Below are 115,343 nucleotides of genomic sequence, written 5' to 3' on the forward strand. Positions count from 1 at the left end.
GGTCTGCCTGGCCGCCGCGGCCATGATCGGCCCGAAGTTCCGGGCGGTCTTGCGGTACACCAGGTTGCCCTTCCCGTCCGCCTTGAGCGCCTTGATGAGTGCGACGTCGGCGTGGATGGGGGTCTCGAACACCTGGCCGCGGCCGTCAATGATCCGGGTTTCCTTGCCTTCGGCGAGCATGGTGCCGTACCCGGTGGGAGTGAAGAACCCGCCGATCCCGGCCCCGGCGGCCCGGATCCGCTCGGCCAGGTTGCCCTGCGGCACCAGTTCCAGCTCAATCTCGCCTGCGTGGAACTTGGCGTCGAAATGCCAGGAGTCTGACTGGCGCGGGAAGGAACAGATCATCTTCCGCACCCGGCCTTCCTTGATCAGCAGGGCCAGGCCCTGGTCGCCTTGGCCCGCGTTGTTGTTCACCACCGTCAGGTCCGTGGCGCCGCAGTCCAGCAGCGCGTCGATCAGCTCGAACGGCTGCCCGGCGTTGCCGAACCCGCCGATCATCACAGTGGAACCGTCCTTGATTCCGGAGACGGCCTCCTGGACCGACTCTACGAAGTTCAGCATTGCCTAGGCCTTTCCTGTGCTGGTGCCTGCGGAGGCGGTGACGTTTTCGAGGACGACGGCGAGGCCCTGGCCCACGCCGATGCAGATCGCGGCGACGCCCCAGCGTTCGCCGGAGGCCTGCAGGGACCGGGCGAGGGTACCCAGGATGCGGGTTCCGGAAGCACCGAGCGGGTGACCCATGGCGATCGCGCCGCCGTGCCGGTTCACAATGGAGGGGTCGATGCCCCAGGCGTTGATGCACGCCAGGGACTGCGCGGCGAACGCCTCGTTAAGTTCGACGGCGCCCACCTGGTCCCAGCCAATGCCAGCCTTCGCCAGTGCTTTGTTCGCCGCCTCCACGGGGGCATACCCGAAGAACTGCGGGTCGTTCGCGTGCGCGCCGCGCCCGGCGACCCGGGCCAAAGGGTCCAGGCCCAGCAGCCCGGCGGCAGCCTCGCTGCCCACCCAGGCCGCGGAGGCGCCGTCGGACAACGGCGAAGCATTCCCGGCGGTGACCGTGCCGCCCTCGGTCCGGAACACCGTCTTCAGCCCGGCGAGCTTCTCCGCCGAGGAGCCGGCACGGATGCCCTCGTCCCGGACCAGGTCCGTGCCCGGCACCGGGGCCACCAGGTTGTCGTAGAACCCCTCGTCCCACGCCGCGGCGGAGAGGTTGTGCGAGGCAGCGGCGAACTCGTCCTGCGCTTCGCGGCTCACGCCGTATTTCTCGCGGAGCCGCTCGGTGGCCTCGCCCAGGGAAATGGTCCATTCCTTCGGCATGGCCTTGTTAACCAGGCGCCATCCCAGCGTGGTGGAGGCCAGGGTCATGTCCCCGGCCGGGTAGGGCTTCTCGGTCTTCGGCAGCACCCACGGGGCCCGGGACATCGATTCCGCCCCGCCCACCAGCATCAGCTCTGCGTCACCGGCATTGATCTGCCGCGAGGCGATGATCGCCGCATCCAGGGACGAACCGCAGAGGCGGTTGACCGTGGTGCCCGGGATCGAGACCGGCAGGCCGGCCAGCAGCGTGCCCATGCGGGCGATGTTCCTGTTTTCCTCGCCGGCGCCGTTGGCGTTGCCGAAGACCACCTCGTCAATCCGCTCCGGATCGAGCCCCGGGGCCCGCTTCACGGATTCCCTGATCACGTGCGCGGCGAGGTCATCCGGGCGGACCCCGGCGAGGCCGGAGCCGAACTTACCGAACGGGGTGCGCACGGCGTCGTACACAAAAGCCTGGTTCATCACTGTTCCTCTACATTCTTGACTGGTCTGCCCAACTAGGTAGCAGTTGATGTCGTTTTGGGGGCCCATAGCGACATCTGCTGCTACCTAGTTGGGTGGGGTGTCCGCGTCCATGTCCTTGAACACCTGCTGGGCGGTCTTGAAAGCCGTATTCGCGGAGGGCACTCCGCAGTAGATGGCGGTCTGCAGCAGGATTTCCTTGATCTCGTCCCTGCTGAGTCCGTTGGTGAGAGCTGCCCGGATGTGCATGGCCAGCTCTTCCCAGTGCCCGTGTGCCACCATGGCGGTAATGGTGACGGCGGAGCGCATCTGCCGGGTGAGGCCGGGCCGGGTCCAGATCCCGCCCCACGCGATCCGCGTGATCATGTCCTGGAAGTCGTCCGTGAATTCGTCCTTGGCGGCATTGGCCCGGTCCACGTGCGCGTCGCCCAGCACTTCGCGCCGCACCTTCATGCCGCCGTCGTAAATGTCCTGGCTGGTGGCACCCGGCTGGACCGCGCCGTTGCGGTCGGGGTTCTTCGCGCCAGTGCCGCTCACTTGGCTGCTCCCTGCGATTCGGTCCAGGTGATGAGGCTGCGCATCAGCTCGGCCACGTGGGCGGGGGCTTCGGCCGGCGCAAGATGGGCCACGCCCTCCAAAGTCACAGCGGTGGCCGTCCCGCCGCCGGCCGTGATGCCGGCCGCCACTTCTTCAGCGAACGACGGCGGGGCCACCCCGTCCAGCGCCCCGGCGATGACCTGGGTGGGCACCCGGATGCTGCCCAGGTCCTCCCGGACGTCGAAGGCTGCCAGGGCTTCGCAGCAGAAGGCGTAGCTGAACCGGTCGGCATCGCGCAGGGCATGCAGCAGCCGGCTGCTGAGCTCGGGCTCGCGCTCCATGAAACCGGGGGCGAACCAGCGTTCCGCCGAGCCCTGGATCATCACCGGGGTGCCCTGGCTGCGGACCGTCTCGGCCCGTTCCAGCCACCCTTCGGGCGTTCCCAGCTTGGCGCCGCTGCACTGGACGGACAGGCTCTTGAGGCGTTCCCCGTGCTTAATGCCCAGTTGCAGTCCGGTGGCACCGCCCAGGGAGACGCCCGCGTAGTGGAAGGCCTCTCCGGGTGCGATGGAGTCCACGAGGTCCACCACGGCATCAGCCAGGGCGGCAACATCGAAGGTCGCGGTGGCTGCGGGTGAGACCCCGTGGCCGGGCAGGTCCCAGGCCACGACGTCGACATCGTTGCCGAGCACCGAGGCGGTGCGGTTCCACAGGATGGTGGAGGTGCCCAGGGAGGGCCCCACCACCAGCAGCGGATGGTCACCCAGCGGGCGCTGGGGCGAGAGCAGGGCTGCTTTCAGGGCAGGTTTAGCCACGGGGGTCTCCGTTCGGATCAGTATCGGGAAGTGCAGGGGTCGCCGCATATTCCGGAAAGGCGGCCAGGATACGGCGGGAAATGTTTGCCGCCTCGCCCAGGTAGCTGGCGGGGTTGAGGAGCTCCTCGAGCCGGAGGTCGGTGAGCACCCCGGCGGGCACGGCGTCGCGGAGCAGCTTGCGGTAGGTGGCCGACTGCTCCCCGGAAGGTGCCTGCAGGGTCTGGTCCACCACGGCCTGCAGCTGTTCCTTGCCGGTGAGGCCGTCCTTCGTCCCAAGCAGGGGCCCCACCGCCGCGCCCACTCCCTCGGCCAGGAGCAGCGGACCGGCGAGGTCCAGGTTGCGGCGCATCGCGTCCGGGAAGGCCTGCAGGCCGCCGGCGAGTTCACGGATGTGTACGGCCGCCCCGAGTGCCAGGGCCAGGAGTTGCCGTAGGGCCGGCCACTCGGTGTGCCACGCGGCGTCCGGGCGCTCATCGTTGAAGCTGGCTGCCGCCAGGTGCAGCTGGGCCACGAGCTGGGGTGCCTGCAGCGCCGCGCTGCGGACCAGGACGGACAGTACGGGGTTCTGTTTCTGCGGCATAGCTGAGGAGACTCCGCGGCCGGCGGCGCGCGGTTCGGCCAGCTCGCCCACCTCGGGCCTGCTCAGGAACAGCACATCCGCGGCGATCTTGCCGAACGCGTCCAGTACTGCGGCGAGGGCGTTGCCCAGCGACGTGACCACCAGCCGGTTGGTGTGCCAGGGCGCCGGGGCGGCGGCGAGGCCCAGCTGTGCCGCCAGGGCATCGGCCAGGCTGAAGGGGGTGTTTGGGGAGCCGGAGGCCAGGACGGTTCCGGCGGCCAAGGTTCCCGCCGCGCCGCCGAACTGGACCGGATAGGCCAGGCCCTCCAGCTGGCGTCCCGCGGCGGCAACGCCGTGGAACCACTGTGCAGCCCGGAGCCCGAACGTGAAGGGGAGCGAGTGCTGGGTGAGGCTCCTGCCCACGCACAGCGTGTCCGCATGTTCTTCCGCCAAACTGGCGAGTGCCGCCGTGGTGCGCTTCAGGTCGCCGAGCAGCGCCTCCACGGTGTTGCGTGCCAGCAGCATCAGGGCGGTGTCCAAAACGTCCTGGCTGGTCAGGGTCGTGTGGACTGCCTTTCCGGCGCCGATGCCGGTGCCGTCCAGCGCCTGGACGTTTTTCCGAAGGTCCGCCAGCAGCGGGATCACCGGGTTGCCGCCGCCCTGGGCGCGGCGGGCTATGCCTGCCACGCCGTACCTGCCAGGCTCGGCCGCGGCGGAGACGACGGCGGCGGAACCGGCGGGCGCCAGGCCCGCCTTCTCCAGCACGGCGGCCCAGCCGGACTCGACGGCGAGGATCGCCGCCAGCACAGCCCGGTCACCCGTCAGCGCCCCCACCAGGGGCGACGCCGAGACGGGACTGAGCAGGCCGGCGTCGCCCTCTCCCCCGAAGGCGCCCGTATCTCCCAGGCCGGCGGACCCGGTCACTGGAAGTCCAGGAAGACTGTCTCGCCCTCACCCTGGAGGCGGACGTCCCAGGTGAGGCCGCCGTCGGCGTCGCGGCGGGCGATCAGTGTTTTGCTGCGCTCGGGATCCAGGGAGCTGAGCAGGGGATCGTTGGCCAGCGCCTCGGTGTCCTCCGGGAGGTAGATGCGGGTGAAGAGCCGGTTGGTGAGCCCGCGGGCGAAGATGGCCACGGAGATAAAGGGCGCCGAACCCGGGGACGTGGGGCCCGGGTTCACGGTGGTGAAGGTGAAGACTCCCGAGTTCCCCACCGCGCCGCGGCCCCAGCCGGTGAAGGTGTAGCCGTCGCGGACCAGGGAACCGGTCTTCTGGACGATGTTGCCCTCGGCGTCAGGCTGCCAGATTTCCAGGATGGCGTCCGGGATGGTGTGCCCGGCGCCGTCATACACGGTGCCCTGCAGGCGGATGGAGCCCGGTGAGCCGGGGGCCAGGAGCTCGTTGTCCTTCTCGAACGGGAGCGCGTAGCCGTAGAACGGGCCCACGGTCTGACCGGGGGTGGGGACGAGTTTGGTCTGGTTGTTCATCTGACTGGTCCTCTGCCTATTCCTCGTCGCCTGCGGCACCAAGTGCCTCGTTTTCGGTCCACGTCCGCTTGGGGCCCGTCAGGACGATGTCCCAGTTGTAGCCCAGGGCCCACTCGGGCTCGGTGAGGTTGTGGTCGTAGGTGGCCACCAGCCGGTCCCGGGCGTCCTGGTCCACGATGGTCTGGTAGATCGGGTCCAGCGGGAACAGCTGGTCGCCCGGGAAGTACATCTGGGTGATGATCCGCTGGGTGAACTCGGTCCCGAACAGGGAGAAGTGGATGTGCGCCGGGCGCCAGGCGTTCAGGTGGTTCTTCCACGGGTACGCGCCGGGCTTGATGGTGGTGAACCGGTAGGACCCGTCCGGGCCGGTGATGCAGCGGCCGATGCCCGTGAAGTTCGGGTCGATCGGAGCCGGGTGCTGGTCGCGCTTGTGGATATACCGGCCGGAGGAGTTGGCCTGCCAGATCTCCACCAGCTGGCCGGCAACGGGGCGGCCGTTCCCGTCCAGGACCCGGCCTGCCACGATGATCCGCTCGCCCTGGGGCTCGCCGTTGTGCTGGATGGTGAGATCGGACTCGAGGGCGTGCACGTCCTGGTGGCCGAAGGCCGGGGAGTACAGCTCGATGGTTTCCGGGTCTGCGTGGTGCAGGCTCTTGGTGGGGTGCCGCAGGATGCTGGAGCGGTAGGGCGGGTAGTCCAGCCGCGGCTGGGTTTCGGCGGGAGAACCCTCTTTGAGGGCCCGTGCGTACGCTTCGCCCAGCGCGTTGATCTCTGCGCTGAGGTCAGCCTGGGTTTCAATGGCGCGGTCCAGGGGCATGTGGGCTGCCTTCGGCTCGGCGGGCGGCACAGACTCGTCGGTATCAAGCTGGGCGTTGGTTTCTTCCGGCACGGCTGGCTCCTTTCTGGTTTTCGTTGTAATTCATTGGGCACTTGGTCAGGGACGGTGGTTCGACGGCCCGGCTCAGGTCCGGTGCAGCGAGTCGTACTGGACCGCGTGCCGGACCGGGGCGTTGGGCGCCCCATACCCGTCGTAGCCGCCGCGGCGTTCCACCATTTCGAAGAACACACTGCCCACCGTGGCGGTGTAGAAGTGGAGGAATTCGCCGTCGGCATCGCGGTCATAGAGGAGGTTGAGCTCCTGCAGGGTGGCCAGGAACCCGGGTTCGAGGTCGAACCGGGCGTCCAGGTCCTCGTAGTAGTTCGCGGGGATCTGCAGGAATTCAAGGCCCCGGTCCCGGGCGGCCCGGGCGGTGGCCACGAGGTCTCCCACGGCGAACGCGATGTGCTCCTGGTAGGTCTTGCGGACTTCGCTGCGGGCCTGCTGCACCGGCGCCAGGTTCAACACCAGCCGGACGGCGGCGTCGGAGGTGGTCATCACCTGCGAGCGCACCAGCCCGCTGGGGCTGGGGACTTCGGCGAAGGGCTGCGGTTCCAGTGCCAGGGCGCTGGTGTAGAACAGGACGGCCTCGTCGAAGTGCTGCCACGGCTGGGCGAGGTTGACGTGGTCGATGACCGCAGCGGCACCCGGCCCGCCGGAAGGAGTGCGGTGTTCCAGGCCTTCCCCGAATTCGCGGGTCCAGGCTGCCGTGCCGTCCGGGCTGCCCTGGCACAGGAAGATTTCCGTTGAGTCCGGCGCGGAGATGCCCTGGAAGACTTCCTCGTCGGCCTGGACCTTGCGGGCCACCACGGGAGCCTTGAGCTGCTGGGCCCGGGCGGAGGCAATCACGGGTGAATCGACGTCGAACCCCAACGCGGCGATGGATGGTTCGGCGTGCGATGCCGCCTGCTCGTTGATGATCACGCGCGCCTGGCCCATGGTCCACAGCTGCACGTCCTTGGTGCGGTGCCGGCCCTCGAACCCGAAGCCGAGCTGGCCCAGGAGCTTCTCAAGCCGGGCGGTATCGTCCGCTTTGACCTCGGCGAAGTTGAAGCCCGCCGGTTCGCTGACCTTGGGCAGCGTGGCGAGTTCCATGGGATAACGACGGCGGGAGGCAACACTGCCGCCCCCTGCGGCTTCCGCGCTGCCTGCCAGCCATGTGGCGCTCTGTTCCTCCAGCCAGATGAGCGAGCGCATGGCGTCCACGGCTGTGCGGTCCACGTCCGACTGGCGGAAGACGTCGTTGAAGACCTCAAGGGAGACCGGGCCGGAATAGCCCGCCCGGACCACGTGGCCCATGAACTTGGCCAGCTCGAACTGCCCCTCGCCCGGGAACACGCGGTAGTGGCGGCTCCAGGACAGCACGTCCATGGTGAGTTTCGGGGCGTCCGCAACCTGGACGAAGAAGATCTTGTCCGGGTTGAGCTTTTCTATTGGCGCGGTGTCCCAGTCGCGGGACAGGATGTGGAAGGAGTCCAGGCAGGTTCCCAGGTTGGGGTGGTCCACCATCTCCACCAGGCGGTAGGCGTGCTCGTAGTCGTTGACGTACTTGCCCCAGGCCAGGGCTTCGTAGGCGACCTTGATGCCGTGGTCGCCGGCAAGTTCGGCCAGCTGCGCCAGCTGGGAGGCACGCAGGCCGTCGTCGTCGATCGTGGCCGTGGCAACGTTCGAGCAGACCAGGATGGTGTCCATGCCCAGGCGGGACATCAGGTTAAACTTCGCCTCGGCCCGCCGGAGGTTCGCCTTCAGCAGGTCCGGGGCCACGCCGTCGAAATCCCTAAACGGCTGGTAGAGGTCCAGCCCCAGGCCAAGGTCTGCCGCCATGGACCGGACGTCCCCCGGGCTCAGCGGCGAGGTGACCAGGTCCTGTTCAAAGATTTCGATGCCGTCGAACCCTGCGATGGCACAGGCCTGCATCTTCTCCTTCAGGGTGCCGGAGAGGCAGACGGTGGCGATTCCGGTGCGCATCAGGCAGCCACCCCTTCTGCGGCCACGAGCTCCAGGAAGTGCGAGCGCATGCGGTCCGGATCGGGTTCCAGGCCCGTGAAGATGCGGAAGGCGTCTGCGGCCTGGCCCACAGCCATCCGGCCGCCGTCCAGGACCTTGCAGCCCTTGGCGCGGGCGCCCCGGACGAGTTCGGTGTCGATGGGGCGGTAGACAATGTCCGCCACCCAGTGCCGGGACTCCAGCAGCTCCAGGTCCAGCGGAACGCCGGGGTGGGCGGCCATCCCCACGGGGGTGCAGTGCACCAGGCCGTCGGCCAGCGGCATCAGCTGCGGCAGCTCCGCCGTCGTGCGCGCCGCAACGGTGCTGTCCGGGAAGAAGCCGGCCAGTTCCGCTGCCCGGGCGGCGCTGCGGGCGGCGTCCATGTCCACGAGGTCCAGGTGGCGGACCCCGGCGGTGAGGAGGGCGTAGGCCACGGCGGAACCTGCCCCGCCGGCACCAAGCTGGACCACGCGGTCCAGCTGGGCGCCGGGAAGTCCTGAGGAGAGGGCCGCGGCAAAGCCGGAAAAGTCTGTGTTGTGGCCTATGAAGCGGCCATCATCGATCACCACGGTATTGACTGCACCGAGCCGCACGGCGTCCGGGGTTACCTCATCCAGGTGCTGCAGGACCAGCTGCTTGCAGGGATGGGTGATGTTCAGGCCGTTGAAGCCGAGGTTCCTGGCACTGCGCAGCAGCTCTCCCACGGATTCGCCGGGAAGGCCAAGTTCCACAAGGTCGATGGGCCGGTAGAGATAGCGCAGGCCCTGCACATCCCCTTCGCGCTCGTGCATGGGCGGGGTGAGTGACGGCATCACGCCATCGCCGACCAGTCCCACCAGGTAGGACTCAGTTCGATTACTCATCCGTGCAGCTCCTTTGGTACGGCACCGGGCAGGAGCAGTGCGCCAAGCGGGTGCTGCTGCGGTGTTGAAAGTTACGGTACATCATTTGTTCACTCAGCGCACTATTGTTCTACATTCGAACAACTTGGTTCAGCGCTGCGGCAGGCGGGCCGCGAGCTCAGCGGCGGCCTCCTGCAGCAGCGGGACGCACGCTGCCAGCTCCTCCAAACCCATGCGGAAGACGGGGACCGCCGTTGCCAGGGAAGCGAAGGCATGACCCTGGGTGCTGAGGAGGGGTACGGCGACGGCACGCATGCCCATCTCGTTCTCCTCATCCATCACGGCATACCCCTGGCGCCGGACCTTTTCGACTTCCGCGCGGAAGGCGTCCCGGTCCGCGATGGACTTTTCAGTGAGCTGATCGAGCGGAAGGTCCTCAAGCAGCCGTTCGCGCTCGGCATCCTCCGCAAAGGCGACCAGCACTTTTCCGACCGCGGTGGTGGACAGCGAGCCCAGGTGGCCGGGGTCGCTGGTCACCCGGAACATCTGCGGACCGTCCACCTTGTTGACCGTGAGGTGGTGGAGGCCGTCGCGGACACTGAGGATGGTGGCCTCGCCCGTCTGTTCCGTGACCCGGCGCAGGACCGGCATTGCAGTGCCGGCGAAACCGTGGTGATTGGAGACCCGCTGGCCCAACTGGAAGATCCGCAGGCCCAGGTGGTAGCGGCGGCCGTCCGGCTCGTAGTCCACAAAGCCGTCGCGGGTCAGCGACCCCAGCAGGCGGTACGTGGTGCTGAAAGGCAGCTCGGCCCGCCGTGAAATCTCTGCGGCACTGGCCCCGCGCGGCTCATCACCCAGGAGGACCAGGAGGCCCAGAGCCTTACCCACCATGTCCGTGCGGTCCGCCTTGGCCGCCTTGGTGTCTGCGGGGGTCTCAGCAGCTACGTCTTTGTCCACTGTGGCATGGTTCACACTCATGCATCGATGTTCCCACATAGTGAGAGTTATTTCTAGATAGTGATTATTTTCTTGACAGGTGACCGCACTCACAGTCACTATTGCTGTATCGCACAAGTAGCTCCCACCATGTGGCTACTGCCCGGGTTATCCCGCACCTCTGCCGAGCCGCGCCTCCACCTGAAGGCAGCGCCGGCCGCGAGCCCCCTGATCCATCCGCGACAAAGTCGTCACATCTAAGGAACTCCATGAGCCAGACACTTCCGTCCGCCGAGCCAGGCATTGCCGCCCCGGCCGGGACGCCGAAGAAGGCAGCCCTCGCCAGCTTCCTGGGCAGCGCCGTCGAATACTACGACTTCTTCATTTTCGGATCCGCCGCCGCGCTGATCTTTCCCACGGTCTTCTTCCCGGATGCTGACGCAAACGCGGCCATCATGTCCTTCGCCACGTTCGGTTTCGCCTACGTGGCCCGCCCCGTGGGCGCCGTGATCCTGGGCCACTTCGGCGACAGGGTGGGCCGGCAGAAGGTCCTGATGTTCACCCTCCTCCTGATGGGTGCCTCCACCTTCCTCATTGGCTGCCTGCCGGACTTCAACACCGTCGGCTGGTGGGCTCCCGCCCTGCTGGTGCTGGCCCGGCTTTGCCAGGGCCTGTCCGCCGCCGGCGAGCAGGCCGGTGCTTCCTCCATGACCCTTGAGCATGCCCCGGACAACCGCCGGTCCTTCTTCACCTCGTGGACCCTCACCGGCACCCAAGGCGGCCAGATCCTCGCAGCCCTGGTCTTCATCCCCGTCCTGGCCCTCCCGGACGAGATCAAGTACGGCATCGGCTGGCGCGTTCCGTTCTGGCTGAGCGCCGTGGTGGTTGTTGTTGCCTTCTTCATTCGGCGCACCCTGCACGAGCCCCCGGCCTTCGAGGAAGCCCAGAAGACCGCCCAGATCTCCAAGCTCCCGGTTGCCGACCTGCTCAAGGCCCACTGGCGCGACGTCCTCCGCGTGATCTGCTGCGCCTTCATCGCCGCCGTCTCAACAGTCTTCGGCACGCTGGCCATCAGCTACGCCAAGACCGTGGCGGGCGTGGACGGAACCACAACCCTCTGGCTGGTCGTCGGCGCCAACCTCGTGGCCCTGGGCACCCAGCCGCTCTTCGGCATGCTGGCGGACAGGATCGGCCGTAAGCCAGTCTTCATCTATGGGGCGGTGGCCAGCGCCATCCTGACGCCCGTCTTCCTGCTGAGCCTTGAATCCGGCAGCGTGCCGCTGATGTTCCTGGCCGCCATCGGCTTCTTCTCCTGCGGCTACGCAGCCTCCAACGCCGTCTGGCCGTCCTTCTACGCCGAAATGTTCAGCACCAAGGTCCGCTTCTCCGGCCTGGCCATCGGCACCCAGCTGGGCTTCCTGATGGCAGGTTTCGCCCCGGCGATCGTGGCGGCCATGGGCGGGATCAGGCCCGGCGGCTGGGTCCAGATCAGCATCTTCACCGCCGTCATCTGCGGCATCGCGGCCATCTCCGCCCTGACTGCCAAGGAGTCCTACAAGATCCCCACCACGCAGCTCGGCCTCAAGTAGAACCCCGCCCGGCTGGAAGAACCGTCCAGCCCGGTTTTGGAACCGGAAAGCCCGCCATTCCCCCCATATGGCGGGCTTTCCCCGTCAAAAAATGGGCTGTTCCGGCGCCGCCGGGGGCAGCAAGACACGACCCCGGGTGGCCGGGGACGCCGGCGGCCTCCCCAAACCTACGGCCGGCCGGTCTCCAGCACCGACGCCAGGTTGAAGCCGACCGGTTCCTCCAGCTGCGCGTATGTGCACGATTCCGGGTCCCGGTCCGGCCGCCAGCGGTTGAACTGGGCCGTGTGCCGGAACCGTTCCCCCTCCATGTGGTCGTACCGCACCTCCACCACCAGCTCGGGGCGGAGCGGCACGAAGGACAGGTCCTTGCCGGCGCTCCAGCGGCTGCCCTCGGCGTTGCGCGGCGTCCGTTCCCCCTCCTCCTGCTTGGCCCACGCCCACGGGTGGTCATCGAAGGTGGTCACCAGCGGCTGGAGCTGCTCATACAGTTCCTTGCGCCGCTTCATGGGGAAGGCGCCGATCACGCCCACGCTGGCCAGGCCGCCGTCGTCCTTGTACAACCCCAGCAGCAGCGAGCCGATCACATCCGGCCCGCTCTTGTGCAGGCGGTATCCGGCCACCACGCAGTCGGCGGTGCGCTCGTGCTTGGTCTTGAACATCACCCGCTTGTCCGGCTCGTACCGGCCATCCAGGCGCTTGGCCACAACGCCGTCCAGCCCGGCGCCCTCGAACTGCCGGAACCATCGCTCCGCCGTGTCCTTGTCCGTGGTGGCGGCGGTGAGGTGGACCGGGGCCTTGCTTGCCGCGAGGGCCTTTTCCAGGGCCGCCCGCCGCTCGGTGAAGGGGCTCCCGGTGTAGTCGTCGTCACCCAGGGCCAGAAGATCGAACGCCACGAAGGAGGCCGGCGTCTGGGAAGCGAGCAGCTTGACCCGGCTGGCGGCAGGGTGGATGCGCTGCTGCAGGGCCTCGAAATCGAGGCGGTCCCCGGAGGAGCCCACCAGGATGATCTCGCCGTCCACAACGCAGCGCGGGGGCAGGTTTTCCTTCAGTGCCTCAACGAGCTCGGGGAAGTAGCGCGTCATGGGCTTCTCGTTGCGGCTGCCGATCTCCAGGTCGTCGCCGTCGCGGAAGATGATGGACCGGAAGCCGTCCCACTTTGGTTCGTAGCTGAGCTCCCCGCCTCCTGCAACACCAGGAATACCGCTGACGGCCTTTGCGAGCATGGGCGGGACGGGCGGCATCACGGGAAGTTCCATGCTGCCCATTCTTGCCCGGGAAGGTGCTCCGGCGTAAGACCACAGTCAGCAGACGGCAGGCTCAGCCCGCCAGCAGCCACACGATGAGGATCAGCGACGGCGCCGCTGCCGCCGTGGACAGCAGGACGGTTTCCCGGGCCACGGCAACCCCGCGCCCGTACTTGCCGGCGAACAGGAACACGTTCTGGGCCGTGGGAAGTGCCGCCATGAGCACCACGCCCAGGAGCATGTGATGGTCCAGGTTGAACAGGAAATGCCCCACGGCGAACGCGACCGCCGGCATCACCGCGGACTTCAGTGCTGTGGCCGTCAGGATCTCCGCCGTGTGCCCGCCGCTTCGGAGCATCCGGGTGCCGTGCAGGGACATGCCGAAGGCCAGCAGCACCACCGGGACGGCAGCCCCGCCCAGGAGGGTAAGGGGTGCCATCACCGGATCGGGAAGGTCCACCTTGAACGCGGCCAGGACCACGCCGAGCAGTGACGCGATGATCATCGGGTTGCGGAAGGGCTGGGAGAGCAGCAGCCTGGGCGACACCCGGCCGGCGGCGGAGAAGTCCAGCAAGGTGAGGACCACGGGCGCGAACAGGAGGAGCTGGACCAGCAGGACCGGCGCCACCGGGGTGGCGTCGCCCAGGGCGTACAGCGTGATGGGGATGCCTATGTTGTTGGCGTTGACGTAGGAGCTGGCCATCGCACCGATGGCGGTCTCGGCCAGCGGCCGCCGGAACCACAGCCTGCTGGCCAGCACGTACAGCAGTGCGGTGGCCGACGCCGTGGCCAGGGCCAGCGGAACGTAGGCGGAAAAGACCACGGTGAGGTCCGATTCCAGGACCACAGTGAACAGCAGGACGGGGTTGGTGATGAAGAAGGCAGTCCGCGTGAGCGCCGACACCGTGGGCTCCCCGCCCAGCCCGCAGCGCGCGGCAATGTACCCCACGGCGATGACCGCGCCGATGACCGCCAGCCCCACCAGCACACCGCCCACGAGTGGTACGTCCTTCCAGCTCCGCCGCCTGCGCAGGAATTCCGGGACGCGCAGTACTACAAGCTCCAAACTTATCTGACAAGTGGCGCCGGGCAGGGCAGCCCTCGACACGGCACCCCTGCGGACGGTAGAGGTTAACGATGGTTACTGTCGGCTTCCACGCCTCACACGAACAGATCAGTCCCGCCCAACTGCTCAAGGACGTCCAGCACGCGGAACAGGCAGGATTCGATGCCGCCATGTGCTCTGACCACATTGAGCCGTGGTCCGCCCGGCAGGGCCACTCCGGGTTCGCCTGGTCCTGGCTGGGCGCGGCGCTGGCCACCACCAGCCTGCGCTTTGGCGTGGTGACCGCGCCGGGCCAGCGGTACCACCCCGCCATCATCGCCCACGCCTCTGCCACCCTTGCCGGCATGTTTCCGGAACGGTTCTGGATGGCCACCGGAAGCGGGGAGAACATGAATGAGCACGTCACCGGTGACGCCTGGCCGCCGAAGGAAACACGGCAGCGCCGGCTGGAGGAGTGTGTTGAGGTAATCCGGCGGCTGCATCGCGGCGAAGAGGTCACACACCATGGCCTTGTTACCGTGGAACAGGCCCGGATCTGGGACGTGCCGGACTCCCCGCCGCCGATCATCGCCCCGGCCATCAGCGTGGAGACCGCCCGCCGGTCCGCCGCCTGGGCGGACGGCCTGGTAACGATCAACCAGCCCGCCGACAAGCTCAAGGACATGCTGGCGGCCTACCGGGACAACGGCGGCCGCGGCAAGGCCGCGCTGCAGGTGCACCTGTCCTGGGCCCCCCGTGAACAGGACGCGGCAGCCATTGCCCTGGACCAGTGGCGGACCAACACCTTCGCCCCGCCGGTCCCGTGGGACCTCCCCACAGCGGGGCATTTCGACGGCGTGAGCGGGCATATCGGCGAGGACCAGGTCAGGAAGGCGGTCAACGTCTCGGCAAGCCTGGACCAGCACGCCGAGTGGCTGGGGGCGTCCGCGGCCCTGGGCTTCGACGAACTCTACCTGCACTTTGTGGGTCAGGAGCAGGCCCCGTTCATTGATGCGTTTGCAGCGGATGTGCTTCCTCAGCTGCAGGGCTCGCAGGTCCAGGCGCCGGCGCAGGCACCCGCATGAGGCTCGCCGAAACTTCGGACCTCTGGTGGAAGAACGCCGTCGTGTACTGCCTGGACGTGGAGACGTTCTTTGACGACGACGGCGACGGCACCGGCGATTTCGCCGGCCTCACCCAGCGCGTGGACTACCTGGCCGCGCTCGGAGTGACATGCATCTGGCTTATGCCGTTCTACCCCTCCCCGGACCGGGACGACGGGTACGACGTGACGGACTTTTTCGCCGTGGATCCCCGGCTGGGCACCATGGGGGACCTGGTGGAGTTCATCCGGGCGGCAAGGGACCGTGGCATGCGCGTCATCGCCGACTTCGTGGTGAACCACACCTCGGACCAACACCCCTGGTTTATCGAAGCCAGGAAATCCACGGACAACAAGTACCGCGACTACTACGTGTGGCGGAGCGACACTCCCCCGGACACCTCCTCGGAGGTTGTGTTCCCGGGCGAAGAGGACTCGCTGTGGGAAAAGGACGAAACCACCGGCGAGTGGTACCTGCACATGTTCGCCAAGCACCAGCCGGACCTCAATGTCACCAACCCCTCCGTGCGGAACGAGATCGCCAAGGCGATGGGGCTGTGGCTGGAACTGGGCCTGGACGGGTTCCGGCTGGACGCGGTGCCCTTCTTCCTGGAAACCAGGGGGCAGCCCAGGGACGAGGCGGCCAACCTGGATCCGCACGGCTTCCTTGCCGCCCTGCGCAGTTTCGTGAGCCGCCGTAACGGCAGCGCCGTGCTGCTGGGCGAGGTCAACCTGCCCTACAAGGAACAGGTGGAGTTCTTCGGCGGGCCGGACGGCAACGAACTCAACATGCAGTTCGATTTCATGTCCATGCAGTACATCTACCTGTCCCTGGCCCGCGGGGATGCCCGGCCCCTGGCTGAAACGCTCAAGAGCCGCCCGCCGCTGCACCCGGACAACCAATGGGCCATGTTCGTGCGCAACCATGACGAGCTGACCCTGGACAAGCTCAGCGACGGCGAGCGCGAGGAGGTGTTCGCAGCTTTCGGGCCCCGGAAAAACATGCAGATCTATGGACGGGGGCTGCGCCGGAGGCTTCCGCCGATGCTGGGCGGCGACCCTGAGCGCCTCCGCATGGTTTATTCGCTGATGTTCGCCCTGCCCGGCACGCCGGTGCTGTTCTACGGTGAGGAAATCGGCATGGGCGAGGACCTCCGGCAAAAGAGCCGGGCAGCGGTGCGCACGCCGATGCAGTGGAACGACGGGAAAAACGGCGGCTTTTCCACGGCCAAGGCCGCGGACCTGGTGGCACCGCTGGCCCGGGGAGAATACGGTCCCGAGCACGTCAATGCCGCGGCCGCCAAACGCGACCCCGGCTCGCTGTTCAACTTCATGGTCACCCTGATCCGCCGCTACCGGGAATCCGCAGAGCTTGGCTGGGGGGACTTCGCCATCATTGAGCAGTCCGAGCCGGCGGTCTTCGCGCACACCTGCAGCACGGACACCGGCGCACTGGTGCTCCTGCACAACTTTGGGGAGGAGCCCGTGAAGGTGAAAGGGACGGTGGGCGCTGAGGACGGGCCCGCGAATGCGTTCAGGGATGCCACCCTGCTGGACCTGTTCGACGGCGACGACGTCACCCTGGATCCCGACGGCGGCTTCACCGTGGAACTGGAACGTTACGGCTACCGCTGGTACCGCCTCCACCGCAAAGGGGACAGGCTGGCACCATGACGCTGGCAGCTTTAGCGGCGGCTTTGGCGGCGGGGTCCTCGGTGGACTACGGCTCTCACGTTACTGCCCAAGGTACTCCCGGCGACGGGAAGGGGATCTCGTGAGGTGGGTGGTCCCACTGCTCGTCGTGGTGCTCGGTGGGGCCGTCTTCGTGCTCGGCGGCGCCGATGATTCCCCAGGCCTGCAGGGCATCGGTGCGGTGCTCATGGCAGGCGGGATCATCCTCGGCGTCCGCGGCGTGCGCCGGGACCGCCGCCGGCGGTAGGCAGCAGGCACCGTTGAAGCACCACGCAACTGTGCCGGGGCTGCATCACGGCCACCGGTACTCCGACCGTAGCCGGCACGTCGTCGCCGCCCGGGTGTGAAAAAATCAACCATGCGCCCCATGCAGCACTCCAGCAAGCTCCAGAACGTCCGGTACGAACTCCGCGGACCCATCCTCCAGGCTGCCAAGGCCATGGAGGCGGAAGGGCACCGGATCCTCAAGATGAACCTTGGGGACACGGCGCCGTTCGGCCTGGAAACGCCGGAGTCCGTGGTGGTGGACATGATCCACCACCTGAGGGGCGCCCAGGGATACAGCGACTCGAAGGGGATCTTCTCCGCACGGACCGCCATCTCGCAGTACTACCAGACGCGCGGCCTGATGCAGATCGGGGTGGAGGACATCTTCGTCGGCAACGGCGTCAGCGAGCTCATATCGATGTGCCTGCAGGCGTTTATGGAAAACGGCGACGAGATCCTGGTGCCGGCACCGGATTACCCGCTGTGGACTGCCGCGGTCACGCTGACAGGGGGCAAGCCGGTGCACTACCTCTGCGACGAGGGGGAGAACTGGTGGCCGGACATGGCCGACGTCGAGGCAAAGATCACCAGCCGCACCAAGGGGATTGTGATCATCAACCCCAACAACCCCACGGGCGCCGTCTACCCGCGGCACATCCTGGAGCAGTTCGCGGCTTTGGCCCGGAAACACCACCTGGTCCTGTTCTCGGACGAGATCTACGAGAAGGTGCTTTATGAGGAGGCCCAGCATATCCACACTGCGGCCGTAGCCGAGGACGTCTGCTGCCTGACGTTCAGCGGACTGTCCAAGGCCTACCGCATGCCCGGCTACCGGGCAGGCTGGGTTGCCATCACCGGACCACTTGCCGCAACCGCCGCGTACCGCGAAGGACTGGAGCTGCTGGCCTCCCTGCGGCTATGCCCCAACGTCCCGGCCCAGCATGCCATCCAGACCTGCCTTGGCGGCTACCAGAGCATCGACGCCCTGGTGCGGCCCGGGGGCAGGCTCCGTGAACAGCGCGATCTCGCCTACCAGCTCCTAACCGAGATACCGGGCGTGACGTGTGTTCCCGCGGCGGGAGCCATGTACCTGTTCCCCCGCCTCGATCCGGAGCTCTACCCCATCAGCAGCGACGAGCAGTTTGTCCTGGACCTGCTGAAGGACCAGAAGATCCTCGTTTCGCATGGTTCCGCGTTCAACTGGCCGACGCCGGACCACTTCCGGTTTGTGATCCTTCCGTCCGTCCTGGACATCCGGGAGGCTGTGCACCGCATCTCCACCTTCCTGGCGGCATACCGCGCCAGCGTGGAACTGCCCTAGCCCCACAAGGCCGCGGCCGCCGTCGGGCCTTGCCCAGTTCTGCTGCGGTGCCCGGGAACCGCTGTCCGGGAAACAGCTCCGGCGCGAAGAACTAACCCGCGCCTAACCGCGGGGAAACGCGGACGCAACATTGCCTGGGCACACTGGATTCTGCAGGCAAGAGCCGGCACCAGCCCCAGCCAGGAGGCCACGCCATGAAGCAGAAAGCGACACCACATGTGACCCGAGTCCGCGCCCTGGACCAGCTCCATCGCGGCGACGAGATTGAAGCCCGCCTCTCCGTGGGCCCTTCCTACGACGACGTTGTGATCCGCCGCGGGAGTGTCCAGGAAACCGCGCCGGGCATCGGCGTGGTCTGGATCCTGGACCGGCTCACCGGCCTGCGCAAAGCCATCAATACGGACGAATGCAGCGTTTGGCGGCTCGCCTGAAATTGTCGGGATCCGCGGCCCGGGCGTAGCCAGCAAGGGCTGCCCGCCGCACCGGAATCTTCGACACCAGGGCCGTTCAGCCTCCGGCAACCGACTGGATGACCAGCACCTCCTGGCCAGGAGCCACCTCGGTTTCCAGGCCCTGCAAGCGCCGCACCTCGTCCCCGCCGACGTACACATTCACGAAGCGCCGCAGCGCGCCGGTCTCGTCACGGAGCCGCCGGGCCAGCACTGCGAAGTCCGAGGTCACCGCATCGAGGAGTTCTTCCACCGTAACCGGCCCGTCGGCGGGCGCAGTCAGGACGGACTGCCCGCCGGCCAGCGGCTGCAGGACGCTGGGAAGCACCACCCTGATTTCCCGCATGCTGCTGTCAGGCACCGGCTATCACGGCTGCCCGGACACAGAGCACATCCGGAAGATGGGACACAACCTCCTGGAACGTCCCGCCTTCGTCCGCACTCGCGTAGACCGAGCCGCCGCGCGTCCCAAAATAGACCCCGGCCGGCTCCGCTGTGTCCACGGAGGCAGCATCGCGCAGGACGCTGTTGTACTCCCCCGTGGGCAGGCCGTTGCTGAGCCTTTGCCAGGTGGATCCGGCGTCGTCCGTGCGGTGGACGGCCAGTTCGCCGTCCGGCGGAATGCGTTCGCCGTCCGCTTTCAGAGGGATGACCCACGCTGTCCCCTCCCGGCGGGGATGGGTGAGCATTACAAAGCCGAAATCCGCCGGCAGCCCCTCCGCGATGGAGTCCCAGCTGTCCGCGTTGTCATCCGTGCGGTAGACGCCGTGGTGGTTCTGGGCGTAGAGGCGGCCGTCGACGGCGGCATCCGCTGCGATCTTGTGCACGCACTGCCCGAACTCCGGGTTGGGATCGGGCATGAAGTAGGCCGAAATGCCGCGGTTGCGCGGCTCCCAGGACGTGCCGCCGTCGAGCGACCGGTAGACGCCTCCCGTGCTCATGGCCACGTGGACCGTGTCCCCGGCCGGATGGACCACGATGGAGTGCGCGGCGGCACCGCCGTAGCCCGCGCCCCACTCGCTGCGGTGGGGGTGGTCCCACAACCCGCGGTTCAGTTCAAAGTGTTCACCGCCGTCGGTGGATTTCCAGACGGAGATGGGCTCCGCTCCTGCCCAGACGACGCCCGGCCGCGCTTCGGCGTCCGGATAGATCTGCCAGATGCGCTCCAGCGCGGCACCCGTGTCCTCCGGAAACCTGACGGCGCCCTGCTCGGGCTCGGACCAGGTGGCGCCCAGGTCATCGGAGTGTGCAACGGTGGGACCCCAATGCTCGCTGCGGACGCCCACCATGATCCTGGTCCGGCCTTCCCGGGTGTCGATGCCTATGCTGGGGATCTCGCTCATCAGGAAATGCGGGCCGGTGAAAGACCACTGTTGCCTGTCCTTGCTGGTGGCCAGCCAGAGGCCCTTTTTGGTCCCGATCGCTAAGACAAAACTCTCTGCGGTTGCCATGCCCACCATGCAACCACCGCGCACAGCAGCCCGCAATGGTTATTTTGCCTCTCTGCCGGGCGTGCGGAGGGCTAGTCCACGAACTCCGACTGGGTTTCGATAAAGTCCCAGTCCGCCGGGGTCAGGACGGCCGCCGGATTGTCGGGATGCGGGCCGCCGGCTTCCGCAATCCCCTGGAGCACCGGAAGGGGCAGCTCATCGGCCCGAAGGTTTTCCCGCAGCCATTCCTTGCTTGCCAGGTCCAGGTCCAGCCACCACATGTAGATTTCCATGACTTCATGCACCTTTCGTATGTTCCAACGTTAGGCCCGGGCGGATGCGCGGACAAGACTCGCCTGTGGCAGGCAGGTAGCCAGTGCAGGGAGTCCGCCGGTGATGCGGGTACCCGCAAGTAACCGCATGGACGGGCCGCCGGAAAAGACGAGTACCCCCTACTCAGGACTGCCTCCGGCCGCCCCCCTAGCCTGAAAACTCAAGCAAGCTGACCGTGTTGCTGGGGCATTCGGCGCAAGTGCTGGCCTCCTCATCATGGTCCGTTTCACCAAAAGAACCTGGGGAGAAAACAATGAAACGTACCTTTGTGACTGTGGGGGTCGTCGGGCTGGGGCTGCTCAGCGTGACGGCACCGGCCATGGCAGCGCCTGAAAGAGTCATCGTCTGCCACAACGACGGAGGCAGCTGGGCGCCGCTGGAATTCAACATCAACGGCCTGAACGGCCACGACCAGCACCCGCTGGACATCATTCCGCCCACCTCCGAGTCGCCCGGCAAGAACTGGACCGACGCCGGAAAGCTCCTCTACGTCGAGAAATGCGCGGCGTTGCCGCCGGGCGAAACACTGCCGGAGGTGCCGGACGAGGAGCCGGCTGAGGAGGAACCGGTGGTGGAGACGCCGGTAGTGGAAACACCTGTGGTGGAAACGCCGGTGGCGGAAACGCCTGTGGCGGAAACGCCTGTTGTTCAGACGCCCGCCGGGGAGACACCCGCGCTGACACCTGCTGCCGAGCAGTCCGCGGTGGTTCCGCCGGCAGCAGCGCCCGGTGTGGCCCCGCAGGCAGCCGCGCCGGTTGCGCCTGCTCAGCGGGCAGCCGTCCAGCAGCCAACCGCTGTAACGGGGGCCACGAGCCTCGGTACCAATCAGGGGTACAACGCCCAGACCGCCGTCGGTGGTTCTGACAGCACCCCGTCATGGCTGGCCGGGCTGGGAGCGTTGGCGGCAGCAGGAGCGGCAGTGGCTCTCCGCCGCCGGTCCCGCCCGTTCACCCCGGCCGGCTGATACAGCAGGGGCAGCACCGCCGCAGCCCTGGCTCGTGGCTTGGTCAGCACGGACTGGGCTGCGGCCCTTGACAGGGAAGGCGTCCCGCCAGTGCCCGGCGGGGCGTCTTCCCTCCTTTCGTCTAATCCCTTCGTAAATATCGAGGAGCACCATGGCCAAGGTCCACAGCCGGCACGCAGCGGGCGCGAAGCGCGCACCGCGGCGCTGGAACCGTGGGGACCTGACCATTCTTCTGTGCGGCATCCTGGCGTTCCTGTCCATCACCTTTGGCGCACCACTCCTGACGCACACGGCCCCGGATGTCAGCACGGAGGGTTCGCTGGTGGTTGTCCAGCCAGCCGCCGCAGGCGTCCCGGCCACAGACCCGGCGCCTATCGCGGTTACGGGTACAGCGGAAGGAACCGCCGCGCCTTTCGACTCCTCCGCCAGTCCCGCTGCGGCCCCCCTGCTGCCCGAAGCCGCAGAGCCCCGCCGCATACGCTACCCATCCGCCGGCTTCGACGTCCCCGTCCACCGCCTGGACCTGGATAGCGACGCCCAGGCAAACCAGACCGTTGTGCCGCCCGAAACCAAGGACGGCTACTGGCTGGCGCCCTTCGGCACCCCCGGCCACGGCTCAGCCAACACCACCTACGTCATCGGCCACAGCTGGGACGGCGCGGAGGCACCTTTTAATCACCTGAGTTCAGCGGCAACAGTGGGTGACCGGTTCGAGGTGGACACCGCAACCGGCACCATCCCTTACCAGGTGGACACCGTCACCACGTACCTCAAGGCCACCCTCAAGGACAGCCCCATTTGGGAGATCGTGCCCAACCGCCTGGTCCTGATCAGCTGCTACACGGAGGACCCATGGGGGAAAAACGTGGTTGTCACAGCCTCGCCCGCCGTTCCCTGACGGCCCGAAAGGCACACGCTCTCCACACGCCCTATCCAAGAGCATTCAAGGAGGCTGAAAATAAGCTATGAGCCCGGAACAGATGAGCAGTAACCCGCCCCTGGTGGTGGGCATCGCACCCGGACAGCACGCGGAAGTCCTGCAGACCGCCGTCTCACTCGCCGCCCGCCTGGGGACGCGGTTGCTCTGCGCCTATGTGGATGAGGCCAGCTTCCTGGTGGACTGGGACCCTGCGCGGCCCGCCCACCGGCTTTCCCTGCACCCCGACACGGACGACGCCAACATCGGAGCCGTGGCACTGGAGCTTAAGTCGGCCATAGAAGCGGCGGTGGCAGGCGTCCCGCCCGGTACCGCAGCGGCGGAATGGACCCTGCAGACCCTCGCCGGGGATCCTGCCCGCGCACTCGCCCGGCTCGCAGCCGAAAGCGACGCGCCGATGATCATCGTGGGAACCTCTGAGCGCGGCTTCTCCCATCGCCTGGCGGAAGCCCTCAGCGGGTCCGTGGGTGCCTGGCTCACGCACCACCAAAGCAGGCCTGTCCTCATAGTTCCCTACCGGATGCCTGCCCATGACGACCGGCCGTGAAACTAAAGCGAAAGTAGTTATTCGGGGTGCTGGCGGACCGGACTACCAGCCAGTATGCTGAATCAAGCAAGACGGGTTCCAGCGCGATGGAACCCGGATATTGCCCAAAAGCTGCTCCGGAGTGCGTATCCCCCAATAACGCACTCCGGAGCTTTTTTGTGCCCCGGCCTCGAGGCCGCCCAGGGCGGCCCATACCCCGTGGGGGTACTTGCTGGTATACCCCAAGGGGGTATAGGGTGGGACCATGAGCGGAATTGAAGAAGCAGTCAGCGGGCACGCCACGGACCTGCAGCCGCCGCACGGCTATACGGGCAATAAAGAGGCTTACCTCCGCCGGCTAAAGCGCATCGAGGGCCAGGTCCGCGGGATCGCGCGCATGGTGGATGAGGACAAGTACTGCATCGACATCCTCACGCAGGTCGCGGCCGTCACCAAGGCCCTGCACGCCGTCAGCCTTGGCCTGGTGGAAGAGCACATCGGCCACTGCGTGGTGGGGGCCGCCTCCGAACCCGACCCGGCAGCCCGCGCCGACGCAATCGACGCCAAGGTTAAGGAAGCCGCCGACGCCATCGGCCGGCTGCTCCGCTGACGAAAAACCTACCCAACAAGCGCCGGTTACCGCCGGCAAACCTGAAGGAGCAGCCATGAGCACCACCTCCCCCACCACCACACGGGTCAGCGTCTCAGGAATGACCTGTGGCCACTGCGTTTCGGCAGTCAGCGAAGAACTCGAAGCGCTGGCCGGCGTCGAAGAGGTAACCGTGGAACTGAACGCCGGAGGCATCTCCACAGTGACCATCACCTCCAGCTCGGAGCTGTCCCCTTCAGAGATCGGGGAAGCGGTCGCCGAGGCCGGCTACCTCGTCGTCGCCAACGAAGCCTAAGAACGCCACTGAAACAGGGGACCCCATGAGCAACCAGGAACTCCTCCACCAGCCCGCTACCCGGGTGGTGGAACTCGACATCGAGGGCATGACCTGCGCCTCCTGCGTCAACCGGGTGGAGAAGAAACTTGGCAAGCTCGACGGCGTGCAGGCCTCGGTCAACCTACCCCTGGAATCAGCCCACGTCACGGTGCCGGCAGGCATCACTGACGAGCAGATCACGGCAACAGTGGAGGCCGCGGGGTACAAGGCAACCATCCGCCAGCCACTCAAACAGGACCAAAGCCCGGCCAGCGAAACCGGGGACCTCCCCGCAGCGAAGCTCCGCCCCCGCCTGATCCTTGCAGCGGTTCTGACTGTCCCTGTCTTCGTCATCTCGATGGTGCCGGGAGCCCAGTTCCCGCACTGGGGCTGGGTGGCAGCCCTGCTGGCCTTGCCGGTGGTGACCTGGGCAGCCTGGCCATTCCACCGGGCCGCGGCCATTAACGCCCGCCACTTTGCATCCACCATGGACACGCTGGTGTCCATCGGCGTGACGGCGGCGTACCTGTTCTCCGCCTGGCAGCTGCTCGCAGATCCCCGCTTGACTGAACATCCGGGGATGGAAGGCATGGAAACCGGCGGCCTCTACTTTGAGGTGGCAGCCGTCGTCACCACGTTCCTGCTCCTGGGCCGCTTCCTTGAGGCCAATGCCAAGCAAAAGGCCGGCGATGCCCTGCATGCACTGCTGAACCTGGGCGCCAAGGATGCCACCGTCCTCCGTGACGGCAAGGAACAGCGCATCCGGGCCGACCGCCTTCAGGTGGATGATGTCCTGGTGGTCCGCCCCGGTGAAAAGATCGCCACCGACGGCGTGGTGACGGACGGGGACTCGGCCGTGGACGCCTCACTGGTGACCGGCGAATCGGTGCCCGTGGAGGTAGGCCCGGGAAGCCGGGTCACGGGCGCCACCATCAACACCTCGGGCCGCCTGCTGGTGCGTGCAACCCGCGTTGGCTCCGAGACGACCCTCGCCCAGATGGCACGGCTCGTATCGCAGGCGCAGACCGGCAAGGCACCCATTGCCCGCCTCGCTGACCGCATCAGTTCAGTCTTTGTTCCGGTGGTGCTGGCCATTGCCGCGCTCACGTTCGTCCTCTGGCTCCTCTTCACGGGACCGGACGTGGGCAGCGACGACCTGCGCTCGGCGTTCACCGCCGCCGTCGCCGTGCTGGTGATTGCCTGCCCGTGCGCGCTGGGCCTCGCCACCCCGGTTGGCCTGCTGACGGGAACGGGGCGCGGCGCCCAGCTGGGCATCCTCATCAAAGGGCCGCAGGTTCTGGAGGACACCCGCACCGTTGACACCATTTTGCTGGACAAGACCGGGACCGTGACCACCGGCGTCCTTGCCGTGGACGCGACGCTTGCCTTCGGGAACTTCGGGGAACGCGAGGTGCTGCGCCTGGCGGGCGCCGTGGAGGCAGCGTCGGAGCACCCGGTGGCCAGGGCCATCGCTGCCGCGGCCCGTGCGGATACCAGGGGGCTGCGCACAACGGACGACGACGGCGCCCTCCCTGCCGTGGAAGGCTTCCGTTCCGCGCCCGGCGGCGGCGTTACCGGAACCGTTGAGGGCCGGGTGGTCCTGGCAGGCCGGACAGGCTGGCTGGAGCAGAACAACATCACCATCCCGCAGGAGCAGCAGGCTTCACTGGCAGCTGCGGAAGCCTCCGGCGCCACCGCCATCTGGGTTGCCGTGGACGGTCTCGTTGCCGGCATCATCAGCCTTCGGGACACCCTCAAGGAAGGCTCCGCCGCCGCCATCGCACACCTGAAGCGGCTGGGCCTGCGCCCCATCCTGCTCACCGGTGACAACGCGGCCGTTGCAGCCCAGGTGGCGGCCGCCGTCGGCATAGCCACGGAAGACGTCTACGCGGGGGTCCTGCCCGAAGGGAAAGTGGAGGCGGTGCGCAGGCTCCAGGCCGGCGGCGCCACCGTGGCCATGGCCGGAGACGGCGTGAATGACGCAGCCGCACTGGCCCAGGCTGACCTGGGTATTGCGATGGGTTCCGGCACGGACGTGGCCATCGAAGCCGCGGACCTGACGGTGATGGGCAACAACCTTGCCCAGGTGGCGCAGGCCATCGAACTCTCCCGCAGGACCCTTGCCACCATCAAGACCAACCTCTTTTGGGCATTCTTCTACAACGCCGTGGGCATCCCGGTAGCTGCCCTGGGCCTGCTCAACCCGATGATCGCCGGGGCCGCCATGGCCGCCAGCTCGGTCCTGGTGGTGGCCAACTCCCTGCGGCTGCGGAGCTTCGGCAAGCAGCCGCCGGCCAGCTAGGGCACGCCACGCAGCTTCTGCGCTCAGGCGGCGCCGTAGCGAACGGCCGCCCGCGCCCGGGCCTTGGCTGCCTCTGCCTCCCGGTCCTTGGGCGGCGCTTGCGAAACAAGGGCGTCCAAAAGGTGCTGGGTGATGTGGGCGATCTCGTGGACGGCCTCATCAAAGGCTTCCTGGTTGGCCTTGGACGGCTTGGTGCTGCCGCTGATCTTTCGCACGTACTGCAGTGCGGCGGCGTGCACTTCCTCCGAGGTGGCGTGCGGTTCGAAGTTGTGGAGGGTTCGGATATTCCGGCACATACAGCCATGCTAGGCTCTGGAACGCCTGGGATCGACCCCCCTCGGAACGGTTTGCACACGCACCGGCGATGGGGAGCCCGGCATGGGCAGGGCTGCCCATCGACGCTGCCTCAGGGGCCGGGGTAGGTTTTAGGCAATGGATCTTCCGGATGAGCCGGGGGGCCGAGGGGGATGCCGACCTGGTTCGGATCCACGATTCTATGAGGAGAAACTGATGGCTATTTGGGGTGCAGACGTTCAGCAGCTTCGTCAGCTGGGCAGCAAGCTTCAGGCAGGTGCAACCGAGATCGACAACCAGAAGTCCAATCTCAACAGCCTTCTGCAGAGCACCAACTGGAAGGGACCGGACGCGGACAAGTTCCGCGACGAATGGTCCGGTACCCACACCACCATGCTGACCAAGGTGGCCGACGCGCTCAGGGAAGCCGGCACCAAGGCCAAGCGCAACGCCGAACAGCAGGAGCAGGCCTCCAACTAGTCCCTGCGCACTGCGCAAGGTCCGTCAGGCGGGCCCGGACACCCCACGGGTGTCCGGGCCCCGCCGCGTTTAAGGGCCGGCCCGGCCTGGTGCCGCAACGGCTAAGGGACGGGTTCGACGTCGTTCGCGTGTTCCAGCGGCGACGCCGCCCTGGGCAGTTCCTGGCCGCGAGGCTCCTCCCCGCCCGCTGCGCGGCCGGCGGCCAGCCCCCGCAGCTCATCGAGCCGGACCAGTACCACGCCGCCCACGATCAGGACGCCGCCGAGGAGCTGGATGGCCCCCGGCAGTTCACCGAGCAGCAGCCACGCCCACACGACGGCGAAGAGGACCTCGGTCAGCGACACGAAGGACGCCACCTTGGAGCCCAGCGCCCGTGCGGCCATGATGCCGGAGACGTAGGCCAGCACGGTTGCCAGGACCACCAGCCCCGCCAGCGGCACCCACCAGGGTGTGATCCAGGGTCCCAGCCTGGTGTCCGCCGTGTTGAATGCCATGGGCAGCAGGCCGGTGGCAGCCGCAAGCCACATCACGGCGGCACCGACAAATAGCCCGCCCGAGGCCAGCACGATGGGCGGCAGTGTGTCATTCTCCTTCGCGGTGATGAAGAAGTAGATGGCAAGGCACACGGCAGCAGCCATTCCCCAAAGGACGCCAACAACATCGATCTTGACGGCGCCCGTCAGGTCAAGGACCAGGACCAGGCCGGCGAGGGACAGCAGCGTCCCGCCAAAGGTCAGCAGTCGCGGCCGCTTCCGGCTGGCGGCCCACAGCCAGAGCACAATGATCACCGGGGCAAGGTATTCGAGGAGCAGCGCCACGCCTACCGACAGCCTCGCAACTGCGTTGAAGTAGAAGAGCTGGCAGGCTGCGACGCCGATCAGCCCGAACAGCCCGATGGTCACCCAGTTGTCCCGCAGTTGATGCCAGCGGCCCCTCAGCGCGGGGATGGCGGGCACGGCAAGGATCAGGGCTGCGCCGGTGAGCCGGGCCGTGACGGCCGCCCCCGGCGTCCACCCCGATTCCAGGAGCGCCTTGGCGAAGGACCCGGAAAGGCCGAAGACCGCGGAGGAGAACAGTGCAATGCCCAGGCCGGAGGCGAGGAAGCCGCGCCTGGCTGCGGGCAGACGGCCGGGCGCGCGGCGTGCAGAGGACATTGGTCGCCTCCTGTCAGGAGTAAAATGGGGTTATGGTCATGACAGTACGGGACGGCGCTGTAAGGAGTCAAGATGGTTTTTGCCCCTGACACTGAGGTGGCACTGCGGACCGTGGTGAACCTGGTCAATTCAGCTGCGAACGGGAGCGAGGGCCTTGCCACCCAGGCGGACCTGGACCGCTTCCTGGCGGCCGAGGGCTTCAGCGGGTCCCGCACCCGGGACGGGGATGAGCTGGAAAGCGTCCGCCGCCTGCGCCACGAGCTTTCCGAGCTGTGGACGGCGGATGAGGACGCCGCGGTGGAAACGGTAAACCGCCTCTTGCGGGAGGCGCGCGCCCTGCCCCAGCTGGTCAAGCACGACGACTGGGACTGGCACTTGCACGCCACCACGCCGGAGGCTCCGCTGGTGTACAGGATGAGCACGGAGGCCGCGATGGCCCTGGCGGATGTCATCCGCGGCAAGGAGATGGACCGGATGCGGACCTGCGAGGCGGAGGATTGTGATGCCGCCGTCCTGGACCTCAGCCGGAACAGGTCAAAGCGCTACTGCGATACGGGCAACTGCGCCAACCGCGCGCACGTCGCCGCCTACCGGGCGCGGCAGGCGGCCACCGGTTAGTGGCTGCCCCGGGTGTCCGTGCCGTCAGCCGGCGGGTCCTGCAGGCCTGGGGCTGCGCCGTAGCCATGGGACGGCTTCCGGGCTGAACTGAGGTTCACGCCTGAGCCCTTGCCCAGGTGCTCTGCGTTCTCCTTGTGGCTCATGGAGAGCATTGCCGCCACCACCAGCGTGACGATGAATGCGATGCCGGCCGCGGTGAAGGCCAGGTCAAAGCGGGGGGCACGGGCGCTGCCGCCGGAAGCGAAGATGACAACGGCAAGGAAAGCGATTACGGCCCAGAACGCGGAGAACATCAGCGGGCCCCTCACCGAGGTCCGCAGCTTGCGCGGTTTTCCTGGATGCTGGTCTGCCACGGTGGTTCCTCCCTGCAGGCGGCACGCCGGCCGGCCTGGTTTAAGTGTTGCGGTGGTTTGCCCGGCAATTTTTTCTACAAGAAGTAGAACCGCGCTTTCCTAGTTTACGGCTTACCGGCGGCGCTGCGGGCATCGTGCCGGAGAGTCAGGCCTGACAGGACCCACAGGACACCCGAAATAATCGCCCCTCCGCCGGCCACGCCCAGCAGCGCGTGGGCGCCCAGCCCGATAAAGAACGGCAGGAGGGCTGCGGTGCCGAGGCCAATAATTCCGGAAGTTATCCAGTCGCGGGCCAGGACGTGGCGGCCGCGGAGCGTCAGCCCGATGGCCAGCTCAAGCGCTCCCGCCAGGCCGAGGCCCACGGCAGCGACCACGCCAAACAGCAGGTCCCCATGCATCAGCACCAGGGCAAATCCCGCGCCTGCCATCACCGCACCCGCGGCCGAGAGCATCTTGCCCGGCGCGGCTCCCTGGGGCAGCCCGGCGGCGGGAACACTGCGGAGCAGCAGCACGCCGGTAGCCAGAAGGTACAGCCCTCCGGCCCATCCCATGACCTCGATGGAGGGCGCCGCCCAAAAGATGGTGAGGGCACCGAACACCAGGGCTGCGGCCGAGCGGAGCAGGACCGGCTGCCAAAGGCCGGGCCCGGCATCGGTTCCGGAAGTGGTGCCTGCGGGTGTCCTTGGTTGCGTCACCGGTCCAGTTTAGTGGCGGCTAGGCGCCAGCCGAACTTCGCACGCATCCCGGCCGGCGCTCATGCGGACCCGAGCACCATCCAGCGGTCCGACCGGGCGCGCAGGCCGAGCGTCACGGCGCGGGCCGCCATGTAGCCGAGGGCAAAGGCGGCCCAGAGCCAGGCCAGGCCCGCGCCGCCCGAGGCTCCCAGCAGTGCAACGGCCACAAGCAACGGCACGTAGGCGGCGAGATTCATCACACCGGCCAGGGCAAGGTACCTGGCGTCCCCGGCGCCGATCAGCACCCCGTCCAGGACGAAGACGTACCCGGCGAGGGGCTGGCCCGCGGCGAGGACCCACAGGGCAAGGGCCAGCGCCGACCTCACCTCGGGATCGGAAGTGAAGAGGGCACCGGCCCACGGAGCCGCTACCGCGAGGAGTAGTCCCGTCACCGCGCCAAAGCCAAGCCCCCAGCGGACCATGGTTCCGGTGAGGAGCCGCGCCTTGCCGGCATTCGAGGCTCCCAGCTCCTTGCCGATCAGCGCCTGGGCGGCAATGGCCAGCGCATCCAGGGCGAAGGCGAGGAAGGAAAATATGGTCATTGCCAGCTGGTGGGCGGCAAGGTTGACAGCGCCCTGCGAGGTCACCACAACCACCATTGCCAGGATGGCGATTCTGAGGCTCAGGGTGCGCAGCATCAGCCAGGATCCCACGCGCGCCATGCTGCGGATGCCCCGCCAGCTGGGCAGCAGGCCCACCCCGTTGCGCACCGCGTTCCGCCTGACGATGGCCAGGTAGACGCCGGCCATGGCCCATTGCGCCACGCTGGTGCCCACCGCGGAGCCGGCTACTGACCATCCCAGCCCGTAGACAAGCCACAGGTTCAGCACGATGTTCAGGGCGAAGCCGGCAGTGGCCACCACCAGCGGCGTCCGGGTGTCCTGCAGTCCGCGGAGGAGGCCCGTGCCGGCAAAGATGAGCAGCATGGCCACCAGCCCCGGCATGGACCAGCGCAGGTAATCGACGGCGAAGGCGCGCACCTCGCCGTCCGCCCCCAGGAGTCCGACCAGCGGATCCGCCGCCAGGAAGCCGGCCACTGCGAGGACCACGCCGAGCAGCAGTGCCAGCCACACGCCGTCGCGCCCGGCCGCTAGGGCTTTCCCCAGCTGGCCGTCGCCGATGGCACGCGCCACGGCGGGAGTGGTGGAGTAGGCCAGGAAAACCATCAGGCCCACAGCGGTATGCAGCACCGCCGAAGCCAGTCCAACCCCGGCCAGCTGCGCCACTCCGAGGTGGCCGATGATGGCGGAATCGGCAAGCAGGAACAGCGGTTCGGCCACAAGCGCACCGAAGGCCGGGACGGCCAGCCGAAGGATTTCGCGGGCCTGCCCCTTACGCGGCGCAGCGGTGGCGGGGGCAGGCAGGTAAGGCACGCTGTCAGCCTAATCGGCCGGCCGCAGGCAGGCCGACTTGCATGACTAGGGACACATTATGACGTTAATGGTTGACTCTTCAACTATCTACCGTGGACACTGGAACCATGAATCAGTCACGACTCACCACCACCGCCATCACCGCCCTCCGGATTGTCCTGGGCTTCCTTTTCGCCGCCCACGGGTGGCAGAAGTTCAACGAATGGACCATTGCGGGAACGCAGGCCTCGTTCGTCAAGATGGGCGTTCCGGCAGCGGAAATTGCCGCACCGGCCGTTGCCGTGCTGGAACTTGCAGGCGGCATCGCCCTGATCCTGGGCATCCTCACCCGCGTGGTGGCAGCACTGCTGGCCCTGAACATGCTGGGCGCCCTCTTCCTGGTTCACGCCCCGGCCGGCGTTTTTGCCGCCAACGGCGGGTACGAGCTGGTGCTGCTCCTCGCAGCTGGAGCTTTTGCCCTGGCCCTGACCGGCGCCGGCCGCGCCTCAGTGGACCGCGCCCTCTTCGGCCGCAGCAACTCAAGGCTTGCCGTCCTGGCCTGACCCACCACCTCCGGCTCGAGTCCGGAAACGCGCGACGGCGGATGGGCACCTCGGTGCCCGTCCGCCGTCGGCCGTTAACCCGCCCAACCCGCCCCCGGAACCGCCGGATCGCCGGAAGACTGCGGGCTCGCCGTTCCGGGACGGCGAAGCGGGCGCTTTCCGGCGATGCCGGTGCCCGCGGGCTGCTGCAGGGCCCACGCACCCCTAACAATCCCGAACATCTAACCCCATAAAGTCACGGGAAAGTTGGGAAAACGCTTGCCATGACGGCATCCGGGCTGGTAAACCAAGATTGCCGCAGTCAGAACTGCGGCACCTTTCCCAGGTCTCAGCCATTCCCCGAGTCATCACCCGGAACCTTTCGCGGTATACGTCCGACTAACGCGCCGGCGCAACTTTGAATCGTTCCAAACCTCCTGGGTCCGCCTTGCCACCGCTCATCGAAGGAGATGTTCGTGAATCGACCCCCGCAACTGACCACGCTTCCACAGGAAGGGCCTCCGTCCGGCCGCAGGCTGCCGGCCGGCGCAAAAGCCGTGACGGCGGCCGTTGCCTCTGCCGCCATCGCCTTCACAGGGCTCCCCGCAGTTCAGGCCGACACCGCCCTCCCTGCAGTGGGCAGCGGCTTCACGTTCGACTTCGGCCCCGGAGCCACAGCCGACGGCTACACGCCGGTAGGGGCCACCAGCCAGTACTCCGCCGCCGCGAGGTTCGGCTTCACGGACACGGCCGCCACCTCCGGTGTGGACCGGGGCACCGGAGACCCGTTGCGGTCCGACTTTGTCCAGGCGCAGGGCAGCACGTTCCAGGTGGACCTGCCCAATGGCGACTACACCGTCAAGCTCATTGCCGGTGACGCGACCGAAGCCACGAACATTGCCATCACGGCCGAAAAGATGGCCAAGGTCCAGCTCACCGACAAGCCGGCGGGCCAGTACCTGGAGATGGAATTCCCCATCTCCCTGGTGGACGGCCAGCTCAACCTCGACTTCACGGGCACAGCGGCCAAAATCAATTCCCTGGTGGTTGCTGCGCGGGCGCCGCGCACGGCCACCACGGACCCGGGCGTCTACCTCGCTGGCGACTCCACGGTGCAGACCTACGACCCCGGCTTCGCCCCGCAGGCAGGCTGGGGCCAGATGATCGACCGGTACTTCGAGGACGGCGTCTCCTTCAAGAACCACGCGATCGGCGGGCGCAGTTCCAAGAACTTCATCACCCAGGGACGCCTTGATGAGATCCTGCGGGTCATCAACCCGGGCGATTACCTGATGGTCCAGTTCGGCCACAATGACGCCACCATCGGCGTGGACGACCGCTACGCCTCCCCCGCCGATTACAAGGAATACCTCCGCACGTACGTCAACGGCGCCCGCCAGCGCGGCGCAACCCCCGTCCTGGTGACCCCCGTGGGACGCCGGGACTACGACGAAGCCACCGGCAAGTTCCGCGTCAGCTTCCCCGAGTATGTGGCCAAGATGCAGGAACTCGCTGCCGAGGAGAACGTGGCCCTGGTGGACCTGTCCGCCTCGAGCCGCGCCTACTACGACGAGATCGGCCAGGAGGACACCAAGTCCGTATTCCTCCACGTCGATGCCGGCGTGTACCCTAACCGCCCCACCGGGACAGTGGACAACACCCACTTCCAGGAGTACGGCGCCATCCAGATTGCCCGGCTGGTGGCGGGAGGCGTAAAGCAGCTCGACGTTCCGCTGGCCTCCCGCGTCGAGGAAGTCGCACCGCCGTCGTCCGTTCCCGCCAAGCCGCAGGGACTGGTGGCCGGAAGCGTGTCCAACGCCGGCGCGCTCCTCAAATGGCAGCCCGTTGAAGGCGCGGACATCTACAAGGTGTACCGCAAGTTGGCCTCCGAGCCGGACAGCGCCTACAAGCTGACCACCACAGCAACGGTTCCCACTGCCAACCTCGGCGGACTGGCTGAGGGCACCGCGTATGACGTCCGCGTCGCCGCCATCAACGGCAAGGGGCTTTCGGAACCCAGCGATATGCTCACCGTGACCACCAAGCAGGCAAAGTACAAGTTCGACTTTGGGCCCGTGGGAGCTCCGGTCGAGGCGGGCTACACCGAAGTCAACCGGACCATGGGCTACGCCGCCGGGCGCGGCTTTGGGTTCAAGGACATCTCGGTGCTCAGCGACCGGGACCGGGGAGCGGTCACCAGCAACCTGCTGCGGGACTTCGTCCTCAGCGGCTCCAGCTTCGAATTCCAGCTGGACGTCCCCAACGGCACCTACGCACTGAAGACCTACCACAGCGACTGGATCGGCTCCACAAGGACCGACGTTGCGGCCGAGGGCACCGCCTACGGCCAGGTCTCGTCCGGCCGTGCATCGTCGGCAACCAAGATCATCAACCAGGTCCTGGTCTCCGACGGGCAGCTCAGCCTCACCATCAGCGGCTCCGGCCAGCGGCTCAACGGCCTGGAGGTCACTCCGCTGCTCGTGGGACCCACCAACCTGCACACCACTGGTGTGAATGCCGCTTCCGAGCCGCCCACCGTGGACCTCGCCTGGGACGCCGTGGCAGACGCCGCCAGCTACAAGGTGTTCCGCCAGGCGTCCTTCGAAGCCGAACCGCAGCTGATCGCCGAGAACGTGGCCACTGCGTCATTCCAGGACACCACCGCCTTCGCGGGACTGACGTACAAGTACTTCGTCAGCGCCCTGGACAACACCGGCCTCGAGTCCGTTCCGTCCAACACGGTGGAGACCGCCCTCGTTGACCCCGCCACTCCGGTGCCCGCTGCCACGGGCAAGGTGGACGTGAAGGCAGTGGAGAAGACGAGCGTCATGCTCAAGTGGCAGAAGGTGTCCGGCGCTGCCGCATACCTCGTCTACCGGTCCACCTCACCCGACGGCCCCTTCGGCTACGTGGGCCGTGCCACCGAAGTGAACTACACCGACTACTCGGTCCTGACCACCATCAAGTACTACTACCGGGTCACCACGGTGAACAAGGGCGGCGAATCCGCGCCCTCACCCGTGGTGGGAACCGAAAAGGTCACCGTAGTGAACCGGCAGATGGAAAACCTGGACCGGGCACCGGTGGCCCTGCTGACCGGCGAAGGCGTGCGGGTGGGCTGGCGCATGCTCGGCCTGGACCCTGAACAGATCGGCTTCCATGTCATCCGCGACGGCGTCCAGCTCACCGAGGAGCCGATCCGCAGCAGCACCACGTTCCTGGACCCCTCCGGGACCTCATCGTCCCGGTACGCCGTCAAGACCGTGGGCAACGGCGGGGAACAGCTCACCGCCGAGTTCACGCCGCTGGCGCAGAACTACCTGGCCGTAAAGCTGGACAAGCCCGCGGATGACTACACGAAGGACGGACAGCCTTACAGCTACTCCGCCGGCGACTCCAGCGTGGCTGACCTGGACGGCGACGGAACGTACGAGATCCTCCAGATGTGGTCGCCCTCCAACTCCAAGGACAACTCACAGGCGGGCTACACCGGACTGGTGTACGTGGACGCCTACCGCATGGACGGCACCCGGCTCTGGCGGATCAACATGGGTCCGAACATCCGCGCCGGCGCCCACTACACGCAGTTGCTCGCCTACGACTTCGACGGCGACGGCAGGGCCGAAGTTGCCATGAAGACGGCGGACGGCACGCGCGACGCTGCCGGAACGGTGATTGGAAACGCTGGAGCAGACCACCGCAACAGCAGCGGCTACGTGCTGACGGGCCCGGAGTTCCTCAGTGTCTTCCACGGGGCAACCGGCACCATCATGGACACGGTGGCCTACGACCCTCCCCGTGGTGAGGTGGCAGCATGGGGTGACGGCTACGGCAACCGCGTTGACCGCTTCCTCGGCGCAGTGGCCTACCTGGACGGGGAGCGCCCGTCCATGATGTTCAGCCGCGGCTATTACACCCGCACCGTGCTTACCACTTACGACCTCGTGGGCGGCAAAATCAGCAAGCGCTGGATCTTCGACTCGGACGCCGCAGGCGCCCAGTACCGCAGCCAGGGCAACCACAACCTGTCCGTAGCGGATGTGGACGCCGATGGAAAGGACGAGTTCGTCTTCGGCTCCATGACCATCGACGACAACGGCAAGCCGCTGTACAACACTGGCCTGGGCCACGGTGATGCCATCCACACCAGCGACCTCGATCCGTCCCGTCCGGGCCTGGAAGTGTTCGCGGCCCACGAGGACATGGGGGCCAGCGGCAACAGGGGAGCCACATTCCGTGATGCGCGCACCGGGGAGATCCTCTGGAGCATCCCGGCCGCCAAGGACACCGGACGCGCTGCCGCCGGTGACATCGACCCGCGCCACGCGGGGGCGGAGGGCTGGGCCATCGGCGGCGACGCTGCCTGGAATTCCCCGGTGGGCGAGCTGCGCTCCGCAAGGGGCGAGCTGATCGCCAACAGCATCCCGGCAGCCAACTTCCTGGCCTGGTGGGACGGCGACCTGCTGCGGGAGATCGTTGACCATGACTGGAACGCGGCAACCACCACCGGCACGCCCAGCATCGCCAAGTGGAACTGGGAAACGGAATCCAGCGACCGGCTGCTCACGGCAACCGGTGCGAAGTCCAACAACGGCACCAAGGGAACCCCGGCCATCCAGGCCGACCTCCTCGGTGACTGGCGCGAGGAAATTGCGTGGCCGTCGTCGGACAGCACGGAGCTGCGCATCTACACCACCACCGCCGGGACCGACGTCCGGCTCCGGACGCTGATGCACGATCCCGTATACCGGCTCTCGGTTGCACGCGAGAACGTCTCGTACAACCAGCCGCCACACCCCAGCTTCTACGTGGGTGTTGGGATGGAACTTCCGGCCCAGCCGGACATCGTCTACACCCGCGCAGGCTGACCCGTCGGATCTGCCCGCTGCCCCGTCCGCCAGCCCGGCGGGCGGGGCAGCGCCATGTCCGGCCCCGTTTTGGAGGCAACCCGCCGGTAACACCGGGCGTCAGTATGATCACAGCATGACCGAGACGCCTGCCTCCAACTCCGTGACACTCCGTTTTTTGGCCGCTCCCACGGATGTGGGCCACAGCGGCTCCGTGGACGCCGGAACCGTCCTGGAGTGGGTGGACAAGGCCGCGTATGCCGCTGCGGTGGGGTGGGCGAAGTCTTACTGCGTCACCGCCTACGTGGGAAACATTCACTTCGCCGATCCCGTCAACAGCGGCGACATGGTGGAGGTCGAGGCCACCATCGTCTACACCGGACGGTCCTCGATGCACATCCGGACCGTGGTTTCCTCCGGGGATCCCAAGGGCGGTCCGGCCACCATGCGAAGCCAGTGCATGGTGATTTTCGTAGCTGTGGGCGAGGAGGGAAAACCGATCCCGGTCCAGCAGTTCGAACCCGTCACCGCCGAAGAGATTGAACAGCGGGACCACGCGCTGGCACGGATCAAGGTACGCGAACAGATCGTCGAAGCCATGAACCGGCAGGAATATACGGACGCGGGTACGGCCGAACGGGTTACCCTGCGGTTCATGGCCGCACCCACCGACGTGAACTGGGGCGGCAAGGTCCACGGCGGGATCGTCATGAAGTGGATCGACGAGGCCGCCTACGTGTGCGCCTCCCGGTACTGCGGCATGGACACCGTGGCTGTCTTCTCCGGCGGGGTCCGGTTCTACCGTCCCCTGTTGATTGGCCACGTGGTGGAGGTGGAGGCGCGGCTGGTGTACACCGGCACCAAAGGCATGCACATTGCCGTACATGTCCGCTCGGGCGACCCCAAGAGCCGCGAGATGAACCTCACCACCTATTGCCTGACAGTGATGGTGGCGCGCGACGCGGACGGCAACTCCGTCCCCGTACCCTCGTGGGTGCCGGTCAGCGAAGAGGACAAGAGACTGCACGCCCATGCCCGCGAACTGCTGGAAATCAGGGGCACGGCCCCGGGAAACCGGCTGCCCAACCACCTGCTGGCCCGGGGCTAAGCCCAGGGCACCCACGGCGGCGCTCCTAGAAGCCGCCGCCGCCGGCGTCGGCTGCCATGTTGGCGAACCGTGAGTAGTGGCCCTGGAAGGCAACCACGATGTCCTTGGTGGGGCCGTTGCGGTGCTTGGCCACCAGGATGTCAGCCTCCCCTGCGCGGGGGGACTCCTTGTCGTAGACGTCCTCACGGTGCAGCAGGATCACCATGTCGGCGTCCTGCTCGATGGAGCCCGATTCGCGGAGGTCGGAGACCATGGGCCGCTTATCCTGGCGCTGCTCAGAGCCACGGTTGAGCTGGGACAGAGCGATCACGGGGACCTGGAGCTCCTTGGCCAGGAGCTTCAGCGCACGTGAAAACTCGGAGACCTCCTGCTGGCGGGACTCGACCTTTTTACCGGAGCTCATGAGCTGCAGGTAGTCGAGGATCACGAGTTTTAGATCGTGCTGCTGCTTCAGGCGCCGGCACTTTGCCCGGATCTCCATCAGCGACATGTTGGGGCTGTCATCGATAAAGAGCGGGGCATCATTCATCCGGCCCATGGTGGTGGCGATCTTGGACCATTGCTCGTCCTTGATGGTGCCCTTGCGGAGGTCCTGCAGCCCGATGGTGGCCTCGGCGGACAGGAGGCGCATGGCAATTTCGTTCCGGCCCATTTCGAGCGAGAACATCACTGTGGCCAGGTTGTTCTTGATGGCTGCCGAGCGGGCGAAGTCCAGCGCGAAGGTGGACTTACCCACAGCCGGGCGGGCTGCGATCACAATCATCTGGCCGGGGTGCAGGCCATGGGTGAGCTCATCCAGTTCGTAGAACCCCGTGGGCACACCGGTCATGCCCTCACCGCGGTGGCCGGAGGCTTCGATCTCATCCACCGTGGACTCCATGACGTCCTTCAGGACGACGTAGTCCTCGGCAGTGCGGCGCTCTGCCACCGCGTACACCTCGGCCTGGGCCTGGTTCACCAGGTCCTCCACCTCGCCGTCGGAGCCATAGCCCAGCTGGACGATCTTTGTGCCCGCGTTCACGAGGCGCCGGAGCACGGCCCGCTCGGCAACGATCTCTGCGTAGTAGCCGGCGTTGGCGGCGGTGGGAACGGTCTGGATAAGCTCGTGCAGGTAGGCAGGGCCGCCGATCCTGTTGATCTCTGCGCGCTTGGTGAGCTCATCGGAGACAGTCACGGCGTCGGCGGGCTCACCGCGGCCATAGAGGTCGATAATGGCTTCGTAAATGGTTTCGTGCGCCGGGCGGTAGAAGTCCTGGCCGCGGAGGATTTCCACGACATCGGCGATGGCATCCTTGGACAGCATCATGCCGCCCAGCACGGACTGCTCGGCAGGGATGTCCTGCGGCGGCTTGCGGCTGGCTTCAGATCCGCGGGTTGTCTCTACCGGATCCAGATGCGCGATTGACAAAGCTGCCGTCCTCCATGTGAGCCGGGGCCTTGGTGGCACCGGTGGTTAACCGTCCTGCTAGGGCGTTGCCCGAAAGCCGGGCTCCGCTACCTGTCCAGGTGTACCAGCGGGGTGTGACAATCGCTGGGGATCCAGCCCTGCAGCCGGGAATTTTGAGAGTTATCCCCATATCCACAGGTTTTCCACAATGGGCCTCTTCTTAAGGCTCCGGATGCCCTGCGGCTGCTCTTCCAGGCATCCGTCCGGAACCACAGGAGCCCTGAAAAACAGGTACCCCGCTACGCTAGTCCCCCGCGCCCCAGCGGCAAAGTCAACAGGCACCAGGCCCTGTGGAAAACCTGTGCACTAAAGGGCATAGCTTGTGCACAGCCTGTGGGAAAGGCTGTGGAAAGCAAAAAACTTTACGCGCCTTAAGTGCGCTGACCAGCAGAAACGTCGCCGCCAGCATGTGGAGTAAAGATTTCTTCCGGATAATTTCATCCACAGCCCATGGCAGCACCGGTGGAGTAAAACCGCCCCCTCCGTGGCAGTGATGCAGTTCATCCCGCGACCGCTGCGGACCGTTGCTACCCGGGTCCCGGGGTCAACGCCCCAGCGGACCGTTGAGTATGCGCATAGATGAATGTTGCTGTGGATAAACCGGATCTGGCATAAGCTCTAAACATGGGCGAACTAGTGCTGGTACTGCTGCCGGCGATTGTGTTGGTGGCGCTCATCTGGGGCCTGGCCACGGCCCTCAGTCCGCGGGATACGGGCTTGTCCGATGCCGAGAAATACCAGCGTGACCTGGCGGAACGTTCAGCGCAGCACTACGCGGCCCAGGTCCAGGCTGCCACGGCCGCCCGCGCACGCCTGGAGTCCACCACGAGGCCAAGCCAAAACACCCAGGCGATGCATTCAGACCTGGCCCAAGCCAGGAAGTACACAGAACGGCGCTAGAAAATGGAATCGCTTGTGGTCCCTGTCCTCATCCTCCTGGCCGTGGCTGCCGGAGTCACGTTGGCGGCCCGCGCCATCAGCAGGCGGAAGGCCTCCGCGGGCGCCGAGCCGCAGGCGCCCGCAGCCACCTCCGCCGACCTCGCCCGCACGGCGGCCGCCAAACTTTCCGAGGACGAACACCGGCGGCTCTATGCCCTGATCGCACAGGGCCAGGCCATGGCAGCCATCAAGCTGTACTACGAAGCCACAGGCGACGGACTGCGCGCCTCACGAGACGCCGTAGGCGCGCTGGCGGCACACCCGCAGCCTTACCGGGGCCCGGAGGCGGCCACCCCGGAACCGGACGATGAGGATGATGAGCCCCAAAGGTTCCCCTACCGCTACCGGGCGATCGCCAGCAAGGGCGACGTGACCCGCGAGGTCAGCAGCAACATGCTCAACGACGAGATCTATGGCCGGATACGCACCCTGGCCCGCAACGGCGACACGGAGGCTGCTGCCTCGGCGCTCACGCGGCACTCAGATATCTCCATGAAGCAGGCCCGGGAGTTCATCGAACTGCTGGACGACTAGGCCTGGCCGGTCGCCTCGCCGCCCTGGGGCGGCCCGATCATCCCCGTCATGTTGGACTACCTGACCGGTCCTGTAGGACTACCTCAGCGCCAGGACGAGTTTGGGTGCCGCCGCGCTGCCGGCCTCCTTGGAGTTCAAGTCCAGGCCGTCGCTGCTGCCGGTGTCCAGGCCCAGCGAAAGCTCTTGGCCGAGCTCACCGGCCAGGCCGGCTACCGTGAGCGGAACGCTGTAGTTGGTGTTGGCCGTCGTCGGGCCGAAGGTCGCAATGCTGCTTCCAAGCGCGGGGCGGTTGGTGTACGTGATTCCACCCTCTGTCCAGGTGTCGACACCCACCAGCTTGACGTTCTGCGTACCCTTGGAACCGCTCCCGGCGCTGCGCAGCTGGAGTGTCGCACTCTCCAGGGTGCGGCCAGCGTACGCCGACAGGTCGAACTTCAGGTACGTGACCTCCACTGGGCTCTTGTCCACTCCCAGCAGGGTACTTGACCCGTAGTTCGTTCCGGCCGACGTGCCCGCCACATAACTGTCCGCCGTGGCGGTGAGGGTGACGGTTTCCGGTGTGCCGCCGCCGCCCGCAGAAGCCGTAGTGAATGTCCACGTCTTATCCGACGCCAATGCGTTCCCAGCAGCATCCTTCACCCCGGCGGAACCGCCTTCGATCCTCGCCATGTACGTGGTCCCGGCCGACAGGTCCGAGTCAGGGCTCAGCGTCGCAATGTTGCCCGCGCCGTTGAGGGTCACCGTGGCCGTCACCGTCGTCGACCCTGACACCAGGGTAAACGTGCCCGACTCAACGGTCGATGCGTCCATCGCCTCGGAGAAGGTGGCAGTCACGTCCGCCGTCACCGCCACGCCGGTAGCGCCCTCAGCCGGGGACGTGCCCGACACCACCGGAGCCGTCGTATCACCACCACCGCCACCACCGCTGGGATCGTAAAAGTGCCAGTACCGGCTGGTGGCGTTCACATCCGCGAGCAGCAGCAGACCGCTGCCGGCCGTGCCCCGCGCCGCGCTGTTGAGGTTCTGCTTCGTCGACGTCACGTTGTGGACATACTGGTCGGCGTCGACGATCCGGGCAGTCTTAGCACTGCTGAAGCTGATGTTGTCCAGCGGCGTGGACTTCTCGTAGATCGCACCGCCCGAGCTGGTGCAGGTACCGGCGTTCGTTGTGCCGCTCGGCTTCGGATAGGTGGCGAAGGTCCGCAGCCTTTGGGTGCTCTCGTCGATCAGGACGATCACCCGGTTCGGGCACTCCGACACAGTCGCGATCGTGTTCGCCGACCATGTGGTTCCGTTCAACGCCAACAGCTGGATCAGCGGCTGGGCTGCCGAGGTGAACGACGTCTTGATGGCCGCGAAAACCCGGCCACCCGAGGAGTCAAGCCACTTCAGGTTCATATGGTCATCACCGCTGCGCTGCCCCGAGACAGCGGCCACAGGCGTGGTCCAATCGGTATTCGAGGCTCCGTCGACGTGGTAGCTCCAGTACATGCCGTCGGAAGAATCGTCGACCTGCCGGCTCCACATCACGCCTATCTTGCCCGGCCCGAACGCGATCACCGCTGACGAGTCGTCAACAGACACGTTGCTCAACGACGCAGGATGCGGGAACGGTGTCCCCCACGTCCTGCCATCCGTGCCCGTGACATTCAGGTAGATGCGGTTTCCCTGCTGCCAGGTGGCCCACACGCGGCCGGTCGAATCCTTGTCAATGGACAGGGTTTCAACGCGGTAGTTGTTGATGTTTGTAGCGCTCTGCAGCGAGTACGTCTTTGTACCAGGATCGTAGCTGAAACGCCGCATCGTCGACGGGAAGTTCGGCTCAGCCGGCAAACCGTCGTTGACGAACCGGTAGCTCGCCACATGCAGCGTCGCGCCGTCCCAGAGGACGTCGTGATGCGTGTTCGAGCGGGTATCCGTCGCCACGCCGGTATCTACCCACGCGCTCGTGGCGGCATTGAACCGGAAGATATGGAAATCCGAACTGGCGGTGTCCCACAGGTTCCCCCACCAGAGCCCGTCGTTGAACCACAACGCACTCGTCGCCCGCTTGGTACCAGTCGGCGTTCCCGTCCCCGAGTGCGACGGGCCCTCGACCCCGACGTCACCCTCGGCAGCGGACGCCCCACCCGGCACCACCACCACACCCAAGGCAAGCACTAGGGCTGCCAGCAGCGCGGTGAGCCATGGGATCCCCAGCCGGCGTGAACGGGCACCGTCCAGGCAACCACCTCCCCGGCTTACAGCATGAATACGCCGACCTGTAGCATGTCCGCCCATGTGCGCTCCCCGGAGTTGAACGTCGGTCCCCACGCTCGATCAGTGTCAACCGCGAAGCCCTTAATTGCAACCCCTAATTCGAACGGGACACTACCTCATGTGTGGCGCCGGCCGGCCGTCACCCGTTGCCGGAGATGCCGGCCAGAAGCTGCTCGAAGGGGAGGGACTCCATTGGAGCGGGCTTCCGGCCGGGCTGGGCCCCTTCAAGGAGCCGCGTGAACTCCCCTGCGGCCCGGTCGATGCGGTCCGAAAGTGAGGAGCCGCCGTCGTCCATGGTGCCCCAGTCCTGCGGACCCGCAAAGACGCCCGTGGCTACAATCCTGGTTCGCAGGTAGCTGAACAGCGGGCGCAGGGCGTAGTCCAGGACCATCTGGTGGCGGTCCGTGCCGCCGGTAGCGCCCAGCAGGACGGCCTTGCCGTCGAGCGACTTGGGATCAAGGACGTCGATGAAGGATTTGAACAGACCGCTGTAGGACGCACTGAACACCGGCGTCACGGCGATGATTCCGTCCGAAGCTTCCACGCCGGCTATCACCTCGACCAGCCGGGGCGCGGCGTAGCCTGTGACGAAGTTGTTGGCGATGTCCACCGCCAGGTCGCGGAGTTCCACGACGTCCACCTGCACGCCGAGGCCGGCGCCGTCCAGGTGCCGCTCGGCTGCGGCTGACAACTGGTCGGCCAGCAGCCTGCTCGACGACGGTACGCCGAGTCCGGCGGAAAGGACTGTGATGCGGCGGGTCTCCATGGCATTCTCCTGTTGCTCTATCATTCCAGCATATATGCATATGCATCTATACGGTGAACGGTGGGAGCTTACGGAGTATTCCCGCTAGAGAAGCACTGATCCCCGGATGCAGGTGGTGGAGTGTCCGCCCACCCAAATGTCGCTGCCGTCGGCTTTGACGTGGACGCGGCCTGCGCGGCCCAGTGCCGTCCCTTGGGCCGCCACGTACTCCTGCGGAGCCCTGTTGCTGCCGATCAGCCATTGCGCTGCACCCGCATTAAAGCTGCCCGTGACGGGATCCTCCACCATGGCGTCGCCCGGGATGAACGTGCGGACCTCGAAGTCTGCGCCGCCATCCCCCGGCCCCGGCCCGATAATCCCGATTTTCAGGCTGCCCAGGGCCGCGACGTCAGGATTCACAGCCCTGACCTGCTCCGCGGAACCCAGCAGCACACCGATCCATTCGGGACCATTCACCAGCCATGACGCATCCACCACATCGGTTTCAGCCAGGCGGAGCCCCGCAGCGATCCGGCGACGGATAGCCCCGTCCACTGGACCACAACGGGTCAAAGGGGGAGCTGCGAAGGCGAGCATCCCGCCGTCGCGCTTAACGCGAACCAGGCCCGCGCCGCATTCCTGGACAACGAAGCCGTCCGTTTGCGGAATTCCGCCGCGCTCAAGCCACGTGTGGGCAGACCCCAAGGTGGGGTGCCCGGCGAAGGGGAATTCCTCACTGCCGGTAAAGATGCGGACCCGGTAATCTGCACGCGGATCGGTTGGGGGCAGCAGGAACGTGGTCTCCGACAGGTTGGTCCAGTTGGCGAACTGCTGCATCCGCTCCGGCGTCAGACCCTCGGCATCAACGACGACGGCGAGCGGGTTTCCGCGGTAGGGCTCGCGGGCGAAGACATCGACCTGGTGGAAAGGGCGGCTGCGGGCTGGAAGTTCGGTGCTGTTCACCGTACGAAGCTATCAAGCAAAAGACCCCCGCTGCCGGAATCCGGCAGCGGGGGTCTTTCCAGCAGTCAGGGACTACTTGCCAGCCACAACATCGAGTTCGATGACAGCGGCAACGTCCTCGTGCAGACGGACGTTGGCCTGGTAGGAACCTACCGACTTGATGTGCACGGGCAGTTCAACCTTGCGCTTGTCGATGCTGCCAAGGCCGGCGGCCTCGACGGCGTCAGCGACGTCGCCCTGCTTGACGGTGCCGAACAGGCGTCCGGTTTCGCCAGCCTTGACGACGAGCTTAACCGGCTTGGAGGACAGTGCAGCGGCCTGCTTCTGAGCATCTTCCAGGGAAGCGTGCTCGCGGGCAGCGCGGGCAGCCTTGATGGACTCAACCTGCTTTTCGCCACCCTTCGACCAGGTCAGGGCGAAGTTGCGGGGCAGGAGGTAGTTACGTGCGTAACCGTCCTTGACCTCGACAACGTCGCCAGCAGCACCGAGACCGGTTACTTCGTGGGTCAGAATGAGCTTTGCCATGTTAGTTAATCCCTTCCTTAGCCGCGGCCAGCGCCGGAGTAAGGCAGCAGAGCAACTTCGCGGGCGTTCTTGATTGCCTGGGCGATCTTGCGCTGTTCCTGCACCGTGACGCCAGTGACGCGACGGGCGCGGATCTTTCCGCGGTCGGAGATGAACTTGCGCAGCAATGCTACGTCCTTGTAGTCGATGACAGTGATGTCAGCGGCCTTCAAGGGGTTGGACTTTGGTTTGGGCTTACGGAGTTCAGCCTTAGCCATCGTGGAGCTCCTATTCTAGGGAGCCCGTGGATGTTGATCCACGGGATGGTGGTGGTCCGACGGCGGCAGTCACCTGGGTGCCCGGAGGCACTTTCGGCTGTCCCGGCGTCGGGCCTGAATGGGTGTTTAGAAGGGAGGTTCGGAATCGGGGCCGTTGCCCCAGCCGCCTGCGTTGGAGACGCCGGGCGTTGCCCAGGGGTCGTCCTGCGCAGCCTGCTGGTTGCCACCGCCCCAGCCTCCACCGGAGTTGCCGCCCTGGTTTCCACCAGAGTTGCCGCCTCCGAAGCCGCCGCCGCTGTTGCCGCCGCCGAAGCCACCCTGGGCGCCGCCTCCGGCACCCCCAGCGCCGGAGCGTTGGGTGCGGTTGACCTTGGCATTGGCGTAGCGCAGGCTGGGGCCGATTTCATCGACCTCAAGCTCAATAACGGTGCGCTTTTCGCCTTCTTTGGTTTCGTAGGAACGGCTCTTCAAGCGGCCGGTCACGATCACGCGCATTCCTTTGGTAAGGGACTCGGCGACGTTCTCGGCTGCTTCACGCCAGACAGCGGCGCGGAGGAACAGGGTTTCCCCGTCCTTCCACTCGTTGGACTGGCGATCAAAGGTACGCGGGGTGGAAGCGATGGTGAAGTTCGCTACTGCTGAACCGGACGGTGTGAACCGCAATTCCGGATCATTGGTGAGATTACCGATGACCGTAATGGTGGTCTCGCCTGCCATCTACTGCCTCCTTGTTGTCCTGGGTGAAGGGTGCGTTCCTGCGTTAAAGATTGAAGAGTCGGTGCTGAAATTACTCAGCAACAACCTTCTGCTCTTCGGGGCGGGTGATCTTGGTGCGCATGATGGTCTCGTTAAGAGACAGCTGGCGGTCAAGTTCCTTGGCGGTGTCCGGCTTGGCGGTGAAGTTCACCACGGCGTAGATACCTTCAGACTTCTTCTTGATTTCGTAAGCCAGACGGCGACGGCCCCAGATGTCAACCTTTTCGATGGTTCCACCATCGTTGGTGATGACGTTCAGGAACTTCTGAAGCGACGGCTCAACGGTACGCTCTTCGACCTCGGGGTCGATGATTACCATCAATTCGTAAGGACGCATATGTGAACCCACCTCCTTTGGGCTAAGCGGTTACGGCATTTCCGTAACAGGAGGTTCATTTGCGATGCCATGCAAGGCCCCGCCGCCGGAACGGAGGCAGGACACAGCACAGACTTCAATATCTTAGTGCATCTGGACCGGATAGGCGATTCGCGCCTGACCCAAGGCTATGGCCGTGTTGGCAGGGGCTGCAGCACCAACGGCTCCTATGTGGAAAACGTGCAAGCGAACAAACAGGGAAATTACGACGCCGAAACGGCCTCCACAGCCGACTCCCGGGTTGTGGGATCCTGCGGCTCCCCGCCCTTCGGGCCCGTACCGGACTTGCGGTAGCGCCACACGCCCACAGCCACCACAACAGCCGCCAGGGCCACGGACAGCGGCAGGGACTCCCTGGTGGACTCCAGGATGACCATGCCGATCAGCAGCGCCACGATGCTAGCGATGGAAAGCCACGTCAGGTAGGGGAAGAGCCACATCTTCAGCGCAAGATCCTTGCCTGCGGCACCCATGCGCTTGCGGAGGATCAGCTGGGAGGACGCGATGACAAGCCACACGAACAGGGCAATGGCACCGGAGGTGTTGACCAGGAAGAGGAAAACCGTGTCGGGTGCGATGTAGTTGAGGCCCACTGTCACAAAGCCCACCACGGTGGAGGCGAGCACGGCAGCAGCGGGGACGCCCCGCCGGGAGATTCTGGTCCACGCGGCCGGGGCGTCTCCCCGCTTGGACAGCGAGAAGAGCATGCGGCTGGCGGTGTACAGGCCGGAGTTGAGGCAGGACAGCACGGACGTGAGGACCACGACGTCCATGATGGTGCCGGCGCCCGGGATTCCGAAAAGTTCAATGACTGCAACGTAGGGGCTCTTGGCAACGCTGGCGTCATTCCAGGGCAGCAGGGTGACAACGATGGCGATCGACCCGATGTAGAAGACCAGGATCCGCCACACGGTGGACTTGACGGCCTTCTTGACGGCGTCCACGGGGTTCTCCGATTCGCCGGCGGCGATGGTGGCGATCTCCGCACCGAAGAAGGAGAAGACCACCACCAGGATCCCGGCAAGCACAGCTCCCGGCCCGTTCGGAAGGAAGCCGCCGTTGCCGGTGAGGTTGCTGAGCCCCGGGGCGGCGACGCCGGGGACGAACCCGAGGATGGCGGCGGCGCCGAAGAGCAGGAAAAGTACGATCGCAGCGACCTTGATGGAAGCGAACCAGAACTCGAACTCACCGTAGGACTTCACGGACCCAAGGTTGGTCAGCGTCAGCAGGACCATCAGGATGAGCGCCCAGACCCACTGGTCGATCCCGGGAACCCAGCGGTGCATGATGGCCGCTCCGGCCGTCGCCTCGATGCCCAGCACGATGATCCAGAACCAGGCGTACAGCCAGCCGATGCTGAAGCCGGCCCAGCGGCCCAGCGCCTTGTCGGCGTAGGTGGAAAAGGAGCCCGTCTCCGGGTTGGCCGCCGCCATCTCACCGAGCATCCGCATCACCAGGATGACCACGACGCCGGCAGCCATGTAGGCGAGCAGGATCCCCGGTCCCGCCTGCTGGATGGCGGCGCCGGAGCCCACAAACAGGCCGGCGCCGATGACGCCGGCAATCGCGATCATGGACAGGTGCCGCGGCTTAAGCGACTTGGCTAATTGCTGGTCAGCGGGCATGGGAGTGCCGTCCTTCGGTGGTTATGCAGATGGGATCGGCAGGTAGTACTTGCCGGAAAGATTGAGGACCGCGCCCCTCCAGTGGGGCCGGTCACACATTTCTCTCACTGTAAATTGCGCCGAGAAGCGGATGCTCTGTGCATCGGCACAGCCTTGGGCTGCCCAATTTTGGTCCTGGCCCAACTGCAGGTACCCACACGAAACAACAGGAGCCTGACAGGCAACAAGGAAACACGGAGGAAATAGTCCGCAGCCCCGTATCCCCTAGTGGTTTTACTCCCGGTTTCCCCCATTGCCCCCGGCAATTTCGGAGGTCTACATTGGCTTCCACCCGCACTCAAGCGAGGGACGCCAGAGCAGCGGTACGCCGTTAAGGACTACCTGCGCCACCAAGGACCTGAATATGCACACAGCAAAAGTTCGCCATCCCGTTCCGCAAGCCCTGGCCTTGGCCGTTGCGCTTGTCCTAGGCCTTCTGACGTCTGGCGGCCCAGCCCATGCGGCAGAGAATTACGGCTACCAGAGCATCAGCTATTCCGGTGTAGCAAACACTCCGACGTCCGACAAGCCACAGAGCAAGCTGTGGTGGAACGACGGATCCTGGTGGGCAGATATGTGGACCACGGGAACCGGCTGGCAAATTTACCGGCTCGACAGGGCTGCAAAGACCTGGGTGAATACGGGTGTCTCGATCGACAGCCGCAGCAACACACTGGCAGACACCTTGTGGGACGGCAACAAGCTGTACATCGCCTCGCATGTGGCGACAGTTTCCGGCGATGCAAGTACGAAGCCCTCGGTGTCAGGACAGCCCGCCAAGCTTTACAGGTACAGCTACAGTGCCGGCAAGTACACGCTCGACGCCGGTTTTCCCACCAACATCAACAACAACAGCAGCGAGTCCATGACGATCGACAAGGACACTACCGGTGCCATCTGGGCCACGTGGACGCAGGTTTCCGGAAGCTCAACCTCCGGCTACTCCAGCAGTGTCTATGTGAACTCGTCCGCAGCGGGCGGGACAAGCTGGGGCACGCCGTTTGTCCTGCCGGTCGCCGACCCCAAACCAGCACCAGATGACATCTCCGCGATCGTCGCTTACGGAAACAAAAAAATCGGTGTGATGTGGAGCGACACTCCCGCCGGAACCGTCTACTGGGCGACCCGTACGGATGGAACCTCCCCTTCGGCAGCCTCATCATGGAACGTCCAGTCCGCGGTGCAGGGCAAAGGCCAAGCGGACGACCATCTGAACATCAAATCACTCGTGGCTGATCCTTCAGGACGTGTCTACGCGGCGGTGAAGACGAGCCTCGATTCTTCTACCGACAAGACGCTTCCGCAGTTGCAGCTGCTGGTCTTCCGGCCCGGAACGGGTTCGTTTACAAAATCCACCATTGCCACTCTTGCCGATTGCGTGACCCGTCCCCAAATCCTGCTGGATACATCCAACAATGTGGTGAGGGCGTTCCATACTGCTCCCTCCACGTCCACGTCCGGATGTGCATACTCAGGAGTCCCGGGAAGTATCTACGAGAAGACTGCATCCATGGACGATCTTGTCTTTGGCAGCGGCCGTGGCACGCCGGTGATCCAGGACGGGGCATCTGCCAACATCAACGACGTCACCACCACCAAACAGAGCGTCAACGCCACCACCGGCGTTGTTGTCATGGCCAGCAACAAGGCTACTGAGCGCTACTGGTTCTCGGACCGGTCGCTTGGAACGGCTCCCCCTCCGGGTGATACGGCGGCTCCCACGGTTACGGGAACGTCCCCGGCTGATGGGGCCACCGGCACGGCAGTGTCGACAAACGTGACGGCCACGTTCTCCGAGGCGATGAACACCTCGACCATCACCTCGGACACGTTCACCCTCAAGACAGGGACGACGGCGGTTTCGGCCGCAGTGACATACAGCGGCACAGGCAACACCGCGACGCTCAACCCAGGCACCGACCTGGCAGCCGGCACCACCTACACCGCAACCGTCAAGGGCGGCTCCACCGGGGTAAAGGACGCTGCCGGCAACGCGCTGGCCTCGGACAAGACCTGGAGCTTCACCACGGCGGCAGCGAGCGGCGGCGGCGGGACGTCCGAGACCGTCACCCTCACCGCCACCGCGGACAGCTGGGTGGCAGGCGGAGCAGCAAACACAAACTACGGCACCTCCACCACAATGAGCGTGGACAACAGTCCCGTGGAAACCACCTACCTGAAATTCGACCTCTCAGCGTATGCGGGTAGGACCGTGGAGAGCGCAACACTGCAGCTGCGCAGCGCCGGCAGCGGGTCAACGGGCAAACAAAACATCAAACTCGTCACGGATGACAGCTGGACCGAAAGCGGAATCACCTACAACAACCGCCCCGCGCTCGGCACCAGCATCGGCACCCTCGGACCCACAGCAGCCAACAGCAACTACAGCGTTCCGCTCACTGCCAGCGCCCTGGCCGGCGAGCTCGGCCAACAACTCTCCCTCGGCCTCGACGCCACCAGCACCGACGGCCTGGACCTCAACTCCAAGGAAGCCGGCAGCACCGCACCCAAACTCGTCCTCACGATGTCCGGGAGCGGCAGTGGTGGTGGCGGTGATACGGCGGCTCCCACGGTTACGGGAACGTCCCCGGTTGATGGGGCCACCGGCACGGCAGTGTCGACAAACGTGACGGCCACGTTCTCCGAGGCGATGAACACCTCGACCATCACCTCGGACACGTTCACCCTCAAGACAGGGCCGACGGCGGTTTCGGCCGCAGTGACATACAGCGGCACAGGCAACACCGCGACGCTCAACCCAGGCACCGACCTGGCAGCCGGCACCACCTACACCGCAACCGTCAAGGGCGGCTCCACCGGGGTAAAGGACGCTGCCGGCAACGCGCTGGCCTCGGACAAGACCTGGACCTTCACCACGGCGGCAGCGAGCGGCGGCGGCGGGACGTCCGAGACCGTCACCCTCACCGCCACCGCGGACAGCTGGGTGGCAGGCGGAGCAGCAAACACAAACTACGGCACCTCCACCACAATGAGCGTGGACAACAGTCCCGTGGAAACCACCTACCTGAAATTCGACCTCTCAGCGTATGCGGGTAGGACCGTGGAGAGCGCAACACTGCAGCTGCGCAGCGCCGGCAGCGGGTCAATAGGCAAACAAAACATCAAACTCGTCACGGATGACAGCTGGACCGAAAGCGGAATCACCTACAACAACCGCCCCGCGCTCGGCACCAGCATCGGCACCCTCGGACCCACAGCAGCCAACAGCAACTACAGCGTTCCGCTCACTGCCAGCGCCCTGGCCGGCGAGCTCGGCCAACAACTCTCCCTCGGCCTCGACGCCACCAGCACCGACGGCCTGGACCTCAACTCCAAGGAAGCCGGCAGCACCGCACCCAAACTCGTCCTCACCCTGCGGTAGGCCAGGGTGGGGACCTCGGGCTGCAGGTAACCGCAATTTCCACATTCTTACCCCCGGGCAGCCACAAGCCCCCTGGTTTATCGGACCGCGGCATCCGGCCCCGTACTAGCTTGGCAACACGCCAAAGCGGCACAGAGACACAGGAAACCCGCCGGAAAAGGGGCAATCATGGCAGAAGAAAAGGTCTTTCGAATCGACCCGGCCGCACCAGGCCCTTCCGCCGCACCTGCCCATTCAGCACGTCAACCTGCAGGAGGGATCGGATCCTTGAGTAATCAGGATATTAGCGGCAGCGACGTACCAGCCGCGGGGATGGGACTGAGGGACTACGCCCGGGTCGCGAGGACGTACTGGAAGCACATTGCGGTTGTGACCCTGATCGTCACCCTGCTGGCCACGGCGTGGAGCACGTTCCGCCCCCGCATATATGCCGCTGAAGCCAGCGCAGTTGTTATTGCGGTGGGGACGGACAACGTCAGCAGCCTGCTGGCCGGCGATACCTTGGCCAAAGCAAGGGCAAAGAACTACAAGTCATTGGCTGAATCCCGGCTCGTGGCGGACAACGTGCGCCTGTCCACCGGGCTAAACATGTCCAGTGATGCCCTGCTGGGTGCCATCTCCGTGTCCGTACCCCGCGACACTGCTGAAATCCGGATCACGGCAGAGTCGCCGGATCCCACCATTGCCCAGCGGGTTGCGGACGCCTGGATCGTCGAGTTGAGCAAGCAGGTCCAGGAAAGGGAGAGGGCCGCCACTGCCGCTTCAGGCGAGGCCCTCGAAGCCGTTACGCCGCCCCTCTCCCTGGTACCGCTGGATCCAGCGGCTTTGCCAACAAAACCCGTCTCTCCCGGCGTGGCACTGACAGCTCTCTACGGGGCAGCACTGGGCCTCCTCCTGGCCTATGCTTCCGCGCTCCTTCGAGACCGGCTGGACCGCCGCCTGCACAACGCAGCTGAAGTGGAACATCTCTTCTCCGTACCGGTCATCGGCGCCCTCCCGGTCGACCTCCGGCTGACGGGCGAGAACAAGGTCCTGGGAGGCGTCCCCGCAGCTCCTACGCCTGGTTCACGGGCACAGAGCCCCGCCTTCGCCGAGGCGCTCCGGGAACTCCGCACCAACCTGACGTTCCTTGACGTGGACAACCCGCCCCGGATCATCGTCGTCACGAGCTCGGTGAGCGGGGAAGGCAAGTCGACTATTGCAGCCAACCTGGCCTCCGCGATGTCGGCCGGAGGGGAACAGGTCATCGTTGTTGACGGCGACCTGCGGCACCCCAGCATGGCCAAGATCTTCGACGTAATTCCCGGAATAGGCATCACCGACGTCCTCACAGGAAAGGCAGAGGTAGATGACGTTCTCCAGCAGCGGAGCGATCTGCCCAACCTGTCGATTTTGGGCTCCGGCCGGATCCCGCCCAATCCCACCGAGCTCCTCGGCTCGCATGCCATGAAGCAGCTGATCGAATCCCTGTCAGAAAAGGGCATCGTGATCATTGACGCTCCACCGCTGCTCCCGGTGACTGATGCTGTGCTCCTTGCCAGGATCGCGGACGGCGCCATTGTGGTTGTCAGGGCTGGCCGGACAACCAAGGACCAGCTGACAAAGTCGCTTGGAAACATCCGGAAGGTGCATGGAGCCGTTCTTGGAACCCTTCTGAATTGCGTGCCGGCTAAGGAGTTTGACGGCTACTCGTACTACTCCCCGGATCCGGACTCTGCGGACAGCGATCCATCCGGAGACGCGGACGACGACTCACCTGTAGTGATAGAGCCCGAAAGCCCCCCTGCATTCCGTGGTTCCAGCAGGGAACAGACTTCGCGGAGCGTCACTTCCTTCTAGGCACCATCCAACGCCTGCAGCTACCACGTGCGCCGTAACCGAGCCAACCCGGTTACGCGCGCACCGGCCGACACACTCATCTAGGAGAACCCATGTCCAAGTCTGTCGTCGTCATCGGGACACGCGGCTACCCAAGTTACTACGGCGGCTTTGAGACTGCAGTCCGGCGCCTGGCACCATTCCTCGCCGATGCCGGCTGGGACGTCAACGTCTACTGCCGGGCAGGCCAAACCAAGGACGACGACGAGGCACGCGACCCACGCATCCGAACCACCAGGACAGTGGGGCTTGAGAGCAAGTCACTGAGCACCCTCTCCTTCGGGCTGTCTTCCGTCCTTCACGCCCTGTGGCACAAGCCCCAGGTGGCGCTCGTCATGAACGTTGCCAACGGCTTCTTCCTGCCGCTGCTGAAGCTTCGCGGAATACCAACCGTGGTGAACGTGGACGGAATCGAATGGGAACGCGCCAAGTGGAACCGTTTCGCCAAGTTCGTCTTCCGGCTGGGCGCGCGGCTCACGGCGCGTTACGGCACCATCCTTATCAGCGACTCCCTTGAGATACAGCGGCGCTGGAAGCGGGACTTTGGGCGCAAGAGCGTCTTCATTCCGTACGGCGCCAACCTCGCCAGTCCCAGCGAGGTTGTTCCCGGCCTCGAACCGGAGTCCTATGTGCTCATGGTGGCCCGGTTTGTTCCAGAGAACACGGTGTCTGAGTTTTTCCAGGCAGCTGAACGCCTGGCGGAGCAACATCCTGTGGTGATCGTCGGATCCAGCGGATATGGCGGGCCGCTGGATGAGGCCGCCCAGCGGCTGGGTGAACATCCCAACGTCCAGTGGCTCGGCCACGTCAGTGATGACAAGAAGCTCCTCTCCCTCTGGCATCATGCCGGCGCGTATTTCCACGGCCACAGCGTAGGCGGAACCAATCCAGCCCTGGTCCAGGCGATGGCCTGCGGAGCACCCGTCGTTGCCCGGCAGACGCCATACAACGCCGAGGTCCTGCGGGCGGATGAACACCTGGTGGCACCGGATCCGCTTGCCATCGAGAGTGCATTGCGGCGCATGCTGACTGACCACGACCTGCGGGCGAAGGCCCGGGCAGCGAACCGGGCCCGCGCAGCCACCCATTACGACTGGGAAGATGTGTGCCGGAGATACGAACTGACACTTCAGGAAGCGGTCCTTGGGGAAAAGGCGGCCAAGATAGGCAGCGAGGTGCGTCAATGACCTTTGGATTGCGCACGAGCGCACTCACATCACCCGGACAAATATGCAGCGGAAACCCCCGCATATTGGTTTTGAATCCCCTTGGAGTGGCGTTAAGCCATTACACCGAGGCGCTTTTGCATCAATTAGCCGATGCAGGAATAGAAACAGAATTATTTTCCATCACCGAGCCTTCCCAATCCGGCAAAAGCCGATTTCGGTGGCTCGGCGAATATACCGCCATGCTTTATTCAGCGGGACAACGGACGCGAAAGAGGAATTCCCCGGAAAGGGTCCTCGTCACGTGGCCGGTATTGGGTTTCCTGGACCTCCTGATGATGAAAGTCCTTTGCGGCGACTCAGGGGTCATCATTTACCACGATCCGCAACCCCTCGTCCGGTCCGTGGGCAGCAGCCCCCTGGTGGCGGGCCTCGTAGGACGCATGAAGAAACGGCCCGGAACACTGGTACACAGCAATGAAGCTGCCCAGGCCATGGACGCCGTCGGACTCACCGGAGGCCTGGCGCAGGTGCCACATCCGATGCTTCCCCCGGCCGGCGCAGCCAGGGACGCCACCATTGGCGGGCAGTCCGGGAAAAGGCCGCGGGTGCGCGTGCTGGGACAGTACAAAGCCGACAGGGACATCGACCTCCTGAAATCATTGGCCCGCAGGCTTGGCCCGAAATGCGACCTCGACATAGTGGGCCGCGGCTGGCCTCCCGTCGAGGGCTGGCATGTCGATGCCCGCTTTGTCCCGGAGGATGAACTGGAGGAACTGATCGTCTCCAGCGACACCATAGTCATCCCCTATAAGCGCTTCTACCAAAGCGGCATCGCCATGCGCGCGCTTGAGCACGGCGTTCCGATCGTCGGGCGCGTCGGAACGAGCCTGGAGAAACTGTACGGACCGCAATCACGGCTCTTGGTGGCAGCGGACCACGTGCTGCCCGGCCAGGAGGTCGAGGCGTGGGCAGCTGCCATCGAGTATGCAATGGGCCAGGGAAGAACCGAAACGGCCCTCGCTGCAAAACTCTTTCATGAGGAGGCGTCCGAGAGCTGGCGCGCCTTCGGCCACCGCATGCTGGCCGAAGGTTCAGCCCGACTTCCCGGCTAGCTCCAGGAGAGCCCCTCCATGACCAAGTTCCTGATCTCATTCCCCAGTGACGCCATGGTGGTCCACGCCGAGGACTTCGAGGCGGTGGTCGAAGCCGCGCACGCCGTCATCGGCGAGGCCAAAGCGGCGGGCGTGTATGTCTTCGGCGGCGGAATCGACGAGAACGTGGCCCCCGTGCGCGTGTCCGGCGACGGCACCGTCACCGACGGCACGTACCCGGGCCACACAGTGCCCGACGGCGGCTACACGGTTCTCGAGCTGCCCTCCAGGGAAGCGGCACTTGAATGGGCTGCCAAACTAGCCATCGCCTGCCGCTGCCCCCAAGAGGTCCGGCAGTTCCAGTACGATCCCGAGAGCTGACGGAGGCACCTCCCCAGCCAGGCCGGCCCCGCACCCACACCCTGGTGGCGGGCAATCCAATCCTGACGGCGTGCAGCAGCCCTGCAGGGGCGTGCAGCGGCCTTGTGAACGCTGGCTTGGACTCCCCCTGCACTGCGGGGGCCGACGCTGGTGCCGCAGCGTGCCGCGACCCAGCCTCGGCGGCTTACCGACGCGACGTCGACCGCGGCAACGACGGCCGGGACGGGAAGCGCGTACCAATGACCGCAGGCACGGGCCTCACTGTGGGCCTCAGAGGTACCGTCATGGCCACCACCGATCCCACGGTCAACCAGAGCACGGGGGTGGATGCCATAGAGGAGGCGGACTCGGAAGAAGCGACAGTCAGCAGGAAGCCTACGGCCAGCCACACAGGCAGGCTTTGGGTCCTTGGAACACGGCGGAGGAGTCTCCCGAGGTGGATCAGGAGCAGGAGGGCGGCAGCAATCATGGGCCAGCCGATCCACGCGAAATACAGCCCCAGCAGGCTCTCACTGCCCACACCGGTGGACGCGCCTTCAAGAGCGGCCTGGTATCCGGTTGTGCCGAAGCCCAGGCCTGCAGGTGACTGCAGGCCAAGCATGAATCCGGACAATAGGCCATCTGAATGGCTGGCGGTGTTGCCCTGCTCAATGAAGGTGGTGAACAGGTACCCCCCAAGGCCGAGGCCTACAAGAATGCCGGCATGCTTCCCCACTTTGGTCCAGATGAAATAGATCACCGTGACCACAAGGAAGATCAGGATGCCGGCCCTGGCATACGCAAAAAAGAGGGTTGTGCCGATGGCAGCAAGCATCCCGAGCCGCGCGAAGCTCCTGAGCCTTGCGACGGCAGCAAAGGCGCCGAGGCCAAGCAGGAAGCCCATGACGGGAGGGTTCATGAAGGGGCCGCCGGGGCGGAAGGTGAGGTCGCCGTTGGACACTCCGTCCGCGAAGTAGGCGGGCGGCAATCCCATGCGCATGCTGCGGGGGTTCCCGCCCACAACGTTGACGTGGTACCAGGCCGGGTCAAGGAGGGGCGCCTGCATGACTTCCTCGGCCAAGGCCCATGCCACGGTCAGCCCGGCCAACAGCAGCAGGTAGGCGCTGATCTTCCGCCATTTGATGTCGTCCCGGTAGACGAAGCCGGCGAACACCAGCCCGAGCGGCATGAGTACCTGCCGTGCCTGGGCAATGCCGATGTCCGCATCCGGTGATCGGATAAATCCGATACCCACCAGGATGACCAGCAGCAGCATCAGCCCAAGCGCCTTGTGCAGGCGCTTGTCCTGGGAGCTGAAAGACCTGATAACGGCGGCTGCAACAAGAACCGCCGCAGGCACGTCATCCAGGTATTGGAAGGCATCAGACCTGGTGAGGGTGATGAGCGGCGCCTGCGACCAGCCGGCCGCAATGACCAGCAGGATTAGTACGTGGTAGGAGCGCCCTAGGATCAGCACCAGACTGATCACGGCGGAAGCGGTAACAACGAAAGGCAGTAGCACGAGTTGGTCGTCCCTCTCGAGATTTGCTGCAACGCCTCCAGAATCGCTGCAATGCAGGGTCAAGCCCCGGAATAATCCGGACAGGTTTCAATACCCGCAGTATCGCAAGCATCGCGTATGACGGAATCCGTCCTTCCTCACGCTATGCCGACCAGCATCTCCCAACAAGTGCCACGTCGGGAGTATGTGGATACCCACAACCGGCTGTGCGTCATGAACCTTCCCCGTTGACAGCATCTGTCCAGTAGGCCAGGTACGGCGCGGCAGCCAGGGCGACAGTCCGCTCGCTCTGCAGCCCGGTTATCTGGCGGTCGAGGCGTTCCAGCTCGGCCGGATCGGTGATGGTCCTGTGGGCAGCCGCTGCCAGTTCCCGGACAGAAGCGGGGACCACGATCAGCCCGCCGGCCTTGGAGGCTTCACCCAGCGTCCCGGAGTCAAATCCGATCACGGGGGTACGGTATGCGAAGGCCCTTGAGGCCACCCCGGAGGCAGGCAGGATGTTGCCATAAAAGCGGCTCGTCTTGTCGTAGGGCAGAAGGATGGCCCTCACGGACTCAAAGAAAGCGTCCTCCTGCGGCCCCTCGACCGCTCCCAGGATGGTGACTCCGGGGATCGGCGGCAGCTGTTCGGTTCCCCTGCCGGCGACGCGGATTTCGACGTCCGGCGGGAGTTCGCGGCGAAGCTCGACCAGCCTGTCGAACCCTTTGCCTTTAGAGGCGTGACCGTAGAGTCCAACCGCCAGCGGACGCTGGGAAGGAGGCTTCAGGGCAGGCCTGGGCGGCACAAAGTGCCAGGTGCTGAGAACCCGGCAAGCGGGGAAGGTTTTTCGAAGCGCTGCCGCGCCGACGTCACTGAGCGCAAACAGGGTGGTGTCCCGCAACAGCCACCGTTCCAGCCGGGCACTGGCAGGGCGCAGCGGGAGATGGATGCCGTGGTGAAGCAGCTTGCTCCTGGCTACCCCTTTGAAGCGGAAAGGCCACCACGCGGCCAGCGGGGGGTCATGCACGGTAGCCGTTGTGGCGATGTCCCGCGAGCGGCCCGCCAGCAGCCAAAAGGGACCCAGCGACGCCGCTGACAACTCGAAGTGAACCACCACCCGGCCGGCAGCGAGGGATTCCTTCACCGCCTTGGAGAGCCTTCGCCGGTCACGGAACACATCACGGAGCCCGACGTTGCCCGGTCCCGCAGTCCTGATTTCACGGAATGCGGAAAAGTTGGGCACAGCAGCGGCGATGAACTCTTCCGCATAGTCGCCGACTCCACCCGAACCCACACGGGGTGCCACCAGAATGAGTGTTGCGGGAATTTGAGAACTATTAGGTACAGGCACTGCGTCTGAATTAGCCACGTTACTCCGCTTTTGCACCAAAGGGACGAAAAATTAGGCGGCACGGCCCCTGGAAATTTCCACTAAGGATTCGTCCGGCCTTGACTACAGTATGCACCAGCAGCCAGGAGACGAACCGGAAAATTGAGCAAACAATTCGTTTTCAACCCTATGCCGGCCCGGAACGCCCGAAGCCCGGGCTTCAGATGCCCGGGAACAGTATTTAGCTCAATAACTGCTCAATTATTGTGAATTTTTCCCACCCGGCCGCACCCAGACAGTAAACTTTTGCAATGAGGCCACAGGAAGGCTCCAACCCATGACGAACGTTGCTGGTGGACTTGCCCGTGTCGGCTTCCGGGGCGCCGTGTGGCAGGGGCTTGCCCTGGTGGGCGGGAAGGCGATCGTCCTCATAACGACGATCGTGCTGGCACGCCTCCTCTCGCCTGAACAGTATGGCCTCGTGGCCGCGGCACTGGTCCTCATGGCCTACGTCGAGACCGTCGCCGATGCCGGCGTCGCGCAGGCGCTGGTCTATTTGCCTCCCTCCGGCGTCGCGGCCCGCTCGGCGCTGCTGGTTTCAGTGGTTCTTGGTACATCCCTGGCACTCTTGACGTTCTTTTCGGCGCCATGGATCGCCGGGCTTTTCCAGCTGCCGGACGTGGGCCCCCTGGTGCAGGTGCTGTCCATCGCAGTCCTGGCAACGTCGCTGGGTGCGGTTCCGGAAGCCCTGCTGCGACGCGACCTTCTGTTCAGGAGGCTGGCGGTGGCCCCGATTATCCGGGCGCTCGTCACAGGAGTACTGAGCCTGGTCCTCGCCTTCGCAGGGTACGGTGCCTTCTCGCTCGCGGCAGGCACCGCGGCAGGGACGGTTGCGTATGCTGCTACGTGCTGGTGGCTGGTCCGCAAGGGCGCTCCCTGGCAGATCTGGCGCGTGGCAAAAGACGCTCTCCGGGCAAACCTTAAATTCGGCGTTCCGGTGGCAGGCAGTAATCTCCTGGCGCGGCTCATCTTCGACATCGACTATGTGATCATCGGCGTGATCCTTGGCGCCCAGGCCCTGGGCTACTACACGCTGGCCTTCAGGCTCCCCGAAGCCCTGATCATCAACGTCTTCTTTGTACTCTCCACGGTCCTGTTCCCGCTTTACACCCAGGTGCAGCACCAGCCGGAACGGTTGCGGGACGGCTACCTGAAGGGTGTCCGCGTACAGTCCCTGTACGGCATGACGGCAGGTGTGGGTTTGGCAGTTCTGGCACCGATCCTCGTTCCCCTGGTCTTTGGCGGCCAATGGTCTGAGTCTGTCATTCCGCTCGTGTTCCTGGCCCTGTATGCGGCAGCACGCTCCCTGGGAGCGGGCGCGAACGACGTCTACAAGGCCATAGGCCGCCCCGGTATCTCGATCACGTTCTCACTCATCCGGCTGGCAGTGTTGGTGCCCGTCCTGCTGGTGGCTGCCCAGTGGGGGATCATCGCCGTTGCGTGCGCCCAAATGGCAACAGCACTTCTCTTTGCCGTCGGAATGCAGACGGTGGCTGCCAAGGTGATCCACATCGGACCAAAAGCAATGCTGCGCGCTGTTTTGCCGGCCTTTGCCTGCAGCATCGCCGTGGCGGGGGCCGGGACAATCATGTTCCTGCAACCGTACTTGGGTGCTCCCCTGACAGCGGCGCTGGTGTTTGTGACCGCCATAGCGGCCGTGTACGGCGTCCTCCGGTGGGGATTCCCAACCCTGCACAATGAGCTGCTGCACCTCGTTCGCCGCCGGCAGAATGCCCCCGCTGACTAGGAGGGCTCGGGCAACCGTCCCCGCTCAGACGGAGATGCGGACGGGGTCAGCGTGACCGGGCACGCCGGTTCGACGATCACCTGCCGCCAGCAGGACAACGGCGCAAATGTCGGTAATCGGGCAGCTATAGAGCCGATGTACCGCCTATCACCGCCGGTGCCGTCGAACGGCAAAGCGCGACGGCGGGTCCTTCCCGGGGAAACCGCAGCCTGACTCGGCCTGACCTGCTTGACCCGGAGGGGCCCTTCCCGCCCCACGTCCCTTACAAACCAGGTCCCTTACAAAGGGGATGCCTCCCTGCGAGGGACAGCAGGCACGGCGTCCGGCTCCTTTGGCGCCGCAAGGTCCGAGCCGATGACCAGGCCGAGGATGATGAAATAGGGTGCCGCCGAGTTGGGACTGAGCGCTACCTCATTGAAGGCGGCATTCAAGAGGAACCCGCCCAGGAGGCCTGCCGCCAACGTCTTATCGCGGAGGTCCTTGATCCGTACTACGTGCCTCGACAGCTGGACAAAAAACACCAGGTACACGGCCAGCCCGACTATTCCGAGTTGACCGATGACCATGCCCAGTCCGCTCTCCGTCACGGCCGACGTGGACTCGGACCCTTCCGAAAATAGACCAGCGAGCACTCCGGAACTGCCCAGTCCACGCCCGAGGGGATGCTGCGGGAACTCCACAAAGGCAGCGGTGAACCCGTCAATATGTGCCGCTGTACTGCCTGTTGAACTGGAAACGGTAAACAAATAGAAGTTGTATGCCCCGGCAGCCAGCAGCAACAGCGCAATAATGTGGCTGGTTCTCGATGCGTAGAAGCGGGTCCAAAATGCCAGGAACACGATCAGGCCAAGGAGTGCACCCTTACTGACCGCCAACACCATCGCTGCCACCGTTGCGATCTGGCAGAGCAGCCCGCGGAGATACCAAGCCGCCATGAACACGGCGAAGAGGAAGGTTCCGAAATTCACCGGGTCCGCGAAGGGACCCGCCATGCGCCTAAGGAACTCACCCGGAACCACCTGCTCCGAAGCAAAGAAGTTCTTGGGCAGGCCGGAGTCCTGCTGAACAGAAATTCCCTTCTTCTCCCACAGGTCCCGGAGGTTGAGTGTCTGCCAGAAATCAGGCGTGTTCGCTTCAATGAAACCGAAGACAATCGCCACAAAGCCCAGCATCACCAGATAGCGGAGGTATACGGCATGCCTGGCCCAGGAGCTGGCATGCAGGCCAATAAGGAGGAACAGGAAAGGAGCCACGATGTTCCTTGAAGAGGCGGCTGCTGCTGCCAAATCATGTTGGAACAACACGACGGTCGCAGCACCGTAGAGAACAAGGATGGCCAGGCAGGTTGTCACTGCCTTGATCAGCTTCCGAAGGGCCTTCCCTTCCGGAACCGGCTTTTTTGCCGAGATCAAAACCAGATACAGGGCAACCGAGAAGAGGAAATTCAGGATGATGGCAAACTGGAGCCGTCCGCTGTCCATGGCATCAGCGACAGTGGTTAGATAGACGTTCTGCGTCGCTGACATGATCGTCGGAATGATGAGGAAAAACGAAATCTCGGCTTTTCGCTCAGCCAACCGGTGAATCAATTGCGCTGTGACAGAGAAGAAGACCACCGCTGCCACTGCGGCAAGAATCGCGATCGAGCCGAGGCTGGCGGCGATGGTGATGAGTACCAGCCCACCGCCGAACAACAGGAAAGGGACGATGTCCAGCCGGGGCGAGAACCCGGAAGCCGTTTCCTTGGTGTACATCTTCTCCCCCATAGTGTCGAGCGTGCAGGCAATCAGCGGCTGATCGTACCTAGGCAGGAATGGCTGCCCAGTCGGTGACCGCATGGCGCCAGAGCCAGAAGTCGCGGTCAGCTGTCACCGCGGCCTGGACGTGGCCGGTGTCCCCGTCATGTACGGTCTGTCCTGCCAGGCGGTAGGTCATTGTGGCTGCTGAACGCGCCCATGTTGCGATGACCAGGTAGGGAAGCAGTTCCGGTTCCACGTTACGCAGCCGCAGGTGTTGCGCCAGGGGTTTCAAGGCCCATCCCCCGGGACTGAAGGCATTCTCGAAGGCCCGGAGCTGAAGGCGGCGGGAGGACAACGCATCTTCCTGCGACTGGCCAATGTACTGCAGGTAGAAAATCAGGTCATGGGCGGGCAGGCCATCAAGGCGCGAGCGTTCCCAGTCCACCACCTGGAGGCGGCCGTTCGGCTGCAGGAACAGGTTCTGGTAGCTGAGGTCACCATGTTCCACAACTGCCGGAAGCTGCTCGGCCCGCAGTGGCGCCAACACCTCATGGGTGCGGTCAATTAGCCGGGCCACTTCCGTGTCCGCCGGCAGCAGCGATGCCAGTTCGGCCAAGGGGCTGGCGATGGTCCGCTGGTACCAGTCCGTGTTTTCCGGCACCTGCCTGGTGCACGGCAGCGCAGCGACGAAGTTCAGGCCTGCGTCCAAGGCACGGGGAAAGTCCTGCACAACGAGGTGGGGCTCCAGCAGGCTGCCCACCACGGCGGTCTCAATCAGCACTGTCTGTCCCCCGACGTCCAGAACTCCCACAACTTCCGGAGCACCCTGTTCGGACCCTACTCCCAGCGACTTGAGCTGCAGCAGTACATCGGCTTCCTTGCGCACGCTTTCGTTGTCTCCAGGCTGGCGGGGGATCTTGACCACGAGCCGGGGAACCTGGGCGTCCGTGGAAAAAATGAGGGCCACTACGTGCCGGGAAGTGACAAACTGCGGCGTCAGCAGGAGTGTTTCCCACTGGCCGGTGAGGCCGAACTTCTTCAGCTCGAGCGCCCGGTAGTTATCGCGGAGGATCTGGTCAATGTATTTCACTGCAACTCCTGCCGGCCGGCTTCCGGTGCCCGTCGGCCAACAACGGTGCCTTCAGCGGCGGCCACATTGAACACGCCCAGGTTTAACGCAAGCCTCCCGATTGCAGCCTTGGCTTTTCCAAAGCGTACGCCCGAATAATGCGCCAGGGTATCTTGGACCGCAGTCCTCGACGCCGTAGGCACAAAGCGTGCTGGCCGTTCGAGTGTTGGCACATGCCAGTAGACCGCCACGTCATCGAAGCCTGACCTTTCCAGCGCCCGCTTCCACCCCGCGAGGGTGTACGGGCCCGGACGGGACCCAAATGAACGCCGAACCTGCAGGCAGATCCAGCCGCCCGGCCGGAGGGACCCCGCGGCGCTGGCAAACAGGCTCGCGTCCGGTTCGGAGAGCAGGACGACGTCGAATTCATTGGCCGGGGCGGGTCCGGGAGATGCCTCGATACGGCGGGCGGACGGGTCCAGCAGGGCGATCGCCGCCACCGCGTCGCTGCTGAGCCCGCCTCCATAGCCGAGCTTGTCAGGTTGGCTTACGGGAAGCAGGAAACGCCAATCCAGCAGCGTCCACAGATGCAGGGGGAGCGGTTCCGTACCGGCTTGCCCGTCCATTCCTTTGGGCGCGGCCACATCCCACAAGAGCCCGCTGGCCTTTACGCGGACCTGGGATTCTGATTGGCTGGCGTCCAGGACGTGCGCTGAGGGAATTTCCTCGGCCAGCTCCAGATACGCTTTGCGCCATTCCTCCAGTTTCTGGGGAGTGTGCTCACCCTTCCTGGCAAACATGACCTCGCCGGGGACGTCAAGGACCAGGACGAGGTCAGGGCGCGGCTGGAACCGCAGGGCCAGCGCATCCGTCATCGCGGCCAGGCGGCTTTCCGACTTCGAACCGGGGAGCAGGACATCGAATGCGAGGCGGTCCATCAGCACCACCCGGCCGCGGAGGGAGTAGTATCTCGCGGCAAGTCCGGCGCGGAATATCCGGAACACCTTCCTGACCAGGAACCCGCCACGGATCTTCTGGAGCCACCGGTCCATGGGACTGCTGGACCACAGTCCCATGTAGACATAGGCAGACGGCAGGGGGCAGCTGGAGCGGAGGCCGTGGAGCAGGGTGGTCTTGCCCGCCCCGTCGGGGGCCAGCACTCCTGCCACGGGCCCGCGGCCCTTGAGCTTGGGGCCGACCCGCCTCAGCGCCCTGTTGCCCGAGCCGATAAGCCACGGCGGAACCCTGGTGCCGGCCCACCGGCTTTTCAGGTCAGCCGAGGTGGCGGGGACGTCGTCGAAATTTTCGGACTGCAGAAGATTGAGCAGCGTTCCCGCTGTTCCGGTCCCAAATTTCCGGTCCAGGAACAGGGCGATGGGGTTTTCGGCCGTCGCCACGGCAGCTGCGGACCGGGCCGCCGGGACCTTGGCGGGAGTAACTGCACCCTTGTCGAGCACCAGGTGAAGGATATGGAGCCAGGCCTGGTCCTGGATTTCGGGCAGCCACAACGGCCCCAAGGCCACCCGTCGCCGAAGGCAGCCGGCGGCCAGGGCGGTCCCGAGCTCCTGGAACTGCCCAAAACTGATGTCCGAAACCACGTCCAGTTTGATCCAGAGATCCTCGTCCGCGAGGTAGCGGAAATAGAAGCGGTGGCTCCCGTGGCCCAGCGCGACCACGCGCCGGAACCCCACACCGGCAAGATGGCGGTCCAGGCCGGGCACCAGTTCAGCGGAAATAAGCAGGTCAACGTCCCCCGCAGGCCGCACCAAGTCGTCCTCACCCCGCAGCAGAACCCACGGCAGTCCGGACTTATCGAGTTCCCGGAACACCGCTATCAGTGCCGAATTAACCTTTGGAATGGCGCCTGAATTTATGCCATGTCGATATTTGCTGGCAAATTCCGACTCAGAATGGGAAACCGGAAGTTGGGGAGAATTCGACAATTCGCTCACCACTTCTTGATAGTTTGAATTTCGACGGCGCCCTGCCCGCTGCACGCAGGCAGGGCACCGCTGATCCGACGGCAGTCCCGAGAGCCTACCCCCTACCTAATGGGGCGGCACGAGTAGTGGGTACTCACATTTTTCGGCCCTGGCCCCGTGAACTACGTAGGTAAAGGGCATCAATCTGCCGGCTCGGCCGGGTATAGGTACCTTGCCGGCTGTCGTGGGCATTAGGTAGGGGAGGCCGTGGAGTGCGGGCCATTAGGTAGGTAGGGCATCCGCTCCCCTCTTGAGGAAAAGCAGGGGTGATCTTGAGCAAATACTAAGTGAACGATATATGGCGCTTTGCATAAATTCAGGGCTATATTCGCTTAACGGCTGGGAACCGTGCTGGAGGTGCAAGCCGACAGCCTGCCGACCCAATGGTTATATCCATAACCGGATGGCGGCATACAGTATTGGAACAACTACTAGCGAAAGAATTTGGTCTCCTTCTTCGAGGATTGGGGACCCATGTCATTGTTAGGGCGAAACAAGGAGCTGGACAGGCTTCTTTCGGTGATCCGCGGTCCCAAGGACACGGCCCTGGCGGTGATCGGTGGCCACGGGGTTGGAAAGTCGGCTTTGCTTTCAGAAGTCCCCACACTTTCCGACTACAAAACCGTTTTCCTCGGGGCAAGCGCGTTCGAATCCGACTGGCCTTTGTCCGGTGTCACGGCTCTCCTCAACGCCATGGATGATCCCGTACTCAACAGAATCGCTGATGAACTCCTGCGCGATACTGCCGGATCCCTGGACGTGCCGGCCATTTCCTCAATGCTCCTCAACGGCCTGCACCAGCGCGCATCCTCCCGGACGGTCATCGTCATCGATGACGCAGACCAGCTGGATCCGGGCAGCCAGGCGGTGATCGGCTTCCTGGCCCGCCGCCTGTCCGGAACGGACATTGCCATGTTCGTATGCCTCCGTGACGAAACACCCGACAGCCCGTTCAGCGGCCTGGCTGTGCTGCACCTCCAGGCGCTGAGTTACAGCGACACCGTGAGGATGCTCGAAGCAATCCCCGCACGACAAGCCACGACGGCGGCCGCCCACGCAGTTGCCGCAGCGACCCGTGGAAACCCGCTCGCCGCCGTCGAACTTTATGCCCGGCTGCTGGAACGGCAGGCCGAGGGAAAGTTCGCCCTCCCGGTTCCCCTGCCCGGCAACGGCAGCTTCGAGGCGGAATTCGCCTTGGTGGTGGGCGGACTGACCGCGCCGGCACGGAACGTGCTGGATCTGCTGTCCCTCTCATGCCGGAGCGACATCACCACGCTGGAAAAGATCAGCAAGGATGTGTGGACCGGCGTGGACGAACTGCTGGCCTGCGGGATTGTGCACCGCACTGGCCCGCACCTTGCAATCCGGGACCAGCTGCTTCGCGGGTACGTCTTTGGCGCCATGACCCCGGCAGTCCGCACGGCCAACCACCGGGCGTTGGCGGACGCGTGCCAGGACACTGACCCGTACGCCCGCAGGTGGCATCTGAGCTTCACGGCGCTGGAACGGCAGACCCCGTTCGGTTTGCTCCGCCATGCCGTGGACCTGATCCGGGGCGGCGAACTGTCCTTCGCTGTGGAGTACGTTGAACGCGCCCTGACCATCAACCCCTGGGAAGCGGAAACAGCGGCACGCCTGGCGGCGATCGCTGAGCTGCTGTTCAACCGGGGTGAGTTCGTTTACGCCCGGCGCTACCTGGAATGGGCACAGCGGGTGACCCGGAATCCTGCCTTGATCCTGCGGCTGACGGGGCTCTCCTTCGAAATCGACTTCATCCAGGGGGGAGCAGTCCGTTCCAGCATGGTGCTGCGCCTGGTGAAGGAATTCGGCCAGCACGATCCTGCCTTCGCCGCCAATCTCCTCGCCGTCGCCGCGGTGTACTACGCGGAACGCTGGGAATTCCAGGATGCGTGCGAGCTTCTCCAGTACGCCGGCAATTTCCTGGACGCGGCATCAGCCGAGTGCCTTGAGCTTACGGAACGTGCCAGGCTGCTCACCGAGTCCACCAGCGGCGACGGGGTCCAGCCCGGACGCAAGTACACCCTCGAGGGCGGCTCCGTGGCCGGCCTCCTGATCCAGGGCCGTGCCTTCAGCTACGCGGAGCGCTACGACCAGGCGCAGGAACTCTTTGCCATGGTGCGGACCTCTACACGGGACGCCCACGTGAACTGGCGGGAAACGGCCCTGTTCCTGGCTGTAGACAACGAGATCAGGGCAGGAAACGTCCGGACGGCGAGCAAGCTGATGGATGACCTTGAACTTTTTGAACCCGAGTTCAAGTACCACCGCGGGCTCCGCCACGTTTTCCGGGTCTGGCGCGCCCACGCGCTGGGGGATGAAACCCTCGCCCACAGTTACGCGGCCGAGGCACAACGCTTCGCCGGCGCCGAAAGCCACCCGGCCATCACCGCCCAGCTTGCTGCCTGGCAGGGCCACTTCGCACTGCTTCGGGGTGACCTGGCAGAATCCCTTGCCCAGCTCTCACGCGCGGCCGAGATTGGCACGAGTTTCACCAATCCCACGCTGCTGCGCTGCGACGCGGACCTCGTGGAGGTACTGGTCCGGCTGGGACGCCACCGGGAAGCAACCCAGGCCCTCCTCAGCCTGGAGAGCCGTTCCGTCGGATTGCGTTCACCGTGGCTGATGATGGCGGTTGCCCGCAGCCGTGCCATCCTTGCGGACGGTGAGCAGTCGCTGCAGTTGTTCGGCCAGGCCCTGGACAGCAGGAACTCGCGTGATTCGTTGCTTGAACGGGCAAGGACCATGCTGTGTTATGCAGAACGGCTGAAGGCACTTGGCCGCCTGCGGGATGCCCGCGACGGTCTTCTGCGGGCCAAGGTCATGTTCGACGAAGTTGGTGCCAACGCGTGGATCCAGCACGTGGATGCGCTCCTGCTGGACGAACGGGTGGAAGCACCTGGCCCACAGGGAAACCCGGCCATGCTGCTCCTCGCTGACCACGAACGCGTCCTGGCAAGAATGGTTGCCCGGGGCATGCGCAACAAGGAGATCGCCTCAACCCTCTTCGTTTCCGTGAGGACCGTCGAGGTGAGGCTGACCGCCATCTACCGCAAGCTCGGGGTTGAGTCACGCGCCCAGCTGACTGCCCTGGCTGCCAGCAAGGAAAAGGCGGCTCCGGAGCCGTACATCCTGCCGGTTCTCTAGTGCCGGCTGCAGCTGCTGCAGCTACCCGCATTATCCACAAAATTCCTTCGCGGGACCCACAAAGGGCCCGTGCAAACCCTCCGCAGGTGGCTTTCCGTGACTAGTTTTGCTTCACGGCAAGAGCACAAGCGGACATACCGGAAGGGGTCACCATGGCAGAAGCACCCGTCACCGGACAGCGGCGTCCCATGTTTTACGGGACCAAACGCTCAGCGCTCACCGGCAGCCTGGCAGGCGAGCGTCCCGCCTTGGCGGGCGACGGTCCTGCCCCGGGAGTATCTCCCGGCTACCGCCCGGCCGTCAGCCTTGTCCCCCCGGCGCTGGACCGCAAGGCGTCCTCCGCGGACTGGATTTCGGTCCACATCAACCTGTTGCGTGTCACGGACTCGCTGCTGATCGCCGGGGCGGTCGCCCTCGGCTACCACCTTGCCAGTCCAGGGCTTCTGAGCAGGACATCAACGGCCGCCGGGATCGCGGCGAGCGTTGCGCTGGCACTGATCTGGATCGCTGCACTGGAAATCTACAGGACACGCGATCCCAAAGTCCTGGGCGTCGGTGCAGACGAGTACAAACGGGTCATTTCGGCCACCTTCCGGCTCTTTGGCCTAATTGCCATTGCTTCCGTCGTCTTCTCGATCCAGAGCGGCGCCACCATGTTCGCCGTGGCCTTACCGGTGGGCACCGTGTCGCTGACCGCCAACCGCTGGCTTTTCCGGCGCCGGCTGGCGACTGAAAAAGCCAAGGGGCGGCACCTGTCACGGGCCATCGTCGTCGGCGAACCCGAGGACGTCCGGTACGTGGTCCAACAGATCGAAAAGAAGTCCGGCCCCGTCTACAAGATCCTCGGCGTGTGCCTTCCCGGTTCGCGCCGGGGGGCCAGGCTGCGCGTGGGCGAGCAGCTGGTGCCCGTCCTTTCTTCCACGGATGACATTTCCCGGACTGCCCGCCTCGCGCAGGCCGATGCCGTGATCGTTGCCGGGCCCCTCCCGGGCGGGAACAAGTTCATCCGGGAACTGGGGTGGAGGCTGGAGGAATGCTCTGCCGAGATGGTGCTGGCAGCAACCCTCACGAACGTCGCGGGGCCGCGTATCCACTGGCGCCCTGTGGAAGGTCTTCCGCTCATGCATGTGGACATTCCCCAATATTCCGGCGGCAAGCACGTCCTCAAGCGGGTCATGGACGTTGTCCTTGCCGGTGCCGCCATCACCGCACTTTCGCCGCTGTTGCTGCTCCTTGCCGTCATCGTCCGGCTGGACAGCCCGGGTCCCGTCCTGTTCCGCCAGGACAGGATTGGCAAGGGTGGCCAGACCTTCGGCATGTACAAGTTCCGGTCCATGGTGGTGGATGCCGAGGAGCGCCAGGCCGTGCTGCACGAGACCAACGAAGGTGCCGGGGTCCTGTTCAAGATGCGCAATGATCCCCGGGTCACGCGGTGCGGGCGGTGGATGCGGAAGTACTCCCTGGACGAACTCCCGCAGCTCTGGAACGTCGTCCTCGGCGACATGAGCATGGTGGGCCCGCGCCCTCCCCTTGCACGCGAAGTCAGCGGGTACGAGCAGCACACCCACCGGCGCCTCCTCATCAAGCCCGGCCTCACTGGCCTCTGGCAGATCAACGGGCGCTCGGACCTGTCCTGGGACGAGGCAGTGCGCCTGGACCTCTACTACGTCGAAAACTGGTCAATCCCGGGTGACCTGCTGATCTTGTGGCGGACTTTCCGTGCCGTCATCCAACCTTCCGGCGCCTACTGACGGTGCCTGCTGACGGCGCCTACTGACAAAGAGGATGAGAATGGAAGCTTTCGCTAAGGACTTCGGTCGCGGCAGGGACGGCGTTAACGCAGACAGGTTGCGTATCGCGGTGGTTGGCGCAGGTTCCCGCGGAGCAGGCATGGCCGAAACCCTCCAGGCCAGCCCGGACTGGGATCTGGCAGCCATCTGCGACGTGGACTCCCGCCGGGCCGGGACAGTCTCGGAAAAGCTTGGCGGTGCGCCCTGGTTTGAGGCCATCGACGAATTGCTGGACAGCGTGGAAGTGGATGCGGTGGCGATCGCCACCCCCCTCCGCGCCCTGTTCGGAACCGGAATGACTGCGTTGCGGGCAGGCAAGCACGTCCTGGTGGAACAGCCGTTGGCGGACAGCCTGGAGCGCGGGCAGCAGATGGCTGCCGAGGCGGACGCCAAGGGCGTTGTGCTGATGGCAAACAAGGCCCAGTGTTTCGAGCCTGCCGTGCAAAAGATGCAGAAGTTGGTGGGCAGCGGATCCCTGGGCGATATCCTTTTCGTCGAAGCGGTGCGGACCGAAAGCAACCTGGCCCGGACTGACCGGGACGTCTTCTGGGACCTGGCCCCGGACAGCCTTGCCCTCCTTGACTATGTGTTCGCCGGGCGGCTCAACCCCCAGGGAGTTTCGGCGCTCGGGGGTGACCCGCTGGGAACCGGCCGCGACTGTGTTGGACACGTGGTTTTCCGGCTTCCCAACGACGCCACGGTGCACCTGCACGTCAACAACCTGAGCCGCGTGAAAAGCCATCAGCTGGTCATTGCGGGTTCGCAGCTTGTCCTGGTGTGGGATGCCACGCTTCCACAGGAACAGCTGGGCATCTTCGACTCCGATTCGTCCACGCAGCAGCGGCGGCGCTCCCCGTACTGGGCGGAGCCGGGCGCACTTCAGGTGCCGGCCGAAGATGGACAGGCGCCCGCCTTCGGGCAGGAGGCGCGGGACCGCGTGGCTGCCGAGTTCGCCCGCCGGGCGCGCGGGCACCAGCGGGCACCGTCCACCAATACGTCCGGCCTGCGGGTCCTTGGCATGTTGGAGGCCGTGACCCGCAGCAGGGGCCTCGAAGGCCAGGCGTCGAGCATCCACGTACCAGGGCCCGAGGACTACCAGCAGCAGGCCGCAGGCTCCTGGCTTGAAAGCGTCCTGTGGTCCAGGTGACACGAACTGCCGGTCTCCGTTCCGTTCCTCCTAGGAAAGATGGTGCCTCGTGGCCACCGAATCAGCTGTTGCACGCATCGAAGTAATGAAGCCCTGGCTGGGCCAGGAGGAAGCTCATGCGCTTGCCGAGGTGGTCTTCTCCGGATGCGTCACCCAAGGTCCGAAAGTCAAGGAGTTCGAGGTCGACTTCGCAGCCGCGCAGGGGGCCAGGTTCGCAGTAGCCACGTCGAGCTGCACCACCGCGCTGCATTTGGCCCTCGTGGTGGCGGGAATCGGTCCCGGTGACGACGTTGTTGTACCGTCGCTGTCGTATATCGCTACGGCCAACGCCGTGACGTACGTCGGCGCACGCCCCGTCTTCTGCGACGTGGATCCTGCCACCGGCAACGTGACCGCGGAGACCATCCACGCCGCCCTGACCCTGGACACCCGGGCGGTGATCGTGGCGGACCAGGGCGGAGTGCCCGTGGACCTGGACCCCATCCGCGATCTGTGCGACCGCCACGAAATCACGGTGATCGAAGACGCTGCCTGCGCGGTGGGCTCGCGGTACAAAGGAAAACCGGTGGGCGCCGGCGCCCACATCACCGTGTGGTCCTTCCATCCCAACCACATCCTCACCACCGGGGAAGGCGGCATGCTCACCACCCGGCGGGCGGACTGGGCGGCCCGGGCCCGGGCCCTGCGGGAACATTCAAGCAGCCTGGCAGCCCTCAACCGGGAAGAACTGTTCCTGTCACCCCGCGAGGTCTGCCTCGAAGTTGGCTTCGACTACCGCATGACCGACCTGCAGGCCGCCGTCGGAATCATCCAGTTGCGGCGGCTGCCGGAAATGGTGGAACGGCGCCGGAAGATCGCGGGCATGTACGTCGACGCCCTCAAGAGCCTCAAAGGCCTGAGGATCGTGTCCGATCCTCCGTACGGCACCACGAACTACCAATCCCTGTGGCTGGAAGTCCTCCCGGGGTTCCCCATGACCCGCGAGGCCCTGCTGGAAAGACTGGCCGACGCCGGCATCACGGCACGGCGCGGGGCGTACGCCGCGCACCGCCAGCCGGCGTACCGCTGGCGCGACAACGGCAACGCCAGGCTGCAGTCCACGGAGCGGCTGAGCGACCGCACCCTGGTCCTCCCCGTGTTCCATGAGATCGACTCGTCCAGCATCAACCGCGTCATCAACGCCATCCGGAACGCAGCGCACCCGGTGGGCACGTGAGTGAGCTGATCCTTATTTCCGTGAGCGGCCTTGCCCGTGAAGTCCTGGCGATGGTGCGCAGCAGTGGCCAGTACGACGTCGTTGGCCTGCTGGATGATGACAAGGAGATGGCAGGTGTCACCGTGGACGGGGCGCCTGTCCTGGGGAGCATCGATGATGCCGCCAACTACACCCATGCGTTCCTGCTGGTGTGCCTGGCGTCCGGGAAGGCCCGGGAAGCCGTGGTGGACCGCCTCACGTCCCTGGGCATCCATGAATCGCGGTACGCAACGGCGGTGGATCCTTCGGTGCAGTACCCCGAAGGCTGCCGGATAGGGCGGGGAAGCATCCTCTTGCGCAATGTCACCCTGACAGCCGCCGTCACCCTTGGCTCACACGTGGTGGCAATGCCCTCGGTGACTTTCACCCACGACGACGACGTGGCGGACTTTGCGACGTTCGGCGCGGGCGTGTCGTTGGGCGGCGGAGTCCGGATAGGGAAGGCTGCCTACCTCGGCATGAATTCCAGCGTCCGTGACAGGACGTCGGTGGGCGACTATGCCACCGTGGGCATGGGCGCTGCCGTGCTCAGTAACGTCCCTGCCGGAGAAACGTGGGTTGGAGTCCCCGCCCACGAAATCGACCAGCACCTGTTCGCTTTCGGAAAGGAACCGTCCCGCTAGACGGCCGTCCGGAAGAACAGCCCGGTCACCGCGGCCAGGCGCCAGGGATCCTCCACGCCGCACAGCTCCCGCGCGGAATGCATGGAGAGCAGTGGAACGCCCACGTCCACCGTCCGGATTCCCAGGCGGGTGGCGGTCAGCGGACCGATGGTGGAACCGCATGGAATCGCATTGTTGGACACGAACTCCTGGTAGGGCACGCCGGCATCGGCACACAGCCGGGCCCACAGCGCTGCGCCGGGGGCGTCAGTGGCGTAGCGCTGGTTTGCATTGATCTTCAGGAGCGGTCCGCCGTTGAGCACCGGATGGTTGGCGGGGTCGTGCCGCTCCGCGTAGTTGGGGTGCACGGCGTGTCCGGCGTCTGCGGACACACAGAACGACGCCGCCAGTGCCTGCCGCCGCTGGCTCACCGTGGCGCCCAGCCCGTCAGAGATCCGGACCAGGACATCCTCAAGAATGGGACCGCAGGCACCCGAGCGGGAATTTGAGCCGATTTCCTCATGGTCGAACGCCGCCAGGACGGCGATCGGGCTGCCGGTGCCGGGCGCGGACGCATGTGCGATCAGCGCCGCCAGCCCCGCATGGGTGGAGGACAGGTTGTCCAGGCGCCCGGAGGCAAAGAACTCACTGTTGCCCCCGAAAACCGAAGGGGCCTGCGTGTCCGCCATGACGACGTCGTACCCGCCAATTTCGGCAGCGTCCACGGACGCGCCGGAAACGTGGGACGCCAGCACGGCCAGCAGGTCGGTATCTGAAGGATTGCCGAGCCCCCACACCGGATTCATGTGCCGCTGCTTGTCCAGTGCCAGGCCGTCGTTGACAGCGCGGTCCAGGTGGATGGCCAGCTGCGGGAACCGGAGCATCGGCCCGGTGGCGGTCAGGTGTTCGGTGCCGTCCAGCATGACCAGGCGTCCGGCCAGCTGCAGCTCCCGGTCAAGCCAGGAGTTCAGCAGCGGTCCGCCGTACACCTCCACGCCCGCCTGCAGCCAGCCGTGGGCCCCTGTGGTGGGCTTGGGCTTGAGCTTGAAGGTGGGCGAATCCGTATGCGCGCCCAGGATGTTAAACCCGGTGGCCGGCCCTGCCCCTTCGGGAACAACCCAGGCAATCAGCGCGCCGTCCCGGATGATGAAGTACTGTCCCGGTCCGCCCTCCCAGGGCTGCAGTTCGTCCAGGCGCGCAAAGCCCGCCTGCTCCAGCCGCCGCCCCGCCTCGTGCACGGCGTGAAAGCTCGACGGCGATGCGCTGACGTAGGCGCCAAGGTCCTGGATATGGTCTGCGGCGGAGGCAAGGGAAGGCATGGTCTCGAGTCTAGACGGCGTTGGGCCGCGGATCTCAGTAGTCCGGGTTGCTCGGCACCACCAGGCCGGTTTCGTACGCGTAGACAACGGCCTGGACCCGGTCGCGCAGGTGCAGCTTGGTGAGGATGCGGCGGACGTGGGTTTTCACGGTCGCTTCCGAGAGGTAGTACCGGTGGGCGATTTCTGCGTTGGACAGCCCCTCAGCCATCGCCTCCAGCATTTCCGTTTCCCGCGGGGTCAGGTCCGCCAGCAGGGGGTCAGGTGCAGGAACGGCCGGGGCCGGGCGGGCGGCACCCCGGACATATGTTTCCAGCAGCCGCTGCGTGACGCGCGGCGCCACCACGGCGTCCCCGCTGGCCACCACCCGGACAGCGCTGACTAACTCCGACGGCGCCACGTCCTTGAGGAGGAAGGCCGAGGCTCCTGCCTGGAGGCCGGCAAAGGCATACTCGTCCACGTCGAAGGTGGTCAGGATGATGATCCGGGCACAGGAACCGGAGGCGGTGATGGCGCGCGTTGCCTCGATGCCGTCCAGCACGGGCATGCGGACGTCCATCAGCACCACGTCCGGGCTCAGCTCCCGGGCCTGCCGCACCGCGTCGGCCCCGTCCGAAGCTTCCCCAACAATCCTCAGATCCTCTTCACCCTCCAGGATCAGGCGGAATCCCATCCGCAGCAGCGGCTGGTCATCAGCCAGCAGGACGTTGATGGGTGCGTTCCCGGTCATGGGTTGCCTTGCAGTTCGTAGGGGCGGATGGAACCGGTGGAGTCGTCCTCGGGCCAGGACAGCACGGCGTGCACGCGCCAGCCCCGGCCGCTGGGCCCCGCTTCCACGGAACCGGAATAGATCCTGGAGCGTTCAGCCATCCCGGCCAGCCCCTGTCCGGATCCGTGGGAACCAGCAGCACCGGACGGGGAAGTACCTCCATCCTGGGCGGGATGCCCGGTCACTCCGGAGCCGTCGTCGAGCACGTCAATGGTCACCGTGGAGCCGGAGCGGACTACGGTGACATCCACCCGGGTCAGGGCGCGGCCGTAGCGGAGCACGTTGGTAAGCGATTCCTGAACGATCCGGTACACCGTGAGCTGGAACGCAGCATCGCCGGGCAGGGCAGGCCCGGTGTGGGAGTAGTGCAGCGGCAGGCCCGCGGTGCGGAAGCCGTCCAGCAGGCTGGCCAGGCTGTCCCCGGCAGTCAGCGGCGGCCGGGGCGCAGCGGTGCCCGTGTCATCACGCAGGACGCCCAGGACCCGGCGCATGTCAGCGAGGGCGGTGCGTCCCGTCCGGGACAGTTCGCCGAGCACCTCGCCGGCACGCTCCGGGCTTTTCCGGACCACAACGGCGGCACCGTCGGACAGGCTGATCATCACCGTCAGCGAGTGCGCCACCACATCGTGCATTTCGCGTGCAATCCGGTTCCGTTCGTTGACGGAGGCAAGACTCGCGGTCCGGGCGGCCCAGGCGGCGACCTCCTGCTCGTGCTCACGGCGTTGCCGGACGCTGATTCCGAGGCCGGTGGCCAGGATGTTGGACAGGGCGATGCTGGCGCCGGTGGCGATGCTGGTCAGGAGGTGGAAGTCGCCCGGGTTGACTCCCGGATCGTGGACGAAGGAGTTCTCCATGGGTCCCACGGCCGCCAGGAGATAGAGGAGTGCCAGCGGGGCCGTAGCCGCGGCCATGGCGATGAGTGCGAAGCGGCGGCTGTGGGCCAGAGCCACGGCATACAGCGAGAACCACAGTCCCGCGGATACGTTGGAGCCCCAGGGGTGGAGCAGGGTGACCGCTACCTCCACCACAGCGACAAAGGCCACAAGGCCCACGGGATAGAACCGCCGCAGGAACATGGACCCCGCCACCAGCACCAGCAGGGCGGCTGCAAGCCAGTTGCCGGACCTGGCCGCGTCCACCACGGTGGGTGCCACCAGGAGGCTGTAGCTGGCGGCCACAACAGCGTCCATGACCAGTGGGCGCCGCTGCAGGTACCGGCGAAGCCGTCCTTTGCGCCTCGCCGTGAGCTCGGCAAAGGACGCGTCGGCCTGCCCGGCCGGCGCGTCCTTAACAAATGCCGTTTGGTTCATACGTCGGGGTCGCCCGTTCCGTGGATGCTAGACGTCGCGCTTCTTCAAGATGATCATGGCTGCAGCCACAGGAACAACCACCCACACACCAAGCCACGTCCAGGCCTGCCAGACCTCCAGTGCGTCTTCCGCGGGCGAGGCTGTCACGATCCGTTCAAAGAGGCTGTCCGGCAGGTACTTCCGCGCTTCCTCGAAGAATTCCCCGGGGATGAGCTGGAAGGCGATGGGGACCACGAAGAACAGCCCCACCAGTGACATGATGCCCCCTGCTGAATTGCGCAGGAGTGTCCCCAGGGACATGCCGATTGCCGCCACTGCTGCCACGTACACACCGCTGACCAGCAGGAGGCGCCGGGAATGGTCGGAACCGAGGTCGATATCAAAACCGTAGTTGTCCAGGATGGGGGTGGCTGCCACGTACGCGAGCAGGGACGACGCCACGGTCACCACGAAGGCACATGCCGTCACCACCAGCAGCTTCGCGATGAAGGCCGGGGTACGTTTGGGCACCGCCGAGAAGGTGGACCTTGCCATGCCGGTGGTGAATTCCGAGCTCATGAGCAGAACCGCCAGCGATCCGATAATGAGCTGCGCGAACGCGATGCCGGATGTCGGGATTCCCGCCGTAAGGTCAGCGCCCTGGGCGGCGAAGGCCGCACCTGCCTGGGGATCGTTTCGGGATGCCTCGGAAAACTGTCCGATGCCCCAGGCATTCAGGGCGGCAAAGCCCACCATCACCAGCACGGTGGACCCCACCAGGATCAGGGTGGAGAGGAGGGTCCGGAACTTGATGAACTCCGAGTTGAGGACGCGCAAGAAGCTGGGACCGGGACCAGCCGTGCCCTGCGGCCGGCTGGATTGAAGTGCTGCTGTGCTCATTGCTGTCCTCCGGTATGGGTGGGCGCCGCAGCTCCCGTGGTGATGAGGGAGTGGTACTCCACCTCGTCCTTGGTCAGTTCCATGTACGCCTCCTCGAGGCTTGCCTGGAGGGGAGTGAGCTCGTAGACCATGATCCTGTTGTCCAGGGCTGTCCGGGCGATGTCCCTGGCGGGCAGGCCCGTTACCTCAAGGAGTTCGTGGTCCTGGACCTCTACGGAGACGCCGTCGTCCGCGAGCAGGCGCATGAGCTGCTCCGGCTGGTCCGTCCGGACGCGGGCACGGGACTGGCCCTTGCCCGTGATGATTTCGCCGATGGGGGCATCAGCAATGATCCTGCCGCGGCCAATGACAATCAGGTGGTCGGCGGTCATGGCCATCTCGCTCATCAGGTGACTGGACAGGAACACTGTCCGCCCTTCCGATGCCAGGTACTTCACCAGGTTCCGCACCCAGACCACACCCTCCGGGTCCAGGCCGTTGACTGGCTCGTCGAGGATGATGGTCTGGGGATCTCCCAGCAGTGCAGCGGCAATGCCCAGCCGTTGCCCCATTCCAAGGGAGAACCCCTTCACTTTCTTTTTGGCCACCTCCCCCAGGCCTGTCATCTCGATGACCTCCTGGACCCGCTTCCTTGGAATACTGTGGGTCGCGGCCATGGCCAGGAGATGGTTGTACGCGGTGCGGCCGGTGTGGACGGCCTTGGCGTCAAGGAGTGAGCCCACTTCGCGCAGGGGTGCGGCATGCTGCGCGAACGGCACCCCGTTCACGGTGACGGAACCCGACGTCGGCCGGTCCAGTCCCATGATCATCCTCATGGTGGTGGACTTTCCTGCGCCGTTGGGTCCCAGGAAGCCGGTAACGCGGCCTGCCTGGACGGTGAAGCTGACCCCGTCCACGGCGGTTTTATCGCCGTAGACCTTGGTCAGCCCTGTTGCCTCAATCATGGAATGTTCCTTCGAACGGCAGCTTGTGGACTGCGGGATGCGTTGCAGAAGACTGGTACGTATGCACCACGCTACCCACGCCCGGGGCGGATTACGCCGGTCTCAGGGATGATTCAGGGACAGGTCAGGGTAGTCCCCTTGGATGACCGGTGGTCACCGGGGCTGTGGCGAGTAGTAGGCAAGGGTCCTGCGGCGCACCGTGTACTCGACGCTGCGCACACCGGCCAGCGCCTCACCGTCCACCGCCAAAGCCATCGGCGACCCGCCGGCATCGATGCGCACCCGGGTTGCCTCTGAGAGATGGGTGATGCGCGAAGTTGCCACGGTACCCGTCAGCACCGACCACAGCAGCCGTAGCCGGGCGAATGACTCGTCTGCCGTGATCATGCGGACGTCGAGCACGCCGTCGTCCATCACGGGCCGGAACAAGGGGGCGTGGTCACGCGGGTAGTACCGGCCCCGCCCCACATAGGCGATCCACACCTTGTGCCGCCTGCCGTCGACACTGAGGGTGGTGGGGGTTCCGGCCGCGAAGGTACGGAACATCGCCACCACCCCGGCCAGCGGCTTTCCCAGCGCAGGCTGCAGCTGTTCCCGGCGGCGCACGAAGTTCGGGTACAGGCCAATACTTGAGGTGTTCAGCATGGTCAGCTGTGCCCTTTCCGGGCTGCCGGCCAATCCGCGCTCCACCGTGACGATCCCTATGTCTGCCAGCGCCGCCTCTCCCCTGGAAGCGGCGGCTACGGCCTCCTTGAGGCTCCCGGTGCCGGCGTCCCGGGCAAAGTGGTTCAGGGTACCGCCGGGGAGGACCAGCAGGGGCAGGGAACGCTCGACGGCGGCAGCTGCCGCCGCTCCGACGGTTCCGTCGCCGCCCCAGACCCCAAGGGCACGGGTGCCGGGATGCTCGGCTGCCTGCCGGATCTCGCGGAGCAAGTCCTGGTCAGGATGGACGGACATAATATGCGCTTTGGGGAATACCTCTTGCAGGGCGGCAGCCGTCTCCTCCGTGAAGGACCCGCCGAGGGTGTTGACCACGATGCTGAGCCCCATGCCGCCGGGTAGTTCCGCTGCTGTGGTCCACGTTCGCGCCACGTCCGGGAAAGGGGGGCGCACCGGCCACCACGTGCGCGTCAGGAGGGCAGCGCCGGCCCCCAGGACAGAGCCGAAGAAGACATCCGAAGGCCAGTGGGCTCCGGTGTGGACGCGCGAATAGGCGACGCCTGCCGCCACCGGAGCCAGCACGGCCCCAATGACGGGCTGGACGAGTCCTGTACCCACGGCGAAAGCGACGGCCGACGCAGAGTGCCCGGATGGCATGGAGGAACTTGTCGGCTGGGGGTGGACGAACCGGAACACCGGAAGATGTTCCGGCAGCGGCCGCGCCCGGGGGAGCAGGGTTTTGAAAACACCGTTTGTGACGGCGGAAGCCACTGCCTGGGCGATGAGGCCGTGCAGTGCCGCACGGCGCGGCCGTCCCGGAAAGGCGGCCATCGCTGCGGCAGCCGCAATCCAGAGTTTTCCGTGGTTCGCGGAGGCGGAGAGGCGGCGGAAGAAGGCATCATGGTTGCCTCCCGGAAGATCCGAGACATGCCGCACCAGGTATCTGTCCAGGCGGCTGATCCAACGATGGCTTCCGCGCCAGGTGTTCTGCATTCCATCACCCTACCGTCCGGTGAATGGAGGTTCTCCAGCCTCGCGGAAAAGCCCGTTCGCCGTATTACCCTGCCCTCAGGGGCTTTGCCGCTCCTGCCAGCACGAGTGCCAGGAGGATCGGCGCGAGAATGGCCAGGAGCGCCAGGTGTATGCCGGTCAGGTCGCCGAGGTATCCCAGAAGGGGAGGACCGGCGAGGAACGAAATATACCCCAATGTCGATACTACGGACACCCGGGTCGCAGCATGCTTCGGGTCGTCCGCAGCGGCAGACATGCCCATGGGGAAGGCCAGCGCTGCTCCGACCCCCCATAAGGCGGCCCCCACAGCGGCCAGCCACACGTTTCCGGCGAGCACAAAGAGGCACAGCCCGGCCGCTGCGGCAGCCATGCTCGCCCTCAGGACAGCAACACGGCCGTACTTGTCGATGACGCGGCCGCCAAGGAACCGCATTGCCGTCATGGCCAGCACGAAGAGGGCGAACATCAGCGCGCCGGTGGATTCAGAGGTGCCCAGGCCGTCTACGGACGCTTTCGCGATCCAGTCATTACCTGCACCCTCCGTCAGGGTGGCCCCGAGGACCACGACGCCTATGAGCAGGGTGCGGCTGTCACGCCAGGCTGACGGTCCCTTGGCTGCCTTTGGTTCTCCGTCCGGTGTGGCGGTGGAGATATGCGGGAGGAAGTAGCGCGGGGCAGTCAGCATCACCACAACAACCACGCCGGCGATGACCAGCAGGTGCAGGGGCAGGCCGACGCCCACGGTGGAAAGTCCGGCACCGATCAGTGCACCGACGAAGGCACCGCCGCTGAACGCTGCATGGAACTGCGGCATGATGGTGCGCCGCAGCTTATGCTCCACGTCGGCACCCTCAATGTTCTGGGCTACATCCCAGAGTCCGATTGCGATCCCGAAGAAGAACAGGGCAACGGCCGTTCCGGGAATCGACGCAACCGACAGCGAAGCGGCGATTCCGGCACCCGCGAGGGCCGCCAGGATGCCGCCAAAACGTGCGGTGTTTGCGGTCCCGATCCTTCCCACCACCAGCCCGGCGGTAGGGAGCGCCAGGAGCGAACCCACGGCGGTGCACAGCAGGAGGGTGCCCATCTGCCCGGAGGTGATCTCCAGGGTCTCCGTGACGGCGGGGATCCTCGCGGCCCAGCTGGCAAAGACCAGGCCGTTGATGCCAAATACCACAAAAGTGGCTGCCGCGGCAGCGTTCAGTCCTGCCTGCTGCCCGGTACCGGTGTTGATGCTCATACAGTCACTACTTCCAGGGAGTATTCGTCGAGTTGCGCGCGTTCTTCGGCGCTGACATTTTTGTCCGTCACCAGGACGTCCACCCGTTCCAGGCCGGCAACCAGCGCCCGGGCTTGAGCGTCCCATTTGGCGGCGGAGGCAGCCACGATCACCCGTGCGGCCGATTCCAGGCCGGCGCGCTTTACTGCCGCGTCGTCGATGTCGTGAGCCAGGAGGCCTGCCTTGAGGTCCACGGCGCAGGGTGTCACAACAGCGGTGTCGAAGCGCAGGGAGCGGATGTTGGATTCGGCGAGCGGCCCACGGAAGCTCAGCTCTCCGGGGACAAGGCTGCCGCCGGGCAGCAGCAGGGTAGGGCGGGTACCTGCAGTGGGTTCGCCGCCCGCGAGGACATTCAGCGATCTGAGCGACATCGGCATGACCGTCAGTTCCCTCGCTTCCACGGCGCGGGCCACCTCCGTAGCGGTGCTGCCGCTGTCCAGCCAGACGTGCTCGCGGTCCCCCAACAGCCCTGCTACTGCGGCCGCAATGCGCTTCTTGGCGTCCTGGTCCTCCAGTTCGCGCTGGCCATAGCCTGGATTTTCGCCGCGCCCGATGAGGCTCCGCGCGCCGCCGTGAACACGGCGGAGGACGCCGTTCGCTGCCAGGATCTCGAGGTCCCGCCGGATGGTTGCCCCCGACGCGTCGCAGGCGACCGTCAGCTCCTCCACGGTTACCTCATGGCGCTGGCGGAGCAGCCCGGCAATGGTGCGGTGCCGCTCGTCAGTCTTCATGATCAAATGCTAGCAAACTCTGATCATTTGATCATGAACGCTCTCTCACTTAACGCCGCAAATCACCCATCCCTCTCTCACCGGTGAGAGAGGGATGGCCAAAAAGCTGCAGGGAGTGAGAGAGCGTTGGGTCAGCGGACGCGCTCCACGCGCTTTTCGTCCCACACCGGCTCTGCGGATTCATACACCTTGCCGTCGGACCCGAACACCAGGAAGCGGTCGAAGGTGCGCGCGAACCAGCGGTCGTGGGTCACGGCGAGGACGGTTCCTTCGAAATGGTCGATGGCCTTCTCAAGCGCCTCGGCGGAGTGCAGGTCCAGGTTGTCCGTGGGCTCGTCGAGGAGCAGCAGTGTGGCGCCGCTGAGCTGCAGCAGCAGGATCTGGAACCGTGCCTGTTGCCCGCCCGAGAGGGACTCGTACTTCTGTTCCGACTGACCTGCGAGTCCGTAGCCGTCCAGCGCCCCGGCCGCTGCCTCCCGGCCGAGTCCTGAACGGTGTTCATCGCCACGGTGCAGGATTTCCAGCAGCGTCTTGCCCAGGAGGTCGGGCCGGACGTGGGTCTGGGCGAAGAATCCGGGGCGGATCCTGGCGCCAAGTTTCACGGTGCCCTCGTGCGGCACTTCGGCGATCTCGACGTCGGACACGGGCAGGTGTTCCCGCTCCGGATCGGTTCCGCCGGTGGCCAGCAGCCTGAGGAAGTGCGACTTGCCTGAGCCGTTGGAGCCCAGGACGCCAACGCGGTCCCCGAACCACACCTCTGTGGAGAAGGGCTTCATGAGCCCGGTGAGTTCCAGCTTCTCCGCCACGATGGCCCGCTTGGCGGTCCGCCCGCCCTTAAGGCGCATCTGCACGTTCTGCTCGATGGGCAGCGCCTCCGGCGGCCCGATCTCCAGGAACTTGGCCAGCCGGGTCTGGGCTGCGTGGTACCGGTTGGCCATGTCGGAGCGGAAGGCGGCCTTGTTCTTGTACATGTTGACGAGTTCCTTGAGCTTGACGTGCTCCTCGTCCCAGCGCTTCCGCAGTTCCTCGAAACGGGCGTTCCGGTCTGCCCGCGCCTCCACGTAGGAGCCAAATCCGCCGCCGTGGATCCAGGCACCGGCACCGTTGATGCCGGGTTCCAGCGTCACGATGCGCCCCGCGGCATTGTTCAGCAGCTCGCGGTCGTGACTGATGAAGAAGACCGTTTTCCTGGACTCGTTCAGCTTGTCCTCAAGCCACCGCTTGCCTGGAACGTCAAGGTAGTTGTCCGGTTCGTCGAGCAGCAGGAGGTCGTCCGGCCCGGCAAAGAGCGCTTCGAGTACCAGCCGCTTCTGCTCACCTCCGGAAAGGCTCGACGCCGGGCGGTGCTGCGCGCGGTCAAAGGGAAGTCCCAGCGCGGCCATGCAGACCTCGTCCCAGACGGTTTCGACGTCGTAGCCGCCCGCATCTCCCCAATCCACGATCGCCTGGGCGTACCGCATCTGGCTTGGCTCGTCGTCGTGCTCCACCATGGCCAGCTCGGCGTCGTCCACCTCGCGCGCCGCTGCCGCCAGGGCAGGCGGGGCGGCGGACACCAGGAGGTCACGCACGGTGGAACCGTCCCGGACCTGGCCCACGAACTGGCGCATGATGCCCATGTTCCCGGACCGCCCGATCACGCCTTCATCCGGCACCAGGTCCCCGGCGATGATGCGGAACAGGGTGGTCTTCCCGGTGCCGTTGGGGCCGATCAGTGCGGTCTTGGTGCCGTCCGGGACTTTGAAGGTCACTCCGTTAAGCAGCTGGGTGCCGTCGGAAAGAAAGTAGTCAATGCCGGAAACGTCAATATGGGCCACGTATTCCATCTTCCCACGGCCACGGCTAGCCGGCTGCGGTGAGGAACTCCTTCAGCAGCGGCCCGGACGTCGTCGCTCCCAGTCCGCCGTCCTCCACGAAAACAGCCACTGCCAGGTCCCCGTGGACAGCCACAATCCAGGCATGCGTCTTCGGGGGAGTCTCTTTGCCGAATTCAGCGGTCCCGGTCTTCGCACCCACGGGTTGACCGGGAACGCTCGCCAGGAAGCCTGCATGCCCGGAGGTGACCACGGCGCGCATCATGTCAGCCAGCGAAGCGGCCTCGGCAGCGGTGATCGGCTCACCCGAGGCCGTCGACGGCGCTTCCGCCGTGGCGGTGGCGGAAGGCTGCGCCGCCGGCGCCGTGGAACCGCTCGTCGTGCCGGCAGCGGCAGCACCGCCGTCGGGATTGAGGACCAGCTGGGGCGACACCGGCGCGCCCTTGGCCACGGAGCCTGCCATCATGGCCGCCGCCAGGGGAGAAAGCAGGACCTTGCCCTGCCCGATCATGGACGCGGCGTGCTCCGTCCCTGCCGCCTCGCCGGGGACGGATCCGAGGAACGCGTCTGCGCCCAGGGACGGCGCTTCGACGGCGATGCCCATGGCCAGGGCGGCAGCCTCGAGCTGTCCTTGTGACACGGTGTCCCGGGCGGCGATGAACGCCGTATTGCAGGAATGCGCAAAGGCGTCACGCAGGGTGACAGAGCCCAGGGAGCTTTCGGGATAACCGTCGGCGTTCTTGAAGGTGCGCCCGTCCACCGTCAGCGTCGGCGTGCACTCAACCTTGGAATCAGGGGTCAGCCCGTTGCGGAACATGGCGAGCGAGTCCACCATCTTGAAGATCGACCCGGGCGCGTACTGGCCCAGCATGGCCGTGTTGTAGCCGTTACTGCCGGGACCCGAGGCCACGGCCAGGACGGCACCGCTGGAAGGGCGCAGCGCCACGATCGCCGACGCCGGGCCGACTTCCTCCAGGGTGGTCTCCGCCAGTGCCTGCAGCGTCGGGTCGATGGTGGTCTTCAGCGGTGTACCGGGCTCAGGCGCCACTTCAAAGAGCACGCGCCGGGGGTCAGTTGCTGCGGACTGGATCTGTTCGCGCGTCAGGTCGGCGCGCTGCGCGCGGATTACGACGGCGTCCGTCCCCCTGAGCTGTTCGTCGTACTGCTGCTGCAACCCGCCGATGCCGGTCACATCACCCGCTGACAGGGCACCTTCCGAGGCTTCGATCTGCTCAGCAGTGGCTTCCCCGACAGTGCCGAGCACGGCGCGGGCGAAGGTCCGGCTGGGTGCCAGCGGCACCGAGGCGGGAATGGCACGGGCGCCGGGGATGGCTGCAATCTGCTCGTTGGTGATGGTGCGGCCTTCTTCCCGCAGGGTAATCGCGGAAACAAAGGCTTCCGCGCCGGAGGCCTGCACCTGCTGGACGTAGCCGGCCGGGTCAACCCCGACGAGGGCAGCGAGCCTGGTGGCAGACTCGGTGGGATCGGCAGCGCCCAGCTGGGGCTTGTCGATGCCGACGTTCACCACGGGACGGTAGGTGACCAGGGGGACGTCCCCCGCCCCGAGGATATCCGCGCGCTGCGGGGACTGGGCGCCTTTGGTGAGGATCTCGCTGTCCGCGAGGCCGGGTGCCAGGGTTGCCGGGTCCCAGACCGTAAGCCATTTGTCCCCGGACTTCTTGAAGTTCGCCGGTACGGTGTATTTCCACTCTGCATCGCCGAATTTCCAGGTGTAGTTCAAAGGCGCCGAGGCGTTGTCGCCGTCCAGGGTGATGCCGCCTGCTTCAACCGCGGGCTTCTGAGGATCCAGTGCCTTGAACACGCCGCGCAGCTGGTCGTTGGCGGCAGCGGCGTCCTTGCCGTCGAAGGCCACCCCCGCAACATCTAGTCCCGAAACGGCTGTGGCAAATTGCTGTGCTGCGGTTTCTGCCCCGCTCCTGCCGTCGTCGCAGGCCACCAAAGAGGTTCCCAGAATGAGCGCAGCTACGGCAACAGAAAGTTTTGTTGATTTCCCCATTCGGCCATTATGCCCCGGGACATGCAGTGCGTCCGGCCATGCTGGCGGTATTACAGGCGGTTCTACGGGCGCTGCCGGCTGCTATGCGCCACCCAGGCCCAACGACGGAACGGGCAGGTGGAATATGTCCTTCAGCGCATGGGTTGCCGCGTGCAGGCCGGGCATGCCGGTGACCCCAGGGCCGGGCGGCGTGGAGGAGGAACAAAGATAGACGCCGCGCAGGGGAGTGCGCCATGGATGCCGGGATACTACGGGCCGCTGAACCAGGCCGCGAAGGTCCATGGTGCCGGCGCTGAAGTCCCCGCCGATGTAGTTCCGGTTGTACTCTGCCAGCTGCGCCGCCGTCACCACGTTGGTGTCCACCACGAGGTCCCTGAAACCGGGGGCAAACCTCTCCAGCTGTGCGGTGATGGCTTCCGCCATGTCCTTGGTTGAACCGGCCGGTACGTGGCAGTAGGTCCACAGGGTGTGGCGGCCGGCGGGAGCGCGCCGTGGGTCGAACCGGGACGGCTGGGCCACCAGCACGTAGGGCCGTTCGGGGTGCCGGCCGGCACTGACCTCGTTTTCCGCGTGTGCCAGTTCCTCCCTGGTTCCGCCTACGTGGACTGTTCCGGCGTCAGCCAGTTCCGCCGCCTGCCACGGCACGGGGCCGGACAGGATGAAGTCCACCTTGCACGATCCGTTTCCGTAGCGGAATGACTCCAGGGCTTTGCGGTAGCGGGCGGGAAGGGAGTCACCGGCCATGTCCACCAGTCCGCGCGGCGCGACATCAAGGAGCGTGGCCCGCGCCGGGGGAAGGTCCGTCAACCGGTTGATGGGGGTGTTTGTGTGAAGGGTGCCGCCATGCGCCTCGATGTCCGTTGCCAGGGCGGCGGCGATGGCAGCAGATCCGCCCAGGGGAATGGGCCATCCTTCAGCGTGGCCCAGTGCCCCGAGCATCAGCCCTGCTCCGGACGCGGCCAGGGACGGAAGGTGGGACACGGCATGGGCCGCAACACCGCTGAGGAGGGCAGGAGCTGGCTCCTCGCGGAACCTGGCATTCCAGAGGCCCGAGCCTTGCTCCAGGGTCCGCAGGCCGAAAATGCCCGCGGCCACGGGATTGCGGGGAAGGCGGAAGAGCTGGTTCTGCGTGAAGTCCATAACGTCGTCGATGTTCCGCACGATGGGGCCCATCAGCCGCCGGTACGCAGCGCCGTCCCGGCCGAGTCCCGCTGCGGTCCGGTCAAGCGACCGGTAGGCGAGGGCGGACCGTCCGCCGTCCAGCGGTGATCCGAAGGAGAGCTCAGGAGTGACGAGCTCCATCCGCCGGGAAAGCTCAAAGGCCCGGAAGAAGGGCGAGGCCAGGGCCATTGGATGGACGGCCGAGCAGACGTCGTGGAAGTGGCCCGGCTGCATGAGTTCTGCCGTCCGGGTTCCGCCGCCGACCACGGGCGCGGCTTCGAAGACCTCCACGGTAAGCCCTGCCCGCGCCATGACGGCCGCGGCGGCCAGTCCGTTGGGTCCTGCGCCCACCACCGTCACGTCAGGCATCGGAGGCCGCCTTCTGCGGGAGCGCGGCAATGGTCCGGCGGCGCAGGTTCAGCCGGAACCTGTCCGGTGCCCCGTTGAACGGGCCGCCGTGGGGATCGTCCAGGTGGTGCCTGCGGATGGGATCGTACGTGGGGTCGTAGATGTCCCAGGTCACCCGCGCCATCAGGTAGGTGACGGCCAGCATGTGCGCAGCCACGGCCAGGACGTAGTAGGGCATATCCAGGTTGTGCTGGGAGGAGCCTGCGCTGGTCACCTGTCCAAGGTACATCCACACCGCAGCCCAGTGGAGGCCCTCGATGCCCTGCCAGACCAGGAAGTCGCGCCACCGCGGCCTGGCCAGCGCGAGGAGCGGGATCAGCCATACAACAAATTGCGGTGAATACACCTTGTTGGTCAGGATGAAGGCCGCCACAATCAGGAAGGCAAGCTGGGCCAGGCGCGGGCGGCGCGGTGCGGTCAGGGCAACAAGGGCGATGAGGCCGCAGCCAATCGCAAACAAGCCGAGGGACAGCAGGTCTACGGCTGCACCGCTCAGTTCCTGCCCCCTTAACCGGCCAAGCACCAGGTTGTAGGCGAACCATGGTGAGCTGTAGCCGGCGCCGCGGTCTGCCGAGAACTGGAAGAAGTAGGCCCAGCCCGGGAAATTAGCGACGGCGAAGGGGAGGTTGACAACGGTCCACGAGGCGGCCGCGGCCCCCGCAGTCTTGAGGAACGGCTGGAACCGTCCGGTCCGGAGGGCAAGCAGGAGGATGGCGCCCAGAATGAGCAGTGGATACAGCTTGGCGGCCGTGGCAAGCCCGATGAAGACTCCCGCCAGCACCAGCCGCTCCCGGGAGAAGAAGTACATGCCCACGGCAAGCAGGGCCACCGCCCAGAGATCCCAGTTGATGGTGCCGGCCAGGATGATGCCCGGCGCCAAAGCCACCATGGCTGCGTCCCAGGGCCGGCGGGCGCCCATCCGGGCGGTGGCCAGGACCGTGACCACCGCGGCGGCGGCCAGAAGGGCGGCATTGATGTCGAAGTAGGCCAGGATCCGGGCATCCGGGGTTCCGGCGCCGGGGACCATCCAGGCCGTTATCCCGGCAATAAGGCCGGTCAGGACAGGGTACTCAAACTGGCTCCCCGTGCCCAGGATGGGAAAGTTGCCGTCTGCCAGTCCGCGGTTCCGGAATAGTTCGGGGAAGTCGGAATAGCAGGTGGCGTAGAACTGGGTGGGGGATTCCCATCCGTTGGCACGGCAGTATCCCTTCAGCAGGATGCCTGCCAGTGCCGCCAGGACGGTCAGCAGGATCAGTACCCGCTCCACGGTGAAGACACCGGGGGAAACAATGCCCGGCGCGGACCGGGACCCAAGGGGGCCGCCCACCAATTCCGTGAAGTTCCTCAGGAGAATATCGCTGCGGCTTGGAACAACGAGGCGCAGCCTTCCTCGATGCTCGGGCGGCTGGGTGTCCTCCATGGCTTCGAGCTTACCGCCGTGCCCGGAACCCGGTTGGCGCCACGGACGGCGGAGCCCACGCGTCGCCGCGTGGGCTCCGGCCACAGGTTCGCTGGTGTTCACGGTGCCTCCTGGCGAAGGTACTTCTTCGTGGCTGCCCGGGTCACCCGGGCGGCATCGTCCCTAGCGGGTACCGCCGACCTGCTGGTGCATCAGGACGAATACATCTTCGCGCTGCTTTTCCAGCAGGGTCTCGTTGAACTTCCTCCGGCTGCTGCGCCGTCCTTGGGCCGGCAGTAGGAGTTTTCGGAACTTTTTCATGGCCATCACCTCCTTTCCATGTGGGGTTCGGCATGCATAAATGGGCGCGGCAATTGAGCCCTTTTATGGCGGATATATCAAAGAATGCAGCAGGGCATTATGGGCAGCACGAATAGAATTACGCAGAAACTGGCGCCAATTCCCTGCACATCTGCACTAAAGCAGCATTGCGCAGGGAAGAAAGGCGGAAGAATGCGAAAGGGAAAGTCCGTGGTCCCGCGGGAACGGTTTGGAAATGCTGCACCTGCACCAGGCCGGTGTCCTGCCGGACCGGGGCCCGCTGAGGGACGCTGCTGCCTGGGCTCCAGGCGCGAGTAGCGGCTAGGAGCCGGCGTAATCCCTAAAGGGGCGCGCAAAAGCATCAGGGGCCGGGGCAGCGGTGATGGTCATCTTCCATCCGCTAGTCAAAGTAATCATTTTCCCAACCTCCTTTTCTGCTCTGCCGCCGCACGGGCCAAGGACCCGGCAGCGTGCGCCGCGATCCCGGCAGGACGCTCTGGGATCAGGAATAAAATTACACCACGAGTTGGACTATTGGCTACTTAATATCCAAAAATTGTCCAACCTTATTTTGGTGGTCTCTTTTAGAGACCCCATCGGACGATCGCAGGCGTCTTTTTGTCCCACCCGAGAGTGCAGACTTTTGCGGTACCCAGAATAAAATGGCGGCCTTCGGCAGGCGGCAATTCCAGCCAGCGTGCGGTAAGGATCCTTGAGAAATGGCCGTGGGCCACAATCAGCACATTGTCCATGCCGGACTCGAGCACGCGCCCGATAATTTTGTCTGCCCTGGCGGCCACCTCGTCCAGCGTTTCGCCGTTGGGAACGCCGTGGGTCCAGATGAGGTAGTCCGGATTGTCCTTGCGGATCAGGTCCGAGCTGATCCCTTCGTAATCGCCGTAGTTCCACTCAACAGCCATAGGTTCGTGCTGGGCGTCGGGGAAGCCGGCAAGCTCGGCCGTCCGCCGCGCGCGCCTCAACGGCGAGGTGAGCACCAGGTCGAAGTCGACCGGATCCAGCACCTTCCGGGCTTCCACGGCCTGCTGTTCACCCTCGACGGTCAGCGGAAGGTCCGTGAGCCCGGTGTACTGGCCGCTCTTGGACCATTCCGTCTCGCCGTGGCGGAGGATCCAGAGCTGGGGCCGGGGGGCAAGGGCAGGACTGGTCACTTGGACTCCTCAGAAGGGGACGGCTCGACGACGGCGGGCGACGTTCCAGCGTCAGGCGCCGGGGATGGGGGGACGGCAGCTGCTGATTCAGGCTGGCCTGCCCACCAGCGGAGCAGGCGTGCTTCCGCTTCCTCCGCAGGCAGCGGACCGTTCTCCATCCGCTCGTTAAGCAGGAACTTGTAGGCACGCCCCACCACCGGACCGGGCTTGATGCCCAGCAGGGCCATGATCCGGGCGCCGTCAAGGTCGGGCCGCACGGCATCCAGCGATTCCTGCTCGCGGAGGGCGGCAATGCGGGCCTCGAGGTCGTCGTAGGCGAAGGCCAGGCGTTCGGCTTTCCGCTGGTTGCGGGTGGTGACGTCGGAGCGGGTGAGCCGGTGCAGCCTTTCCAGCAGCGGCCCGGCATCGGTCACGTAGCGGCGGACTGCGGAGTCGCTCCAGCCGGCGTCCCCGTAACCGTAGAAGCGCATATGGAGCTCCACGAGGCGGGCCACGGCTTTGGTGGTGTCGTTATCGAAACGCAGCGCCTTCATCCGTTTGGAGGTGAGCTTCGCTCCCACCATGTCGTGGTGCCGGAAGCTCACCGCGCCGCCCGGTTCGAAGCGGCGCGTCGCCGGCTTCCCGACGTCGTGCATTAATGCTGCGAAGCGCAGCACAAAGTCCGGACCTGGCACCGGGCCCTCACTGTCCGTCTCCAGCTCCGCTGCCTGTTCCAGGACCTGCAGGGAGTGCTGGTAGACGTCCTTGTGCCGGTGATGCTCGTCCGATTCCAGCCGCAGCGCCGAAACCTCGGGCAGCACGAACTCGGCGAGTCCTGTGTCCACCAGCAGGTCCACGCCGACGCGCGGGCGGGCGCCGCAGATGAGCTTGACCAGTTCGTCCCGCACCCGTTCGGCGGAAATAATGGTGATCCGTTCGGCCATCTGCGTCATGGCCTGCCGGACGTCCTCGTGGACGGAGACTCCAAGCTGGGCGGCGAAGCGCGCCGCGCGCATCATCCTCAGCGGATCATCCGAGAAGGACGCTTCCGGCGCCCCGGGAGTGGCCAGCACGGAGGCATGGAGGTCGCGTACGCCGCCGAAAGGATCCACCAGTTCCAGGGAGGGCAGCTTCAAGGCCATGGCATTAATGGTGAAGTCGCGCCGGAGCAGGTCATCTGTCAGGGACGAACCGAAGGCCACTACGGGCTTGCGGGAATCGGGATCGTACGCCTCCGCCCGGTAGGTGGTGATTTCGATCTGGAAGCCTGCCTTGCGCATGCCGATGGTTCCGAAGGCGCGGCCGATCTCCCAGTAGTTGTCCGCCCACTTCTTGATGAGGGCAACCGTCTGGTCCGGGGTGGCATCGGTGGTGAAGTCCAGGTCCGGGGAGGTCCGGCCCAGGAAAAGGTCACGCACCGGGCCGCCCACCAGTGACAGCTCGTGGCCGGCGTCCACGAAGCGCCGGCCGAGCTCCAGGACCACCGGGTCCACCTGGAAATCAACGGTCGGGGAATCAGTCTTGTGATGTGCGTGAGCCATAGTTACTTAAGCTTGTCAGAAACCAGCGCGTCGGCAGGCCAAAATACGGTCAAGATCGTGCGGAATCACTCCACCGCCGGCAAAGTGCGTCATATGCAGTCCATGTTGGTGTCATGTTCCGGTCATCACGAACGGGCAACAGTCGTTAGAGTGGACTCCATGGCCCATCCAGTACCGAGCGCTCCCGGCAGGAGGACAAACGCACCATTGCCGTCGGCAATCGGTGCGCACGTTGCCCCTGCCCAGCATGCGGCACCGGCATCGCTGCCCACGGTTGAGGAGGTCTCTGCCGGCGGCGTTGTAGTGGACACGTCCGACGCCGAGTTGAGGGTTGCGATCATCGCCCGCCTTAACCGCGGCGGACGTTTGGAATGGTGCCTGCCCAAGGGCCATCCGGAGGGCAAGGAAAACAACGAGCAGGCAGCGGTCCGGGAAATTGCCGAAGAAACCGGCATCGAGGGGGACATCCTCGCGCCGCTCGGAAGCATTGACTACTGGTTTACAGTCAGCGGCCACCGGGTTCACAAGACGGTCCACCATTACCTCCTGCGGGCAACGGGCGGCGAACTGACCATCGAGAACGATCCGGACCAGGAAGCCGTGGACGTGGCGTGGGTTCCCATCCAGGAGCTGGCCCGGAAGCTGTCCTTCCCCAACGAGCGCCGGATTGCCGACCTCGCCCGCGAGGTCCTCCCGGAGCACCTCTAGGACTGCAGATATCCCGGGCTCAGGGCCCCGGCGTTGCGGCTTTAACCGCCTTCGGGTGAGACGATGAAGTCGATGTCAGCTACCAACTTTCCTTCCGATAAAGCCGGCCGGCCCGGCGACGCCGTCCCGGATGGCGTTCCCCCCGAGCCGGCGGGCCCGGACAGCACCCCTGGCGCCGTGGCTGCCAGTGAAACCCGGTCCAGTGCCATCATGGCCGCAGGGACGCTCGTGTCCCGGTTCCTGGGCTTTGGCAAGACCTGGATGCTGGGCACGGCGCTCGGCCTGGGCTCCACTGTCAATGACACCTTCATCAACGCGAACAACCTGCCCAACCTGATCTTCCTGCTCGTGGCGGGCGGGGTGTTCAACGCTGTCCTGGTCCCGCAGATCATCAAGGCAAGCAAGGCCCCGGACAGGGGAGCGGACTACATCAGCCGGCTGCTGACGCTGGCTGTGCTGCTCCTGCTGGGACTGACGGCGCTGGTGACGCTGGCGGCCCCCTGGGTTATTGAACTCACAACGCAGGGATACACTCCGCAGCAGAAAGCGCTGGCCGTGGCCTTCGCTTTCTGGTGCCTGCCGCAGATCTTCTTCTACGGCCTCTATGCCCTCCTGACCCAGGTCCTGAATGCCAACGGAGCCTTTGGGCCCGCCATGTGGGCACCCATCCTTAACAACCTGGTGGCGATTGCCGGCCTGGGGATGTTCATCTGGATTTTCGGCGAGAACAAGGTGAACCCGCACACCCTCGACAACTGGGGCGACACACAAACCCTCCTGGTGGCCGGGTTCTCAACCATCGGTGTCGTTGCACAAACAGCCATCCTGATGATCCCCGTGATGCGGCTCAAGCTGGGGATCCGCCCGCGTTTCGGGTGGCGGGGGGTGGGACTGGGCCAGGCAGCCAAGCTGAGCGTCTGGACCTTGCTGACTGCCGCCGTCGGCCAGCTCGCCTTCCTGTACGTCATGCGCATCGCCACCATTCCCGGCGCCGAGCGCATCCGGCTGCAGCAGGCGGGGGACCCCGCGGCCTTTATGCTGCCAGGCAACGCCGTGCTGGAGGTGGCCAGCCAGCTCTACCTGCTGCCGCACTCCATCATTGCCCTGTCCCTGGCCACGGTGCTGTTCAACCGGATGACCCGGGCCTCCCAGGACGGCAACCGTGATGCTTTGCGTGACGCCCTCTCGCACGGCCTGCGGACCATGGCGGTGGCAACCGTGTTCGGTGCGCTGGCGCTGTTTGCCCTGGCAGGTCCCCTGGGCATGTTCTTCTCGGGCGGGCTCCGCCAGGACGGAGTGATGCTGGCCCAGACGCTCACCATCCTGGCGCTGAGCACGCCGTTCATGAGTGCCAACTTCATGATGTCCCGTGTCTTCTACGCCAATGAGGATGCGCGCACACCGTTCTACGTCCAGCTGCTCCTGGCCATTGTCTACGTGGCCGGGGCGTTCGCCATCCAGTTCCTGCCCGTCACGCAGATCATCTACGCCATCGCGGTCCTCTACATGGTGGGCAACATCCTCTCCGTGGTCATCAGCGCCTGGTTCCTGCGGCGCCTCCTGGGTCACCTGGACGGGCCACGGATCGCCAACTCCTACATCCGCATGGGGTACGCAGCGCTTGGTTCCGCCATCGCCGGAGCCGGTGCCCTGTGGCTCCTGGGGAGCTACAGTCCGGACGGGTTTGCCTGGCAGGACAGGCTGTCAGCCCTCATCACCGTCGTCGTGGTGGGCCCAATCATGCTGGTGGCCTACTTCTTCCTCCTTAAGCTGTTCCGGGTTTCCGAACTTCGCGACCTTCTCCGGCCCCTCCTCGGCCGGCTGGGGCGCGGTGGACCGGCCGCACCTCCCGCTGGAGGCGGGACCCCGCCGTCGGACTCGCCCTCCGGTTCGCCGTCAGATTCCCCATCCGGTTCCCGCTCAGGCTCGCCGTCTGATTCACCGTCCGGTGGGCGCCAGCAGCCGGACCGTGCCACCACGTCCGTTGACACGGGCCTCATCCCCAGGATTTCCGGTGAGTTCGACGCCGTATCCTTCAGGGCCGGGCCGGCCCCGGAACAGGAGGCGCCCGGGCGCGGGGCGCGGGGGAAGGAACCGCTCGACGGCGATGGCTCGCCAACGTCCGACGGCGACTACCTCCCCGGGGAGGACCAGCCCAGCACGGCACGGGGTGGCTTCCTGCGGGAGCAGATCCCCCTTCCAGGGCGCCGCACCTTCCAGGGGAAGCCCGGCGAGAACCCCCATTTCAAGCCGAGGAAACCCCGGAAAAAGTGACGTTCCCGCGGTTTCCGGCCGCCGTCGTCCAAGGTGGAAGGGACGCAATCGGCTAGGATCGGAAAGGTACAGGGGTAGTTGCATCCAGGGGTCAGGCGCCCGCCGGCTCCTGGACGGTGGTTGCATCATTAAGGCCGGCAATCCCGGACAGTCTAGGAGGAACACGTGTCCAACCCGATCGATGTCGGATCAGTACTGGGTGGCCGCTACAAGGTCACTGCCACGGTATTGGCGTCGCACGACCACGATCTGGTGCTGGATGGTGTGGATCAGGTCCTGAACCGTCCCGTCAGCATACTGGTGGCCGGACCCGGCAACACCGAACAGGTTGCCCAGAGCGCCCGCGAAGTGGCCACCGGCGAACGTCCCGGCACCGTCCAGGTCCTGGACCTCGGCATGAGCGAGGCAGCCACCTACCTCATCACCAACCACACTTCCGCCGCGGATCTGCTGGACCTGGTGGTGGCCTCCAATCCTCCCTACGTGGAACCGTTTTTCACGGACACCCTGGGAAGCGAAATCTTTGGCCAGCCGCGGTCGAACGAGCCGGAACCCTACGACGATGAAGACCATGTAGAAGCCGGCTACATCAACTACTCGGACAACCACGCCAGCCAGGTGGATCCTTACCGTGCAGCGCCGGCTGTTCCGCCGAAACCACCAGTTCGTCCCGCTGCCGCGCCTTCCTCTGGACGCTCGTCCAACGGGGCCTCCGCTGGAGGCCGGGCAGCGGCAGCCGGTGGAGCTCTTGCTGCGGGAGGAGCCGCAGGTGCGGCCGCTGCCTCCGGCTCCGGAACCGATCGGTCAGCACGCCCCGAGGACCACCAGACCGCCCACACGCCGGCTGTAGGCCACACGCAAGGATCACCCGGCTCACCGGCCGGTAAGCCCAAGGTGTCGCTGTGGTCCGATGACGATTACGCGCACGCTGAAGAGCATGCCCCGATGGACTCGTCAGCCGACGACGAACCAGAGACCAAGAAGAAGAAATCTTCCGTTTTTGCACGGTCGGCTGCACCGGCAGCTGGTGGCGGTGCGTCCGTCCCCGATCAGGACCGTTATGACGACGACGACCGTGACGAACCTGCCCGCGAGCCCCGGTCCATGCGCTGGTTGGTTGGTGGACTGCTGGCGGTGGTGCTCATTGCCGGACTGGTGTTTGCCGTCACCAACCTCGGCAGCCTGTTCACCTCGCAGCCGCAGGCGGTGCCCACGGCACCCGGCACCAACAGCAGCGCTCCTGAAGACACCTCGGCTCCGACGCAGGCACCCACAACGGCACCGCCCGCTGCACCCCCGGCCATCGAGAGCATCACCAGGCAGGGCAACTTCGACTTTGCTGCCACCTTTGACGGCGACCTCGTCAGGGCGTACGACGGTAACGCCGCGAGCTTCTGGTCCGACATGGAGTTCGCCACCGAGAACTGGGGCGGACTGGCACCCCAGGGCGTGCCCCTAGTGGTGAAGCTCGAGAACCCGGCCATGGTGTCCTCCATTACGCTTTCGCAGCTTGGTGGCTCCGGCGGCAACATCACTGTCTATACCAACGACCGTCCTGCACTGGATGGGGCTAAAGCAGTAGGAACCAACAGCTTCACGTCCACTGACCTGACCATACCTTTGGCGGAGCCCGTGGAGGCCGAGTATGTGATCGTCTCCATCAACTCCCTGCCGCGGCTGGCTGCTCCGAAGACCCGCTACGGATTCGGCATCCGGCTCGCCGAGATCAAGGTCCAGTAACCAGGCTCCTTCTGGCTGTAGCGTTCGTGACGGCCACGGCCGGCACGAAGGCGGAACTCTGATCAAACCCTGCAGCAGGCGGCGGCCCCTTGCCGGGGCGGTAACCTTGAAAGGGCGCCTACGGTGACGGCGGCCTGCCGTGTACCGGTGGTCCACCATGTCCAGGCGCCGGAATAATCAGGAACACCCAGCAGTTGTGCCATGTGGCCGGCCTCCACGAGGGGCGCGTCAACCAAGGAAGAGGTTCACCGTTCAGTGACCATCGCAGAAAACACCGCGTCCGATGTACGTGATGTCATCATTGTCGGTTCAGGCCCGGCCGGTTACACGGCAGCTGTCTACACAGCACGTGCCAACCTGAAGCCGCTGATGCTTGCCGGCTCCGTCACTGCCGGCGGCGAACTGATGAACACCACAGACGTTGAGAACTATCCGGGGTTTCCGGAAGGGATCATGGGTCCGGACCTCATGGAGAACTTCGAAAAGCAGGCTGTCCGCTTCGGCACGGAGATCCAGTTCGAGGACGTTACGAGTCTTGAACTTGAAGGCCCGGTAAAGACAGTCACCATCGCCACCGGTGAGAGCTTCAAGGCAAAAGCCGTCATACTCTCCACGGGATCGGCCTACCGCGAACTGGGCCTGGCGAACGAAAAGCGCCTCTCCGGACACGGCGTTAGCTGGTGTGCAACCTGCGACGGTTTCTTTTTTAAAGATCAGGACATTGCCGTGATCGGCGGTGGCGACTCCGCCATGGAGGAGGCCCTGTTCCTCACCAAGTTCGCCAGGTCAGTCACGGTTGTCCACCGCCGGGACTCCCTGAAGGCTTCCAAAATCATGGCTGACCGTGCCCTCGCCCATGAGAAGATCAGCTTTGTCTGGAACAGCACTGTGGACGACGTCATCGGCGAGGACAAGGTCACCGGGCTGAAGGTCAAGAACCTTCTTGACGGCAGTGTTTCGGATCTTGCAGTCACAGGCGTGTTCGTTGCGATCGGCAACGACCCGAGGACCGAGCTGGTCAAGGACGTCCTGGACCTCACCCCTGAGGGAACCATCGCCGTCGAAGGCCGCAGCTCCAGGACCAGCATTCCCGGCGTGTTTGCGGCCGGTGACGTGGTGGACCCCACCTACCGCCAGGCGATCACCGCTTCAGGCTCCGGCTGCGTCGCGGCGATTGATGTTGAGCACTACCTCGCAGACTTGCCCGCGTAAGTACCGCCACGATACCCGAAGAGAGAGATCAGGTTATGAGCAACGCAAAAGACGTAACAGACGCAAGCTTCAGCACGGACGTACTGTCCTCCGACAAGCCGGTAATCGTTGATTTCTGGGCTGAATGGTGCGGCCCCTGCCGCAAACTGGGTCCCATTCTGGATGAAATCTCGGTCGAGTACAGCGAGAAGGTGGACGTGGTCAAGGTGAACGTGGACGATAACCCCGCGATCGCCGCCGAATACGGCATCACATCCATTCCGGCTGTCTACCTTTTCCAGGGTGGGGAAGTGAAGAGTACGGTCATCGGCGCCAAGCCGAAGCAATTCTTTGAAAAGGAATTTGCGGACGTCCTGTCCTAAACCTTCACGGGCTCGTATGAGTCGAGCACAAAAAAGTGGCCACTGCAGGAGCGGTGGCCACTTTTTTGTTCGCACAATGGATAAGTCCACCTATTTCGCACAGATCGATCTGCGCTCCCTGAGGTTCGGGTACGCCGTGATGATTCGACCTGGAACCTTTGGACTGTTTCACGTGAAACAGTCGCGCTGTCTGCAATAGCTAGTTGGCGCGCCACCACGAGCAGGAATGGAAGTAGGGGTCTCGTGCAAGACGTGTCCCGACTCGCGTTACCAACTACATCAATCGCCAAACGAAGGGTTTCGCATACTTTTGGTGCAGCACTCCACATTCCACCCGGTGACGGTGCATGTTGTCACCGGTTCTCCGAGGCCCCGGACCAGTTGCGTCTCACGACAGCTTCAGTAGCCCGGATGTCCCTATTTCCAGGACCCTATGGAGACCCACGCGTACGCGCTTGTTGAGCAGGGCTAAGGCAGTAGAACGTTGGTCCCGCCTCCGTACACCCTTCGGGAGGTAAGTTAAGGGTGTTCAATGGACAACTTGGTACGCGACGTCCGTGAACCAGTCAGAACTAGCCACGGGTTGGCGGAGTCGTCTGTTTCACGTGAAACAGGCAGCAGCATCCCGGCGTTTCACGTGAAACATGAGGGCATGACTACTAGAAGGGATTAGCAAACCCGAAGGTTCTTGCTGCAGCCGGCGAGTTGCGCCCTGATCGAAGTATTCGGTGACCCGTCACGAGTAGGGACGGCTTACGCGGCACCTGGCTAGGGCCACGCGTTGCAGTGCGCGCACTGGTACAAGGGTGACCATCTCGGGGTTCCGTACAGCCTTGGCGAGCCTAGCCAAGTCTCCAAGGCGATCGTCACCAGGCAAGAGTAGGTCCAACAGTCCTACGGGCAGCACCTCGAGCCGTTGGGCCTTCCGCACATTCGCCGCAAGATTCGAAACGCCAACACTTCAACTGATGCGTAGCTCGAGAGGGCTTTTCATTCCGTCAATCACCGGGCACTCGAGGGCGCAGTGGAGGATTGTACAGGCGCGACTATCCAGAGAACCTGTAGGCAACGGGTTTTCGTGAGTGATGGACGCTCCGCGTACTAAACTCACTGCGGTGCCCTGCTCAAGGGCAACTGGGAGCACTCAGCAAACATTTCCTAGAACAGTGACATCCTGCACGAGCAGAGACACAGCGTTCCCTAACCATCAAGACTAGTCGTCCGGCGACTGTGACCTGTCGCCTGCAGACGTAGTCGGTGACGGGCATAGGGAGATATGCATCCGCCTAGGTCGCACGAGGTCACTCCACGAATTCCGTTGACAGCAATGGCAATCCGAAGCCGAACTCAGTGAACTTGGGACAGGGGACGCCGTTTCACGTGAAACATGCACGGCTAAGGGTCGCCGCTGGACCGCGTGGAACCTTCCAAGTCGATGTCGCGGCACCGAACCCCAGCGGTGAGCCGGTTCTGTCGCATTCCGAACTGCCTAAACGCCCGCAGCGCCAGAACGCGACAGCGTCCGTTCAGTGTCCGACTCGTGATTGACCGCGGCACAAGCCCCTACTGTTCCGTTGCACTCGTCTCACCCCAGAATTAGCCACAAGAGCCCAGAGTGCTGGGGTCGTAGCGGTCGGGCCACAGGTGACCCACAAGAATGCCCCGATTGATCGAGATCGTTGCGGCGTTCCGAATCACAGAAGAGCAATCATCCTCCAGGTGCCGCGGGGAAGCGGAGAACCGGCGGCGTGAATTCTCGCAGTCGACACCTGTACCTGCCGGACTACGTCACCTGGCTTACTCGTGGCTTGTGCTCTCTTGGCTTTGAAGCATCCAGACTAAAGTGCCGCCTCACGAGATTTTGGGGTAGTTTTTACTCTGAAATATAGCGGGAAAGGGTCCGGTGGCGGCAGGATATCCACATGCTTTTCCACAGATGCAGCGTCCGGTATTCACAGTGATATCCACAGGTCGACGGAGTCATGTCAGTGTACTGCGCAACTCGGACACCGACAGTCAAGTTTTCGATACGGCGCTTCAGCTAGCTCTCAACCTTCTCAGCCTCATGGCAGTTCGGAGCCGCACTGCCATCTGGGCCTGCTGTGTATGTACAAAGTAAACATTTCTGACTGAATTATTGGGACTGTGAGGTGCCTCTCCTTGCTCCTCGCCCATGTTTCACGTGAAACGCATGCGACCCCATTCCATCAGGACCGTAATCGCTGCTTTAACAATGGCCACCAGAGACCTCATGATGCGATTCTGTACGCGCTCAATACGGGTCATAGAGCCGCATCGTCCACATAGTTATCCACAACGATATCCACGGATGGCCGACACCCATCCGCGTCTGGGCAGCGCTTAGCACACGGCGCTTAGCGATCGGTATTATTCGCTAAGGCGATATCGCTCGCATGCGTTCACACAACCACCGTAGCTCCGCTCGCGTCGCCGACAGCCCGCACAAGATTCTGCAGCCACGAATATGGACGCATAGCACGAGTTGCGAGGACGTTGGTAGGTGACGGTGGGATCCAAGCGACAAACGCACCAATGGAGGCTGCTGCGTATAAACCACCATATGACTCCTTTCGACGAGCAATCCGCTGACAATTCCCCATCGGGTTCCTCTGCCCGGTGTCGCGCATCGCCGATCATCTGAATGGGCGGCATATCTTCTATGTACGCAAACTTGAGATCGTGGTCATTCCGCGTGAAGTTTGCTTAGGTCCCATCGGGTATCTCGAGCGGTAACCGGACCTGGACAGTTGAGCGTCGAGAACGCTCTCATTTTGGGACTGAGCATGCGTGGTAGGTCGTGCATAGGGGAGTGCGTCCACTCAAGGCAGAGGTCATCGAGGCTGCTTGTGTCCCACGTATGGCTTCACTAGCCGGCACATGATTCCGATCCGCTGTCGCAGCGCTGGGCCTTGTTCCGGTCTGACTCCGGTCAGTCCTCAGTCCTATCCCTCAGTTGGTCTTCCATCGTACTGTTTCACGTGAAACAGTCCGGGCACAGCGGACGCCGAGGTTTGCCCCAATGACTTTTGCTTAGCGGCTTGGGCGCGCTTGACCCAGCAATAGGACCCTAAGCGGGCCTCCACGGCCAAAATGAGGGACAGGGGGAGCCCGGCACTTCGCCTCCGACGTTCATGTCCTGACGGGCAACGTGCGGCCCTGCAGGCGCTCTGACGACGGCTGTCTGTTCCGGCACGGCACAACACAGCGGTAACTTCCCCCCTCCCATAGCACCTCTTAGCTCCCACACCGGAGTTCGCTCAAGTAGCCGAAGTGCAGACAAAGACAGGTACCAAATGACGGGGCCGAAGTGGCAGTCAAGACGGGGCCCCGACCCGACATGTTCCACGTGAAACGTGCGGCGAGAAACGGTTATCGACGTCCGGGAGTCTCGAACACATCCGCTCTACGTGGCGTGATCCGAGTACACGAGCAACGTCCACACCCGCACGACGTCAGATCATCGTTCCGAACGGTTCCAGGATCGCGGCCGGACGGTAACCACGGACGTAGAGAACGCATTGTCACTCAATCAGCCTCGCTGAGGTTTCAGAAAATCTCATCACGACGATTAAATGGTGGCGTTAGCGGACGGCGCTTCCCTTTTCAGAGTGGCTGCACTCGCTGAAGCCCCTTCGTCTTGGACGAGAACAGCGCCGTGGGCCCCGCCTGTTTCACGTGAAACGCTAATCTACGCAGAATAGAACATCAGCCTAAGAGCAGAAGCTAGCAGATGCGTTCATTCCAGTCATGACCTCTCCTTGGCCCCAGCCCGCTTTCCCGACTAGATGCGGCCACTATTCAGCTCCCAGATGTCCGAAACCCTGGGTTGGCTACCCAGCAGCATGTGTTTCGGCCGAAGACAAAGTTGCCGAGCGCAATCAGTTCAGAATCGTCGCATGGCCGATACTCGGAACCAGCAGCCATGCAGCCTCCCCCCATCCAGCCCAGGCTGCTCGTCCAAAGGATCCGTAACACACAGTGGCTGGACGACCTCCCGCAATCTTACGAGCAGCCGTCATGCGCGAGTCGAATGGGGTGAAGATCCTGATACAGCTAGGGCCCGATTCGGCGTGAATCGGGCCCTACCTAGACACATCCTGCTATCCGGTCTGGCCGGGCGCCAAAACCTCCATAATCCGGTTGAGGTCTTCGACGCTCGCGAATTCAATGCTTACTTTGCCCTTACGGACGCCAAGGGAGATCTTGACGTTCGTATCAAGCCGGTCGGAGAGCGACGACGCCAAGTAGTCGAGCCGCTCATGACGGGCACCCGGACGGGGAATGTTGTTCTTCGGCGGTTTGGCCGGATCCTGGTACAGCGTCACAGCTTCTTCGGTGGCACGAACCGACATACCCTCCGCAACAATCTTCTGGGCCAGTCGCTCCATGGCTGCGGCGTCAGGAAGCGCCAGGAGGGCGCGGGCGTGGCCTGCCGAGAGAACGCCGGCTGCTACACGGCGCTGCACCAGCGGGGGCAGCTTGAGCAGCCGCAGGGTGTTCGAGACCTGGGGGCGGGAACGGCCGATGCGGTCAGCCAGTTGCTCGTGAGTTGTTCCGAAGTCCTCAAGGAGCTGCTGGTAGGCGGCAGCCTCTTCCAGGGGGTTCAGCTGGCTGCGGTGCAGGTTTTCGAGCAGCGCGTCCCGAAGCAGGTCATCGTCGGTCGTGTCACGGACTATCGCGGGGATAGTTTCGAGGCCGGCAGCCTGTACTGCCCTCCACCGGCGTTCACCCATAACCAGCTCAAACGGCTCACTACCGTCTTCGGTTGATTTCCGCACCACAATTGGCTGGAGGACACCGATTTCGCGTACCGAGTGGACAAGCTCCGCCATGTCGTCTTCATCAAAGACGGAGCGCGGCTGTTTGCGGTTGGGGTGGATATCGCCAACCGGAATCTCAGCAAACCGAACGCCCGGAACCTCGACCAGGTCCACGCCGCCGTCATCCCACACAGGGGTTTCCGATCGCTCGCTGGACACATCTGCGGACGCCGGCGCTTCAGGCATGCCGGTCGTCGGCTCCTGCTCGGTGTCACCGGCATCGTCTGTTGCGCCGGGCGATGTGGCCACGGTCTCGGTCTTTGCCTTCGCGGCAGCGCTGGGCTTGGGTGCCGGGCTTCCAGCATCTGTTCCCTTGCCCGCAGCGGACTTGGCAGTACTGGATTTAGCTGAGGAGGACTTTGCTGAGGAGGGCTTGGTGGACGTAGCCGCCGAAGGCTTGTCTGCTGCGGGCTTCGACGACTGGGGCTCGACGGCCTCCTCTGAAGACTCCGTCTTCTTGCGTCCCTCAGGGAAGAAGAGATCTACCGGACGCGAGACGGTTGTCGCGTTACCCGACCCGTTGGCGGCGGCGGAACTTGGAATCAGCGCACCCAGACCGCGGCCCAGGCCGCGTCGTTTCTCGCTCATTGGTAATCCCTCCAGTGGTAGAGCCAGGCGTTGCCAGGCTCCCGTCGTTGCAGTTTGAAGATTTTAGCGCTCTGCTATTTCAGCAGCGGCTTCCAGATAAGACAGGGCTCCACTGGAGGAAGGGTCGTACGTCATTACCGTCTGCTGGTAGCTCGGTGCTTCCGAGATGCGCACCGAGCGCGGAACCACGGCAGAGAGGACCTGATCCGGGAAGTGCTGGCGAACCTCGGCCGCAACTTGGGCTGCGAGGTTGGTACGGCCGTCGTACATGGTCAAAAGGATCGTCGACACCACCAGATCGGCATTCAGGTGCTTCTGGATCATCTCGATGTTCTTCAGCAGCTGGCTCAGTCCTTCAAGTGCGTAGTACTCGCACTGGATCGGGATGAGTACCTCGTTGGCTGCGCAGAAAGCATTGACGGTCAGCAGTCCAAGGCTCGGCGGGCAATCGATGAAGATGTAATCAAGCCGCTGTTCCCCGTTCTTTTCCCGGGTTTTGGCATAAACGTCAATGGCTCGCCGGAGCCGCTGCTCACGGGCCACGAGGGACACCAGCTCAATTTCCGCGCCGGCCAGGTGGATGGTGGCGGGTGCGCAGATCAGGTTTCCGATGTCCGGGCACGGTGCCACCACATCAGCGAGGGGTACGTCGTTGATCAGGACATCGTAGATGCTGTCCACGTCCGCGTGATGTTCGATCCCCAGGGCGGTCGAAGCGTTGCCCTGCGGGTCGATGTCGATCACCAGGACATTGAGGCCAGCCGCCGCCAGCGCCGCCGCAATGTTCACGGTGGTGGTGGTCTTCCCCACCCCACCCTTTTGGTTGGAGACCGTGAAGATTCGGGTGTTCTCAGGACGCGGCAGCTGGCGGCCTACCAGGCGTTCACGGCGTTTGGTTTCATGCGCCAGCTCACGGGCAATGGGGCTGGAATCGTCGATCGCATCAATAACGTTGGATCTACCGCCAGCAGTTGTTTCACGTGAAACGGCTGCTGACTTGGCGGCCTTCGAAACCCGTTCCGGGTGAATCCCGCCTCTGGCGGGGGTCGCGATAGGACCAGCGACAGAACGTGCTGACCCCAAAGACACAAACGGGGGTATCCGTTGTGTGGAGGCTTCACTACTGGTCACTGGGGCACACTCACTCTCGTTCAGCCAAATTTGCTGCCGTTGTCTAGCCTAACCGCTGGACCCGCCAGAGTTAGGCCACCGGGCCCGAACTAGGCCTTCTTTTGGGACTTGTTTACAACGATGCGAACCACGGTGGTGGGTTCCTCCAGGAGGTTCTCACCAACCGTAAGAACCGACGTCTCGACGCCCCCAAGCTTACGGATGGTCTTGGCGGCTTTTTCGATCTCCTCGGCGGCACTGCGGCCCTTGATGGCCACTACTTCGCCCTTGCCGCCAAGAAGCGGAATGGTCAGGCCTGCGAGGTTACTGAGGGCCGAAACAGCCCTGGCCGTCACCACATCCGCCTCAACGTGCCCCACGGCCAGTTCAGCCCGGGTCCGCATGACTGTGACGTTGTCCAGGCCCAGGTCGTCAACAACTTCCTGGAGCCACATCACCCTGCGTTCCAGCGGCTCGATGAGGGTCAGCTCCAGGTCCGGCCGGGCAATCGCCAGGCACAGCCCGGGCAGGCCTGCACCGCTGCCGACATCGGCGACGTGGCTCCCCTCGGGGATCGCACTCTCAATGACGGCGCAGTTAAGGACGTGCCGGCTCCACAGGCGGGGGATCTCCCGCGGTCCAATGAGGCCGCGCTCCGTGCCGGAGGTCGCCAGGTGTTCAACATAGCGTTTAGCAAGGTCCAACCGGTCGCCGAAGATCTTCTCCGCGGCCGAAAGCTCAGCTGGCGTAATGTCAACCATGGTTAGCGGATCAGCCATTCTCTACTCGGCGGATACAACGATGTGGCGTCCGGCGCCTTCGCCCTCGGATTCGCTGACCAGTCCCAGGTCAGCAACGGCATCATGGACGATCTTCCGCTCGTAGGCGCTCATCGGCTCAAGTGCCACCGGCTGGCCGCTTTCCTTCACTGAAGCGGCGGCGTCCTCGGCAACCTTCTGCAGGTGGCCGGTACGCTCCTGCCGGTAACCGTTGATGTCCAGCACCAGCCGCGAGCGGTTCTCGGTTGCGGACAGCACCGAAAGCCGGGTCAGTTCCTGGAGGGCCTCGAGGACTTCGCCGTCCTCACCCACCAGGCTGTCCAGGGCATCTGACTCTTCCTCGGTCACGATGGAGATGTAGGTCCGTCCGTTACGGACCTCAATATCGATGTCTCCATCGATGTCGGCGATGTCCAGCAGCTCCTCGAGGTAGTCCGCTGCCACGTCTCCCTCTTCCTCCAGGCGGCTGGCTGAGGAAGCCTTGGTCAGGGAAGCCTCCCCGTTCTCGGACGCGTCCTGATCGTCAATGATCTCCTCGGACAGGGCGTGTTCGGTGCTCTCGGCAGACATTACTTCTTCTTCCTGTTCTTGCGTTGTGGCTGGATACGCTGGCCCTTGGCCTGGGCCACGGCCGCGGCGGCAGCAGCGGCGTCGGCTGCCTCATCCTTCTTGCCGCCCAGGATCGGGAGGGCCGGAAGGCCCTTGGCAGCCCGGCGTTCGGCGAGGGCCTTTGCGGCGGGGGATCCCGGCGTCGGCATGCGGCGGATCACAAAGAACTGCTGTCCCATGGTCCACAGGTTGGTGGTGGTCCAGTAGATGAGGACGCCGATCGGGAAGTTGATGCCGCCAACACCGAAGACAATCGGAAGGATGTAAAGCATCATCTTCTGCTGGCGCATGAAGGGGCTGGCCATGGCTTCTTCGGACATGTTCTTAGCCATGATCTGCTTCTGCGTAATGAACTGCGAGGCAGTCATGGCGAGGATCATGATGATGGAGAGGATCCAGACGGCGGTCAGGTTCCCTTCACCGCCGTGCAGGAGGGACGCGGAAAGCGTGGCCCCGAAGATGGTGGAGTCATCAAACTGTTCCACCTGGCCGTGGCTCATCGCACCAATGCCCTCGCCGCGGTCCCTTGCCGTAGAAATGCCGGACAGCACTGTGAACAGTGCGAAGAAGAACGGCATCTGGATCAGCATGGGAAGGCAGGCCGAGAAGGGGTTGGTCCCGTGCTTCTTGTACATAGCCATCTGTTCCTGCGCCATTGCCTGGCGGGACAGCTGGTCGGTCTTGCCCTTGTACTTGTCCTGGAGCTTCTTGAGGTCGGGCTGCAGCAGCTGCATGCCGCGCTGGGCCTTGATCTGCTTGACGAACACGGGGATCAGGGCGGCACGGATCACCAGCACCAGGCCGATGATGGACAGCGTCCACGTCCAGCCGGAGGCTTCCGGCAGCCCAATGGCAGTCAGTCCCTCATGGAATCCCACCATGATGATGGACACAAGCCATTTGAACGGAAACATGATTGTTTCAAAGAAGTCCATACTTATCCCTATTCGTCAGGCCGCACTGCGGCCTTCTCCATCAGTCCGAGCAGCCAGGTACTTGTCCGGGTTGTTCAGCACAACAATTGTGGGGGTCTGGTGCTCAGGCCATTCCCGATGGCCAGCGGGGACGTGGTCCACACCGCCGGCGTTCCATGGGTGGCAGCGGCCAAGGCGCCGGACAGCGAGCCAGCTTCCCTTGACAGCGCCATGGACAGTGACAGCTTCCAGCGCATAGGCCGAGCAGGAGGGGAAGAACCGGCACACCTGGCCGTACAAGGGGGAAATCACCTTGCGATAGGCCTTGAGAAGAACAATGAGGATATTCCGGGGCAGGTTCCACAGGAACAGCCCCACGGATGCGGCACCACGTTGGAGAGAAGTAACGACGACGGCGGTGGCGTTACGCACGCGGTGTCCCCTCCTGTGTTGTACCGGCCGAATCCTTGGCAGCAGCCCTTGTGGGGCGGCCGGCCAGCCGGACCATCGTCGATTCCAATGCGGCATTGTAATCAGACAGCAGCTGGTCCCAGCTGGCAGTTGCGGACGCGGGAAGCGCCCGGACCACTATGGCAAACCCGGTACCGTGCTCGCGCAGCGAGGCAGCACCTGCTTCTCTCAGTCTCCTCTTAACGAGGTTCCTGACCACAGCGTTCCCTACACTCTTGGAAACGATGAACCCGATCCGGCTGGGTTCGTCAGCAGCAATGGCTGCCGTATATAACACTACGTTCCGGCGTCCATTGCGGACACCGGAACGTACAGTTGTTGAAAAATCGGATGCAGTCCTCAAACGGTTACGGGTGGCCAGCACCTTAAACTCGCAAAGAAATGTCTACCGACGAGTCAGTATTTAGGCCGACAGCTCGGTGCGACCCTTGCCACGACGGGCTGCCAGGATGGCACGGCCGGCACGGGTACGCATACGAAGGCGGAAGCCGTGCTTCTTGGCTCGACGGCGGTTATTCGGCTGAAAAGTCCGCTTGCTCACGTTAGTTACTCCAGTGGATCAAAGGTGCGCCCACCCGATCAGTATGGGGAAGAACTGGCCGACGCTAAGTTTTGTATATGCACGCTTCCCCCGGCTGCCCAAACGCACTGCGCCTGAGAGATTCAGATGGGGCCAAAAAGCGGACACAAAGGACTTCACAACGTTAGGGCAATTTAAGCCCCCGAGTCAAACCGGAACCCCTTGTGTCCTCTATCCCCAGCTGTGCCTAACCTGCCCCGGGAACCTGTGGATGAAGTGGCTCACAGCCCCCTTTTCCGAACCACACCGGTGTAATTATCCACAAGCTACTTGCCAGCTATCTTCTAGGCTTTTCATCCCCTAGAGTGGCCCAGTAGCCGATTATCCACGGACTGTGCATAACCCTGTGGATGAAGCTGAATCCATCCTGGTTCATGACTTGCGGCTGCAGGCAATGCAGGCAAAGCAAGTTTTGAGGGAACCGATTGATGACAGTAGACGAAGCCAACCACGCCAATACTGTCGGAAGTTCCTGGCGGCGTGTTGTCAGCCTGCTGGAACAGGACCACCGTGTTTCACCACGTCAGCGGGGCTTTGTCATCCTCGCGCAGGCCCAGGGCCTGATCGGTTCCACCCTCCTGGTGGCCGTCCCCAACGAGCTGACCCGCGAAGTGCTCCAGACCCAGGTCAAGGACGCACTGGATGATGCGCTGCACAACGTCTTCTCCGATGACATCCGCTGCGCCATCGACGTCGATACCGATTTGGTGCCCATCCACACGGAACCTGAACCCGTCGTCGTCGAGCCGTCCTTCTCCGCGGACCAGCTGATCGAGCAGAAGCCGCAGCCGATGCTGCCCAGCACGTCGCACGAGTTCGGCCGGCTGAACCCGAAGTACGTCTTCGATACCTTCGTCATCGGTTCGTCCAACCGCTTCGCCCACGCCGCCGCCGTCGCAGTGGCTGAAGCACCCGCGAAGGCGTACAACCCGCTGTTCATCTACGGCGACTCCGGACTCGGAAAAACGCACCTCCTGCACGCAATCGGCCACTATGCCCGCCGGCTCTACAGCGGCATCCGCGTCCGCTACGTGAATTCGGAAGAGTTCACCAACGACTTCATCAACTCCATCCGCGACGATGAAGGCGCCAGCTTCAAGACCACCTACCGCAACGTCGACGTACTGCTCATCGACGACATCCAGTTCCTCGCAGGCAAGGACCGGACGCTCGAGGAGTTCTTCCACACGTTCAACTCGCTGCACAACAACAACAAGCAGGTAGTGATCACCTCGGACCAGCCGCCCAAGCTGCTGGCAGGGTTCGAGGACCGCATGAAGTCACGCTTCGAATGGGGCCTCCTCACCGACATCCAGCCGCCGGAACTTGAAACCCGGATTGCGATCCTCCGCAAGAAGGCGCTCAGCGAAGGCCTGTCCGCGCCGGATGACGCGCTCGAGTACATCGCATCAAAAATCTCAAGCAATATCCGTGAGCTCGAAGGCGCACTGATCCGCGTCACCGCGTTCGCCAGCCTTAACCGCCAGCCCGTTGACGTGGCCCTTGCCGAGATGGTCCTCAAGGACCTCATCACCGACGACGGCGCCCAGGAGATCACGTCCAGCCAGATCCTCCAGCAGACCGCCGAGTACTTCAAGCTGAGCATGGAGGAGCTGTGCAGCAAATCGCGCACCCGGACCCTGGTGACTGCACGACAGATCGCCATGTATCTCTGCCGTGAACTGACGGACATGTCGCTGCCGAAGATTGGCCAGGAGCTTGGCGGCCGCGACCACACCACCGTGATCCACGCCGATAGGAAGATCCGCGAGCTGATGGCCGAGCGCCGTGTGATCTACAACCAGGTGACGGAGCTGACCAACCGGATCAAGCAGCAGCAGCGCGACTCGTAGCCGCCGTCTCTATACCTTATTAACAGGTGCATGTGGATAAGCCTGTGGATACTTAAGGGGACAACCGCGGTTAATGGGCTTAAAACCCTTAAGGCGCCTGTGGATTCGAAAAATCGCGAAAAATGTTGTCCCCATCCACACCCTGTTTAAAACCTCCGCCGCCCACAGTCCATGAACAGGCCTTAACCGCCGGATCTCGCGGTGAGGGGGAGTTATCCACAGTTTCCACAGCAGTTATTAACACTACTAATCCCAAGAAATTGAAATCCCTCAAACAACAAGACCGGTCCGCCCTCCCGAACCTCTCCAGGCCGAGCGGCCCAAAGGGGCCTGGCTGGCTTGGGGGGGATGGGTTAATCCCGGATCTTCCGGCTAAGCTGTCAGCAGCGCTCCCATCCTCGGGTTTTCGTGTGGTTCAGGCAGCACGGACCATGCAGGAACACGAGCGGGGCAACAACTCTTCGGAACTCCCGGCGGGACGTTTCAGGAACATCAACGCAGCAGCAATGAAAGGCGGCACCCTTCCGTGAAGTTCAGAGTCGATCGGGACGTCCTGGCAGAAGCCGTCACCTGGACAGCCCGCTCGTTGTCTCCGCGGCCGCCCGTACCGGTCCTGTCCGGGTTGCTGTTGAAAGCCGAAGCCGGCACCGTCAGCCTCTCGAGCTTTGACTACGAGACCTCTGCCCGCCTGGAAATCGCAGCGGACATCAGGGACGAGGGCACCATCCTGGTTTCCGGCCGGCTCCTGGCAGACATCTGCCGCAGCCTGCCGTCGGCTCCGGTCGACGTCGAAACGGACGGCAACAAAGTCACCCTGACCTGCCGCCGCAGCAGCTTCCACCTGGCCACCATGCCGGAAGCCGAGTACCCGCCGCTTCCCGCGCTTCCGCCCATCAGCGGTACCGTTCCCGGCGACTCCTTTGCCCAGGCGGTGTCCCAAGTGATCATCGCCGCCAGCAAGGATGACACCCTGCCCATCCTCACCGGCGTGCGGATGGAGATCGAGGACGACCTCATTACGCTCCTCGCCACCGACCGCTACCGTCTGGCCATGCGCGAGGTGCCGTGGAAGCCGGTCACGCCCGGCATTTCAACCAGCGCGCTGGTCAAGGCCAAGACCCTGAACGAAGTGGCCAAGACCCTTGGCAACAGCGGCGACATTCACCTCGCCCTCGCCGATGACGAGAGCCGGCTGATTGGCTTCGAAAGCGGCGGACGCACCACCACCTCGCTGCTGGTTGACGGCGACTACCCCAAGATCCGCTCGCTGTTCCCGGACTCCACCCCCATCCACGCCACCGTGCAGACCCAGGAACTCGTAGAGGCAGTGCGGCGCGTCTCCCTCGTGGCGGAACGCAACACCCCGGTGCGCCTGGCGTTCACGCAGGGCCAGCTAAACCTGGACGCCGGCACCGGAGAGGACGCCCAGGCGTCCGAGGAACTGGAAGCGCAGCTTTCCGGTGAGGACATCACCGTGGCCTTCAACCCTCACTACCTGGTGGAGGGGCTGAGCGTGATTGAAACCAAATTTGTCCGGTTCTCCTTCACCACGGCACCCAAGCCCGCCATGATCACAGCCCAGGCAGACGCCGACGGCGAAGACCAGGACGACTACCGCTACCTGGTGATGCCGGTCCGCCTCCCCAACTAAGTAGCACCAAGTGTCGTTTTGGGCGCCCAAAACGACACCTACTGCTACCTAGTTGGGCATCCCCTGATGACACCCGACCCCTAGCGCAGAAATGAGTTCCACCATGCACATTGGACTGATCGGCCTTGGCAAAATGGGGTTCAACATGCGCGAACGGCTGCGCAATGGCGGCGTTGAGGTCACCGGATACGACCGCAACCCGGACGTTACGGACGCCGCCTCCATCGATGAGCTCCTGGCTGCAGTTCCCACGCCGCGGCTCATCTGGGTCATGGTTCCTGCCGGCGACATCACCGACGCCGTTATCAAGGAACTGGGCGAAAAACTCAACGAGGGTGACCTGGTGATCGACGGTGGCAATTCCCGGTTCACCGAGGACCAGAAACACGGCGAACTCCTTGCCGCCAAGGGGATCCACTTCGCGGACTGCGGAGTCTCCGGCGGAGTCTGGGGACTGCAGAACGGCTACGGCCTCATGGCCGGCGGCGACGCGGCCGATATTGAGCGCGCGCTTCCTGTCTTCGACGCCCTGCGTCCCGAGGGTGACCGGGCGGACAGCTTTGTCCACGTGGGCGGGATCGGCGCAGGCCACTACGCCAAGATGGTCCACAACGGGATCGAATACGGCCTGATGCAGGCATATGCCGAGGGCTACCAGCTGCTGGCTTCCAAGGACATCATCAGTGACCTGCCCGGAACGTTCCGCGCGTGGCAAAAGGGCACCGTGGTCCGGTCCTGGCTGCTGGACCTGCTGGTCAAAGCCCTCGATGAGGATCCGGGCCTGCAAAACATCGACGACTACGTCGAGGATTCCGGTGAGGGCAGGTGGACCGTGGAAGAAGCCATTGCCAATGCAATTCCGGCGCCGGCCATCACTGCGGCGCTGTTCGCCCGGTTCGAGTCCCGCGAGGACAGCTCCCCGGCCATGAAGATGGTGTCCGCGCTGCGGCACCAGTTCGGCGGCCACGCCACTCGTCCCGCCAAGTAATACCCAGCAGGGAGCCGCGAGGTTCCCGGAATTGCCGAAAAACCGCGTGTACCTAGAACACCTCTCCCTGACCGACTTCCGCAGTTATGCCCAGGTGGACCTGGCCCTGGAGCCGGGCGTCACTGTCCTTGTGGGATACAACGGCATCGGCAAAACCAACCTGATGGAGGCCATCGGCTACCTGGCCACGCTCAGCTCACACCGCGTCAGCTCGGACGCGCCCCTGCTCCGGTTCGGCACGGAACGTGCGCTGGTCCGGGCCAGGCTGGTCCGCGGGGAACAGATTACTGTCCTGGAACTGGAGATCAATGCGGGACGGGCAAACCGCGGGCGCATCAACCGCAGCAATCCGGTGCGGGCACGCGATCTCCTGGGTATCTGCCAGACGGTGCTGTTCGCGCCGGAAGACCTGGCCCTGGTGAAGGGCGATCCTTCCAACCGACGCCGCTTCCTCGATGAACTGCTCGCCAGCCTCGTCCCGCACCACGCCGCCACCCGCAGCGATTACGACCGGGTCCTGAAACAGCGGAATGCGCTGCTCAAATCAGCCCGCGCAGGAAAATTTACGCCCGCCCATGAGGCGACCCTGGATGTGTGGGACCAGCACATGGCGAAAGCCGGAGCCGAACTGCTGCACGCGCGGCTTGAATTGGTGGAACGGCTGCGGCCGCACCTGGGCCGTGCCTACGCGGAGCTGACCGATGCATCCAAACCCGCCGACGCCGTCTACCGTTCCAGCCTCCAAAACCAGATGGACGACGACGGCGCCCCGCTGATGCGTGCAGCCGGCACCGTTGCCGGGGGTGCCGCAGCGGACGTGGAGGACCTGCGCCAGCTGTCCGTGGAACAGCTGGCGGAACGGTATGTCAAGGCCTTCTCGGACTCCCGGCGCAAGGAGATAGAGCGGGGCATCTCGCTGGTGGGCCCCCACCGTGACGAACTGGAACTCATCCTGGGCCAGGCACCGGCCAAGGGCTATGCGTCCCATGGCGAAACCTGGTCCATGTGCCTGTCCCTTCGGCTCGCCTCCTATTACGTGATGCTGGACGACACCCGGACAGGGGGCTCGGCTCCCATCCTCATCCTGGACGACGTTTTTGCCGAGCTGGACGTCCAGCGGCGGCGTAAACTGGCCGCAATAGTCTCCGGCGCGGAACAGGTCCTGGTGACCGCCGCCGTTGACGCCGACATCCCGGAAGAGCTCTCCGGACGGCGGGTGAAAGTCATCCCGGGAGGTATTGATGAGCAGGGACAGTGAAAAAGGCGGCGGGCTTCAGCCCGGCCGCGACCCCGACAACATCGATGCTCCCCAGGTTGCCCTGAACAGGATGCGGGAGGCCGCCGCAGCCCGGGGCGAAATCCGCAGAACCGCATCCCGCCCGGGCACTGCCAAAGCCAAAAAAGGCATCCGCGACACCCGCGGCTTCAGCCAGTTCCACGCCAGCGGCCGCGATCCCCTCGGCCTTGGCAAGGTGGTGGGGCGACTGGTGGCGGAGCGCGGCTGGACGTCGCCGGTGGCGGTCGGATCCGTGATGGCCGAATGGGCCACCTTGGTTGGCCCCGAAATTTCGGCCCACTGCACTCCCGAGAGCTTTACCGACACCACCCTCCACGTCCGTTGCGACTCGACTGCCTGGGCCACCCAGCTCCGGCTCCTCAGCACCAGCCTTCTGGAGAAGTTCCGGGTGGAGCTGGGGGACGGAGTGGTCACGAGCATCCAGGTTCTGGGCCCTTCTGCACCGAGCTGGCGCAAGGGCGGCAGGTCCGTGAACGGGCGGGGTCCCCGCGACACCTACGGGTAGTGCCGGCAGCGCACTCTTGAAAATCGACGTAACGGCGTGTAGAGCCCTGAAAGGGCGGGAGGGTGTATAGGCACCCGGAGGCCGTCCTGCCAGTGCGCCCAAGGCGCGGCTAACGGCCTCCCGCAGGCACACCACCGCCCGTGGAAGGCCCTGGAATGCGGGGAATTGGCCGCCTGCACGGTAGAATCGTTGTAGATAACTGGGCGCGGGTGAACGTTGACTGGGTCCGTTTTCCGCGCGTTTCAAGCCCGCGGAGTGCGGATCCACCGTCAGCCATACATCGGCGCTACAAGTTTGTGCCTGTTGGCGGATGACTTCCTTGCAGTAACCGGGGAGGATTCGGCCGGCCATCATCGAGAACAGAGGAGTCGACAGCGCCTGTGGCTAACGACAATACAGATATTCTGGCAGCTGAACCCGCAGTCGAGGATGCCCGTACGCCTGACACCCCGGCCGCGCCAGGGACGCAGCGTGAATATGGCGCCAGCGACATCACTGTCCTTGAAGGCCTGGAAGCCGTCCGGAAACGTCCGGGCATGTACATCGGCTCCACAGGGCCGCGCGGGCTCCACCACCTGGTCTATGAAGTTGTTGACAACTCCGTGGACGAGGCACTGGCCGGCTACTGCACACACATTGAGGTTGTCCTTCAGGCCGACGGCGGTGTGAAGGTTGTGGACGACGGCCGCGGCATCCCGGTGGACATGCACCCCACGGAACACAAGCCCACGGTTGAAGTGGTCATGACCATCCTGCACGCCGGCGGAAAGTTCGGCGGCGGCGGATACGCCGTCTCGGGCGGGCTCCACGGCGTGGGAATCTCCGTCGTGAATGCCCTGTCCAGCCGCGTGGATACGGAAGTCCGGCGCCAGGGCCACGTCTGGCGCATGTCCTTCGCGGATGGAGGCAAGCCCCAGGGCAGCCTGGTCAAGGGCGAAGAGACGGACCGCACCGGCACCACCCAGACGTTCTACCCGGATCCGGCGATCTTCGAAGTGAC

At 64.8% G+C, this 115,343-nt stretch carries 98 protein-coding genes (2 of these 98 cut by a window edge); 41 read left to right on the forward strand and 57 right to left on the reverse strand.

All coding sequences use genetic code 11. The features are described from left to right. The 10 genes from IEX33_RS05180 to IEX33_RS05225 all read right to left on the reverse strand — a co-directional run. Positions 1 to 561, reverse strand: the 5' portion of a protein-coding gene (locus tag IEX33_RS05180) for a 3-oxoacid CoA-transferase subunit A (protein WP_188728327.1). The gene continues 153 nt to the left of window position 1, outside the view; only the first 561 of its 714 coding nucleotides appear in the window; it begins with the start codon at positions 559 to 561; its stop codon lies beyond the left edge, outside the window. A 3-nt stretch (positions 562 to 564) separates the two neighbouring features. Beyond that, complete coding sequence (locus IEX33_RS05185; protein WP_188728330.1) at positions 565 to 1,779, reverse strand: thiolase family protein; 1,215 nt, start codon at positions 1,777 to 1,779, stop codon at positions 565 to 567. 87 nt (positions 1,780 to 1,866) lie between these two features. Continuing rightward, on the reverse strand, positions 1,867 to 2,316 hold the full coding sequence (pcaC, locus tag IEX33_RS05190) for a 4-carboxymuconolactone decarboxylase (RefSeq protein ID WP_188728332.1): 450 nt from the start codon (positions 2,314 to 2,316) through the stop codon (positions 1,867 to 1,869). Next, on the reverse strand, positions 2,313 to 3,131 hold the full coding sequence (locus IEX33_RS05195; RefSeq protein ID WP_188728334.1) for an alpha/beta fold hydrolase: 819 nt from the start codon (positions 3,129 to 3,131) through the stop codon (positions 2,313 to 2,315). The genes pcaC and IEX33_RS05195 overlap by 4 nt, the downstream gene beginning before the upstream one ends. Then, a complete protein-coding gene (locus IEX33_RS05200; protein WP_229675248.1) occupies positions 3,124 to 4,614 on the reverse strand; it encodes a lyase family protein in 1,491 nt (496 codons plus the stop codon). The genes IEX33_RS05195 and IEX33_RS05200 overlap by 8 nt, the downstream gene beginning before the upstream one ends. Then, complete coding sequence (pcaG, locus tag IEX33_RS05205; RefSeq protein ID WP_188728336.1) at positions 4,611 to 5,174, reverse strand: protocatechuate 3,4-dioxygenase subunit alpha; 564 nt, start codon at positions 5,172 to 5,174, stop codon at positions 4,611 to 4,613. Before pcaG ends, IEX33_RS05200 begins: the two co-directional genes overlap by 4 nt. 16 nt (positions 5,175 to 5,190) lie before the next feature. Then, a complete protein-coding gene (pcaH, locus tag IEX33_RS05210; protein WP_188728339.1) occupies positions 5,191 to 6,063 on the reverse strand; it encodes a protocatechuate 3,4-dioxygenase subunit beta in 873 nt (290 codons plus the stop codon). Positions 6,064 to 6,135: 72 nt separating this feature from the next. Further along, a complete protein-coding gene (locus tag IEX33_RS05215) occupies positions 6,136 to 8,019 on the reverse strand; it encodes a bifunctional sugar phosphate isomerase/epimerase/4-hydroxyphenylpyruvate dioxygenase family protein (protein WP_188728341.1) in 1,884 nt (627 codons plus the stop codon). Then, positions 8,019 to 8,900: a shikimate dehydrogenase gene (locus IEX33_RS05220; protein WP_188728343.1), complete on the reverse strand. Its 882-nt coding sequence runs from the start codon at positions 8,898 to 8,900 to the stop codon at positions 8,019 to 8,021. The genes IEX33_RS05215 and IEX33_RS05220 overlap by 1 nt, the downstream gene beginning before the upstream one ends. A gap of 129 nt (positions 8,901 to 9,029) precedes the next feature. Continuing rightward, complete coding sequence (locus IEX33_RS05225) at positions 9,030 to 9,857, reverse strand: IclR family transcriptional regulator (RefSeq protein ID WP_229675249.1); 828 nt, start codon at positions 9,855 to 9,857, stop codon at positions 9,030 to 9,032. 227 nt (positions 9,858 to 10,084) lie between these two features. On the opposite strand from IEX33_RS05225, the gene IEX33_RS05230 reads away from it, so the two are divergent. Further along, a complete protein-coding gene (locus IEX33_RS05230) occupies positions 10,085 to 11,404 on the forward strand; it encodes an MFS transporter (protein ID WP_104186834.1) in 1,320 nt (439 codons plus the stop codon). A gap of 167 nt (positions 11,405 to 11,571) precedes the next feature. On the opposite strand, the gene IEX33_RS05235 is transcribed toward IEX33_RS05230, so the two are convergent. Both IEX33_RS05235 and IEX33_RS05240 read right to left on the reverse strand, forming a co-directional pair. Beyond that, positions 11,572 to 12,660: an ATP-dependent DNA ligase gene (locus IEX33_RS05235; RefSeq protein WP_188728345.1), complete on the reverse strand. Its 1,089-nt coding sequence runs from the start codon at positions 12,658 to 12,660 to the stop codon at positions 11,572 to 11,574. A 61-nt stretch (positions 12,661 to 12,721) separates the two neighbouring features. Further along, positions 12,722 to 13,645 (reverse strand): AEC family transporter, encoded by a 924-nt coding sequence (locus tag IEX33_RS05240; protein WP_188729166.1) that lies wholly within the window; start codon positions 13,643 to 13,645, stop codon positions 12,722 to 12,724. A gap of 140 nt (positions 13,646 to 13,785) precedes the next feature. On the opposite strand from IEX33_RS05240, the gene IEX33_RS05245 reads away from it, so the two are divergent. The 5 genes from IEX33_RS05245 to IEX33_RS05265 all read left to right on the forward strand — a co-directional run bounded on the left by IEX33_RS05245 (position 13,786) and on the right by IEX33_RS05265 (position 18,506). Further along, entirely contained in the window at positions 13,786 to 14,778 is a 993-nt protein-coding gene (locus tag IEX33_RS05245) for a TIGR03885 family FMN-dependent LLM class oxidoreductase (protein WP_188728347.1), read from the forward strand. Beyond that, positions 14,775 to 16,469: an alpha-amylase family protein gene (locus tag IEX33_RS05250; protein WP_188728349.1), complete on the forward strand. Its 1,695-nt coding sequence runs from the start codon at positions 14,775 to 14,777 to the stop codon at positions 16,467 to 16,469. The genes IEX33_RS05245 and IEX33_RS05250 overlap by 4 nt, the downstream gene beginning before the upstream one ends. 100 nt (positions 16,470 to 16,569) lie before the next feature. After that, positions 16,570 to 16,734, forward strand: coding sequence for a hypothetical protein (locus IEX33_RS05255; protein WP_188728351.1), 165 nt, complete (start codon positions 16,570 to 16,572; stop codon positions 16,732 to 16,734). 111 nt (positions 16,735 to 16,845) lie between these two features. Then, positions 16,846 to 18,075: a pyridoxal phosphate-dependent aminotransferase gene (locus IEX33_RS05260; RefSeq protein WP_188728354.1), complete on the forward strand. Its 1,230-nt coding sequence runs from the start codon at positions 16,846 to 16,848 to the stop codon at positions 18,073 to 18,075. Between the two features lie 194 nt (positions 18,076 to 18,269). After that, positions 18,270 to 18,506: a hypothetical protein gene (locus tag IEX33_RS05265; RefSeq protein ID WP_066272548.1), complete on the forward strand. Its 237-nt coding sequence runs from the start codon at positions 18,270 to 18,272 to the stop codon at positions 18,504 to 18,506. Between the two features lie 76 nt (positions 18,507 to 18,582). Here IEX33_RS05265 and IEX33_RS05270 read toward each other — a convergent pair whose 3' ends face one another. From IEX33_RS05270 to IEX33_RS05280, 3 genes are all read right to left on the reverse strand, one after another. Continuing rightward, entirely contained in the window at positions 18,583 to 18,870 is a 288-nt protein-coding gene (locus tag IEX33_RS05270) for a MoaD/ThiS family protein (protein WP_188729167.1), read from the reverse strand. Positions 18,871 to 18,877: 7 nt separating this feature from the next. Next, on the reverse strand, positions 18,878 to 19,984 hold the full coding sequence (locus tag IEX33_RS05275; RefSeq protein ID WP_188728356.1) for a WD40/YVTN/BNR-like repeat-containing protein: 1,107 nt from the start codon (positions 19,982 to 19,984) through the stop codon (positions 18,878 to 18,880). A gap of 62 nt (positions 19,985 to 20,046) precedes the next feature. Continuing rightward, positions 20,047 to 20,247 (reverse strand): hypothetical protein, encoded by a 201-nt coding sequence (locus tag IEX33_RS05280; RefSeq protein WP_104187071.1) that lies wholly within the window; start codon positions 20,245 to 20,247, stop codon positions 20,047 to 20,049. 293 nt (positions 20,248 to 20,540) lie between these two features. On the opposite strand from IEX33_RS05280, the gene IEX33_RS05285 reads away from it, so the two are divergent. The 6 genes from IEX33_RS05285 to IEX33_RS05310 all read left to right on the forward strand — a co-directional run bounded on the left by IEX33_RS05285 (position 20,541) and on the right by IEX33_RS05310 (position 25,942). Further along, positions 20,541 to 21,251 (forward strand): hypothetical protein, encoded by a 711-nt coding sequence (locus tag IEX33_RS05285; RefSeq protein ID WP_188728358.1) that lies wholly within the window; start codon positions 20,541 to 20,543, stop codon positions 21,249 to 21,251. A 151-nt stretch (positions 21,252 to 21,402) separates the two neighbouring features. Beyond that, a complete protein-coding gene (locus tag IEX33_RS05290) occupies positions 21,403 to 22,149 on the forward strand; it encodes a class F sortase (RefSeq protein WP_188728360.1) in 747 nt (248 codons plus the stop codon). Positions 22,150 to 22,216: 67 nt separating this feature from the next. Then, positions 22,217 to 22,735 (forward strand): universal stress protein, encoded by a 519-nt coding sequence (locus tag IEX33_RS05295; RefSeq protein ID WP_104186814.1) that lies wholly within the window; start codon positions 22,217 to 22,219, stop codon positions 22,733 to 22,735. Between the two features lie 244 nt (positions 22,736 to 22,979). Beyond that, positions 22,980 to 23,324 (forward strand): metal-sensitive transcriptional regulator, encoded by a 345-nt coding sequence (locus IEX33_RS05300; protein WP_188728362.1) that lies wholly within the window; start codon positions 22,980 to 22,982, stop codon positions 23,322 to 23,324. 55 nt (positions 23,325 to 23,379) lie between these two features. Continuing rightward, on the forward strand, positions 23,380 to 23,619 hold the full coding sequence (locus IEX33_RS05305) for a heavy-metal-associated domain-containing protein (protein WP_188728363.1): 240 nt from the start codon (positions 23,380 to 23,382) through the stop codon (positions 23,617 to 23,619). 25 nt (positions 23,620 to 23,644) lie between these two features. Then, on the forward strand, positions 23,645 to 25,942 hold the full coding sequence (locus IEX33_RS05310) for a heavy metal translocating P-type ATPase (protein WP_188728364.1): 2,298 nt from the start codon (positions 23,645 to 23,647) through the stop codon (positions 25,940 to 25,942). 23 nt (positions 25,943 to 25,965) lie between these two features. Here the strand turns inward: IEX33_RS05310 and IEX33_RS05315 are convergent, their stop codons facing one another. Continuing rightward, positions 25,966 to 26,238, reverse strand: coding sequence for a DUF2277 domain-containing protein (locus tag IEX33_RS05315; RefSeq protein ID WP_174177798.1), 273 nt, complete (start codon positions 26,236 to 26,238; stop codon positions 25,966 to 25,968). Positions 26,239 to 26,452: 214 nt separating this feature from the next. Between IEX33_RS05315 and IEX33_RS05320 the strand changes: the two genes are divergently transcribed. After that, positions 26,453 to 26,716: a WXG100 family type VII secretion target gene (locus IEX33_RS05320; RefSeq protein WP_104186801.1), complete on the forward strand. Its 264-nt coding sequence runs from the start codon at positions 26,453 to 26,455 to the stop codon at positions 26,714 to 26,716. 101 nt (positions 26,717 to 26,817) lie between these two features. Here the strand turns inward: IEX33_RS05320 and IEX33_RS05325 are convergent, their stop codons facing one another. Continuing rightward, entirely contained in the window at positions 26,818 to 27,870 is a 1,053-nt protein-coding gene (locus IEX33_RS05325) for an EamA family transporter (protein ID WP_188728366.1), read from the reverse strand. Between the two features lie 72 nt (positions 27,871 to 27,942). Here IEX33_RS05325 and IEX33_RS05330 point away from each other — a divergent pair, with 72 nt between their 5' ends. Continuing rightward, positions 27,943 to 28,488 carry a CGNR zinc finger domain-containing protein gene (locus IEX33_RS05330; RefSeq protein ID WP_104186797.1) on the forward strand — a complete coding sequence of 182 codons (546 nt, stop codon included), beginning with the start codon at positions 27,943 to 27,945 and terminating at the stop codon, positions 28,486 to 28,488. On the opposite strand, the gene IEX33_RS05335 is transcribed toward IEX33_RS05330, so the two are convergent. From IEX33_RS05335 to IEX33_RS05345, 3 genes are all read right to left on the reverse strand, one after another. Further along, positions 28,485 to 28,841 (reverse strand): hypothetical protein, encoded by a 357-nt coding sequence (locus tag IEX33_RS05335; protein WP_104186795.1) that lies wholly within the window; start codon positions 28,839 to 28,841, stop codon positions 28,485 to 28,487. The two genes, IEX33_RS05330 and IEX33_RS05335, sit on opposite strands and share 4 nt — an antisense overlap. Before the next feature lie 104 nt (positions 28,842 to 28,945). Then, positions 28,946 to 29,536 carry a hypothetical protein gene (locus tag IEX33_RS05340; protein WP_188728367.1) on the reverse strand — a complete coding sequence of 197 codons (591 nt, stop codon included), beginning with the start codon at positions 29,534 to 29,536 and terminating at the stop codon, positions 28,946 to 28,948. Positions 29,537 to 29,595: 59 nt separating this feature from the next. Beyond that, positions 29,596 to 30,948 (reverse strand): MATE family efflux transporter, encoded by a 1,353-nt coding sequence (locus tag IEX33_RS05345; RefSeq protein WP_188728370.1) that lies wholly within the window; start codon positions 30,946 to 30,948, stop codon positions 29,596 to 29,598. Between the two features lie 107 nt (positions 30,949 to 31,055). On the opposite strand from IEX33_RS05345, the gene IEX33_RS05350 reads away from it, so the two are divergent. From IEX33_RS05350 to IEX33_RS05360, 3 genes are all read left to right on the forward strand, one after another. Then, positions 31,056 to 31,490 (forward strand): DoxX family protein, encoded by a 435-nt coding sequence (locus tag IEX33_RS05350; protein WP_188728372.1) that lies wholly within the window; start codon positions 31,056 to 31,058, stop codon positions 31,488 to 31,490. A gap of 449 nt (positions 31,491 to 31,939) precedes the next feature. Beyond that, positions 31,940 to 36,337, forward strand: a complete 4,398-nt coding sequence (locus IEX33_RS19470; RefSeq protein WP_308421957.1) for a rhamnogalacturonan lyase family protein — start codon at positions 31,940 to 31,942, stop codon at positions 36,335 to 36,337. 115 nt (positions 36,338 to 36,452) lie between these two features. Further along, positions 36,453 to 37,424 carry an acyl-CoA thioesterase gene (locus IEX33_RS05360; RefSeq protein WP_188728377.1) on the forward strand — a complete coding sequence of 324 codons (972 nt, stop codon included), beginning with the start codon at positions 36,453 to 36,455 and terminating at the stop codon, positions 37,422 to 37,424. A 25-nt stretch (positions 37,425 to 37,449) separates the two neighbouring features. On the opposite strand, the gene dnaB is transcribed toward IEX33_RS05360, so the two are convergent. Continuing rightward, positions 37,450 to 38,832, reverse strand: coding sequence for a replicative DNA helicase (dnaB, locus tag IEX33_RS05365; protein ID WP_066272593.1), 1,383 nt, complete (start codon positions 38,830 to 38,832; stop codon positions 37,450 to 37,452). A gap of 663 nt (positions 38,833 to 39,495) precedes the next feature. Between dnaB and IEX33_RS05370 the strand changes: the two genes are divergently transcribed. Beyond that, positions 39,496 to 39,771 (forward strand): hypothetical protein, encoded by a 276-nt coding sequence (locus IEX33_RS05370; protein ID WP_188728379.1) that lies wholly within the window; start codon positions 39,496 to 39,498, stop codon positions 39,769 to 39,771. A gap of 3 nt (positions 39,772 to 39,774) precedes the next feature. After that, positions 39,775 to 40,344, forward strand: a complete 570-nt coding sequence (locus tag IEX33_RS05375) for a hypothetical protein (protein ID WP_188728381.1) — start codon at positions 39,775 to 39,777, stop codon at positions 40,342 to 40,344. A gap of 78 nt (positions 40,345 to 40,422) precedes the next feature. Here IEX33_RS05375 and IEX33_RS05380 read toward each other — a convergent pair whose 3' ends face one another. The 8 genes from IEX33_RS05380 to IEX33_RS05415 form a co-directional block, all read right to left on the reverse strand. After that, positions 40,423 to 42,504: a CBM96 family carbohydrate-binding protein gene (locus tag IEX33_RS05380; RefSeq protein WP_229675250.1), complete on the reverse strand. Its 2,082-nt coding sequence runs from the start codon at positions 42,502 to 42,504 to the stop codon at positions 40,423 to 40,425. A 238-nt stretch (positions 42,505 to 42,742) separates the two neighbouring features. Then, complete coding sequence (locus tag IEX33_RS05385) at positions 42,743 to 43,369, reverse strand: FMN reductase (protein ID WP_188728385.1); 627 nt, start codon at positions 43,367 to 43,369, stop codon at positions 42,743 to 42,745. A gap of 84 nt (positions 43,370 to 43,453) precedes the next feature. After that, the gene (locus IEX33_RS05390) at positions 43,454 to 44,311 is read right to left on the reverse strand and encodes a PhzF family phenazine biosynthesis protein (protein WP_188728387.1); all 858 of its coding nucleotides are present in this window, start codon (positions 44,309 to 44,311) and stop codon (positions 43,454 to 43,456) included. A gap of 72 nt (positions 44,312 to 44,383) precedes the next feature. After that, positions 44,384 to 44,836, reverse strand: coding sequence for a 50S ribosomal protein L9 (gene rplI, locus IEX33_RS05395; RefSeq protein WP_104186774.1), 453 nt, complete (start codon positions 44,834 to 44,836; stop codon positions 44,384 to 44,386). A gap of 17 nt (positions 44,837 to 44,853) precedes the next feature. Then, a complete protein-coding gene (gene rpsR / locus IEX33_RS05400; protein ID WP_003800144.1) occupies positions 44,854 to 45,093 on the reverse strand; it encodes a 30S ribosomal protein S18 in 240 nt (79 codons plus the stop codon). 126 nt (positions 45,094 to 45,219) lie between these two features. After that, entirely contained in the window at positions 45,220 to 45,810 is a 591-nt protein-coding gene (locus tag IEX33_RS05405; RefSeq protein WP_188728389.1) for a single-stranded DNA-binding protein, read from the reverse strand. 70 nt (positions 45,811 to 45,880) lie between these two features. After that, complete coding sequence (gene rpsF, locus IEX33_RS05410) at positions 45,881 to 46,186, reverse strand: 30S ribosomal protein S6 (RefSeq protein WP_011693941.1); 306 nt, start codon at positions 46,184 to 46,186, stop codon at positions 45,881 to 45,883. Between the two features lie 242 nt (positions 46,187 to 46,428). Further along, on the reverse strand, positions 46,429 to 47,850 hold the full coding sequence (locus tag IEX33_RS05415; protein ID WP_188728391.1) for an amino acid permease: 1,422 nt from the start codon (positions 47,848 to 47,850) through the stop codon (positions 46,429 to 46,431). Between the two features lie 613 nt (positions 47,851 to 48,463). On the opposite strand from IEX33_RS05415, the gene IEX33_RS05420 reads away from it, so the two are divergent. From IEX33_RS05420 to IEX33_RS05440, 5 genes are all read left to right on the forward strand, one after another. Beyond that, on the forward strand, positions 48,464 to 51,271 hold the full coding sequence (locus tag IEX33_RS05420; RefSeq protein ID WP_188728393.1) for a CBM96 family carbohydrate-binding protein: 2,808 nt from the start codon (positions 48,464 to 48,466) through the stop codon (positions 51,269 to 51,271). Between the two features lie 267 nt (positions 51,272 to 51,538). Next, on the forward strand, positions 51,539 to 53,110 hold the full coding sequence (locus IEX33_RS05425) for a polysaccharide biosynthesis tyrosine autokinase (RefSeq protein WP_188728395.1): 1,572 nt from the start codon (positions 51,539 to 51,541) through the stop codon (positions 53,108 to 53,110). Between the two features lie 92 nt (positions 53,111 to 53,202). After that, the gene (locus tag IEX33_RS05430; RefSeq protein WP_188728397.1) at positions 53,203 to 54,336 is read left to right on the forward strand and encodes a glycosyltransferase; all 1,134 of its coding nucleotides are present in this window, start codon (positions 53,203 to 53,205) and stop codon (positions 54,334 to 54,336) included. Positions 54,337 to 54,650: 314 nt separating this feature from the next. Beyond that, positions 54,651 to 55,430, forward strand: coding sequence for a glycosyltransferase (locus IEX33_RS05435; protein ID WP_188728400.1), 780 nt, complete (start codon positions 54,651 to 54,653; stop codon positions 55,428 to 55,430). Between the two features lie 18 nt (positions 55,431 to 55,448). Next, positions 55,449 to 55,790: a YciI family protein gene (locus IEX33_RS05440; RefSeq protein WP_188728402.1), complete on the forward strand. Its 342-nt coding sequence runs from the start codon at positions 55,449 to 55,451 to the stop codon at positions 55,788 to 55,790. 184 nt (positions 55,791 to 55,974) lie between these two features. On the opposite strand, the gene IEX33_RS05445 is transcribed toward IEX33_RS05440, so the two are convergent. Continuing rightward, a complete protein-coding gene (locus IEX33_RS05445; RefSeq protein ID WP_188728403.1) occupies positions 55,975 to 57,258 on the reverse strand; it encodes a hypothetical protein in 1,284 nt (427 codons plus the stop codon). A gap of 244 nt (positions 57,259 to 57,502) precedes the next feature. Next, positions 57,503 to 58,576, reverse strand: a complete 1,074-nt coding sequence (locus IEX33_RS05450; protein ID WP_188728406.1) for a glycosyltransferase family 4 protein — start codon at positions 58,574 to 58,576, stop codon at positions 57,503 to 57,505. A 361-nt stretch (positions 58,577 to 58,937) separates the two neighbouring features. Here IEX33_RS05450 and IEX33_RS05455 point away from each other — a divergent pair, with 361 nt between their 5' ends. Beyond that, the gene (locus tag IEX33_RS05455) at positions 58,938 to 60,407 is read left to right on the forward strand and encodes a lipopolysaccharide biosynthesis protein (protein WP_188728408.1); all 1,470 of its coding nucleotides are present in this window, start codon (positions 58,938 to 58,940) and stop codon (positions 60,405 to 60,407) included. Between the two features lie 278 nt (positions 60,408 to 60,685). On the opposite strand, the gene IEX33_RS05460 is transcribed toward IEX33_RS05455, so the two are convergent. Genes IEX33_RS05460 through IEX33_RS05470 form a run of 3 tightly spaced genes read right to left on the reverse strand, consistent with a single transcriptional unit; the run spans position 60,686 to position 64,981 of the window. Then, positions 60,686 to 62,173 (reverse strand): O-antigen ligase family protein, encoded by a 1,488-nt coding sequence (locus tag IEX33_RS05460; protein ID WP_188728410.1) that lies wholly within the window; start codon positions 62,171 to 62,173, stop codon positions 60,686 to 60,688. 37 nt (positions 62,174 to 62,210) lie between these two features. Further along, on the reverse strand, positions 62,211 to 63,236 hold the full coding sequence (locus tag IEX33_RS05465; RefSeq protein ID WP_188728412.1) for an aminoglycoside phosphotransferase family protein: 1,026 nt from the start codon (positions 63,234 to 63,236) through the stop codon (positions 62,211 to 62,213). Then, positions 63,233 to 64,981 (reverse strand): nucleoside/nucleotide kinase family protein, encoded by a 1,749-nt coding sequence (locus tag IEX33_RS05470; RefSeq protein ID WP_229675251.1) that lies wholly within the window; start codon positions 64,979 to 64,981, stop codon positions 63,233 to 63,235. The genes IEX33_RS05465 and IEX33_RS05470 overlap by 4 nt, the downstream gene beginning before the upstream one ends. 690 nt (positions 64,982 to 65,671) lie before the next feature. Between IEX33_RS05470 and IEX33_RS05475 the strand changes: the two genes are divergently transcribed. From IEX33_RS05475 to IEX33_RS05495, 5 genes are all read left to right on the forward strand, one after another. Further along, complete coding sequence (locus tag IEX33_RS05475) at positions 65,672 to 68,362, forward strand: LuxR family transcriptional regulator (protein ID WP_188728415.1); 2,691 nt, start codon at positions 65,672 to 65,674, stop codon at positions 68,360 to 68,362. A 188-nt stretch (positions 68,363 to 68,550) separates the two neighbouring features. Beyond that, positions 68,551 to 70,113 carry a sugar transferase gene (locus IEX33_RS05480; RefSeq protein ID WP_181038133.1) on the forward strand — a complete coding sequence of 521 codons (1,563 nt, stop codon included), beginning with the start codon at positions 68,551 to 68,553 and terminating at the stop codon, positions 70,111 to 70,113. A gap of 40 nt (positions 70,114 to 70,153) precedes the next feature. Further along, complete coding sequence (locus IEX33_RS05485) at positions 70,154 to 71,299, forward strand: Gfo/Idh/MocA family protein (protein WP_188728417.1); 1,146 nt, start codon at positions 70,154 to 70,156, stop codon at positions 71,297 to 71,299. 85 nt (positions 71,300 to 71,384) lie between these two features. Continuing rightward, a complete protein-coding gene (locus tag IEX33_RS05490; protein ID WP_188729169.1) occupies positions 71,385 to 72,515 on the forward strand; it encodes a DegT/DnrJ/EryC1/StrS family aminotransferase in 1,131 nt (376 codons plus the stop codon). Beyond that, a complete protein-coding gene (locus IEX33_RS05495) occupies positions 72,512 to 73,177 on the forward strand; it encodes a NeuD/PglB/VioB family sugar acetyltransferase (protein ID WP_188728419.1) in 666 nt (221 codons plus the stop codon). The genes IEX33_RS05490 and IEX33_RS05495 overlap by 4 nt, the downstream gene beginning before the upstream one ends. On the opposite strand, the gene IEX33_RS05500 is transcribed toward IEX33_RS05495, so the two are convergent. From IEX33_RS05500 to IEX33_RS05570, 15 genes are all read right to left on the reverse strand, one after another. Next, positions 73,174 to 74,475 carry a M18 family aminopeptidase gene (locus IEX33_RS05500; RefSeq protein WP_188728422.1) on the reverse strand — a complete coding sequence of 434 codons (1,302 nt, stop codon included), beginning with the start codon at positions 74,473 to 74,475 and terminating at the stop codon, positions 73,174 to 73,176. The two genes, IEX33_RS05495 and IEX33_RS05500, sit on opposite strands and share 4 nt — an antisense overlap. A 34-nt stretch (positions 74,476 to 74,509) precedes the next feature. Next, positions 74,510 to 75,202, reverse strand: coding sequence for a response regulator (locus IEX33_RS05505; protein WP_188728423.1), 693 nt, complete (start codon positions 75,200 to 75,202; stop codon positions 74,510 to 74,512). Further along, entirely contained in the window at positions 75,199 to 76,551 is a 1,353-nt protein-coding gene (locus IEX33_RS05510; RefSeq protein ID WP_188728424.1) for a sensor histidine kinase, read from the reverse strand. The genes IEX33_RS05505 and IEX33_RS05510 overlap by 4 nt, the downstream gene beginning before the upstream one ends. 27 nt (positions 76,552 to 76,578) lie before the next feature. After that, positions 76,579 to 77,430 carry an ABC transporter permease gene (locus IEX33_RS05515; protein ID WP_188728427.1) on the reverse strand — a complete coding sequence of 284 codons (852 nt, stop codon included), beginning with the start codon at positions 77,428 to 77,430 and terminating at the stop codon, positions 76,579 to 76,581. Then, positions 77,427 to 78,374, reverse strand: coding sequence for an ABC transporter ATP-binding protein (locus IEX33_RS05520; RefSeq protein WP_188728429.1), 948 nt, complete (start codon positions 78,372 to 78,374; stop codon positions 77,427 to 77,429). Before IEX33_RS05520 ends, IEX33_RS05515 begins: the two co-directional genes overlap by 4 nt. A 153-nt stretch (positions 78,375 to 78,527) precedes the next feature. Then, the gene (locus tag IEX33_RS05525) at positions 78,528 to 80,027 is read right to left on the reverse strand and encodes a bifunctional phosphatase PAP2/diacylglycerol kinase family protein (protein ID WP_188728431.1); all 1,500 of its coding nucleotides are present in this window, start codon (positions 80,025 to 80,027) and stop codon (positions 78,528 to 78,530) included. A gap of 64 nt (positions 80,028 to 80,091) precedes the next feature. Continuing rightward, a complete protein-coding gene (locus tag IEX33_RS05530) occupies positions 80,092 to 81,285 on the reverse strand; it encodes an MFS transporter (RefSeq protein ID WP_188728432.1) in 1,194 nt (397 codons plus the stop codon). After that, positions 81,282 to 82,055 (reverse strand): DeoR/GlpR family DNA-binding transcription regulator, encoded by a 774-nt coding sequence (locus IEX33_RS05535; protein ID WP_188728434.1) that lies wholly within the window; start codon positions 82,053 to 82,055, stop codon positions 81,282 to 81,284. The genes IEX33_RS05530 and IEX33_RS05535 overlap by 4 nt, the downstream gene beginning before the upstream one ends. A gap of 131 nt (positions 82,056 to 82,186) precedes the next feature. After that, positions 82,187 to 83,869: an ABC-F family ATP-binding cassette domain-containing protein gene (locus IEX33_RS05540; RefSeq protein ID WP_104187065.1), complete on the reverse strand. Its 1,683-nt coding sequence runs from the start codon at positions 83,867 to 83,869 to the stop codon at positions 82,187 to 82,189. Between the two features lie 25 nt (positions 83,870 to 83,894). Next, the gene (locus tag IEX33_RS05545; protein WP_188728436.1) at positions 83,895 to 85,883 is read right to left on the reverse strand and encodes a penicillin-binding transpeptidase domain-containing protein; all 1,989 of its coding nucleotides are present in this window, start codon (positions 85,881 to 85,883) and stop codon (positions 83,895 to 83,897) included. An 81-nt stretch (positions 85,884 to 85,964) separates the two neighbouring features. Beyond that, a complete protein-coding gene (locus IEX33_RS05550; RefSeq protein WP_188728438.1) occupies positions 85,965 to 87,413 on the reverse strand; it encodes a phytoene desaturase family protein in 1,449 nt (482 codons plus the stop codon). Further along, positions 87,406 to 88,872, reverse strand: coding sequence for a glycosyltransferase family 87 protein (locus IEX33_RS05555; RefSeq protein ID WP_188729170.1), 1,467 nt, complete (start codon positions 88,870 to 88,872; stop codon positions 87,406 to 87,408). Before IEX33_RS05555 ends, IEX33_RS05550 begins: the two co-directional genes overlap by 8 nt. Positions 88,873 to 89,034: 162 nt before the next feature. Further along, complete coding sequence (locus IEX33_RS05560) at positions 89,035 to 89,172, reverse strand: hypothetical protein (protein WP_188728440.1); 138 nt, start codon at positions 89,170 to 89,172, stop codon at positions 89,035 to 89,037. Positions 89,173 to 89,756: 584 nt separating this feature from the next. Next, positions 89,757 to 90,341 carry a histidine phosphatase family protein gene (locus IEX33_RS05565; protein WP_104186705.1) on the reverse strand — a complete coding sequence of 195 codons (585 nt, stop codon included), beginning with the start codon at positions 90,339 to 90,341 and terminating at the stop codon, positions 89,757 to 89,759. Continuing rightward, positions 90,338 to 91,861 (reverse strand): CCA tRNA nucleotidyltransferase, encoded by a 1,524-nt coding sequence (locus IEX33_RS05570; protein ID WP_188728441.1) that lies wholly within the window; start codon positions 91,859 to 91,861, stop codon positions 90,338 to 90,340. The genes IEX33_RS05565 and IEX33_RS05570 overlap by 4 nt, the downstream gene beginning before the upstream one ends. A gap of 207 nt (positions 91,862 to 92,068) precedes the next feature. Here IEX33_RS05570 and IEX33_RS05575 point away from each other — a divergent pair, with 207 nt between their 5' ends. From IEX33_RS05575 to trxA, 5 genes are all read left to right on the forward strand, one after another. Next, positions 92,069 to 92,569 carry an NUDIX hydrolase gene (locus IEX33_RS05575; RefSeq protein WP_104186702.1) on the forward strand — a complete coding sequence of 167 codons (501 nt, stop codon included), beginning with the start codon at positions 92,069 to 92,071 and terminating at the stop codon, positions 92,567 to 92,569. 72 nt (positions 92,570 to 92,641) lie between these two features. Beyond that, a complete protein-coding gene (murJ, locus tag IEX33_RS05580) occupies positions 92,642 to 94,843 on the forward strand; it encodes a murein biosynthesis integral membrane protein MurJ (RefSeq protein ID WP_188728443.1) in 2,202 nt (733 codons plus the stop codon). Between the two features lie 165 nt (positions 94,844 to 95,008). Continuing rightward, the gene (locus IEX33_RS05585) at positions 95,009 to 96,583 is read left to right on the forward strand and encodes a protein kinase family protein (protein ID WP_188728445.1); all 1,575 of its coding nucleotides are present in this window, start codon (positions 95,009 to 95,011) and stop codon (positions 96,581 to 96,583) included. A 255-nt stretch (positions 96,584 to 96,838) separates the two neighbouring features. Beyond that, entirely contained in the window at positions 96,839 to 97,795 is a 957-nt protein-coding gene (gene trxB, locus IEX33_RS05590) for a thioredoxin-disulfide reductase (protein WP_188728446.1), read from the forward strand. A 35-nt stretch (positions 97,796 to 97,830) separates the two neighbouring features. Then, positions 97,831 to 98,157 (forward strand): thioredoxin, encoded by a 327-nt coding sequence (trxA, locus tag IEX33_RS05595; RefSeq protein ID WP_104186691.1) that lies wholly within the window; start codon positions 97,831 to 97,833, stop codon positions 98,155 to 98,157. Positions 98,158 to 102,278: 4,121 nt separating this feature from the next. On the opposite strand, the gene IEX33_RS05600 is transcribed toward trxA, so the two are convergent. The 8 genes from IEX33_RS05600 to rpmH all read right to left on the reverse strand — a co-directional run bounded on the left by IEX33_RS05600 (position 102,279) and on the right by rpmH (position 108,010). Continuing rightward, positions 102,279 to 103,586 (reverse strand): ParB/RepB/Spo0J family partition protein, encoded by a 1,308-nt coding sequence (locus tag IEX33_RS05600; protein WP_188728448.1) that lies wholly within the window; start codon positions 103,584 to 103,586, stop codon positions 102,279 to 102,281. A 63-nt stretch (positions 103,587 to 103,649) separates the two neighbouring features. Beyond that, positions 103,650 to 104,717 (reverse strand): ParA family protein, encoded by a 1,068-nt coding sequence (locus tag IEX33_RS05605; protein ID WP_308421959.1) that lies wholly within the window; start codon positions 104,715 to 104,717, stop codon positions 103,650 to 103,652. Positions 104,718 to 104,806: 89 nt separating this feature from the next. Then, positions 104,807 to 105,457 carry a 16S rRNA (guanine(527)-N(7))-methyltransferase RsmG gene (rsmG, locus tag IEX33_RS05610; protein ID WP_188729172.1) on the reverse strand — a complete coding sequence of 217 codons (651 nt, stop codon included), beginning with the start codon at positions 105,455 to 105,457 and terminating at the stop codon, positions 104,807 to 104,809. Positions 105,458 to 105,478: 21 nt separating this feature from the next. Beyond that, on the reverse strand, positions 105,479 to 106,045 hold the full coding sequence (locus tag IEX33_RS05615) for a Jag family protein (RefSeq protein ID WP_188728450.1): 567 nt from the start codon (positions 106,043 to 106,045) through the stop codon (positions 105,479 to 105,481). Beyond that, positions 106,045 to 107,019 (reverse strand): membrane protein insertase YidC, encoded by a 975-nt coding sequence (yidC, locus tag IEX33_RS05620; protein ID WP_104186681.1) that lies wholly within the window; start codon positions 107,017 to 107,019, stop codon positions 106,045 to 106,047. Before yidC ends, IEX33_RS05615 begins: the two co-directional genes overlap by 1 nt. A 15-nt stretch (positions 107,020 to 107,034) precedes the next feature. Then, the gene (gene yidD / locus IEX33_RS05625) at positions 107,035 to 107,430 is read right to left on the reverse strand and encodes a membrane protein insertion efficiency factor YidD (RefSeq protein ID WP_183044481.1); all 396 of its coding nucleotides are present in this window, start codon (positions 107,428 to 107,430) and stop codon (positions 107,035 to 107,037) included. Then, positions 107,423 to 107,833: a ribonuclease P protein component gene (rnpA, locus tag IEX33_RS05630; RefSeq protein ID WP_188728452.1), complete on the reverse strand. Its 411-nt coding sequence runs from the start codon at positions 107,831 to 107,833 to the stop codon at positions 107,423 to 107,425. The genes yidD and rnpA overlap by 8 nt, the downstream gene beginning before the upstream one ends. 39 nt (positions 107,834 to 107,872) lie before the next feature. Further along, positions 107,873 to 108,010: a 50S ribosomal protein L34 gene (gene rpmH, locus IEX33_RS05635; protein ID WP_003800212.1), complete on the reverse strand. Its 138-nt coding sequence runs from the start codon at positions 108,008 to 108,010 to the stop codon at positions 107,873 to 107,875. 467 nt (positions 108,011 to 108,477) lie between these two features. Between rpmH and dnaA the strand changes: the two genes are divergently transcribed. The 6 genes from dnaA to gyrB form a co-directional block, all read left to right on the forward strand. Continuing rightward, the gene (gene dnaA, locus IEX33_RS05640; protein ID WP_104186677.1) at positions 108,478 to 109,902 is read left to right on the forward strand and encodes a chromosomal replication initiator protein DnaA; all 1,425 of its coding nucleotides are present in this window, start codon (positions 108,478 to 108,480) and stop codon (positions 109,900 to 109,902) included. A 526-nt stretch (positions 109,903 to 110,428) separates the two neighbouring features. Then, positions 110,429 to 111,553: a DNA polymerase III subunit beta gene (dnaN, locus tag IEX33_RS05645; RefSeq protein WP_174178547.1), complete on the forward strand. Its 1,125-nt coding sequence runs from the start codon at positions 110,429 to 110,431 to the stop codon at positions 111,551 to 111,553. 103 nt (positions 111,554 to 111,656) lie between these two features. Next, positions 111,657 to 112,541: a phosphogluconate dehydrogenase (NAD(+)-dependent, decarboxylating) gene (gnd, locus tag IEX33_RS05650; protein ID WP_188728454.1), complete on the forward strand. Its 885-nt coding sequence runs from the start codon at positions 111,657 to 111,659 to the stop codon at positions 112,539 to 112,541. Between the two features lie 46 nt (positions 112,542 to 112,587). Then, a complete protein-coding gene (recF, locus tag IEX33_RS05655; RefSeq protein WP_188729174.1) occupies positions 112,588 to 113,799 on the forward strand; it encodes a DNA replication/repair protein RecF in 1,212 nt (403 codons plus the stop codon). After that, a complete protein-coding gene (locus IEX33_RS05660) occupies positions 113,783 to 114,343 on the forward strand; it encodes a DUF721 domain-containing protein (protein ID WP_104186669.1) in 561 nt (186 codons plus the stop codon). Before recF ends, IEX33_RS05660 begins: the two co-directional genes overlap by 17 nt. A 380-nt stretch (positions 114,344 to 114,723) precedes the next feature. Next, a protein-coding gene (gyrB, locus tag IEX33_RS05665) for a DNA topoisomerase (ATP-hydrolyzing) subunit B (protein WP_104186667.1) crosses the window boundary here: on the forward strand, positions 114,724 to 115,343 show its beginning. 1,468 nt of this gene lie beyond the right edge of the window; the window shows 620 of its 2,088 coding nt (coding positions 1-620); its start codon is at positions 114,724 to 114,726; its stop codon lies off the right edge, out of view.

The organism is Pseudarthrobacter scleromae, from assembly GCF_014644515.1.
GTDB lineage: Bacteria > Actinomycetota > Actinomycetes > Actinomycetales > Micrococcaceae > Arthrobacter > Arthrobacter scleromae.

Excerpts from the sequence above, each read along its gene's own strand:
- IEX33_RS05545 (WP_188728436.1), bottom strand. The coding sequence starts at position 85,883 with ATGGGGAAATCAACAAAACTTTCTGTTGCCGTAGCTGCGCTCATTCTG.
- IEX33_RS05300 (WP_188728362.1), top strand. The coding sequence starts at position 22,980 with ATGAGCGGAATTGAAGAAGCAGTCAGCGGGCACGCCACGGACCTGCAG.
- IEX33_RS05570 (WP_188728441.1), bottom strand. The coding sequence starts at position 91,861 with ATGGCTCACGCACATCACAAGACTGATTCCCCGACCGTTGATTTCCAG.
- IEX33_RS05370 (WP_188728379.1), top strand. The coding sequence starts at position 39,496 with ATGGGCGAACTAGTGCTGGTACTGCTGCCGGCGATTGTGTTGGTGGCG.
- IEX33_RS05475 (WP_188728415.1), top strand. The coding sequence starts at position 65,672 with ATGTCATTGTTAGGGCGAAACAAGGAGCTGGACAGGCTTCTTTCGGTG.
- IEX33_RS05455 (WP_188728408.1), top strand. The coding sequence starts at position 58,938 with ATGACGAACGTTGCTGGTGGACTTGCCCGTGTCGGCTTCCGGGGCGCC.
- IEX33_RS05535 (WP_188728434.1), bottom strand. The coding sequence starts at position 82,055 with ATGAAGACTGACGAGCGGCACCGCACCATTGCCGGGCTGCTCCGCCAG.
- IEX33_RS05525 (WP_188728431.1), bottom strand. The coding sequence starts at position 80,027 with ATGCAGAACACCTGGCGCGGAAGCCATCGTTGGATCAGCCGCCTGGAC.
- IEX33_RS05435 (WP_188728400.1), top strand. The coding sequence starts at position 54,651 with ATGATGAAAGTCCTTTGCGGCGACTCAGGGGTCATCATTTACCACGAT.
- IEX33_RS05280 (WP_104187071.1), bottom strand. The coding sequence starts at position 20,247 with ATGGAAATCTACATGTGGTGGCTGGACCTGGACCTGGCAAGCAAGGAA.
- IEX33_RS05560 (WP_188728440.1), bottom strand. The coding sequence starts at position 89,172 with ATGAAAAAGTTCCGAAAACTCCTACTGCCGGCCCAAGGACGGCGCAGC.
- pcaG (WP_188728336.1), bottom strand. The coding sequence starts at position 5,174 with ATGAACAACCAGACCAAACTCGTCCCCACCCCCGGTCAGACCGTGGGC.
- IEX33_RS05310 (WP_188728364.1), top strand. The coding sequence starts at position 23,645 with ATGAGCAACCAGGAACTCCTCCACCAGCCCGCTACCCGGGTGGTGGAA.
- IEX33_RS05500 (WP_188728422.1), bottom strand. The coding sequence starts at position 74,475 with ATGCCTTCCCTTGCCTCCGCCGCAGACCATATCCAGGACCTTGGCGCC.
- IEX33_RS19470 (WP_308421957.1), top strand. The coding sequence starts at position 31,940 with ATGTTCGTGAATCGACCCCCGCAACTGACCACGCTTCCACAGGAAGGG.
- IEX33_RS05350 (WP_188728372.1), top strand. The coding sequence starts at position 31,056 with ATGAATCAGTCACGACTCACCACCACCGCCATCACCGCCCTCCGGATT.
- IEX33_RS05415 (WP_188728391.1), bottom strand. The coding sequence starts at position 47,850 with ATGCCCGCTGACCAGCAATTAGCCAAGTCGCTTAAGCCGCGGCACCTG.
- IEX33_RS05215 (WP_188728341.1), bottom strand. The coding sequence starts at position 8,019 with ATGCGCACCGGAATCGCCACCGTCTGCCTCTCCGGCACCCTGAAGGAG.
- IEX33_RS05375 (WP_188728381.1), top strand. The coding sequence starts at position 39,775 with ATGGAATCGCTTGTGGTCCCTGTCCTCATCCTCCTGGCCGTGGCTGCC.
- murJ (WP_188728443.1), top strand. The coding sequence starts at position 92,642 with ATGTCAGCTACCAACTTTCCTTCCGATAAAGCCGGCCGGCCCGGCGAC.
- IEX33_RS05270 (WP_188729167.1), bottom strand. The coding sequence starts at position 18,870 with ATGCGGGAAATCAGGGTGGTGCTTCCCAGCGTCCTGCAGCCGCTGGCC.
- IEX33_RS05480 (WP_181038133.1), top strand. The coding sequence starts at position 68,551 with ATGTTTTACGGGACCAAACGCTCAGCGCTCACCGGCAGCCTGGCAGGC.
- IEX33_RS05285 (WP_188728358.1), top strand. The coding sequence starts at position 20,541 with ATGAAACGTACCTTTGTGACTGTGGGGGTCGTCGGGCTGGGGCTGCTC.
- rpsF (WP_011693941.1), bottom strand. The coding sequence starts at position 46,186 with ATGCGTCCTTACGAATTGATGGTAATCATCGACCCCGAGGTCGAAGAG.
- IEX33_RS05420 (WP_188728393.1), top strand. The coding sequence starts at position 48,464 with ATGTGGACCACGGGAACCGGCTGGCAAATTTACCGGCTCGACAGGGCT.
- IEX33_RS05320 (WP_104186801.1), top strand. The coding sequence starts at position 26,453 with ATGGCTATTTGGGGTGCAGACGTTCAGCAGCTTCGTCAGCTGGGCAGC.
- IEX33_RS05260 (WP_188728354.1), top strand. The coding sequence starts at position 16,846 with ATGCGCCCCATGCAGCACTCCAGCAAGCTCCAGAACGTCCGGTACGAA.
- IEX33_RS05265 (WP_066272548.1), top strand. The coding sequence starts at position 18,270 with ATGAAGCAGAAAGCGACACCACATGTGACCCGAGTCCGCGCCCTGGAC.
- IEX33_RS05225 (WP_229675249.1), bottom strand. The coding sequence starts at position 9,857 with ATGAGTGTGAACCATGCCACAGTGGACAAAGACGTAGCTGCTGAGACC.
- IEX33_RS05185 (WP_188728330.1), bottom strand. The coding sequence starts at position 1,779 with ATGAACCAGGCTTTTGTGTACGACGCCGTGCGCACCCCGTTCGGTAAG.
- IEX33_RS05600 (WP_188728448.1), bottom strand. The coding sequence starts at position 103,586 with ATGAGCGAGAAACGACGCGGCCTGGGCCGCGGTCTGGGTGCGCTGATT.
- dnaA (WP_104186677.1), top strand. The coding sequence starts at position 108,478 with ATGACAGTAGACGAAGCCAACCACGCCAATACTGTCGGAAGTTCCTGG.
- IEX33_RS05275 (WP_188728356.1), bottom strand. The coding sequence starts at position 19,984 with ATGGTGGGCATGGCAACCGCAGAGAGTTTTGTCTTAGCGATCGGGACC.
- IEX33_RS05360 (WP_188728377.1), top strand. The coding sequence starts at position 36,453 with ATGACCGAGACGCCTGCCTCCAACTCCGTGACACTCCGTTTTTTGGCC.
- IEX33_RS05430 (WP_188728397.1), top strand. The coding sequence starts at position 53,203 with ATGTCCAAGTCTGTCGTCGTCATCGGGACACGCGGCTACCCAAGTTAC.
- gnd (WP_188728454.1), top strand. The coding sequence starts at position 111,657 with ATGCACATTGGACTGATCGGCCTTGGCAAAATGGGGTTCAACATGCGC.
- IEX33_RS05510 (WP_188728424.1), bottom strand. The coding sequence starts at position 76,551 with ATGAACCAAACGGCATTTGTTAAGGACGCGCCGGCCGGGCAGGCCGAC.
- IEX33_RS05235 (WP_188728345.1), bottom strand. The coding sequence starts at position 12,660 with ATGGAACTTCCCGTGATGCCGCCCGTCCCGCCCATGCTCGCAAAGGCC.
- IEX33_RS05230 (WP_104186834.1), top strand. The coding sequence starts at position 10,085 with ATGAGCCAGACACTTCCGTCCGCCGAGCCAGGCATTGCCGCCCCGGCC.
- rplI (WP_104186774.1), bottom strand. The coding sequence starts at position 44,836 with ATGGCAAAGCTCATTCTGACCCACGAAGTAACCGGTCTCGGTGCTGCT.
- rpsR (WP_003800144.1), bottom strand. The coding sequence starts at position 45,093 with ATGGCTAAGGCTGAACTCCGTAAGCCCAAACCAAAGTCCAACCCCTTG.
- IEX33_RS05220 (WP_188728343.1), bottom strand. The coding sequence starts at position 8,900 with ATGAGTAATCGAACTGAGTCCTACCTGGTGGGACTGGTCGGCGATGGC.
- rsmG (WP_188729172.1), bottom strand. The coding sequence starts at position 105,457 with ATGGTTGACATTACGCCAGCTGAGCTTTCGGCCGCGGAGAAGATCTTC.
- IEX33_RS05490 (WP_188729169.1), top strand. The coding sequence starts at position 71,385 with ATGAAGCCCTGGCTGGGCCAGGAGGAAGCTCATGCGCTTGCCGAGGTG.
- IEX33_RS05530 (WP_188728432.1), bottom strand. The coding sequence starts at position 81,285 with ATGAGCATCAACACCGGTACCGGGCAGCAGGCAGGACTGAACGCTGCC.
- IEX33_RS05550 (WP_188728438.1), bottom strand. The coding sequence starts at position 87,413 with ATGCCTGACGTGACGGTGGTGGGCGCAGGACCCAACGGACTGGCCGCC.
- IEX33_RS05555 (WP_188729170.1), bottom strand. The coding sequence starts at position 88,872 with ATGGAGGACACCCAGCCGCCCGAGCATCGAGGAAGGCTGCGCCTCGTT.
- IEX33_RS05315 (WP_174177798.1), bottom strand. The coding sequence starts at position 26,238 with ATGTGCCGGAATATCCGAACCCTCCACAACTTCGAACCGCACGCCACC.
- IEX33_RS05615 (WP_188728450.1), bottom strand. The coding sequence starts at position 106,045 with ATGTCTGCCGAGAGCACCGAACACGCCCTGTCCGAGGAGATCATTGAC.
- IEX33_RS05515 (WP_188728427.1), bottom strand. The coding sequence starts at position 77,430 with ATGAGCACAGCAGCACTTCAATCCAGCCGGCCGCAGGGCACGGCTGGT.
- IEX33_RS05440 (WP_188728402.1), top strand. The coding sequence starts at position 55,449 with ATGACCAAGTTCCTGATCTCATTCCCCAGTGACGCCATGGTGGTCCAC.
- IEX33_RS05290 (WP_188728360.1), top strand. The coding sequence starts at position 21,403 with ATGGCCAAGGTCCACAGCCGGCACGCAGCGGGCGCGAAGCGCGCACCG.
- IEX33_RS05520 (WP_188728429.1), bottom strand. The coding sequence starts at position 78,374 with ATGATTGAGGCAACAGGGCTGACCAAGGTCTACGGCGATAAAACCGCC.
- IEX33_RS05485 (WP_188728417.1), top strand. The coding sequence starts at position 70,154 with ATGGAAGCTTTCGCTAAGGACTTCGGTCGCGGCAGGGACGGCGTTAAC.
- IEX33_RS05405 (WP_188728389.1), bottom strand. The coding sequence starts at position 45,810 with ATGGCAGGCGAGACCACCATTACGGTCATCGGTAATCTCACCAATGAT.
- IEX33_RS05305 (WP_188728363.1), top strand. The coding sequence starts at position 23,380 with ATGAGCACCACCTCCCCCACCACCACACGGGTCAGCGTCTCAGGAATG.
- trxA (WP_104186691.1), top strand. The coding sequence starts at position 97,831 with ATGAGCAACGCAAAAGACGTAACAGACGCAAGCTTCAGCACGGACGTA.
- IEX33_RS05250 (WP_188728349.1), top strand. The coding sequence starts at position 14,775 with ATGAGGCTCGCCGAAACTTCGGACCTCTGGTGGAAGAACGCCGTCGTG.
- yidC (WP_104186681.1), bottom strand. The coding sequence starts at position 107,019 with ATGGACTTCTTTGAAACAATCATGTTTCCGTTCAAATGGCTTGTGTCC.
- IEX33_RS05330 (WP_104186797.1), top strand. The coding sequence starts at position 27,943 with ATGGTTTTTGCCCCTGACACTGAGGTGGCACTGCGGACCGTGGTGAAC.
- IEX33_RS05385 (WP_188728385.1), bottom strand. The coding sequence starts at position 43,369 with ATGGAGACCCGCCGCATCACAGTCCTTTCCGCCGGACTCGGCGTACCG.
- IEX33_RS05460 (WP_188728410.1), bottom strand. The coding sequence starts at position 62,173 with ATGGGGGAGAAGATGTACACCAAGGAAACGGCTTCCGGGTTCTCGCCC.
- IEX33_RS05295 (WP_104186814.1), top strand. The coding sequence starts at position 22,217 with ATGAGCCCGGAACAGATGAGCAGTAACCCGCCCCTGGTGGTGGGCATC.
- IEX33_RS05325 (WP_188728366.1), bottom strand. The coding sequence starts at position 27,870 with ATGTCCTCTGCACGCCGCGCGCCCGGCCGTCTGCCCGCAGCCAGGCGC.
- IEX33_RS05245 (WP_188728347.1), top strand. The coding sequence starts at position 13,786 with ATGGTTACTGTCGGCTTCCACGCCTCACACGAACAGATCAGTCCCGCC.
- IEX33_RS05505 (WP_188728423.1), bottom strand. The coding sequence starts at position 75,202 with ATGACCGGGAACGCACCCATCAACGTCCTGCTGGCTGATGACCAGCCG.
- IEX33_RS05660 (WP_104186669.1), top strand. The coding sequence starts at position 113,783 with ATGAGCAGGGACAGTGAAAAAGGCGGCGGGCTTCAGCCCGGCCGCGAC.